Origin of the sequence: Rhizobium rhizogenes NBRC 13257 (genome assembly GCF_000696095.1) — a bacterium.
Lineage (GTDB): Bacteria > Pseudomonadota > Alphaproteobacteria > Rhizobiales > Rhizobiaceae > Rhizobium > Rhizobium rhizogenes.
The window spans coordinates 222,371-335,775 of the sequence record NZ_BAYX01000002.1 but is presented as its reverse complement, the minus strand read 5'-3'; the positions used below and the strand labels follow the sequence as shown (position 1 = coordinate 335,775).

The following is a 113,405-nucleotide window of genomic DNA, read 5'->3' as shown; positions in this document are numbered from 1 at the left end:
CGGATATGCCTGAAACTGGGTGGGATATTGGTCTTCGTGACCGGCGATTCAATACCGCCCTCGCCGATCGCATCCGGCCCCTGGAAGAGAAGAATACGGTCGACCAGGTCCGCATCGAGAAAGCGTTGCGCTACCCTTGCGCCACCCTCGACGAGAAGGGAGGAAATGCCACGCGTGCCGAGCGCTTCCAGCAACTCGCCCGGTTCGTTGGAATTGGATTGCAGCACTTCGACGCCGGCATCATCGAGCGCGGCACGGCGGGCCATAAGGGCCTTGTCGGTATTTTCATCGAAGGGCGGCGGATGACCGGCAACGGTGATCACCGGATATTGCCGCGCCGTCTTCACGAGCTTGCTACCGAGCGGAAGCTGAAGCTGGTCGTCAATGACGATGCGCAGCGGCGTTCGATCTTCCAAGCCCGGCAGGCGGCAAGTCAATTCCGGATCGTCGGCGATGGCCGTGCCGATGCCGACCAGGATGGCGTCGCTTTCGGCGCGAACGACTTGCACCTGGGCGCGGGCGACATCGCCGGTGATACGCACCTGCCCTGTGCCCGTCTTGCCGATCATCCCGTCTGTGGAAACGGCAAGCTTGAGAGTCACATACGGCCGATTTCTCGTCTGGCGCATGAGATAGCCGGCGAGCGAGTGCCTGCCCTCTTCCTCGAGAATACCGATATCGACCTCGATCCCCGCATCCCGCAGCATCGCGATGCCGCGCCCGGAAACGCGCTGATCGGGATCAGTAACGCTGATGACGACACGGGCGACGCCATAGGCGATGAGCGCCTCGGAGCAAGGCGGCGTCTTGCCGTAATGCGAACAGGGTTCGAGCGTGACATAGGCCGTGGCTCCCCTCGCCGCCTCACCGGCGTCGGCCAGCGCCTGGGTTTCGGCATGCGGCCGGCCTCCAACCGCGGTAACGCCGCGGCCGATGACGGCACCATCCTTGACGATCACGCAGCCGACGGAAGGGTTGGTGGAGGTAAGCCCTAAATGCCAGCGCGACAGGCGGATCGCCGCGGCCATGAAACGTTCGTCGTCCGGCCGGCGCGTCATGGTCAGGGATCCAGCGGATCGCGGGCGATCTTGGCATTGATCTCGGTGATCACGTTCTCGAAATCCTCCGCATGCGAAAAATCGCGATAGACGGAAGCATAACGCACGAAGGCAACGTCATCGAGGCTCTTCAGGGCTTCCAGCACCTGCAAACCGATCTGTTCCGAGCTGATTTCCGTCTCGCCCGAGCTTTCCAGGCGGCGGACGATGCCGGAAACCGCGCGCTCGATACGATCCCGGTCGACCGGGCGCTTGCGCAGCGCGATCTCGAAAGAGCGCACCAGCTTGTCTCGATCGAACAGCACCTTGCGGCCGGTCTTCTTGATAACCATCAGCTCGCGCAACTGCACGCGCTCGAAGGTCGTGAAACGGCCGCCGCAATCCGGACAGATCCGCCGCCGGCGAATGGAGGTATTATCCTCCGCCGGCCGCGAATCCTTGACCTGGGTATCTTCCGAACCGCAATAGGGGCAGCGCATTCGCTCTCCTCAGCCCATATAGCCGTACATCGGGAAGCGATCGGTAAGCTTGATCACCTTCTCGCGCACGGCAGCCTCGACAGCGGCATTGCCTTCATCGGAGTTGGCGACCTTCAGGCCATCCAGCACTTCGATGATGAGATTGCCGATCTCGCGGAATTCAGCTTCCTTGAAGCCGCGCGTCGTGCCGGCCGGAGTGCCGAGACGGACGCCGGAGGTCACGAAGGGCTTTTCCGGGTCGAACGGGATACCGTTCTTGTTGCAGGTGACGTAGGCGCGGCCAAGAGCAGCCTCGGCGCGCTTGCCGGTGGCGTTCTTCTTGCGCAGGTCGACCAGCATCAGGTGGTTGTCGGTGCCGCCGGAAACGACGTCGACGCCGCCGGAGATCAGCGTTTCGGAAAGCGCCTTGGCGTTCTTGACGATCTGCGCGGCATAATCCTGGAATTCCGGCTGCAGTGCTTCGCCAAGCGCCACGGCCTTGGCGGCGATGACGTGCATCAGCGGGCCGCCCTGGAGGCCCGGGAAAACGGCCGAGTTGAACTTCTTCGCCAGATCCTCGTCATTGGTGAGGATCATGCCACCGCGCGGGCCGCGCAGCGACTTGTGGGTCGTGGTGGTCGCGACGTGGCAATGCGGGAACGGCGACGGATGCTGGCCACCGGCGACGAGGCCGGCGATGTGGGCCATGTCGACCATCAGGTAGGCGCCGACGCTGTCGGCGATCTCGCGGAAGCGCTTCCAGTCCCAGATACGGGAATAGGCGGTGCCGCCGGCAATGATCAGCTTCGGTTTGGTCTCTTCGGCCTTGCGCTGAACGGCTTCCATATCGAGCAGGTTGTCGCCTTCGCGCACGCCGTAGGAGACGACGTTGAACCACTTGCCGGACATGTTGACAGGTGAACCATGCGTCAGGTGACCACCAGAATTGAGATCAAGACCCATGAAGGTGTCGCCCGGCTGCAGCAGCGCCAGGAACACGGCCTGGTTCATCTGCGAACCGGAATTCGGCTGAACGTTGGCGAAGTTGACTCCGAACAGCTTCTTGGCGCGCTCGATGGCGAGCTCTTCGGCGATATCGACATACTGGCAGCCGCCATAATAGCGCTTGCCCGGATAGCCCTCGGCATATTTGTTCGTCATGATCGAGCCCTGCGCTTCCAGCACTGCGCGGGAGACGATGTTTTCCGAGGCGATCAATTCGATCTCGTGCCGCTGGCGACCCAATTCCTTGCCGATTGCGCCAAAGATTTCCGGATCGGTATCGGCGAGCGAGCGATTGAAGAAAGGTTCGGTGGAAGCAGAGGTCATCGTGAAAGCTCCTAACGGGCCGGAACGGCAATGGAGACACGGTATTAGCGTCAGGGTTGCCCGAGAGCAATACGATCAGCGACATTTGCTGGGCATTCTACGATGAGTGCCTCCCGCAAACGAAAAAGCCGCATCCGAAGACGCGGCTTTTCACAGATTCCATCAAAGCAAGACCGATTATTGAACCGGCTGCTCCATGCCCTGGGTCGTGTCGAGCGCCAGCTGGGAATTGCCGTCGAGATTATAGATATCGTCACGGAACTGGACGATGCCGTCGGCAGCGCTCCAGGCGGAGATATAGACGAAATAGACCGGCACTTCCGTCGCCAGCTTAATCGGCGTGTTGACGCGCGTGGAGATGACTTGCTCAATGTGCTGACGCGGCCAGCCCGGAGTATCGGTCAGCAGCCAGGTCGCCAGGTCGCGGACGTTCTGAACGCGCACACAGCCCGAGCTGTCGAAACGCATCAGCTTGTTGAACAGGCCCTGTTCAGGCGTATCGTGCATATATTCGTTGTTGGGATTATAGAAGTTGATCTTCGTGGACGCCATGGCGTTGGTCTTGCCCGGATCCTGACGGAACATCAGGTTCGGAGCCTTGTCCGAATTCCAGTCGATCGTCTCAGGCGCAACCTCCTGGCCCTTGCCGTCGAGAAGGCGGATGTTGTTCTTCGACAGGTAGGTCGGATCCTTCCGCATCAGCGGCATGATGTCCTTGATGATGATGGAGCGCGGCGCCGTCCAGTACGGGTTGAGGATGACCTCGTAGATCTTTGAATTGATAAGGTGCGTCGGGCGCGATTCCCGGCCGACAATCGCCTCGTGACGCAGCGCTACTTGACCGTCCTCTACGGCTTCGACACGGGTCGCCGGAATATTGACCATGACGTGACGCCGGCCCAGATCGGCCGGGAAGGTCTGCAGGCGAACGAGGTTGGTGTTCAGCTGCTGCAGGCGGACGTTTGCGGGGATGTTCATTGCCTTCAGCGTGAAGTCGCCGAGGACACCATCCGGCGGCAGGCCGTGGCGGGCCTGGAAACGCTTCACGGCGCCGTCGACATAGGAGTCGAAGGCGGAGGAAATGCCGGCTTCCCTCGGCAGGTCGCCCGTCACCATCAGATGCTGGCGCAGCGCCTGAACGGCGCCATCGGTGACGCCGAGCTGCAATTTCTGATCGCCGGGGGTGATCTGCGGCCAGCCGCCATTGGCGGCGATGTTCTGATACTGGGCGATCGCCTGCTGGATGTTCGGGACGGAATCAGGCCCGAGGATCGGCGTGTTCGACTGGACGGCGGCGGCGGTGCGTGCCGCGGCCTTTGCGTCGAACTGGTCATCCCAATTGCCGCGGGCGCGGTTGTTGATCAGCGCGTCGAGGGGCGTCTGATCCTGCTGCGCGAGAGCAGGAGCGGCCAAGGCGGCCACGCCAAAAGTTGCCGCAGACCGCAGGAAGAAGCGGCGCGAGAAAGGTTCAATTCCGTTTTTCTTCGACATATCCCTACCGTTCAACGCTGCGATCAATTTCATCCGCAGCCAAGAGAGGAAGCAGCAAATACCCCGGCTTATGCCAAGTCGTGCAGCTCAGTATCAATCCGTTGCCTCAAAGCACCACAAAAACTTCGTCACGGACCGTCACAATATTGCGAGGCCAAAGCGCTCAGGCATGAAAATCAAGACTTGAAGCGCAGCTTGCCGTTCGTTTCCGCTGTCATAGCAATATGGCCGATTCGTGTCGCCCGGCATGAAACTTGCCTTCGCCTGCCGGATCGGAAGAAACGCCATATTGCACTTGCTAAAATACCACTAGATGAGCGCGGTTAATAGCGCCTGTTGATCCGGCGTCAATCGTGTAGAGGTCGCGGACGGCGCTCGTCCCGCAAGGTCGTGGCGGGACGTGGCAAAAAGCCCACAGACAGGCAGATATCCCTCCCCTCAAACAAACACAGCCGGACGCGCAGGGAACGCATCCGGCTTGTTTTGACTGGAGAGTCTTGCGGTCAATCCGCGGGTATTGCTTACAGGCGATACAGGATCTGGTCGTTCCAGAAACGGTCGAGGCGCTGCAGGAGCTTGTTCATCTGGGTGAACTCGTCCGTGCCGATGCCGCCGACCTTGTCGATCGAGCCGATATGGCGGTCGTAGAGCTTGGCGACGGTTTCGGCGATGTCCTGGCCGCTTTCGGTCAGGCTGATACGGACCGAGCGACGGTCGATGCGAGAACGCTGGTGGTTGATGAAGCCGAGGTCGACCAGCTTCTTGACGTTGTAGGAAACGTTGGAACCGAGGTAGAAGCCACGCGAGCGCAGCTCGCCGGCGGTCAGCTCGGAATTGCCGATGTTGAAGAGGAGCAGCGCCTGAACGGCGTTGACGTCGTCGCGACCCTGGCGGTCGAACTCATCCTTGATCACATCGAGGAGACGGCGGTGAAGACGCTCCACCAGGTGGAGGGATTCCATGTACAGACCACGGATGTCCTCGACCTGCTGGTCCCGAGCGGTTGCAACTGCCTGCGGCTTGATTTTCGTGTTCATCATGACTTGGCCTCACTGTTTGTTTGGCGGTGTCGTTTTCTTCCCGCCTTGAGTGAGACCCTATCGAATACACATAAAATTCTACTTAAACTGCAAGCTTAACAGCACCTTACCACGACGGGTTAGTGTCTCAGGGTAAATCAACCATTACCTGCTGCTGGCGCCGGCGCTTTTCCAGCCATAGCAAAATGCGGAAAGCGCAGTAGAGAACGGCCACGCAGGCATGCAGGATCACGATCAATAAATTGGAGCCAAAGATCTGCGGCCAGAGCCCGTACATCAGTGCCTGGCCGCCTGCGGCAAGCACCCAGATGACAGGTCCCCAGGAGACGGTCAGCCACAGGCCGAGCGCTGCGACGGGGAAGACAACGGCCAGGCCGGCGCTCGCCACCTTCCAGGGCAGATTGAGCAGATCGAACCGGGCCTGGCCCGCCAGCGAATAGCCGACCAGCATCGACCAATATTGCAGGCCTAGCCAGAAACAGGCGATGGCGATCAGCCGCAAGAACACGACGAACAGGATGTCCGTCAGCGTGCTCTTGGGTACGGCGGAAGAATCAGGTTCCATGCGCGAACAATACGTAGGAGGCCTCGGGCTCGCCAGAGTTATAATGGCTGCGGCCTTTCGCCTGGTTTTGAATCCTGGGGACAGCGTGATAGGTACGCTGCCTATATATTAAGGCGATAGATAGACCAAAGAGGACGGCGGGACCATGCAGGACAAGACGCATCTTGTTGACGAGATAACCGGGCATCGGCGGATGCGGCGCAACCGCAAGGCCGATTGGACGCGTCGCCTAGTGCAGGAAAACCGCCTGACCGTCGACGACCTCATCTGGCCGATCTTCATCATCCCCGGCAGCGGCATTATAGAGCCGATCCCGGCCATGCCCGGCGTCAATCGCATGACCGTCGACAAGGCCGTGGAGGCGGCAAAAGAAGCCGCCGATCTGGGTATTCCGGCGCTTGCCACCTTCCCGAACATCGAAATGGAGCTGCGCGACGCGACCGGCTCGAACAGCCTGGAAAAGAACAACCTCATCAATCTCGCCACCGCCGCCATCAAGAAGGCCGTGCCGAATATCGGCGTTATCACCGACGTCGCGCTGGATCCCTTCACCAGCCACGGCCATGACGGCATTCTGCGCGGCAATGAAATCGTCAATGACGAGACGGTCGAGCAAGTGATGCGCGCCGCGGTCTACCAGGCCGATGCCGGCGCCGACATCATCGCGCCGTCGGAAATGATGGACGGGCGCATCGGCGCCATCCGCCAGGCGCTGGACGCCGCCGGCCACCAGGGCGTCGGCATTATGAGCTACGCCACCAAGTTCAGTTCGGCCTTCTATGGCCCCTATCGCGAGGCGATCTCGACCGGCGGCCTGCTGAAAGGCGACAAGAAGACCTATTATATAGACCCGGCCAACGGCACCGAGGCCGTGCGCGACGCCGCTCTCGACGTCGAGGAAGGCGCCGACATGCTGATGGTCAAGCCCGGACTGCCCTATATCGATATCTGCTGGCGTCTGAAGGAGGCATTCGGCCTTCCGACCTTCGCCTACCAGGTCTCCGGCGAGTATTCGATGATCAAGGCGGCCGCCGCCAATGGTTGGATCGACGGCGAGCGGGTGATGCTGGAAACGCTGCTCGCCTTCAAGCGCGCCGGCTGCGACGGCATCCTCAGCTATTTCGCCATGGACGTGGCGAAGCTTCTGGCAAAGAGGTAATTGATCACCACAGACTTATTGCATTTGCCGAACCTCACACCATATGTTCCGCGAATGTTTCTCTAAGGAAGAAGACAATGAGCTCTAATCCCAGCCCGCTTTATGCAGCACCGGACGACTGGCGCGCCTATAGTGGCGTGCTGAGCCGGCGCATCTTCGCGTTCATCATCGACTACGTCATCGTCGCTTTGCTCTGCATTCCGGCGGCAGTCGTTCTGTTTTTCGTATCGGTCCTGACGCTTGGGCTCGGCTTCTTCCTCTACCCCGTCCTCTTCATCCTCGTGGCGGGCCTTTATTTCGGCTGGACGCTCGGCGGACCGCACCAGGCCTCGCTCGGCATGCGCGCCGTGGGCATCGCCATGGTGCGGGTCGATGGCCGGCGGATGGATTTCCTGACTGCCATCGTGCATCTGGCGCTGTTCTGGATCCTCAATTCCGTCCTGACGCCGCTCATCCTGCTGGCGGGCCTGTTCATCGAACGCAGCCGCCTGATTCATGACCTGTTGCTCGGCACGGTTATCGTCAAAACCGCCTAGAACAGGACGATATCCACCTCAAATATCCTCGCGGCCCGATCATCCGAGCCGTTTATTGTGCATGGAAAGACATTTTGCATCAAAACAGGGCAGGAAACTGTGACCTCACATGAAGGACATGGTTGACGTTTTCCAAACTTGGGCCATGCTTGTGCGATGTCGAATGCCGGATGAAAGGTCAACCAGCGGCAGATGAATACGCAGTCGACGCCATCTCCGCAGTTTTATCTGACGGCACCGGCAGCCTGCCCGTACCTGCCGCGGGAGATGGAGCGCAAGGTCTTCACCCATCTCGTCGGCCCGCGCGCGGCGGAGATGAACGATATCCTGACCCAGGGCGGTTTCCGCCGCTCGCAGAACATCGCCTACCGCCCCGCCTGCGAAGCCTGCCGCGCCTGCATCTCCGTCCGCATTCTCGCCCAGGAATTCGAGCCCAGCCGCTCGATGAAGCGCGTGCAGTCGACAAACAGCGATATCATCGCAACCGAATTTCCGGCCCAGCCGTCCAGCGAGCAATATTCCCTCTTCCGCCGCTATCTCGATTATCGCCATCAACAGGGCGGCATGTCCGACATGACCGTGCTCGATTATGCGATCATGGTGGAGGACACCCACGTCAACACCCGCATCATCGAATATCGCCGGCGCGAGGAAGGCTCAGGGCTGGAGCAACGGCCGAAGGGCGAGCTGCTGGCGGCGGCCCTGACCGACGTGATGAGTGATGGGCTGTCGATGGTCTATTCCTATTTCAATCCCGATCTCCAGGATCGCTCGCTCGGCACCTTCATGATCCTCGATCATATCAGGCGGACCAAGGCGCTCGGCCTGCCGCACGTCTATCTCGGCTATTGGGTCAAGGGCTCGCGCAAGATGGACTATAAGACCCGGTTCCAGCCGCAGGAACATCTGACGCCACGCGGCTGGGAACGCTTCGATCCCGCGGATGCCGGCGAAGATCACTCCCGCTGAATGGCCTCGCATCTCTCCGATCACAGGAAAGGCCTGCTGCTGAGCACGATCGGCGGTCTTGCGATGTCCGTGGATATTCCGCTGATCCGGCTTTCGAGCGGCGACGCCTGGTCCGTGCTGTCGGCGCGCAGCGTCGCGACCGTTATCGTGTCGCTTCTTGCCCTTGTCGTCATCCGCTGCGTCACCGGCTCCCTGCGCAGCGTCCTGCCGGGCTGGACCGGACTTCCCGTCGCCCTGCTCTACGGCCTGACGACCATCGCCTTTGTGCTTGCGGTCTATTACACGACGGCCGCCAATGTCGTCTTCATCATTGCCCTCAATCCGATGTTCGCCGCGCTCCTCTCCTGGATCTTCCTCAAGGAGCGCCCCGCCCTTTCCACCATCGTCACCATGATCGCCATGATCTTCGGCGTCGGCCTGATCGTACGGGATGGCATGGAAAGCGGCCATATCCTCGGCGATGCGCTCGCAATTTTCGCATCCTTCGCCATTGCCTGCGCGATTACCATCGGCCGCGCCTCGCGGCGGGACATGGGCTTCGCCTCATTGCTCTCCGCCGTCATTCCGGCCGCGGTCGGCCTCTATCATGTCATTCCCTCGGGCCTCAGCATCGATCATCCCGGCTGGATCCTGCTCGACGGCGGGATCCTGATGCCGCTTGCCTTCTGGTGCCTGGCAACCGGCACACGCTTCCTCTCGGCACCGGAAGTGGCGATGTTCTACCTGCTGGAAACGATCCTCGCGCCGATCTGGGTCTGGTTGATCTTCGCCGAAGCCCCCAGCAACATGACACTCGCCGGCGGACTGGTGCTGGTCCTGGCGCTGGCCGCGCATTCGCTGTGGCAGGCGCGGGTCAAGGCACGGGCGGTGGCGGTGGGGTGAGGCGTTGCGACGGCGATACTCCTTGTGTTATAACTTGGTTATTACACAAGGAGTATCGAGCATGAACATCGTCATCCGCAAGATCGGCAATTCCGAGGGCGTGATCATTCCGAAGGAAGTTCTTCAAAGACTCGGCTTGAAAAGCGGTGATGCTCTCGAAATACGTGAAGTGAATGGCACTATCGAACTGGTTCCAGAGCGCGCTGACCTTGCTGAACAATTGCGGGCGGCAAGGCTCGGGATGCAAAAATATCGCGCAGCCCTGCGCGAGCTCGCAAAATGAGCGGATACAAATGGCTGACGCGCGAAGCCATTGAGATCATGCATCACGAACAGCTCGCGGAGCATGGCGGATTAGTGGGTCTCAAAGATGAAAACGCGCTGGAAGCTGCTGTCGCACGTCCACTAAACAAAGCTGCGTACGGCGAGAATGATCTATTCGCTCTTGCTGCGGCCTATTTGCATGGCCTCGTTCGGAACCATCCTTTTTCAGACGGAAATAAAAGAACGGGCTATCTGGCCGCCTTTACGTTTCTCTACATCAACGGCTATCTGATCGACACGGACGATGGAATGATTGTCGCCTTCGTATTGGGCGTCGCAGCCGGAGAAATCGATGAGACAGGAGCGACCCACTTTCTCAGAGACTTCTCCATCCCGCTAAGCGACTGACGATTACCCCACCTGCCACACACCCGGCCCTTCGCTTGAGCTCAAGGCATTCGTTCCCTGAAACGCCCCAACGGGGCGTTTCATCAACTATTCAAACCGTCCCTCACCCCGAAAACCTACCCGTCCTGGGGAAGCCCTTCGGCACAGCACGGCCGGCGGCAGAACGATCGCCCAGCCATTCGGCCAGCTCGTCCTTCGTCTTGGTGAAGGTGCGGCCGGCGCTGTCTTCCCAGGTCAGACCGTCAGCGATGGCGAAGCACTTGATATCGGAGACACCGCCGTCCTTGTAGCGCTGCAGGCGCACGCCCTTGCCGCGCGACATTTCCGGAATCTGCGACAGCGGGAAAACCACCATTTTGCGGTTCTCGCCGACGACGGCGACATGATCGCCGGAGACGGGCACGAGCAGCTTCGTCTCGTCCGGCGTCGTGAGGTTCATGATCTGCTTGCCCTTACGGGTATTGGCGACCAGTTCCGTTTCCGCTACGACAAAACCGTTGCCGGCGGTCGAAGCGACGAGCTGCTTGCGCTGCGGATCGTGGACGAAGGCAGTCAGCACGTCCTGGTCGTTCTCCATGTCGACCATGATGCGCAACGGCTCACCATGACCGCGCCCGCCGGGCAGCTTGTCGCCGCCGAGCGTATAGGCCTTGCCGCCAGTGGTGATGATCAGGATCTTGTCCGTCGTCTGCGCCGGGAAGGCCACCTTCAGCGCGTCGCCTTCCTTGAAGGTCAGCGTCGAGGTCTCGGAGATGTGGCCCTTCAGCGCGCGGATCCAGCCCTTTTCCGAAACGACGACAGTGATCGGTTCCTTCTCGATCATCGCCTGCTGGAGTGCCGCATCATCGGCCTCGGGCGCTTCGGCAAATTGCGTGCGGCGGCGGCCGACTTCGGTCGCCTTGGCGAACTTCTTCTTCACCTCGCCAATTTCCCAGGCGACCGTCTGCCACTGCTTTTCGTCGGAGGCGAGCAATACCTCGATCTCGGACTTTTCCTTGCTGAGGCCGTCGAACTCCTTGCGGATTTCGAATTCCTCGAGCTTGCGCAAGGAGCGCAGTCTCATGTTGAGGATCGCTTCGACCTGATTGTCCGTGAGCCCGAACCGCTCCATCATCACAGGCTTCGGCTCATCCTCCTCGCGGATGATGGCGATGACCTCGTCAATGTTGAGGTAGGCGATCAGGAAGCCGCCGAGAATTTCCAGGCGTTTCTCGATTGCCGCGAGCCGGAAGCGCGAGCGGCGCTGCAAGACTTCGCGGCGATGGTCGAGCCACTCCTTAAGCACCTCGTTCAGCGCCATGACCTTCGGGATGCGGCCCATGGACAGGACGTTCATATTGAGTGGGAAGCGGCTTTCCAGCTCCGAGAGCTTGAACATCGATTCCATCAGGATCGTCGCATCGACGGTGCGGCTCTTCGGGATCAGGACAACGCGGATGTCCTCGGCGGACTCATCGCGAATGTCCTCGAGCAGCGGCAGCTTGCGCGCCAGAAGCAGCTCGGCGATCTTTTCGATCAGACGGGACTTCTGCACCTGGAACGGAATTTCCGTGATGACGATCTGGTAGCCACCACGGCCGAGATCCTCGATCTCCCATTTGGCACGGACGCGAAATCCGCCGCGGCCGGTCTTGTAGCTTTCGATGATGCTCCGGCGATCATCGATGATGATGCCGCCGGTCGGAAAGTCCGGGCCTGGAATATAGAGCTCCACCAGCGTCTCGACGGTGGCATCGCGATCCTTGATCAAATGCAGCGCTGCGTCGCAAAGCTCATGGGCGTTGTGCGACGGGATCGAGGTCGCCATGCCCACAGCAATGCCGGAGGAACCGTTGGCGAGCAGGTTCGGGAAGGCGCCGGGCAGGACGATCGGTTCGGAATTCGACTCGTCATAGGTGTCGCGGAAATCCACGGCATCCTGGTCGATGCCTTCAAGCAGCAGTTCGGAGACCGCCGTCATCTTGGATTCGGTGTAGCGCATCGCGGCCGGGCTATCGCCGTCGATATTGCCGAAATTGCCCTGGCCGTTGACCAGCGTATAGCGCTGCGAGAAATCCTGCGCCAGACGGGCCAGCGCATCATAGATCGATTGGTCGCCGTGCGGGTGATAGTTACCCATCACCTCGCCGACGATCTTGGCGCATTTGCGGAAAGCGGCGTTGGGGCGCAGGCCCATCTCGCTCATTGCATAAACAATGCGGCGATGAACCGGCTTCAGGCCGTCACGAACATCCGGAAGCGCGCGATGCATGATCGTCGACAAGGCATAGGCCAGATAGCGCTCTTCGAGCGCGGCCTTCAGGTCGACCGGAACGATGCTGTCGTCGTCGCCGCCACCAGGCGGTAAAAGATTTTTTCCCATGGCTCTTGACTAGCGGAGAAGCCGATTCCCGGCAAGAAATCACTGGAAAGCACTTGTGGATGACGCCTCAGTTCAAGCACAATCTGGCGTAAGGTTGCACACAACTCCCATGCTCGCGCTTGCGGCCGCCATTGTCATTGGAATTTCAGGCAAAGGTGAATATATACCGCCGCAGTACACGCAGAATCTGTACGCCCGCCGACAACAGCTCAATGAGGAAACGCCACCATGACTTTCTATCGGACAACACGGCTGATGCTGTCCAGCGCCGTCATCCTGTCTTTCGCTAGCTCTGCCTTTGCGCTCGACGGTAACGACCTGCTGAAGAAGATCAATGACGCCTATGCACAGCAGGGCGGTTCGATCGCTGCGGAGAGCGTCGATGTCAGCGGCACCACGGTAACGTTGAAGGGTGCAAGCTTCAAGGCAGCCGGCACGCCCGACGGCATCAAGCTGGGCGACGTCACGTTCTCCGGCGTTGCCGAAGCAGGCGGCGGCTACACCGTCGATCAGGTGGCCTTTCCCGACGTGGCCTTGAACAAGGACGGCGTGGCCATCACCGCCGCCGACCTCAAGCTGAACGGCGTCGAAATTCCGGCCGACACGACAAAGGGCGATCTCGACTCTCTGCTCTTCTACAAGAGCGCGCATACAGGTGCGATCTCCGCTACGAAGGACGGCACGCAGGTCTTCGCAATCTCCAACGCCGACGCTACGATGACCAAGCGCGCCGACAAGTCCGGCCTCGACTTCGGCGTTGAAGTCGACGGCGTCACGGCCGACCTGAGCAAGGTCGATGACCCGCAGAGCAAGCTGGCCATCGAACAGCTGAACCTGAAGCAGTTGAATGGCAAGATCGCCATGAAGGGCGGCTGGGAGCTTGCTCCGGGCAAGATCGACATCACCGAATACTCCTTCGATTTCAAGGATATCGGCAAGCTGAACATTGCGCTCAGCCTCTCCGGCTACACACCGGCCTTCGCCAAGTCGCTGCAGGAAGCGCTGAAGACCGTCCGCTCCAACCCGAACCAGCAGGATGCGCAGCAGTCCGCCGGTCTCGCCATGCTCGGCCTTCTGCAGCAGCTGACCTTCAACAGCGCGCAGATCCGCTTCGACGACGCTTCGATCACCGCGCGCGCGCTGGAATTTGCCGGCAAGCAGCAGGGCGTTACCGGCAAGCAGCTGGCCGACACGCTGAAGGCGATGACGCCGATCATGATGGCGCAGCTCAATATTCCGGAACTGCAGAATGCCGTCTCCGCCGCTGTCAGCGCCTATCTCGACAATCCGAAGAGCCTGACGGTCACCGCTTCGCCGGACAAGCCGGTGCCGCTGCCGATGATCATCGGCGCCGCCATGGGCGCTCCGACCTCGATCCCGAACGTTATCGGCCTCAAGGTCTCGTCCAACGATTGATCGGACCTTCGATCCTGACAACAAAGAACCCGGTGATTTCGATTGCCGGGTTTTTTCATGAGCTCATTTCACCGCGCCCGGCCCAAGCCGATGCCGCATCAGCTCACCTCGGGCATGAGCGACGATCTCGAGCAGCTCCTCCCTGGTCGCACCGTCCCGCGCCTGAACGGACATGCCCTGCACGATCGCTCCGAGAAAGCGGGCCAGTGACCGTGCATTCGCATCCGGTCGCATATCCCCCTCCGCGATGCCACGCTCGACCCGTGCCGCAAACAGATCCAGCGTCTGCAGGCGCATGGAAGCGACATGATGGGCCACCGGTTCATTCTCTTCCGCGCAATTCAGCACAGCCGTCGATATCATGCAGCCTTTCGGGTGCTCTGGCGCGGTGAATATCCCGGCAGCATTCCGGAGAAAGCGATCGAACGCGGTGACGGTGTCCACCGTTTCCTGCAAAGGATTGCCCGGCTCGGGTCGCGGCATGCGTCGATATTGCTCCAGCGCCTCGCGGTAGAGGTCGGCCTTCGAACTGAAGGCGGCATAAAGGCTCTGCGGTGTGATCCCCATGGCGGCGGTCAGATCCGCAATGGACGAGCCGTCATAACCATGCTTCCAGAAGGTATCGCGCGCAGCCGCAAGAACCGTCTCACGATCGAAGGCCGGCGGACGGCCACGCTTTCGCTGGGGGGAATTTTTCGTGTCTTCGCTATTTTTCACAATGGTCACTCTAGAAATATCTCGCAACTTGGTTTATTCAGGAGCGGTCATTGTGATTATAGAAGGTTTCTCACCATGAGTCTTCCCCTTGAAAACGCCTCTCGGCCGTCCCTCGGCTCTTTTGCCCAGGGCGTCGATGCCGCAATCGATGCTGCCTTGATAGATAAGAGACTGGTCGGGGCCGTGGTTCTGATCTCACGGAATGGCGAGCAGATCTATCGCCGCGCCGCCGGCCTGGCGGATCGCGAGAACGGCGTGACCATGCGGGAGGAAACCATCTTCCGCCTCGCCTCCGTCACCAAGCCGATCGTTGCCATCGCCGCCATGCGGCTTGTCGAACAGGGCCGGATAGGTCTGGACGATCCGATAACGAAATGGCTGCCGGACTTCCGGCCACGCCTGCCGGATGGGAACGAAGCGGTCATTCGTATTCGGCACCTGCTGACGCATACGTCCGGACTGGGTTACACATTCGCCGAGGAAGAAGGCGGCCCCTATCACCGCGCCGGCGTGTCCGATGGGCTTGGTGAACCAGGCCTCTCGCTTGCCGAAAATCTGAGGCGTCTCGCAAGCGCACCACTGCGCTTTGCCCCTGGAGAAGGCTGGCAATATTCACTGGCGATGGATGTTCTCGGCGGCATCCTTGAAAAGGAAACTGGCGGCCGCCTCGACAAGGCAATTGCAGAGCTGGTGACCGGGCCGCTTAGTCTTGTCGACACCGCCTTTTCGGTGCGCGACTCGAGCCGCCTCGCTGCCGCCTATATGAATGGTTCGCCCGAACCACAGCGGATGGGAGACGAGGCCGTGGCGCCCATACTCGACGGCTTCATTCGGTTCGCGCCGGACCGGATATTCAACCCGGCCTCCTACCACTCCGGTGGCGCCGGCATGGCCGGAACAGCGGATGATGTGCTTGCCATCCTGGAGACCGTGCGCAAGGGCGGCGCGCCGCTCTTGTCCGGCGAGACGGTCAAAACCATGATGGCGGATCAGGCGGGTGGGCATATGCAGCCGCTAATGCCGGGCGTCGGCTTTGGTTACGGCTGGTCCGTCGTCACTGACCCTACCGCTGCGAATATTCCGTTCTCCGTCGGAACTGTGAAGTGGGGCGGCGTCTATGGCCATCACTGGTTCGTCGATCCGCAGAAAGGCCTCACCATGGTGGCACTCACCAACACTGCACTCGAAGGCATGTGGGGACAATTCACCGTCGACCTCGATAATGCGGTCTACGCAGGGCTCTAAGGCTCATCCAAGACCAATAAAAAACCCGGCGATTCGGTCGCCGGGTTTTGCATGTTCAAAGCTCGCGAGAGCCTCAGTCCTTCTTGACCGGCGGAACCGGGCGGATCGCCAGTTCGCGCAGCTGCGTCGGCGTTGCCACAGACGGGGCACCCATCAAGAGATCCTGCGCCTGCTGGTTCATCGGGAACAGCGAGATTTCGCGCAGGTTCTTGGCGCCGACCAGCAGCATGACGATACGGTCGATACCGAAGGCAGCGCCGCCGTGCGGAGGTGCGCCATACTGGAAGGCCCGGTAGAGGCCCCCGAAGCGTTCTTCGACGTCAGCCTGGCTGAGACCGACCTTTTCGAAGGCGGCGACCATGGTTTCCGGCGACTGGTTACGGATCGAGCCCGAGGCGATTTCGAAGCCGTTGCAGACGGCGTCGTACTGGTAGGCCTTGATCGTCAGCGGATCCTGGTTCTGCAGCGCCTCGAGGCCGCCCTGCGGCATCGAGAACGGGTTGTGAGCGAAGTCGACCTTCTTTTCTTCCTCGCTCCATTCGAAGAACGGGAAGTCGACGATCCAGCAAAGCTCGAAGCGGTCGCGATCGATGAGGTTCAGCTCGTCGCCGGCGCGGGTACGCGCTTCGCCGGCAAACTTGTAGAACTTGGCGGGATCGCCAGCGACGAAGAAGCAGGCGTCGCCATCGTCAAGACCAAGCTGCGTGCGGATCGCGTCGGTGCGCTCCTCGCCGATGTTCTTGGCAAGCGGGCCGGCGCCCTCGAGCTTTTCACCCTCCTTACGCCAGAAGATATAACCGAGGCCGGGCTGGCCCTGGCTCTGCGCCCAGGCGTTCATGCGGTCGCAGAATGCGCGCGAACCGCCGGTCTTGGCCGGGATCGCCCAGACTTCGACCTTCGGGTTGGAAGCGATCATGTTCGCGAAGACCTTGAAGCCGGAGCCGGCGAAATGCTCGGTCACGGCTTCCATGACGATCGGGTTGCGCAGGTCCGGCTTGTCCGAACCATACTTGCGGATCGCAACATCATAAGGAATGCGCGGCCATTCCTTGGTGACGGGCTTGCCCTCGGCGAACTCCTCGAAGATGCTGGTCATCAGCGGTGCCATCGTGTTCCAGACGTCTTCCTGGGTCACGAAGCTCATTTCGAGGTCGAGCTGGTAGAATTCGCCTGGCAGACGGTCGGCACGCGGGTCTTCGTCGCGGAAGCACGGCGCGATCTGGAAATAGCGGTCGAAACCGGCAACCATCAACAGCTGCTTGTACTGCTGCGGCGCCTGCGGCAGCGCGTAGAAGGTGCCGGGATGGATACGGCTCGGCACGAGGAAGTCGCGCGCGCCTTCCGGCGACGAGGCCGTCAGGATCGGCGTGGTGTATTCGGTGAAGCCGACTTCGCCCATGTGGCGGCGCATCGAGGAAATGACCTGCGTGCGCTTGACGATGTTCTTGTGCAGCGTGTCGCGGCGCAGATCGAGGAAGCGGTACTTGAGACGCACATCTTCGGGATAGTCCGGCTCGCCGAAGATCGGCAGCGGCAGCTCCTTGGCGGCGGAGAGCACTTCAATCTCCTGCGCGTAAAGCTCGATCTCACCGGTCGGCATGGTCTTGTTGACGGTATCTTCCGTGCGGGCCTTCACCAGGCCATCGATGCGGATGACCCATTCGCCGCGCACGGTCTCGGCCAGCTTGAAGGCGGGCGAATCCGGATCGGCGACGACCTGGGTGATGCCGTAGTGATCGCGCAGGTCGATGAACAGCACGCCACCATGATCTCGGACGCGATGAACCCAGCCGGAGATGCGGACAGTCGAACCGACGTCGGACTTGCGCAGGGCGGCGCATGTGTGGCTGCGATAGCGATGCATAGTATATATCCTGGACTTGGCGGTCGGCGGCGAATACGGACAAAAGCCCCTCGCCTGCCGACGAGAAAATCGGGCGGAAAAGCGCATGGTGCGCCTGATTTGTCAAGGCTCGAAGCACTGGTCTATCTCGCCCCTGGCGGGCGAGAAAGCAATTTCTTACATTTAGCCGCGAGGCTAAGTGTTAGAAATTGCAAGAGAGGGGGTAGGCAGGGACGCAGTAAGCTTCCAGTTTACCGAGGCAAGAACGTGACCCCCGCTCTTGCAATTTCAATGGCTTAGAAATTGCGCCGAGCTTCTGAAGATATAGAGCCCTCTGTTTCGCAATTCCTAAGCCAGTGAAATTGCTTTCTCGCCCGCCAAGGGCGAGATAGGCTCCGCGCCTGCCTTGCTCTCCATCATTCTCCAGTGTTTTTCAACTCCGCGAGGATTGTCAAACAGATCCCATCAAGATTCGTAGCGACCTCATGGTTCCAGACTCGCAGCACGCGGAAACCCTGATTTGAGAAATAGGCGTCTCGCTTCCGATCCATTGCGCTTTCCGCGTGTTGTGCGCCATCAACCTCGATGATCAACCGCGCTTCAAAGCACACAAAATCCAAAATGTGACCATCGACCGGAACCTGTCGTTTGAACTTGAACCCCTCGAGCTGACTGCGCCGGAGGGCTTGCCAAAGCATATTCTCCGCTTTGGTGGCATCACCGCGCATTGCTCTGGCGAATTGTCGATGTCGATCAGGAACGTCGCGATGCAAGAGCTCTCTCGCTTCAGTTGTCTTTGTATCAGAAAGCACGAAATCAGATGGATTTCCATCACCACAAACATCATGCATCAACGGCCCGCGCCACCCCCAGTGGCCGATGCGGCGGTTTGGCTACCTCAGTGCTATTGCTGAACACCACGCTCAACTTTAAACAGATGAGCATAGTCCCGCGTCCCTGGAGCCCCGCATGCCCATTCTCACCCGCCGCAATCTCCTGAAAGCCTCCGCCGTCGCCGGTGCCTATGGCGTGGGGCTCGGCATCGCCGGCAAGTTCGGCGGCAGGGCACTGGCAGCGGAGCCGCAGGTGTTGAAGACCGTGAAGACCCAGGCCAGCCTGGCGGATAGCGGCGTGACCAGGGATGTGTTGACCTATGGCGACGCGGGCCAGCCGCCGGTCGTACGCATGAGGAAGGGAGAGCCCTTCGCCGCGCGGCTGATCAACGGCATCGACGACCCCACGACGATCCACTGGCATGGCATCCGGCTGCCCAACAAGATGGATGGCGTGCCGTTCCTGACGCAGCCCTATGTCTATACCGGCGACCACTTCGACTACGCCTTCACGCCTCCGGATGCCGGTACCTTCTGGTATCATCCGCATTGCAACACGCTGATCCAGATGGGCCACGGCATGACCGGCGTCATTGTCGTGGAAAATCCGAAGGATCCGACGTTCGATTCGGAAGTGGTGCTTAATCTGCGTGACTGGCGGCTCGGCGGCGATGGGCAGTTTATCGCCCAGTTCCGCCCCCGCGATTCCGCCAAATCCGGCACCTATGGGACGGTGCGAACCGCCAACTGGCAGCAGCAGCCGCAATATGACGCGCCCTCCGGCGGGCTGGTGCGCCTGCGGCTTGCCATTACCGACGTCACGCGCATCTATTCCTTCCGGATGGATGGAGCCCAGGCGACGGTGATCGCCATCGACGGTAATCCGGTGCCTGAGCGTTTTCCGCTGGATCTGTTGCAGCTCGGCCCCGGCCAACGCCTAGAACTGGCCGTGCGGATGCCGGACGAGGAAGGCGCGATCGTCAAGCTGGAGGACATCCGAGGCACCGATCCGAAGGTGCTGGCGACGCTACGCTCGGTCGGCGGCTCGCTAAAGCGCGACGTTCGCGATCTGGCGCCTCTTGAGGACAATCCCGTCGCCAAGGCGGATATCGGTGCTGCGCAGCACATCCCGCTCATCCTCAGCGCCACGGCGGAGGATACCGCCACAGACAGCATCTGCGGCTCGCTCGGCTACAGTTTCTGGGCAATCAACAAGGTGCCGTGGCCGGGCGATACGCCCGATCCGACAGCACCACTTGCCGAACTGAAGCTCGGCAAAAGCTATGTCCTCGACATGGAAAACGTGACGCCGCATGCCCATCCGATCCATCTGCATGGGATGAGCTTCACCGTGCTCTCCTCCTCGACCCGGCAGGTGCAGCCCTTCGTGTCCGACACCTACCTAATCCAGCCGGACGAAAAGGTGCAACTCAGCTTCGTTGCCGACAATCCCGGTGACTGGCTGCTGCATTGCCACATCATCGAGCATCAGAAGACGGGCATGACCAGCTATATGCGCGTCGCCTAGAGCAGTGGCCTTTTTGACGAATTTTCCGAAAAGCGGAATGCTGCGAGATACTTCGTCTCTCCACGTATTGACATATCCGGCCGAAAGGAGAAGGAAGATTAACAAACTATTTTACCGATGAATGTGTTGATATGATCGAAACTACCGCCCAGTTAGAGGCGGCCTGCCAAGAGCTGGCCAAGTCAGAATTCATTACCATCGACACCGAATTCCTGCGCGAGACGACATTCTGGCCGGAGCTTTGCCTGATTCAGATGGCAAGCCCGACGACTGAAGTGCTGGTTGATCCGCTAGCCAAGGGCCTCGACTTGAAACCCTTCTTCGAGCTGATGGCCAATACCGCTGTCATGAAGGTGTTTCATGCTGCCCGCCAGGACATCGAAATCATCTTCAATCGCGGCAATCTCATTCCGCATCCAATCTTCGACACGCAGGTGGCCGCCATGGTCTGCGGCTTCGGCGATTCGGTTTCCTACGACCAGTTGGTCAGCCGCATCAAGAATATCCAGATCGACAAGTCCTCGCGCTTCACCGACTGGAGCCGCCGGCCATTGTCGGAAAAGCAGCTCGACTATGCACTGGCCGACGTCACCCATCTTCGCGATGTCTATCTTTCGCTGAAGGAGCAGCTTGAGCGCGAAGGCCGTGCCTCCTGGCTGCTTGAAGAAATGGCGATCCTCGAAGCGCGCGAAACCTACGACCTGCATCCCGATGATGCCTGGCAAAGGCTGAAGATGCGGCTGCGCAAGCCGCAGGAACTGGCCGTGCTGAAATATGTCGCCGCCTGGCGCGAACGCGAGGCACGCGCCCGCAACGTGCCGCGTGCACGCGTGCTGAAGGATGACGCCATCTACGAAATCGCCCAGCAGCAGCCGAAGGACACGGAAGCGCTCGCCCGCCTGCGCACCATCCCCAAGGGCTGGGAGCGTTCCGCCTCGGGTGCCGCCGTGCTCGAAGCGATCAACCAGGCCCTTGCACTACCGAAAGCCGACATGCCGCATGCACCGCGTCACCAGCAGGCCCCGGAGGGCACTGCCGCCGCTGCCGAACTGCTGAAGGTTCTGCTGAAGCTCACCGCCGAAAAGCATGGTGTCGCCCCAAAGGTCATCGCCAACAGTGAAGACCTCGACAAGATTGCCGCCGAAGGCGAGAAGGCCGAGGTAGCCGCCCTCACCGGCTGGCGGCGCGATCTCTTCGGCGAGACGGCGCTGCAGCTCATCCAAGGCCAAGTCGCATTGCGCTTCGTCGGCAAACGGGTCGAGACGGTCGCCCTCTAGCCGCGCGCTCTTTTCCGGCCGCAACCACGAATGTGCCGTAAATCTCTTGGAATGAACGCTTGGCGTTATCATATGTTTGGTGACGCATAGTCTTTGCCGAAACGCTCCGCTTTTGGCAATATGCGTCATCTCTGGGTGGGCCGACCGAATGGGAACGTTCCCTTCAATACGTAACTGGATCCTAACGCTACTCTTCGTCGCAGGAAGCGGCGTTGCCTATGGTAAGATGTTTTTCCCGGAATCGCCGATGTATATCGGCGCAGTCTTCGCAGTGTTCACCGGCATGCCGCTGTTGGCCTTCGAGCGCCGCATGATCCTGCCACGCCTGAACCACTGGATGCATCGCCTGCCCACGCCAGCCTTCATCGCCTCCGCGCTTATTGTCGATTTCGCCCTGATCGCCACCGGTTTTGCGATCGCCGGTAGCCTGATGAAATCCGCGGGGCTGATAAATGGCTCCTGGGCCGACGTGACGCTGCTGCAGATCAACGTCTATCTCTACGCCGTGGCGGTGACCGCCATCGTCATCTTCATTGGACGCGTCCGGGAGCTGCTTGGCCGCGACGTCTTCCTCAGCCTGTTGACCGGCCGTTATCGCAATCCGGTGCAGGAAGAGCGCGTGTTTCTGTTCATCGACCTTGTCGGCTCCACGGCGTTTGCCGAAGAGCATGGCGACCTCAAGGCGCAGGAATTCCTTGGCTCGCTGTTCAGCGCATTCGCAGAGCCGGTGCGGCGACACAAGGGCGCGATCGACGACTATATCGGCGACGCCGCCATCATCACCTGGCCGCTCGCACGCGGCGTGAAGGATGCCCGCTGCGTGCGCTGCGTTTTCGACATTCTTGCCGACATCGAAGCGAATGCAGAGAAATGGCTGAAATCCTATGGCCGCGTGCCGCGCCTTCGGGCAGCGCTGCATGGCGGCAATATCGTCACCGCCGAAATCGGTGTCGATCATCACAAGATCGCCTATTTCGGCGACACGGTGAACACCACCGCGAGGCTGGAATCCTTCTGCAAGACACTGGAGCGTCAGGTGCTGATCTCGACCGATCTCGCAAGGCAATTGGAGCTTCCCGATGGGATCGTCAAGGAAGATCTCGGCGACCATGCCGTTCGCGGTCGCGACCAGACGCTCGGCGTCATCGCGCTACATATGCAGAGGCGAGTAGTGCCGCAGGCCATCAGCGGCGCGCAGTAGGTAGGTCTTCATCGGGCACCGACGGTGCTACAGCCCATGAGTTGTGCACAGTCATCAAAGCTTCACTCAAGCGTTAATTCGCCGACATAGCTCGCCTGTTAAGCGGGGTTGTCTTGCCAACCCAAGCCAACAAGGTGACATGATGACCCGAATTCTTTTCGCTTTCACGGCACTTTTTGTTCTGATGGCCGCCTCGGTTCAGGCCGATGAGCAGCAGTTTCCCGCCAAGCTCGCCGCGCAGGCCATTCTTCCGGCCAATACCATGGTCGCAGCCCCTGCCGATGCACCCGACTTCCTGAAGACCTCCGGCAAGTTCACCACGCCGGACCGCAAGCGCACCGAAGCGCTCGGCACGGTGCCGGGCAAGGACGGCGCCCGTGTGACCGACCTGAAGCTGCCTTTCGACGGCCAGCCAATCCAGGGCTTCTCCGGCATCAAGGCGATGCCCGACGGCAGCTTCTGGACGCTGTCGGACAACGGCTTCGGCTCCAAGCAGAATTCCAGCGACTCCATGCTGTTCCTCCACCAGCTCAAGTTCGATTGGGACAATGGCAAGGTGGACGTCGTCAAGAACCTGTTCCTCTCCGATCCGAACAAGAAGGCTCCCTTCCCGATCGTTCTTGAAGGCTCGAATACGCGGTATCTGACGGGCGCCGATTTCGACATCGAATCGATCCAGCCCGTCGCCGACGGCTTCTGGATCGGCGATGAATTCGGCCCCTATCTTCTGAAATTCGACACATCGGGCCAGCTGACCGACGTGTTCCCGACCACGCTCGACGGCAAGCCGGTGATGTCTCCCGACAACGCCCTGCTGCAGCTTCCGGGTAACCCGACGCTGAAGATGCCGGCCTTCAACCTGAAGCGCTCCGGCGGCTTCGAAGGTCTCGCTTTGTCCAAGGACGGCTCCAAGCTTTATGGCCTGCTGGAAGGCGCACTCTACAAGGACGACGGTCAGATGGAGAGCGTCGACGGCCACACCGCCATCCACGTCATCGAATTCGACACCGCGTCGAAAAGCTGGACCGGCCGCAGCTGGCTCTATCCGTTCGCTGACAAGGGCGTATCGATCGGCGATTTCAACATGCTGGACGACAAGACCGCCCTGGTGATCGAGCGCGACAACGGCGCCGGCACCAAGGACAAGGCCTGCGCCGACCCCAAGCAGCCGAAGCCGGATTGCTTCGAGGCGCCGGCCGAACTGAAGCGCGTCTACAAGATCGAATTCAGCGACGCCAATGTCGGCAAGGCCGTGCGCAAGATCGGCTATATTGACCTGCTGCATATCGAAGATCCGGACCACAAGCGCCGCCAGGGCGGTGGTGACGGCTTCTACGACATGCCGTTCGTCACTATCGAAAATGTCGACCGTGTCGATGCCACCCACATCATCATCGGCAACGACAACAACCTGCCCTTCTCAGCCGGTCGTGCCGTCAACAAGGCCGACGACAACGAGTTCAGCATTCTCGAAGTCGGTGATTTCCTGAACGCGAAGTAAGAAACCTGCCTTCTCCCCCCGGGGAGAAGGCTTTCTATTCGAACCGGAACGCCAACCGCCGGTTCGTCAGCTTTGCGAGCTGCTGCAAGCGCCCATCCAGTCGCTCGCCGGCGAAATCGTGATATTCGGCCGGGACGACGAATTCGAGGTCCAGATCCGGGCTCGACGAGCGACGGATCGACAGATTGCGCACGATGCCCGGCATCGAGGCCGAAAACAGATAGACGACGCGCAAAAGGCCGCCGAGCAGCTTGGCACGCTCGATGAGCTGAGGCGTGGCGATGGTTGCCAGGGGCTCGGTCGCGCCGTCGTCGTGCAGGCCTTCGAAACGATAGTAATTGGCAAGCGCGATGAAGGCGCGGCCGGCATGGGTGATGCCGACGAAGGACGTGTGAGCGATGATGTTCAGCGCCTGCAGGCCGCGATAATCGGGATGGGCACGCCAGCTGATATCGGCAAGCAGGCACGCGGCCTGGCGATAGCGGCTCTCCTCCTCCGTCTCGGTGATGCCGAAGAAGGGCATCATCCGGCCGGTCCATTCGGCAAGCTCGCGGGCATGCTCCGGCGAGCGGGCACGCAGAATGGCAAGTTCGCCGGCGGCCGTCAGCAGCGGATCGCTGTTGCGCTCGGCTTCGGTCAGCAACGAATAAAGATAGCCTTCGCGCACGCCCTGGGCCGAGAATGTCACGACGGATGGCTTCATGGCCGCCAGCACTTCCCGCATCGCCACCGCACCGAAGGGCAGCAGCGAGCGACGGTGCTTGGAAATCGATAGGAATGCCGGATCCCTAGTTTCCTTGGCTTCGCCGATCTGATCGAGGAAGCGCATCATCTCGTCGAGAGGCACTTCATAGCCCTGCATCATGTGCAGCGGATATTTGCGGATTTCCATGTGCAGCTTAGCGATATTTCGCCAGGTGCCGCCGACCGCGTAGAAAGTACGCCCCTCGCCCTGGCCGAGCAGCTTTGCGGTCTTCACATGCTTGCGGGCAAAGCTGCGGGCTTTCTCGATCGAGCCATTGGCATATTCCGACAATCTCAGGCCGCCGAGCGGCAAGGTAATGCCCTTGCCGATCTCCCGGTCCTTGATGTCGATCAACTCCAGCGAACCGCCGCCGAGATCGCCGGCGATACCGTTCGGATGGAAAAAGCCGCTGACGATGCCGAGCGCCGAAAAACGCGCCTCTTCCTCGCCCGACAGCACGCGTACTTTCCGCTGCAGGATCGTCTCGGCCTTGTGGATGAATTCCGGACCGTTGCTCGCCTCGCGAGCAGCGGCCGTCGCCAGGACATAGATGGTCGATGCGCGCGCCTGGTCGGACAGCGCCTTGAACCGGTGCAGGGCGGCGAGAGCGCGTGCTACGCTCTCCTCATCCATCTTTCCGGTCAAGGCTATGCCCTTGCCGAGGCCACACAGCACCTTCTCGTTGAAAAGAATGGTCGGCGACCGCGAATGGCCTTCATAGACGACAAGACGAACGGAGTTCGACCCGATATCGACAACGGAGACCGGGGCTATACCGGGAAGGCGCCCCTGGGCTTCTGATTCAACCATGCAGGTCCAGTTATTTCTTGCGGCCCGACAATAGCCCGGCGATCAGTTTCGGCGCACTGGATTTCAGCGATTCACCACGGCCGGACAGGCTGGGATTGGTCATGAAATACTGCTGCGCGTTGAACGGCTCTTTCCCCGCACGCACCTCCGTGCGCCTCGAAGTACCGTCCGGCAATATCTCGTAGCTCTGCTGATTGTCAATGATGTTGCCCAGCATGATCTGCGAAAGAACCTGCTCGTGCACGGTCTTGTTGGTCAGCGGCACGAGGGTTTCGACACGTCGGTCGAGGTTTCTCGGCATCATGTCGGCCGAGCCGATATAGACCAGCGCCTTGTCCGACGGCAGGCCATGGCCATTGCCGAAACAGAAGATGCGGCTGTGCTCAAGGAAGCGGCCGATGATCGACTTGACGCGGATATTTTCGGACAGACCTTGCACCTGAGGACGCAAGCAGCAGATGCCGCGTATGACGAGATCAATCTCGACGCCGGCATTGCTGGCGCGATAAAGCGCATCGATGATGTCGGGATCAACCAGCGAATTCATCTTCATCCAGATCGCCGCCGGCTTGCCGCTCTTGGCGTGCTCGATTTCCTCCTCGATGTGCTGGAGGATGCGCGGGCGCAGCGTATAGGGCGAAACGGCAATCTTCGTGCTCGGCTCCGGCTCGCCATAGCCGGTGATAAAGTTGAAGATGTTCGCCATGTCGTGGGCGATCTTCGGGTCGCAGGTGAAGTAGGACAGGTCCGTATAGATCTTGGCAGTGATCGGGTGGTAGTTGCCGGTACCGAGATGGCAATAGGTGCGCAGCTTGCCGTCCTCGCGGCGTACGACCATCGACATCTTCGAATGCGTCTTGAGTTCGATAAAGCCGAAGACGACCTGCACACCGGCACGTTCCAGATCTCGCGCCCAGCGGATATTCGCCTCTTCGTCGAAACGAGCCTTGAGCTCGACCAGCGCGGTCACGGACTTGCCGAGATCGGCGGCATCGATCAGCGCACGCACGATCGGGCTGTCATTGGAGGTGCGGTATAGCGTCTGCTTTATCGCCAGAACATCAGGATCGCGCGCAGCCTGAATCAGGAACTGGACCACCACGTCAAAGGATTCGTAAGGATGGTGGACCACCATGTCCTTTTCGCGGATGGCGGCGAAGCAGTCGCCGGCATGTTCGCGGACGCGCTCAGGAAATCGCGCATTGTAGGGCTCGAAGCGCAGATCGTCGCGCGGAGCCTTGCATATCTCGGACAGGGTGTTGAGCGCCAGCAGGCCTGGCAGAACGGCGATGCGGTTTTCCGGTACGTTCAGCGATTCCACCACGAACTGGCGCAGTTCGAGCGGCATCTCCGAGTCGGTCTCGATGCGGATCACCGAACCACGGCGGCGGCGCTTCAGCGCCGTCTCGAAGAAACGCACCAGATCTTCGGCTTCTTCCTCGACTTCGATATCGCTGTCGCGGATGAGGCGGAACGTACCCGAACCCTGTACCTCATAGCCGGGATAGAGCCGCTGAATGAAGATGTTCACGACATCTTCGAGCGTGATGTAGCGGATGACGTTGCTGGCGTCCGGCAGGCGGACGAAACGGTCGAGCGCCGGCGGCAGGCGCAGCAGCGCCGTCATCGGCTCGCGGCCGTTCATGCTGTTCAGCTGCAGCGCAATCGAAAAGCCGAGGTTCGGAATGAACGGGAACGGATGCGCCGGGTCGATGGAGAGCGGCGTCAGGACCGGGAAGATCGCCTGTTCGAATTCATTGGCGAGCCAGACCCGGTCGGCCTCGGACAGAGCCGGCGGGCGGACGATCAGAATGTCTTCCTTGGCGAGATATTGTTGCAGCACGGCAAGCGATGCCTGCTGCTCCATCTGCAGGTTGTCGATCTCGCGCAGGATATCGTCGAGCTGTTCGGCGGGCGTCTTGCCATCCGGCGTACGCACCAGGATCTTTTGGCGAACCTGGCCCTCGAGGCCTGCGACGCGCACCATGAAGAATTCATCGAGGTTGGCGGCAGAAATGGAGAGGAAGCGGATGCGCTCCAGAAGCGGATGCGCCGTGTTCAGCGTTTCCTCGAGGACGCGGCGATTGAACTGCAGCCAGGAAAATTCACGATTGATGAAGCGTTCGGGGCTGCTCAGCAGCTCGTTGATCGGCGGCACGGCCTCCGTGGCCTGCTGGTTGGCGTCCTGCTGTTCCGTTACTGCCGAGTCCATGTTCCACCTACCCTCATCTGAGACCTTGCCACGTATAGCAGTTTGACGACGGAACTGTGACAGTTCACCTGCCGCTCAATCTGCCGGGCCGGAATTGCCCAATTCATTCAAGACTTCAGCGGCCAGTATGCGTGTAATTCTCGTGCCGCGGCCAAGCGCCAGCCGGTCCAGCCGGTCGACGATCAACTGCGCGGCATTCAGGGACCGCTCCATCCGATTGACGATATAAAGGACAAGTTTGTCATCGATATAAAGCTGCCGATCGGCAAAGAGCTTTACGATCACCTGCGACAATAATTCTTCATCCGGCTCGCCGATTTCGACGACGGTCGCCGCCTTCAGCCGCGAGCGCAGGTCGGGCAGCGTGACCGGCCAGGACATCGGCCAAAGCCTGCTCGTCATCAGTAGACCCGTGCCGTTTTCCCGGACGCTGTTGATGACGTGGAAGAGCTCGGTGTCGTCGAAGCCCAGGCGATCGACATCCTCGAAGACGACCGGCCCATTCGCCGCGATGACGGCTGCGTCCGAGCCCGCTTTCGGATGGATCGGGACAGCGCCGCTTCTCTCGCACCAGATGCTGGCGAGATGCGATTTTCCTGAACCGACGGGTCCAGCGAGAATGACCACCGGCGACGGCCATTGCGGCCAGGAATCGACGATCCTCACTGCCGCGCTCAAGGGATCGGCAACCAGCAGGTCGTCGCGGCCGCTTGCGGCATCATGGGTAAAGGCCAAGGGTAGCTGTTCGGCGGGCTTGCGCCTCAAATCAGCGTTCTTCACATCGGTCATGTCTAGTTTTTCTCAGGATTGCCGGCCTTGGCTCTGCGCGCCTTGTCGGCTTCCGAGTGTCCATAATAAAGGTCGCTCTGAAGGTACCGCGAAAGGGCGAAGCGAACAAGCACACCACAGGCGGCCGCGGCCGGAACGGCGACCAGCAGGCCGACGAAACCGAAGAGCGCGCCGAAGGCGAAAAGCGCGAACATCAGCCAGACCGGATGCAGGCCGACGCTTTCGCCGACCAGCTTCGGCTGAAGCACATTGCCTTCCAGGAACTGGCCGGTGAAGAAGACGGCGAGCGTGAGGCCGACCCAGATATAATCCGGCCAGAACTGCACCAGCGCGACACTGACCGCGATGAACAGGCCAACCAGTGAGCCGACATAGGGGATGAAGCTGATCATGCCGGCGAAGAACCCGATCAACAGACCGAAATTCAGGCCGACCAGCGACAGGCCGACGCCATAATAGACGCCGAGGATGATGCAGAGCGAGCCTTGGCCACGGATGAAGCCGGCGATCGACTGATCGATCTCGGTGGCAATCTGGCGGACGGTGGCGACCTGGTCGCGCGGCACCCAGGCATCGACCTTGGCAATCATGCGATCCCAGTCGAGCAGCATATAGAAAGCGACCACGGGAGTGACGACCATCAGCGAGATGATGTTGACCAGCGCCTTGCCGGAACTCCAGATCTGCGCGAACAAACCGCCGACGAAGCTCAGCCCTTCCGACATGATATTGGAGAAATTGTCCTTGATGACGCCGAGCTGGTTGCGGACCCAGTCCGGCAGCACCATCGTCTGCGTCTTGGCGATGAGCTGCTGCAGCTGCTGCACATAGCCCGGTATGTGCTGGACGAAATCATTGAACTGATTGATGATGATCGGAATGACGATCGTCAGCGCCAGCGCGAAGAACAGCACGAAGGCAACGAGGATCACCACCGTCGCCATCAGCCGACTGAGGCCGATCCTTTCCAGCCGGTCGGCAACCGGATCGAGGAAATAAGCAACTGCCATGCCGGCGATGAAGGGCAAGAGGATCGAGCTGAAGAGGTAGAGAAAGACGATAAAGATGGCGAGCACGACCACCCAGAAGGTGACCTGACGCTTGAGGCTCGTCCCGCTGACTTGTTGCTTCATCGTCGTCCCCACTGCTCGCCGCCCTGCTGTCGCTCGCTTAGGACATAGGATGACGCCGCAATTATGGTCAAGCCTGCGGCCGGAAATCGGCCTTCAGGCACTGTGAAGCGGGGAAAATCGAGGGTTTACCTATGTTAGCGCCTTGCATAAAGGCCCACGTCATGCAATGGCGACCCGATCAAGGCCCTGTCGCGATTGAAGGGCGGCCATCGGAGGCGTAAGCATGAGCCAGTCTGGAAAAAACGGTCTGACCTATAGCGACGCGGGCGTCGATATCGATGCCGGCAACCTGCTGGTCGAAAAGATCAAACCCGCCGTGCGTTCGACGCGCCGTCCTGGCGCCGATGGCGAAATCGGCGGCTTCGGCGGCCTCTTCGACCTGAAGGCCGCAGGCTTCACCGATCCGGTGCTGGTTGCCGCCAATGACGGCGTCGGCACCAAGCTGAAGATCGCCATCGACGCCGACTATCACGACACCGTCGGCATCGACCTCGTCGCCATGTGCGTCAACGACCTCGTCGTCCAGGGCGCAGAGCCACTGTTCTTCCTCGATTATTTCGCCACCGGCAAGCTCGACCCCGATCAGGGTGCGGCGATCGTCGGCGGCATTGCTGCCGGCTGCCGCGAGGCGGGCTGCGCATTGATCGGCGGCGAGACGGCGGAAATGCCGGGCATGTATTCCGACGGCGACTATGACCTTGCCGGTTTTGCCGTGGGTGCGGCCGAACGCGGCCAGCTTCTTCCCTCCGGCGATATCGCAGAGGGTGACGTCATTCTCGGCCTCGCCTCCTCCGGCGTTCATTCCAACGGCTTCTCGCTGGTGCGCAAGATCGTCGATCTCTCCGGCCTCGCCTGGGATGCGCCTGCTCCCTTCGCAGAAGGCAAGGCGCTCGGTGAAGCCCTGCTGACGCCGACGCGCATCTATGTGAAGCCGCTTCTGAAGGCGATCCGTGAGACCCATGCCATCAAGGCGCTCGCCCACATCACCGGCGGCGGCTTTCCGGAAAACATTCCGCGCGTATTGCCGAAGCACCTCGCCGCGGAGATTGATCTCACCGCCGTCAAGGTGCCGCCGGTATTCTCGTGGCTCGCCAAGACCGGCGGTGTCGAGGCCAAGGAAATGCTGCGCACCTTCAATTGCGGCATCGGCATGATCGCCGTCGTCGCCGCCGAGAATGTCGATACCGTCAAGGCGGCGCTCGAGGCCGAAGGCGAATCCATCGTCACGCTCGGCCGCATGATCGCCCGCGACGAAGGCGCTGCCGGCACCGTCTACAAGGGTACGCTAGATCTATGAGTTCGGCCCGCAAACGCGTCGTCGTCTTCATTTCGGGCAGCGGCTCCAACATGATGGCGCTGGTCAAGGCGGCTGCGGCTTCAGACTATCCGGCCGAAATCGTCGCCGTCATTTCCGACAAGGCGGATGCGGGCGGGCTGGCGAAGGCCGCCGCCGAGGGCATTGCCACCTACGCCTTCGTGCGCAAGGATTTCGCCAGCAAGGACGCGCATGAGGAGGCCATCCTCGCGCAGCTCTCGGCGCTTTCGCCCGACATCATCTGCCTTGCCGGCTATATGCGCCTGCTCACCGGCCGCTTCATCCAGAGCTACGAAGGCCGGATTATCAACATTCATCCGTCGCTGCTGCCGCTTTTCCCTGGCCTGCACACGCATCAGCGTGCCATCGACGCAGGCCAGCGGATCGCCGGCTGCACCGTGCATTTCGTCACCGAAGGCATGGACGAAGGTCCGGTGATCGGCCAAGCGGCCGTGCCGGTGCTGACCGATGATACCGCCGACGCGCTGGCTGCGCGCGTGCTGACGATCGAGCATCAGCTCTATCCTCAGTCGCTGCGGCTGCTGGCGGAAGGCAAGGTCCGGATGGAAAGCGGCAAGGCCGTTACCACGGCAAAGGCACCGGCTGCCGCTGGCCAGCAGATTCTGTCCCTGCTTGGCGACGTCAGCCGGATCTAGTCGAACGTCCCCTCAGGCAGCCATGGCCATCAGCGGATGCAGCGTGCCGTCGCTATAGACGACGCGGCCGTTGCGGAAGGTCGCGCGGATGCGATGAACCGCACCATGCTCGACAGCCACCAGATCGGCTTTCTGGCCGATGGCGATCTCGCCGCGATCCGTCAGGCCGGCAGAGCGCGCGGCATTTGCTGTTGCCATGGCGACCGCCGCTGGCAGGCCGCCGCTGGCAACTTCGGCAATCTTGAAGATCGCCGGCACGAAGGCGGCAGGATGATAATCGGCGGCGATGATGCCAAGCAGGCCCGCTTTCGCTGCATCAAGGGCGCTCAGATTGCCCGACATGGACTGACCGCGCAGCGCATTCGGCGCACCCATCAGCGTCCAGAGGCCACGACGGCGCGCTTCTTCGGCAGCCGGCAGCGTCACAGGGAATTCGCTGATCGTGACGCCGAGATCATGCATCTCGGCCACCTTCTCGGCGCTGTCGTCGTCATGCGATGCGAGCGACAGCTTGTGCTTCAGGGACAGGCGGACAATGTCGCGTAGCTTGCGTTCGATATCCGGATCCTGCCGCATGGCGATGCGGCGAGCGACCACGTCCTCTGCCGCCTCCCGCGACATGGAGCGGCGCTCGGACATGCTGAGGACATAGGCCTCGATATTGTTGTACTGCCCCTGCCCCGGCGTGTGGTCGGTCAGCGACACCATATCGACGACGCCATCCTCCAGCAGCCGCTCCAGCGTCGGCGCGGCGCCGATATTGGTGATCTCGTAGCGGGCGTGGACGCGATGGTCGATGAGCAGGTGGTCACGCAGGCTGCTGATGCCCTTGATAACAGCCGAAGTGGTCTCTAGCGAACGGACGTGGCCGTAGACGCTTTCCGTGGCGAAGGAGACGGCGGCGTAAGCGGTGGTGACGCCGGCAGCAGCAAGCTTCTTGTCAAGTTCGTGGATGCCGAAATCGATCGGCATGGTGGCATTCGGCCGCGGTGCGATCTCGCGCTCGATCATGTCGCCATGCAGATCGACAAAGCCCGGCATCAGCAACCGTCCACCGCCATCGAAGGTCGCATTCGAAACTTGTTCGGTGCGGATCTCGGCAATCACGCCGTCCTCGATGCGAATGGAACCCTGATCGACCACCTCATTGGGAAGAACGAGCTTGAAATTGCTGAGCCACATCGGCTTTCTCCTGGAATAGCGTCAATTGTTTCAAACATATGACAATGGTCCGGACCTATCCGGCGAATGCCTCCCGATAGGCGCGATTCGTGACGCCGTGATGAAGATCGTAGCACTGATTTTGACAGTGCTCGCACGCTTCCAAACGGCCTATCCCAAGCTCGCCTTGTTCAGTGCCGCCCATTGCAGCAACATGACCGTCTTGGCGTCATAGATCTCGCCCGCTTCGATCATCGCCACCGCGTCGGCCAGCCGGACTTCGAGCACCTCGATGTCCTCATGTTCGTCGGCAAGCCCGCCGCCATCAGCGATACGGTCGGTGGTGTCGACGACAGCGGCGAAGAAATGGATGATTTCGGTGACCGCGCCGGGCGAGGTGAATGTCTTGAAAAGAAACCTGATATCGCGGACCCGGAAACCGGTTTCCTCCATCGCCTCGCGGCGGATCGCCTCTTCCGGATGATCGCCATCGAGCAAGCCGGCCGGCACTTCGATCATCCAGGCGGGAAAGCCGGTGAGATAGGCCGGCAGGCGGAACTGCCGCACGAGGATGACCGTCTCGCGCTTGGGATCGTAGAGCAAGATGCAGGCGGCCGGCGTGCGGTGATAGATCTCGCGCTTCAGCCGGTGCGTCTCGCCGCTGGAATCCGTATAGTCGATGTCGTAGTTGCTGAGCCGTGTCCATTGATCCGAGAGCGTCTTCTCGCTGACGATCTCGACCTTGGCCTTTTCAAACTTATTCATTTCGCATCCTTGCGCAGCCAAACCTTGTTGTCGTGGACAGCCGCGCCGCCATAGGGCGCGACGGGATCGGCGCCGGTGAGCACATTGATCCCCTCGCCATCCACATGCGCCTTGTTCGGCCACAGGCCCTCGGCGATCAACACGCCGGGCTTTACCTCCGTCGTGATGCGCGCATGGAGGCGGATGTCGCCCCTGACATTGCCGATCTGGACGAGATCGCCTTCGATGACCTCAAGCGCTGCGGCGTCCGCGGGATTGATCATCACCTCCGGGCGGCCTTCCTTCTGGCGCGAGGTCTTGGTCTCCGCAAAGCTCGAATTCAGGAAATTGCGTGCCGGCGAGGTGGCAAGCCGGAAGGGATGATCCGGATCGGCGACTTCGATGACATCGACCTGATCGGGAAACTCCGGCAGCTCAATGTGCGGGCCGAGCAAGCCAACGGCTTCCGGCGGGCGGTTCGGAGCGGGCTGGTTGACCCAGTCCGGGCGGAAACGGAACCTGCCGTCGGAATGGGCAAAACCGTTGAGGAAATGCGCTTCCTCGAAAGCCGGCTGACGGTCGAACCATTTATGCTCGAGAAAATAATCGTAATCCGGCAGGCCACTATCCGACAGGATACGGTCCACCATTTCGCGTGCGGAAAAACCGAAGCCGGGACGATCGGCGACGCCAAGGCGCTTGGCCAGTTCCTCGATGACGAAGAGATTGCTGCGCACGGTCGAAGGCGGCTCGACCAGCTTGGGGCCGAGCAGAATGTGGTTCTGGCCGCCGGCACGGTAGATATCGTCATGCTCGACGAACATGGTGGCCGGAATGACGATATCGGCCATTTCGGCGGTATCGGTCATGAATTGTTCGTGCACGGCGACGAAGAGGTCGTTGCGGGCAAAGCCGCGCTTTACCAGCCGCTGTTCCGGCGCGATGTTCACCGGATTGGTGTTCTGGATCAGCATGGCCGTCACCGGCCCGCGATGGCGCAGCGCCACGGCATCGCTGGTGAGCGCCCGGCCGATCTGCGACTGGTCGATCATGCGGACATCCTGATCCAGCATCGAACGACCGGTCAGCTCGCTGCCATCGATGCGGAAGATATCGCTGTTGGAATGGAAGGCACCGCCGCCCTCATATTGCCAGGAGCCGAGCACGGTAGCGATCGAAGCCGCCGCATGCATGGCCACGGCACCGTTGCGCTGGCGGGTGAAGCCGTAGCCGAGGCGGAAATAGGATTTCTTCGTGGTGCCAACGAGCCTGGCAAAGGCTTCGATCTCATCGACCGACAGGCCGGTGATAGCCGCCGCCCATTCCGGCGTCTTCGTCTGCAAATGCGCTTCCAGACCGGCAGGATCGTCGGCAAATTTAGCCATATAGGCACGGTCGGCATAGCCATCACGGAAGGCGACGTGCATGACGGCGCAGGCCAGCGCCGCATCCGTGCCCGGCTTGACGATCAGCGCCAGATCGGCCTGCTTCATCGTCGGATTGTCGTAGATATCGATGACGACGATCTTAGCGCCGCGCTCCTTGCGCGACTTCACCGCGTGGGTCATCACATTGACCTGGGTGGCGACGGCATTGGTGCCCCAGATGACGACGCAGTCGGTACGGCCCATTTCATGGGGATCGGGGCCGCGCAGCGTGCCCGTCGCCATGGTGAAGCCGGTCCAGGCGGGATTGGTGCAGATCGAGGAGAAGAAGCCGGAATAGCGCTTGGCATGGCGCAGGCGATTGATGCTGTCGCGCTGCACCAGGCCCATGGTGCCGGCGTAATAATAGGGCCAGACAGCCTCGCTGCCGTCCCGCGCCTCGGCCTTGACGAAGGCATTGGCGATCTCGTCCAGCGCGTCGTCCCAGGAGAGCTCCTGCCAGCGTCCCTCGCCCTTGGCGCCAGCGCGGCGCAACGGCTTCATCAGCCGGTCGGGATGATAAAGCCGCTCGGCATAGCGGGCGACCTTGGCGCAAATGACGCCCGACGTATAGGAATGGTCCCTTGCGCCGCGCACCCGACCGACCTTGCCATCCTCGGTCAGATCGATCTCCAGCGCGCAGGTGGAGGGACAGTCGTGCGGACAGGCCGTGTGGCCTATCTTGGATTTGGTGGGAATGGGGGTCGCAATGTTCATCGTATTTGTATATTTCAAGCCATGTCCGGCCAAAAGGCATAATCTCGCCCATCGCAACAATTCATACGGACTTCACCGAAAATGAACTATCGGCATATCTACCACGCAGGCAATTTCGCCGATGTGCTCAAGCACGCAGTGCTTGCCCGGCTCGTCCGCTACATGCAGAACAAGGACAAGGCGTTCCGCGTTCTGGATACCCATGCCGGCATCGGGCTCTACGACCTCTCTTCGGAGGAGGCGCAGAAGACCGGCGAATGGCAGGATGGTATCGGCCGGCTTCTCGATGCCGAGCTCGTGCCGCAGCTCGCCGAGCTGCTGGAACCCTATCTGACCGCCGTTCGCGAACTCAACCCCGATGGCGGCCTGCAATTCTATCCCGGTTCTCCGAAGCTCGCCCGCATGCTGTTCCGCTCGCAGGACCGGCTATCGGCGATGGAGCTGCACCCCGAGGACTTCCAGCGGCTGCACCGGCTGTTCGAGGGCGACCACCATGCGCGCATCACCGAGCTCGATGGCTGGCTGGCGCTCGGCGCACATCTGCCGCCGAAGGAGAAGCGCGGCATTGTGCTGGTCGACCCGCCCTTCGAGGAAGAGGACGAATATGAGCGGCTGGCGGATGGCCTTGCCAAAGCCTGGCGCCGTTTTCCCGGCGGCACCTATTGCCTCTGGTATCCGATCAAGAAGGATGCGCCGATCAAGGCCTTCCACGAGACGCTGCAGGCATTGGAGATCCCCAAGGTCCTCTGCGCCGAACTGACGGTCAAGAGCGACCGGGGCTTCACCGGGCTGACAGGCTCCGGTCTCATCATCGTCAATCCGCCCTTCACGCTGAAGGACGAGCTGCACGCGCTGCTGCCGGCGCTGAAAGATATGCTGGCGCAGGATCGTTTTGCCTCGCAACGGGCCTTCTGGCTGCGCGGCGAACACTGAATTTCATTCCGCACATGACAAGGTGAATCCATGAGGCTTCTCTGCTCGTCCACCTCTCCTTTTTCCAGCAAGGTGCGGATGGCCGCCCGGCATCTCGGCATCGAGCTCAACGAAATCCGCGTCGATACCAATGCCGGGCCGAACGTGCTGGTCGACAACAATCCGCTCGGCAAGATCCCGACGCTGCTGACGGATGACGGCGAAGCGATCTTCGACAGCCGCTCCATCATGCATTATTTCCACCGGATGAAGGGCAAGACGCTTTATCCCGCCAAGGATGGCAAGCGCACCGAAGTCGAGGTGCTGGAAGCGCTTTGCGACGGTACCGCCGAATGCCTGCTGTCGATCGTTTACGAACGCCGGCTGCGCGATTCGGACAAGCAGCATCAGCCCTGGATCGACCGCCAGTGGACAAAGGTCGGCCGCGCCCTCACCCATCTCAATGCCGAGCCGCCGAAGATCGGCAAGAAGCTGCATGGCGGACACTTTGCCCTGGCCGCCCTGCTCGGCTACCTGCAGCTGCGGTTCGAAGGAGAATGGGAAGCAGATCATGCCGACCTGATCGCCTGGGCGCGCAAGTTCGAAAAGCATTTTCCCGACTATCAGGCGATGAAGCCGCAGGGCTGATTGCCGTCAAGCTCCCCCGTATGACGAATGCGCGGAGCCGCCAGCATGCTGAAACGAAAAAAGCCGGGGCAAAACCCCGGCTTCTTCGTCAGACATTGCTGTCAGATTATTAGAACTTCACGCCGATACCGACCTTAACGCTCTGCTCGTCGTAACCGCGAGAGAAGTTGCCGGAGTCGAGGTCGAAGTTCTTCTTGCCGTAGTCGGTGTAACGGTACTCGAGACGAGCCGTTACGTTGTTGGTGATGAAGGTTTCAGCACCTGCACCAACCGTGTAGCCAACAGCCGTCTTGCTGTCAGACGAGGTATCGTCGGAAAGCTTGTTCTGGCCGATTGCCAGACCGGCCGTGCCGTACAGCATGAACGGGTTGAAGTCGTAACCGAGACGACCGCGAACCGAGCCGTTGACGCCGTTCTTGGCAGTCAGGCCGTTGCGGGTCGAGTCGATGCCAGCGTAACCAAGGTCGGCTTCAACACCGTATACGATCTGGCCCTGCTGCCAGTTGTAGCCGGTGAAGGCCTCGCCGCCGAAGCCGTAGCCGTTACCGTTGCGGCTGAAGTGACCCTTGTTCCAGTCGCCAGCGCCACCGATGTAGAAACCGGACCAGTTGTTGATGGCCGGAGCCGCTTCCTGAGCGACCGGCGGCTGCGGAATCTGCTCTACGGCGTCAGCTGCATAAGCTGCATTGAAGCCGCCAATAGCAAAGGCGGAGACCATGAGGGTCTTGATAAGAGTACGCATACTTTTCTCCTTTCAGGCTCGTGTTCTTCGTCTACTGTTGTCGACTTCGGAGCACCACGAGCAATTACTAAATGTCCCCTCCCGGATCGACACTGAAATTGGAATGCAAATGAGGAAATCGAAGAGCTAAATTATGATATCATTGTGGCACACACGTGGCTGAATTTCGATGTTGCTTCAGCGCAACAGACGAATTGTTAACCATAACGAATGGTTAAAGCGCGTATACTTATTTTACCTCAAATATATCTAAAGCTTTACACTGGTTATCGTTGCCGCTTGTGTTGCATAAGCACCATTTCATATGGTGTATCGACGCCCTATATGAGTTTCTGTTGGGCAACGGCGAGGAAAAGGCAGCATCTTGAGCCAGGAAAAACTACGCACCGCGCTGATAACAGGTGCATCAAAAAGAATAGGCCGAGCAATGGCCGAGGATTTGTCGGCGAACGGCTTTGCGGTGGCGCTACACGCCAACCGATCGTTCGCCGAGGCGGTCGAGATTGCGGCAACATTGCGGCAACAGGGCAAAAAGGCGATTGCGATCAAGGCCGACCTGCAAAATTCGGCGGAGACGTCGACGCTGATCGAAAGGGTCGTTTCGGAGCTCGGACCGCTGGATCTGCTGGTCAACAACGCCTCTGTTTTCCAGGGTGATTCTGCCGACCGATTCGATGCCGAAGCCTTTGACGCGCATTTCGCCGTGCATGTCCGCGCGCCTTCTATCCTCGCAGCCGATTTCGCGCGCCAACTTCCGGAGGGGATTCCAGGGCTGGTCGTCAACATCGTCGACCAGCGCGTCTGGGCGCTCAATCCGCGCTTCTATTCCTATACGCTGTCAAAGGCGGCGCTTTGGACGGCGACCCAGACGATGGCGCAGAGCTTTGCGCCGCGCATCCGTGTCAACGCCATCGGCCCAGGCCCGACGGTGCGCAGCATCCGGCAGACGGAGGAGGATTTCCAGGCGCAGATCGATGGCCTCATTTTGAAGGCCGCGCCCGGGCTTGAGGAATTCGGCCGCACCGTCCGCTTTCTTTTTGACACGCCCTCGATCACGGGCCAAATGATAGCGCTCGATGGCGGCCAGCACCTTGCCTGGGAAACGCCTGATGTGTCGGAGAGCATGGAATGAACGGACGAAAGCTGCCCGACGGCGGCATTCTCTATGACGAATCAGATGATACTGAAGACGACATCGAGGTAGAGAGCGATGCCGGCGCCTCCCCTGTCGCGCCTGTCGACTGGAACGAAGGCGGGAGGAACGAAACCGGCCTGCGCGGCGCCGAGCTGATCGCCGAATTCGTCAAGCGTCTGCCGAACAATCCCGGCGTCTATCGCATGTTCAACGAAGCCGGCGACGTGCTCTATGTCGGCAAGGCGCGCAGCCTGAAGAAGCGTGTCGCCAACTATGCGATGGGCCGGGTGCATTCCAACCGCATCGCCCGCATGGTGCGCGAAACCGCTAACATGGAGTTTGTCACCACCCGCACAGAGACCGAAGCGCTGCTGCTGGAAGCGAATCTGATCAAGCGCTTGCGGCCGCGCTTCAATGTGTTGCTGCGGGACGACAAGTCCTTTCCCTATATTCTCATCACCGGCAATCATCGGGCACCGGCAATCTTCAAGCATCGCGGCGCGCGGGCGCGCAAGGGCGAGTATTTCGGCCCCTTCGCCTCAGCCGGCGCCGTCGGCCGCACCATCAATTCGCTGCAACGCGCCTTCCTGATCCGTACCTGCGCCGACAGCGTCTTCGAAACCCGCACCCGCCCCTGTCTGCTCTACCAGATCAAGCGCTGTTCCGGGCCCTGCACCCACGAGATCAGCGACGAGGGCTATGCCGAGCTGGTGCAGGAGGCAAAGGATTTCCTGTCCGGCAAGAGCCAGAACGTCAAGGCGCATATGGCCGAGGCGATGAATGCCGCCGCCGAAGACCTCGATTTCGAGCGCGCCGCCGTCTTTCGCGACCGGCTGGCGGCGCTGTCGCATGTGCAGAGCCATCAGGGCATCAACCCCGCTGGCGTCGAAGAGGCCGATGTCTTTGCCATCCATCACGAGGGCGGCATCTCCTGCATTCAGGTGTTTTTCTTCCGCACCGGCCAGAACTGGGGCAACCGCGCCTATTTCCCGAAGGCCGACCCATCGCTTTCCAGCGCCGAGGTGCTGAACTCCTTCCTGGCGCAGTTCTACGACGACAAGCCGGTGCCGAAGCAGATCCTATTGTCGGAAACGGTCGAGGAAATCGAGCTGCTGGCCGCCGCACTCGGCGAAAAGGCTGGCCACAAGGTCTCGATCCTGGTGCCGCAACGCGGCGAGAAGCGCGATCTGGTCGATCACGTCGTTGCTAATGCCCGCGAGGCGCATGGCCGCAAGCTGGCCGAAACGGCCTCGCAATCTCGGCTGCTCGAGGGCTTCAAGGAGACGTTTCAGCTTCCCTATGTGCCGCAGCGCATCGAGATCTACGACAACTCGCACATCGTGGGCACGAATGCGGTCGGCGGCATGGTGGTGGCCGGGCCGGAAGGTTTCGTCAAAGGCCAGTACCGCAAGTTCAACATCAAATCGACCGACATCACGCCCGGCGACGACTTCGGCATGATGCGCGAAGTCATGACAAGGCGCTTCTCCCGTCTGTTGAAGGAAGAAGGCATACCGGATCGCAGCGGCGCGGCGGAGGCTGCCGCCGTGGATGCAGCCGATCAATCCTTCCCCGCCTGGCCGGATGTCATCCTCATCGATGGTGGTCAGGGGCAGATGACGGCGGTGCGCGCCATTCTCGAAGAGCTGGGAATCACCGACAGCGTCATCGCCATCGGCGTTGCCAAGGGCGTCGACCGCGATGCCGGCCGCGAACGCTTCTTCGCCCTTTCCCGCGAGAGCTTCACCCTGCCGCCGCGCGATCCCGTGCTCTACTTCATCCAGCGCATGCGCGACGAGGCACACCGTTTCGCCATCGGCTCGCACCGGGCGCGGCGCAAGAAGGAGCTGGTCAAGAACCCGCTGGACGAAATCGGCGGCATCGGCCCCTCGCGCAAGCGGGCGCTGCTGCAACACTTCGGCACCGCCAAGGCCGTGTCACGCGCGGCACTGTCCGATCTGATGGCGGTCGAAGGCATATCGGAAGCCGTGGCGACGCAGGTTTACAACCACTTTCACGAAGACGCCGCGAAATAAGAACAACCCGTCGCAAATTCCACGGAATAACGACGAAAAAACAGAAACAATGTTGACGGTAAGGTTCTCAAACCATCATCTAGGACATGGTCTCAAAAAGTGCTGAGCGGTTTTTGGACAAGATCATGCTAAATCAAATGACTGGAACGAGATGGCGTCCTTAAGGACAAGTCCATTTCGGTCCAGTGAAACAACCGAAACGAAACGAATCCCATGGCTTCGCGCGCATACAGCATTCCCAATCTGCTTACCTATGGCCGCATCCTTTGCGTACCGCTGATCGTCCTATGCTTCTTCGTCGAAGGCAGGTTGGAGGGATCCGATTTTGCGCGATGGGTAGCGCTCTGGATCTTCATCATCGCCTCGCTCACCGATTTCCTCGACGGCTATCTGGCCCGCATCTGGAATCAGACCTCGAATATCGGCCGCATGCTCGACCCGATCGCCGACAAGCTGCTGGTCGCCTCGATCCTGCTGCTGGTGGCTGCCGACGGCACCATCGCCGGCTGGTCGCTCTGGGCGGCAATCATCATTCTGTGCCGTGAGATACTCGTCTCCGGCCTGCGCGAATATCTGGCGGCGCTGAAGGTCAGCGTGCCGGTGACGCGCATCGCCAAATGGAAGACCACCGCGCAGCTCGTCGCCATCGCCTTCCTGCTGGCTGGGCCGGCGGGCGACAAGGTGCTACCCTATACGACGGAACTCGGCATCGTCCTGCTCTGGATCGCGGCGCTGCTGACGATCTATACCGGCTACGACTATTTCCGCGCAGGATTGAAGCATATCGTGGACGAAGAATGATGACGAAGCTCGTTTATTTCGCCTGGGTGCGGGAGCGGATCGGCAAGGGAGAGGAAGAGATTTCGCTTCCCGTCGATGTGATCACCGTTGGCGATCTCCTGAGTCATTTGAAGACCTTGGGCGAGGAATACGAGACGGCGCTTCAATTTCCCGACGCGATCCGCGTCGCCATCAATATGGAGCATGCCGATCACGACGAGCCGATCGCCGGCGCCCGCGAAATCGGCATATTCCCACCGATGACGGGTGGGTGAGGAGCGGTCGGGCAAAGCCCGGGCAATCGATCCAGTGAATCGATTGCAGCGACGAACGCCCTGAGCCAAAGCGAAGGGCCGGGAGTCTCCGTAAACTCTTTGAGAGTGCGACAAGGAAATTGCGATGACTTCACCACTCGTCAAAGTCCAGCGTGAGGACTTCGATCTCCAAACCGAGATCGATCGCCTGACGAACGGGCGGCATGATATCGGCGCGGTCGTCACCTTTTCCGGCCTCTGCCGCGACGAAGGCGGAATACTGGGCGCGCTGGAGCTTGAACACTATCCCGGCATGGCGGAAGCGGAGATCGCCCGCATCGCGACGCTCGCCATCGAGCGATTTAACCTGCGCGGTCTGACAGCCATTCACCGTTACGGCAAGATTTCACCCGGTGAAAACATCGTCCTCGTCATTGCCGCCGCCTCGCATCGGCAAGCCGCTTTCGACGGCGCCAATTTCGTCATGGACTTCCTGAAAACCTCTGCCCCCTTCTGGAAGAAGGAACACGCCAAGGACGGCACGGAAGGCGACTGGGTTTCGGCCAAGGATGCCGACGATGCCGCGCGGGAGAAATGGGCCGGCGACAAATAGGCTCTCAGGGAGCCACGCGCTCGCGCCGGCTCAGCACCAGCAGCAGGACCAGCAGCGAGAAGATCACGAAATCACGCCACAGGAACGGGCCATAGGCGCCCCACAAGGTCTCGAACAGGCCAAGCAGTGCCGCCCCACCCGCCGATTTCAGCGGATCGGAATAGCCGCCGACAGCGGCGATCAGCAGCACCTTCAGCCCGAACATCAGCCCAGCGCCGAAATCCATCGTGCCGTAATAGGACGTCGCGAGCAGGCCGCAGACGGTCGCGACCAGGGCGGAGGCGACATAGGCCAGAAGAAAGACGCGATTGGCGCTTGTGCCGCAAAGCTCGGCGGCCAGCGCATCATCCGTCACCGCCCGCCAGATACGGCCCCATCCGGTATATCTAAGCACATAGGCTCCACCGAGGATCATCAGGACCATCAGCGCCGTGTTGATGAGCTGGATCTTGGTGAGCGTGACGCGGAAATCGCCGCTGTCCCAGAACACGATCATATCGTTCAGGAAAGGCGGCAGCCAGATGCCGCGCGTATTGGAGGCAAGCCGCGCCGTCTCCATCAGGATGATCATCATGCCGAGAGCCGCAACGATCACCGTGTTCGGCGACTTGCGCGACAGCGGCAGCATGATCGCGCGGCCGACGAGAAGGCTTGTTCCCAAGGTATAGAAAGCCGCGATGGCAGCACCGAAAGCAAGAGCCGCCGGCAGGATCAGGATGAGCCTCGTATAGCCGACGTCAGTGAACAGGACCAGCATCTGGCCGGCAAAGGCAAAGAGCGCCCCATAGGTGATATCGGCCCGCTTCATCACCCCAAAAGCAATGGCATAGCCGAAGGCCAGCGCCGCATAGAGCGCGGCGAGCGGAACGGCATTCGCCAGTTGCTGCAGGAGATAGGCCATTGATCCTCCGACCAGTTGGTAAATAGTAACTGGTAAAACCAATTTTACCAGTTATAATTTCGGCATGAGCTTTTCCTGGACTCCACATCGTTTTTCCGGTGGCGCGCTGGCGCTGGATGTCGCCAACAGCGTCATTCTGCGCCATGACGACGAGCGGCGCACCGACCGCTTCGAGGCGCCGGGGCAGATGGAGAGTTTTCCAAAGGCAGCCGCGAATTTCTGCGCCGAGCGAGCGCTGTTCGATGACATCCTACCGGTACGGCTGGAAAACAGACCTGACTTCATCGCACTCCGCGAAACAATAGACCGCTATTTCCGCGCCCGTGTCCTTGATCGCGGTGCCGATGCGCTACTGGCCGATTTGCTGGAAGCGCTATCGAAAGTGCTGAGGCAAGCTGCCTCTCCCGATGGGCTCGATGCCGCGACGGTCTATTCCACCTTGCGGCTGATCGCGATGCCAGACCCCGAGCGCATGAAGATCTGCCGCAACTGCGGCTGGCTGTTCATCGACCGCAGCAAAAACAAGAGCCGGGCCTGGTGCGACATGGCGGTCTGCGGCAACCGCGCCAAGGCGAGCCGGCATTATCGCCGCAAAAAGGAGGAGAGCACGCCATGAGGACCGGAACGATCGTTTTGATGGCGGCAATCGCCGGGCTCACCATTGCCGGCTGTCAGCGAGAGCCGGAAAGCGGCCCGACCGAACTCAGCGGCCGGCTCTTCGTCTTCAACTATCGCGTCGCGACCGCGAGCTACATGATCACCCTGAAGAAGATCGCGCCGATCCCGGAAGGGACGACGGCGGTTGCGGAATTCGAAAATCCGGCGGGTGGCGATCCCCTGGTGGTGCGGCAGAAGATCTTTGCGTTCTGGGACAAGATCACGCTCGAGAGCCCGGATCTGCGCTGTGTGCGCAAGGATCGCCCCTATTCTGTCTCGATCAGGCTGGTCGATGCCAGCGACAAGACGATCCAGACCATCAAGACCGAGGTGAAATCCGACCTCGACCAGACCGTGCTGCCGACGAAGCCGCTTGTCGTCGGCCCGGTCTACACGGAAAATCCGGATGTCTTCAAAAGCGACGGCAGCGTCGACTATGGGCACGATACCGCCTGCCCGGCATGAAAAAGCCGGAGCGCAAGGCCCCGGCTTTTTCTCAATCAATTCAGTCTCTTCAGCGCGCAGGCTGAGTGACTGATTCAGCCGACGATTTCGGTTTCGGAGAACCAGTAGGCGATTTCGACGGCAGCAGTTTCCGGAGCGTCGGAGCCATGAACGGAATTTTCGCCGATCGACAGGGCGTGGATCTTGCGGATCGTGCCTTCAGCGGCGTTGGCCGGGTTGGTAGCACCCATGATTTCGCGGTTCTTCAGGATGGCGCCTTCGCCTTCCAGGACCTGAACGACGGTCGGGCCGGAGGTCATGCCGTCGACGAGTTCGCCGAAGAAAGGACGTTCCTTGTGAACGGCGTAGAAGCCTTCGGCCTCGCGCTTGCTCATCCAGACGCGCTTGGAAGCGATGACGCGCAGGCCATTGTCTTCAAAAATCTTGGTGATGGCGCCAGTCAGGTTACGCTTGGTTGCGTCCGGCTTGATCATCGAAAAAGTGCGTTCAATCGCCATGGGTCAATTCCTTGTATTCAGAGAAAAGTGGGCGGTCTTTACCCGCCCCACAGCCTGAAAACAAGGGGCATGCGCCAATTTCACGCCGCTGTCACAGTCTGGAGAGGCGATTCGGAGGCAGGTTGGCGGAGGAACGACAATCCCATCAGCAAATTTCGTTGATGCCATCAGTCTCATTTGCTCAATTTTATTCTAGGCTTGCCGCAAAGCTCGCGGAGGAGAACCAATATGCTCAGACACTTCGGAATGTTTGCCCACTACAATCGCTGGGCCAATACCCTGCTATATGATGCGGCTGCTCAGCTCAGCGATGCGGAATTTCACGAAAACCGCGGCGCCTTCTTCGGCTCCTTGCGCAACACGCTCAACCATCTGCTGGTCGCAGACCGCATGTGGATGCACCGTTTCACAGGCACCGGCGAGGCCGCGGCGATACTGAACGCCATTCCGCATGACGCTCTCGCCGATCTCCGTGCCGCGCGCGCGGCCGAGGACCAGCGTATCATCGATTGGGTCGAAACACTCGACGATGCCCGGCTTGCAGCAGACATCACCTATTCACCGGTCACCCGGCCGGGCGCCATTACCCATCCGTTGAGAGCCGCGGTCGCACAGTTCTTCAACCATCAGACCCATCACCGCGGCCAATGTCACATGACGCTGACAGCCTTGGGCAAACCGTCGCTGGAACTCGACCTGATCTACTTCCTGCGCGGAGAAGGAAGACGCTGGATGTAAAGTCACACGCGAGCCATCGGCACCCGATTGCAGCCGCGCATTGTCATGCCGTCTAATTTTGATGCAAGATCACGCCGATAAGACGTTTCGTTCATGTTGCCTTAACCTGCGAGCCTGCAAATTGGAGAGATATATCAGCCGGGTGGCAAATTAGAGAGCAGGCATGAAGAGTTCGAAGGCAAATGTTTCGGCATATTCCATCGACGATGACAATGGCGAGGCGGAAACCGAGCTTGAGACAATCGGCCGTCATATGGCCAAGCTGAAGGTCAAAAGCCTGCCGCGCAACTACCAGCTCTTCCATGAGGCGCTTTACGGCCATGATCGCGGGATCGCCAGCGAGATCGCGTCCCTCGGCCCTGCCCCGTCGCAAACCAAACTCGACGATATCGGCTTGAAACATCACCTCGTCAGCCATTGCGGCCTGGTCGCCCGGAAATCCGAGAGTGATGCGGCCGAGATGCTGCGCGAAGTGGCCAATCAACTGGCTGAAGGGCTGAGGAAAAAACAGCGTTTCACCCGCGAGATCGACGCGGCGGCGCCGGCCGACGACGCCATGGACTGTCTTAACGCCTCGCTCAGCAATCTGCTGCTTTACGAGACCGAGCTGACCGAGCGGCTGCGAGACTGCGCCAACCTCCCGGTGCAAGTACGCAACACCCTCGCCTAAGGGCTTTCCAGCTCTTGCCTTCAGCGCGGAGTTCCGCCAAAACCGCGCCATGATTTCGATTTCCGACCTTTCCGCCCGCATTGCCGGCCGTCTTCTCATCGACCATGCCAACGTGACGCTTCCGGCGGGCACAAAAGCTGGGCTTGTCGGCAAGAATGGCGCCGGCAAATCGACACTGTTCCGGGTGATCACCGGCGATTTCGCCGCTGAGAGCGGATCGGTCGCGATCCCGCGTAACGCCCGCATCGGCCAGGTGGCACAGGAAGCGCCGGGTACGGAAGAGCCACTGATCGAGATCGTGCTGAAAGCCGACAAGGAGCGCACTGCCCTGCTGGCAGAGGCCGAGACGGCGACCGATCCGCACCGCATCGCTGACATCCAGACCCGGCTTGCCGATATCGGTGCTCATTCGGCCGAAGCGCGCGCCGCCAGCATTCTGGCCGGTCTCGGCTTCGACCATGAGGCGCAGCACCGCCCCGCCTCTTCCTTTTCCGGCGGCTGGCGCATGCGCGTGGCGCTTGCGGCCGTGCTGTTCTCCGAGCCGGATCTGCTGCTGCTCGACGAACCGACCAACTATCTCGATCTTGAAGGCACGCTCTGGCTCGAAGACTATATCCGCCGCTACCCGCACACGGTCATCATCATCTCGCATGACCGCGATCTGCTGAACACGGCCGTCAACGCCATCGTCCATCTCGACCAGAAGAAGCTCACCTTCTATCGCGGCTCCTACGACCAGTTCGAGCGGCAGAAGGCGGAGGCCGACGAGCTGCAGAACAAGGCCAAGGCCAAAAACGATGCGGCGCGCAAGCACCTGCAGAGCTTCATCGACCGCTTCAAGGCCAAGGCAACGAAGGCGCGGCAGGCGCAGTCGCGCGTCAAGGCGCTGGAGCGCATGGGCACGGTCGCCGCCGTCATCGAAGATCATGTGATGGGCTTCAGCTTTCCCGAGCCGGAAAAGCAGGCGGCATCGCCGATCATCGCCGTCACCGGAGGTGCTGTCGGCTACGAGCCCGGCAAGCCGATCCTCAAGCGCCTCAACCTGCGCATCGACGCCGACGATCGCATCGCACTCCTCGGCTCGAACGGCAACGGCAAATCCACCTTCGCCAAATTCGTCTCCGGCCGTCTCGATGCCGATAGCGGCGACGTGAAGCTCGCGCCGAACCTGAAGATCGGCTTCTTCGCGCAGCATCAGCTCGACGACCTCGTGCCGAACCAGACCGCCGTCGAACATGTGCGCCGCCGCATGCCCGACGCGCCGGAACCGAAGGTGCGCGCCCGCGTCGCGCAGATGGGGCTTGCGACCGAGAAGATGGACACGCCGGTGAAGGATCTTTCCGGTGGTGAGAAGGCTCGGCTGCTGATGGGCCTTGCCGCCTTCGACGCGCCGAACCTGCTGATCCTCGACGAACCGACCAACCATCTCGACATCGACAGCCGCAATGCGCTGATCCAGGCGCTGAACGACTATTCCGGCGCCGTCATCCTGATCTCGCACGACCGCCATCTGATCGAGGCGACTGTCGATCAGCTTTGGCTGGTGCGCGACGGCACGGTTTCCACCTTCGACGGCGACCTTGAAGAATACCGCAGCCTCGTGGTCGCCAGCCCCAAGGCCAGGGACGACAAGGCCAAGGCGAATGGCACCGACGATGCCGTCTCGAAGGCGGATCAGCGCAAGCTCAATGCCGACCGCCGTGCTTCGCTCGCGCCGCTCCGGAAAAAGATCAACGAAATCGAATCCTTGACGGCTAAGCTGGAGAAACTGATTCAGGCGCTTGATGTGGAACTTGCGGATCCCGCGCTCTACGAGAAGGCACCCGCAAAGGCTGCCGAGAAGGCCAAGCAGCGCTCCGACGCAGCGGAGAAGCTTGCCGCCGCCGAGGAGCAGTGGCTCGAGCTTTCCTCGGAATATGAAAGCGCGATGGCCGGTTAGAACGGTTGACTCCGGTGGCGGCCGCACACCGATCCTAACCGATCATTAACCATAGTCGGAGAAAATACGCCCAACATTCAATCACATATGTTGAGCGCTTCCGATGACCTACCGTCTCCTATTGGCCGGCCTTGCCGTGTCCCTGTCCCTTGCCGGTTGCGCCACGAAGCCAGGGGGCGAGGCTTCGCTGAAGACGAGCTTTGCCGCCGAAGAACCGCAACGCAAGGCGTTGAAGGCCAACGACCCCATCGACATGGAGCCGTCCAAATGGGCGAGCACCGATGCTGAGACGCGAGAAACAAGCGACGAAGGCCGCTCTCACACGCTCGCCGGGCGCACGCTGGAAGTCTCCTCGCTGCAAGAGCTGAAACTCGCCGACAGGGAAGTCATCCTGAGCTTCGATGACGGCCCCGCCCCCGGCAAGACGGAGCGCATTCTCGCAACCCTCGACAGGTTCGGCGTCAAGGCGACCTTCATGATGGTCGGCGAGATGGCGCAGGCGCATCCGGAGACAGCACTCAAGGTCGTTGCTGCAGGCGAAACCATCGGCAGCCACACCTTCCGTCATGCCGATCTCGACAAGATGAGCTTCGACATGGCGATGGCCGAGATCATGCGCGGCAAAAACGCCGTTGCAAAGGTCGTCGGCACGGATGTCCCCTTCTTCCGCTTCCCTTATCTTGCTGATTCCAGGCGCCTGCGCGCGGCCGTCACCATGCGTGATCTTGTGATCATGGATGTGGATGTCGACAGCAAGGACTATTTCACCCTGTCGCCCGCCGCCGTCGCAGCGCGCACCATGAACGAGCTGCGCAAGCGCGGGCGCGGCATCGTCCTGATGCACGACATCCACCAACGCACCGCCACCATGCTGCCGGCCCTTCTGACACGCATGGAAAAAGAGGGCTACAAGGTCGTGACGCTGAAGTACAAAGCTGCCCCCAAGCCGACTTCGGATCTGGTCGCCCAGGCCGATATCAAGATGGTGCGCTGAGGCGGATAGACAGCAGAAATCTGTATGATGGGATGCGCTTGGAGAAGCACGGTTGCTTCTCCGGATGCATTTTGATTTGTTTATATGCGATTCACATCATCAATAGCGTATCAGGTATCTTATGCATCTCCATCTCGAGCACGACGACGATCCCCTCACCCTGCAATTCGTCGCCGAGAGGAATGCGCAGTCGGAGCGGGCTCTCGTCACGCCCGAATTCGAGGCAGACAGCGCGGCGATCAAGGCGATGATCGAGCGCGAGGACCGGCTGATCCAGCCGGTTCGCCGCGGCAAGTGGCTGTTCGATTTTCACCGCAGCGCGGATCATCCGCTTGGCGTGTGGCGGCGACTTCCGGCCGACCTGGACCCGGTGCCGAGCGCTCCCTGGGAGCCGATCTTCGATCTCGACGCCTTCTGCGGGGCGGAGAACAAACTCTGGATCTGGCGCGGCGCGATCACCTGCCCCTGGGAACAAACGAGGGTGCTGATCTGCCTCTCCGACGGCGGCTCCGATCTCGGGCGGTTGCTGGAGTTCGATTGCGAGGCCAAGAGCATCGTCGAAGGCGGCTTCGATACGCCGCCGGCACGTTGCCATGCAACCTGGCTCAGCCGCGATGAGATCGCCTATTTCGGCTCGATCGACCGTCTCTCCGCGACGCGCTCCGGCTGGCCCCGCGTCGGCCGGCGCTTGAAGCGCGGTCAGGCGCCGGCGAACGCGCCGCTGCTCTACGCCACCGCCGATACGGATGTCTACGGATCCTGCGTGGTCATCGATCCGGTGCTCTCCGGCATCGCGAAGAAGGGGACCGCCAGGCCGATCCGCCTGTTCATCACTGGCCACGAGATCGGCAGTTGCAGCGTCTTCGTCAAGGATCCGGATTTTTCCCTGCGGCGGATCGATCTGCCGAGGGAAATCGACGTCCAGTTCAACTATTCCTATTGCCTCTGGCTCGCCAAGACCGATGAGCGCATCGCCGCCGGCGCTCTGGCGCTGCAGCCCTTGCCGCGCCAGGCTGGCGATATCAGCGCCGAGGCGACGCGCGTGCTGATATCGCCCAGTGAGCGGCAGTCCGTATCGCAATTCCTTCTCATGCGCGAATGGTGCGTCTTCGTCGTCTCCGACAATCTGCAGCCCCGTCTTTTCGTCCTGGATCTGACCAAGCCGGATGCGGAGATCCAGGAGATCCCACTGCCGGCGGATGTCGAGACGATTGCGCTTCAGCCGCTTTATTCCGAACTGCATCTCGGCGACGACACGCTACAGGTCTATGGCGAAGGCTTCCTGCGGCCGCCAACCTGCTATCGTCTGGAACTTTCCAACCGCAAGAAGCCGCTCGAACTCATTCAGGGTGCCAGCTCGCCCGCCTATTTCGACAGCGACGACATGACCTCCGAATTGCTCGAGGCCACATCCGAGGACGGCACGAAGGTGCCGTATCGGCTGGTCTTGCCGAAGACCTGGACAGAAGGCGAACTGCCGGTGCTGCTCTACGGCTATGGCGGCTTCGATGTCTCGCTCAGCCCCAACTATTCCGGCGTCATCGGCCGCTGGCTGGAACAGGGGGGTGCCTATGTGCAGGCCTATATTCGCGGCGGCGGTGAGCTCGGGCCGAACTGGCATCGCTCCGCCAAGGGCCATGGCCGCCATAGGGCATTTGCCGACTTTGCCGCCATCGCCCGCGATCTCGTTGCTCGCGGCTATACCAAGCCGTCGCGCATCGCCGCCAATGGCGGCAGCAATGGCGGGCTTTTGACCGGCGCGATGCTGACCCGCTATCCTAGGGATTTCGGCGCGATCTGGTGCCAGGTACCGGTGCTGGACATGACCCGCTTCCACACCTTCCCCGCAGGCCAGGCCTGGATCGACGAATATGGTAATCCCGACGACCTGGCGGATCGCGACTACCTGCTCTCCTACTCGCCGCTGCACAATCTTAAGCCCGCCTCGGACCTCACCTATCCGCCGATCTATGTCGAAAGCTCCAGCAATGACGACCGGGTTCATCCTTCGCATGCGCGGCGGTTCGCGGCGCGGATGGAAGAGCTCGGCCACCATCCGCTGTTCCACGAATTCGGTTCCGGCGGCCACGGCGGCGATGGCGCGTCGAGCGACCTCGCGGCGCGTATCGCCCTGGGTTACAGCTTCCTCCGGGAGACGATCATGAAGCCGGACGGCGCCTGAATTTGGCCTTCCCGATATCCTTGGAAAATCAGCGGTTGCAGATCGTTCGGTGCGCTTGAAACGCATCGAACGACATGATTAGTTGCAGCGTGATCACGAAGAGCGGGCCAACCCGCCCGCTCGTATCCTGGGGGGAGTACATAGATGGATCGTCGTTCATTTCTGAGGAAAGCCGGCGTTGCCGGTGCGGGCTCGGTTGCCGCCGCGGCCCTTGCGGCTCCGGCCATTGCTCAGAGCAATCCGAAAATCAACTGGCGCCTGGCGTCATCATTCCCGAAGTCGCTCGATACGATCTATGGCGGCGCGGAAGTGCTGTCGAAATATGTGTCGGAAGCGACAGACGGCAATTTCACCATCCAGGTCTTTGCTGCCGGTGAAATCGTGCCCGGCCTACAGGCTGCCGATGCGGCGTCGGCGGCCACGGTCGAAGCCTGCCACACGGTCTCCTATTATTATTGGGGCAAGGATCCGGTCTGGGCACTGGGAGCCGCCGTTCCCTTCGCGCTCAACGCCCGCGGGATGAACGCCTGGCAGTATCACGGCGGCGGCATCGATCTCTTCAACGAATTCCTGGCAACGCAAGGGCTGGTCGGTTTTCCCGGCGGCAATACCGGCGTGCAGATGGGCGGCTGGTTCCGCAAGGAAATCAACACCGTCGCCGATCTCAAGGGCCTGAAGATGCGTATCGGCGGCTTTGCCGGCAAGGTGGTGGAGCGCCTTGGCGTCGTGCCGCAGCAGATCGCCGGCGGCGACATCTATCCGGCCCTGGAAAAGGGCACGATCGATGCGGCTGAATGGGTCGGCCCCTATGACGACGAAAAGCTCGGCTTCTATAAAGTCGCCCCCTATTACTACTATCCCGGCTGGTGGGAAGGCGGCCCGACCGTGCATTTCATGTTCAACAAAGCGGCCTATGAGGGCCTGCCGAAGGCCTATCAGTCGCTGCTGCGCACCGCAGCCCAGGCGACCGACGCCAACATGCTGCAGAAATACGACTACCTGAACCCGGCCGCCATCAAGCGCGTCGTTGCCGAGGGCGCCAAGCTACGTCCGTTCAGCACGGAAATCCTGAACGCCTGCTTCGAAAAGTCGAACGAGGTCTATGCCGAAATGGAAGCCTCGAACCCGACCTTCAAGAAGATCTGGGAATCGATCAAGGCCTTCCGCGGCCAGCATTACCTCTACGCCCAGGTCGCGGAATACAGCTACGACGTCTACATGATGACACAGCAACGCGCGGGAAAGATCTGATCCTCGCACGCTATCAACTGAAAAACCCCGGAGTGTTGCTCCGGGGTTTTTCTTTTTGAATGCATGAAGCGCGGCAGCCCTGCCCTCATTTAAACGATGGCGGCTGGCTGAGATCGTTGGCCGGCGGATTGGCCTGCCCGCCATTCTGATCGGCCGGCTTGTCCTGCAGCGGATTGCCGCCCGGCAGCTGCAGGCCTGGCAGACCGAGACCGCCGCCATTGTCCTGGCCAGGAGTGCCGAAGCCCGGCACGTCGATCTTGATCGTATTCGGATCGATGCCCGTGCCCGCGCCTTTGTAGTGCATGACCATTTGCGGGAACATGATGGTCAGCGCCACCATCAGGATCTGGATACCGACGAAGGGCACGGCACCCCAATAGATCTGCCCTGTCGTCACCGGCGCGGTGTTTTTGCCCGTCACCTTGTCGAGATAGGGCACCTTTGCCGCGACCGAGCGCAGATAGAATAGCGCGAAGCCGAAGGGCGGATGCATGAAGCTCGTCTGCATGTTGACACCGAGCAAGACGCCGAACCAGATCAGGTCGATACCGAGCTTTTCGGCGGCGGGCGCCAGCAGCGGCACGATGATGAAGGCCAGCTCGAAGAAATCGAGGAAGAAGGCCAGCACGAAGACCAGCAGGTTGACGGCAATCAGGAAGCCGACTTCGCCGCCCGGCAGCGATACCAGCAGATGCTCCACCCAGACATGGCCGTTGACGCCGTAGAACGTCAGCGAGAACACGCGCGAGCCGATCAAGATGAACAGCACGAAGGACGAAAGCCGCGTCGTCGACGCGAGCGCCGAGCGGACCACGTCCATGCTCAAGCGACCCTTGGCCAACGCCATGATCAGAGCACCCACCGCCCCCATCGCGCCGCCTTCCGTCGGCGTCGCGATGCCGAGGAAGATGGTGCCGAGCACGAGGAAGATCAGCGCCAGCGGCGGGATCAGCACGATGATCACCTGCTGCGCCAACCGCGACATCAGGTTGAACTTCATCGTCTTGTCGACGACGGCAATGGCATAGATGAACGTCACGCCGACGGTTGCGCCGAGAATATCGGCGTTTTCCCCGTAGATCGGCGTCAGATAGACATGGGCGGCATAGGCGACACCGGCGCAGACCAGCAACGCGACGAAGAGCGAGGTCACGCCCGAACCAAGCGACCGCGCCTCCTTCGGCAGCGCCGGCATGGAGTCCGGCCGGACGATCGACATGATCAACACATAGAGCATGTAGAGGCCGGTCAGCACCAGGCCGGGGATCAGAGCACCGGCATACATGTCACCAACCGAGCGGCCGAGCTGGTCCGCCAGCACGATCAGCACCAGCGACGGTGGAATGATCTGCGCCAGCGTACCTGATGCAGCGATGACGCCGGAGGCAACCCGCCGGTCGTAGCCGTAGCGCAGCATGATCGGCAGCGAGATCAGGCCCATGGCGATGACCGATGCGGCGACAACGCCGGTGGTGGCGGCCAGCAGCGCGCCGACGAAGATCACGGCATAGGCAAGGCCGCCACGGATCGGGCCGAAGAGCTGGCCGACCGTATCAAGCAGGTCCTCGGCCATGCCGGAGCGCTCCAGCACGATACCCATGAAGGTAAAGAAGGGGATCGCCAGCAGCGTGTCGTTCGACATCACACCCCAGAACCGATCCGGCAGCGCGTTGAGCAACGGCCAGGACAGGTTGATCGATCCGCCGGAATAGGGCGCCAGCTCAACACCGATCCAGAAGAACAACAGGCCGTTGGCGGCGAGCGCGAAGGCGACGGGATAGCCGATCAGCAGGAAGATGATCAGCGAAGCGAACATGATCGGGGCCATGTTCACGGCAATGAATTCCAACATCAACGCACCTCCCCTGCATGCGTCTCGATATCGAGAGGCGCATGGGTCGGCACATAGGGTGTCGGATCATCCATATCGCCGCGCATGATGGCGATCTTCTTGATGATCTCGGAGACACCCTGCAGCGCCAGCAGAAAGAAGCCCGCCAACAGCAAAGCCTTGCCCGGCCAGATGATCAGGCCGCCGGCGCTGGAGGAAACCTCGCCGGACATGAAGGACATCCGGACATAGGGGATGAGATCATAGATCATCAACAGCACGAAGGGCATGAGAAACAGGCAATGGCCGAGAAGGTCGATCCAGTGCTGCACACGCCGCGACAGGGAACCGTAGAGGATATCGATGCGGATATGTTCGTTCTGCCTGAGCGTATAGGCGGCGGCGAGCATGAAGGCGGCGCCGAACAGATACCATTGCGCCTCCAGCCAGGCATTCGACGAGACGTTGAACACTTTGCGGACGATGGCGTTTCCGGAACTGACCAAAACGGCAACCAGGATGAGCCAGGAGACCGATTTGCCGATGATCTCCGTGACATGATCTATGAGCCGGCTGAAGCCGAGCAATGCTTTCATGATTTTTCCCCCCGCGGCAGTTTCTTCCCAGGATCCTTTCGCCGCGCACAGGCAGAGTGCCGATTTCACGCTGTCAATCAAGAGCCTAAGCTGGTTTTCCAAGTGTGATGATGGCAGGGTGAGCGTGGCCTTGCGGGAGCAGCGCCGCATTTGCGCTTTGCCACCCTTGCCCACCTCTGATGTTCTGATAAAAGACCATACCAATAATCATACTAATCGAGAGACACCCCATGTCCCCCATCAACCTCGCTATCGTCGGCGTCGGCAAGATCGTCCGCGACCAGCATCTTCCGTCCATCGCGAACAATGCGGATTTCAAACTGGTCGCCACGGCAAGCCGCCATGGCACGGTTGAAGGCATTCCGGCTTTCACCACCATCGAGGCCATGCTGGACGCGGTTCCCGAGATCGATGCAGTCTCGCTCTGCATGCCGCCGCAATATCGCTATGAAGCCGCCTACAAGGCGCTTCAGGCCGGCAAGCATGTCTTTCTGGAAAAGCCGCCGGGCGCGACGCTGAGCGAAGTCGCCGATCTTGAGGCCCTCGCCAAGGCAAAGGGTGTTTCGCTGTTTGCCAGCTGGCATTCGCGCTACGCGCCAGCCGTCGAAGCCGCCAAGGCCTTCCTCGACGGGACGACGATCAAGAGCGTGCATGTGATCTGGAAGGAAGATGTGCGCCATTGGCATCCGAACCAGGAATGGATCTGGCAGGCCGGCGGCCTCGGCGTCTTCGATCCGGGCATCAACGCGCTGTCGATTGTCACCCATATCCTGCCGCCGCTCTTCCTGACCGGCGCCGTGCTGGAATTCCCAGAAAACCGCGATTCGCCGATCGCCGCCGACCTGCACTTCAAGAGCGGCCAGGGGCTTCCGGTTCGTGCCGAATTCGACTGGCGCCAGACCGGCAAGCAGAGCTGGGATATCGTCGCCGAAACCGAGGCGGGCCAGATGGTGCTCGCCGAAGGCGGCTCGAAGCTCTCCGTTAACGGCGAACTGACCTTCACCGCGCCGGAGGCCGAATATCCATCGCTCTATCGCCGCTTCGCCGAGATCGTCAAAGCCGGCACGTCCGATGTCGACCTCGCGCCGCTTCGCCATGTCGCCGATGCATTCATGCTCGGCAAGCGCAAATTCGTCGAGGCTTTCCACGACTAAACTCGATTGACCGGTGAGATGCGTCACGCGCCATGCTAGAGTGGCGCATCTTCACTTGCTACGGAGATCGTAATGTCCTCGGAGAGCGGGCGAAATTTCGGGCTGGGCGTCGGCAACAAGTGCGTGACGCTTGCTGTACCGAATGCCCGATGGCAGGAAGCCTACGCGCTCGAAGCGGCAGCCATTCGCAAGGCGCTCGGCGATATCGCCCTCGACATCCAGCATATAGGCAGCACGTCGATCCCTTCGATCAAGGCAAAGCCGATCATCGACATCGCCGTCGCAGTCAGGCGCTTCGATGATGGCTTGGCATGCATCCGGCCGATGGAGGAGATCGGCTACTGCTATGTCGGCACCGAGCTCGTTCCCGACGATCATATTTTCGGTCGTGATATCGAAGGCGAGACGCGCACGCATCTCGTTCATATCGTTGAATATAACAGCACCAACTGGAATCGGTGGCTTCTATTTCGCGACAGGCTCCGTGCACATCCAGATCTGGCACTGGCCTATGAAATGCTGAAGATCGACCTGGCCGGGAAATATGCCGACAACCGCGCCGCCTATACGGCATCAAAGAAAGACTTCATCGAAAAGGTTCTGGCTGCGTCAGGCAAGTGAGCCATTACCCACTCCCCAAGAGGGAAGGAGAAAGCACTACGCTTTCTTTTCCCAACGCCCTTCCTGGGTCTGCTGCCAATAGGTGAGGTTATGCCCCTCGCCCTTCAACTTCTTCCATTGCGCGCGGGCGCCTTCCAATTGTTCCTGATCGTAACCGTCGAAGATGAAGACGACGCGCTGATAGGTGTCGATATCGGAGGCTTCGGCGCCGTCGATGAAGAAGCGGACGCTGGCATTGTTCAGATTATCCGGTGAGACGGTCAGGAGAACCGGCTGCCTGTCCGCCATCTCGCTTTCGTCGGTGCCATGCGGCAGGAAGCTGTCCTCGCGATAGGTCCAGAGATGCGTGTCGAGCGCATCGCGCCGGGCCTGCTCGCGTGTCTGGATGGCGACCTGCCAGCCGCGCTCGACACTCTTGTCGATCAGCGGCGGCAGGGCATCTTCGAGCTTCGATTCGGTCAGGTGATAGAAGAGAACGTCGGTCATGCCGCCTCTCCTATCTCAAACATGTCCGAAGGTCACGATTCGTAGTTCTCACGGACCAGTTCGTCGAGCAGGCGCACGCCGAAGCCCGAACCCCAGGACTGGTTGATCTCGTCCAGGGTCGAGCCCATCGCCGTGCCGGCGATATCGAGATGCGCCCAGGGCGTTTCCTGCACGAATCGCTTGAGGAACTGCGCGGCGGTGATCGAGCCGGCATAGCGGCCGCCGGTGTTCTTCATGTCGGCGAACTTGCTGTCGATCATCTTGTCGTAGTCCTTGCCGAGCGGCATGCGCCACAGGCGTTCGTTGGTGACAAGGCCGGCGGCGGTGAGCTGGTTTGCGAGCTGGTCGTCATTGCTGAACAGGCCAGCCTGCAGGTTGCCGAGCGCCACCAGGATAGCGCCAGTCAAGGTCGCCAGATTGATCATGAATTGCGGCTTGAAGCGGTCATTGGTGTACCAAAGCGCGTCGCAGAGCACGAGCCTGCCTTCTGCATCGGTGTTGATGATCTCGATCGTCTGGCCGGACATGGAGGTGACGATATCGCCCGGACGCTGGGCATTACCATCGGGCATGTTTTCGACCAGGCCGATGACGCCGATAGCGTTGACCTTCGCACCGCGGGCCGCGAGCGTGTGCATCAGGCCGGTCACGGCCGCCGCCCCACCCATGTCGCCCTTCATGTCTTCCATGCCGGCGGCGGGCTTGATGGAAATACCGCCGGTGTCAAAGACGACACCCTTGCCGATGAAGGCGACCGGCTTTTCCTTCGCCTTGCCGCCCTTCCATTGCATGATCACCAGACGCGGCGGACGCACGGAACCCTGCGCCACGCCAAGCAGCGCACCCATGCCGAGCCGGCGCATCTCGCGCTCGGTCAAGATTTCCACCTCGACGCCGAGTTTCTCCAGCGCCTTGGCCTTGGCGGCGAACTCGACCGGGCCAAGCACATTCGGCGGCTCGTTGACCAGATCGCGCGCCAGGATAACGCCGTCGGCAATCGCTTCCGATGCGGCGAAAAGCTTCTTTGCGGCTGCAACATCCGGGGTAACGATGGTCACCTTCACGGGTTTCTGAGCACCGTTCTTGTCGTCGTCATCGCCCTTCTTCGTCTTGTACGTGTCGAAACTATAGGCGCGCAGCAGCATGCCGAGAGCAAAATCGGCAGCCGCCTTGCCACCGGCTTGGACGCCGGGCAGGTCGATGAAGATCGCGGCCTTTTCGACATTGCGGATCCGCGCGGCCGCAGCCCCGCCGAGCTTCAGCCAATCATGCGCGTTCAGTTCCTTTGCCCTGCCGGTGCCGATCACGATAATCCGGTCAACCGGCGACCCCTCGGGCGCAACGATATCGAGGCTCGACAAACCCTTGGCGGTGAAACGGGCGATGCGCGCGGCCTTGGCGAAAACATTGGCCGGATCGGCGCCTGCGGCCCCCGCCGGCGATTCGCTGTCTGCGTCTTTCAGCAGGATGGCCAGACCGCCATTCAGTCGAACCGTTTTGGCAAAGGAAATCTCGAATTTCACAGACATTTCTGCTCCGATATATATGCGTATCGCAAAATAGAATTATAGACTTTGATCATTCAAGCTTTCCCCCTCAAATACAAGCTTTTGGCGAGACATTCGGCAAAGAAGCGTCCACTGCCACCTTCAAATCCCTGTCATCTATTGTCGCTAGCCTATTGGCGCATGCGTTGCGTGCCGCCGCCTGCCCAGCGTTGTCACTGACAGGAACGCCACCTTGATCATCGATTTCAGCGCCTTCGATCGCCAGGACCGTTTTCCCGAGATCCTGCGACCACGCACGGCCGGCGACGCGTTCGTCGCTCTGTTTTGTCTGTGGTGGATACTGCTCGGGCTATTTTCGATTTTTCCACAGATCGATCTCGCCGTCGCCAATATGTTCTTCCTGCCGGAACAGTGCATCGTCCCCGTCAAAGCCAGCCAGGTCTGCGGCATTTTCCCCTATGGTGACGATCCGCATATGCGTCTGCTCAGGGAGATCTTCTTCCAGCTTCCCTACGTCGCCGCCGCCGTCCTCTGTTGGATGCTGATCCAGTGCTGGCAGCATCACGGCGCAACGTTCAAGACGTTGCGAGCCTGCAATCTGAAGGTTGCGCTCGGTTCGCTGCTTCTCGGCCCCGTGCTGATCGTCAATCTCTGGCTCAAGGCGTTCTCAGGCCGCCCGCGGCCGCGGCAGACCGACTTCTTCGGCGGCACACTCGATTTCGTTCATGCAGGCTCCTTCGCCGGAAAATGCGTTAGCAACTGTTCCTTCATCTCCGGCGAGGCCGCCGCTGCCGGTTGGTTGTTCTGCCTGATTTTCATTATTCCACAGCCGGCCCGCACCGCACTCGCGCCGCCGATCGCGGTCGTTTCGATTCTCATTCCAGCCCTCAGAGTGGCTTTCGGAAGCCACTATCTGTCGGATGCCGTGCTTGGCTGGCTCTCGTCCCTTGTCATATTCACGGCGCTCATGGCCCTCTCCCAAACAACACACAGCAGAAGAATCTCAGAAAATTAACGAATTTTTTGCGACTGGGTTGTCGCCAAAAAAACGCAAACAGCGTAGAGGAGGATGAATCTCTGCCGGCTCGCCCGATAGAGCGTTGCGTTTAAGGGCCGGCATGAAGTTATTCGAAACATATATCGTACGGCGTGTCGGCATGATGTTCCTGGTAGCCCTGCTGCCGGTGCTCGCTATTATCTGGACGACTCAGGTATTGCAGCGCATCAACCTTGTGACCGATAGCGGCCAGTCGATCGGTTCGTTCGCGAAGCTTGCGACCCTTATCCTGCCGACCATCATTCCCGTCGTCCTGCCGTTTGCATTGGTCATCGGCATCACCCAGACGCTCACCGCGATGAACAGCGATTCGGAGCTGACCGTCATGGAAGCGGCGGGCGCCAGACGCAGCATCATCATCCGTCCGATCATGATTCTCGCCATAGCAATCAGCGTCTTCTCCTTTTTCGTTGACAACATGGTCGAGCCGAAGGCCCGCGTCGCGGCCCGGCAGATGGTTGCGGAAGCCTATGCCGACCTGCTGTCGACCGTGATCGAGGAAAAGAATTTCCGACGCATCGAAGACGGGCTTTACGTGCAGATCACCCAGCGCATGTCGGGGCGAATCCTGAAGGGCCTGTTCGTGGTGGATTCGCGCGATCCGGCTTTCGATCTCATCTATTATGCCAAGGAAGGCGCCGTTGATGCGAGCGGCTCGTCGCTGCTGATGAGGGACGGCGAAGTCCACCGCAAGACGTCTGATGGCGACGTCTCCGTCATCAAATTCGATTCCTACTCCTTCGACCTCTCCGACATGACACAAAGCCGCGGCCAGGCAACCCTGCGCGCCGGCGACCGCAGCCTTGGCTTCCTGCTCAACCCGGATCCTAACGATGCGGATTATAAGGCCAAACCGAGCGGATACCGTTCCGAATTGCATCGGCGCCTGACCGACTGGGCGCTGCCAGCCATTTTTGCCCTGATATCCCTGGTGATCGCCGGCGACGCGCGATCCCATCGCGAGGCGCGGCTGCATCCGATGGTATCGGCGCTCACGATTGCTTTTGCACTGCGATGGGCGGATTTTTACGCGGCCAACCAGATCGAGACGGCGCCCTATTTCGTCGGCATCCTCTATGGGATCAACATCGCCGCAACGCTGATTGCGATCTTTCTGCTGTTCAGGAACCGTAGAATGTCCATGCCGGTGTCGATCCGCAACCGTTTCGGTAGCTGGCGGCAGAAGCTCCAGGAACGCATCCCGACGCCCGGCAGCTCGAATGGGAGCGGCGCATGATCTTCAGCACGCTCGGCCGCTACTTCTTCACGCGCTACATCATCACGACGCTCTGGTTTTTCCTCGGTGTCACCTCGCTGGTGTATCTGATCGACTTCAGCGAGACCGCTGGCCGGCTCGCTGGCCTTCCGGGATACACGGTCAAAATCGGTCTGCTGATGACGGCCGTCAGATTGCCGTTCATCATGCAGCAGACGGTGCCGTTCATCGCCCTGTTCGTCGGCATGACCGTGTTGATCGCGCTCAATCGCCGCCGCGAGCTGGTGATCGCGCGTGCCGCCGGCATCTCCGTCTGGCAATTCATGACGCCTTTCGTGGTCGGCGCCTTCTGTGTCGGCTTGCTGACCATGCTCGCTCTCAATCCGGTTGCGGCATGGGGTCAGCGGCAGGCGGAAACTATGGAAGCCGATTTGCGCGGCGATCCGTCCTATCGCAATACACTTTCCATTCCGTGGCTGCGTCAGTCGGATGGCAAAAGCGACATCATCATCGGTGCCAAGGCTGTTCTCGACAACGGCACGACTTTGATGAACGTCGTCTTTATCCACTTCGATTCACAGGGAAATATCATTCTGCGGCAGGATGCCCAGTCGGCTAAGTTGGAAAATGGTTACTGGCTTCTTAACAGTGTCGTCGAGCGTGCACCGGGCGAAATTCCCGCGCACAAGAGCACGACACAGGTTCGTACGAATCTGAAACAGGATTTCGTCTCGGAGCGTTTGGCGCAGCCGGAAACCATTGCTTTTTATGATCTTTCTAATCGAATAGCGATTGCAAAGTCCTTTGGCATCTCAACCAAGGCGCTTGAAACGCAATTTCACTCGCTGCTGTCACAGCCATTCCTTTTGGTGGCAATGACGCTGATCGCAGCAACCGTGTCCCTAAAATTCAGTAGATTCAACCAATCGCGCTCCGTGATTCTGGGTGGAATCCTCTCAGGCTTCGTGCTTTATGTTGTCACCGTGCTTGTAAAAGCATTTGGGAGCAGCGGAGTGGTTCCTCCCTTCGTGGCGACATGGATACCCGTGATCGTCGCTTTGGCATTCGGAGCAACGATCCTGCTTCATCAGGAGGACGGCTAGTGGCGGGCAACCGCAAGAGTATCAGGAAGTTTGTGGCTGCCCTTATTACGGGCACGGCTACATGCGCGTATATCATGAGCCCGGTCGTAGCTTACGCCCAGGCTACCAACAACAATGGCGGCGCCGGTGCTGCGACCGCTCCCGTAAAGGTCAACGTACCCGACGGCTCCAAGCTGATCCTTTCGTCCAACGAATTGGTCTACAACAAGGACAACCAGATCGTCACCGCCACCGGTGCCGTGCAGATCAACTATGGCGGCTACAAAATGGTCGCCCAGAAGGTTGAGTATAATCAGAAGTCCGGTCGGATGACGGCAATCGGCAATGTCGAGCTGATCAGCCCCGACGGCAATCGCATGTACGGTGACAAAATGGATGTCACCGACAGCTTCTCCGACGGCTTCGTCAATGCCCTGCGCATTGAAATGCCAGACAATACCCGCATGGCCGCCGAAAAGGGCGAACGTGTCGGCGGTACGCAGATGATTCTGACGAAGGGCGTCTATACGGCCTGTCAGTCCTGCTCCGAACAGGGCCGAGCGCCGTTGTGGCAGGTCAAGGCGCAGCGCGTGGTGCAGAACGGCGTGACGCATACCGTCCGCCTCGAGCATGCCCGCTTTGAACTGTTCGGCCATCCGATCGCCTACATTCCGTGGATCGAAGTTCCCGACAACACGGTAAAGCGCAAGTCCGGCTTCCTGTTCCCGTCGATGAGTGTTTCCCAGCACCTCGGCTTCGGTCTCAAGGTTCCGTACTATTACGTCATCTCGCCGAGCATGGACGCCACGATCAGCGCCACCGGCTACACGAACCAGGGTCTGCTGCTGGAGGGTGAATTCCGGCAACGCCTTGAAAACGGCACGCATACTCTGCGCGTCGCCGGCATCAACCAGATGGATCCCAGTGCTTTCACGTCCGGAACCACCGATGCCGAGCACAAGACTCGCGGCATGATCTCGTCCAAGGCGGATTTCAGGATCAATCCTCGCTGGACCTTCGGCTGGGATGTCATGGCGCAGAGCGACAACAACTTCTCGCGCACCTATGGGCTGGATGGTCTCAACCAGAGCACCCATACCAACCAGGCCTACCTGACCGGTCTCGGCAAGCGCAATTATTTCGATATGCGCGCCTTCTACTACCAGGTCCAGGACTCCGACAATAACGACACCGCTACGAAGCAACAGGCGGTCGTCTACCCGAGCATCGACTATCACTATGTCGATCCGAAGTCGGTCTATGGCGGCGAATTGTCGGCGACCATGAACTTCACGCGCCTGTCGCGTGATACGACATCGGTGCTCGACGCCACCAATACTCTCGGCGACTCCAGCCTGAACGACCGCTATCTCGGTCTTTCCGGAGATTATACGCGTCTCAGCACCGAGGTGCAGTGGCAACGTACCTTCACCACGGATCAAGGTCTGGTGTTGACGCCATTGGCCGCACTGCGAGGTGACGTCTATGGCCTGGACATGGATGCGCCTGGAGCCGGTACTTATTCCGGCAATTACGACACGAGCGACTATGCCACGCGTGGTATGGCGACGGCCGGTCTTGAAGCGAAGTATCCCTTCCTCATCACCACCAGCAACAGCACGCATGTGTTCGAGCCGATCGCACAGCTCTATGTGCGTCCGGACGAGCAGCTTGCCGGGCAATTGCCGAATGAGGATGCCCAGAGCTTTGTCTTCGATGCGACCAATCTGTTCGATCGCGACAAGTTCTCCGGTTTCGACCGCGTCGAAGGTGGCACACGCGCCAACGTCGGTTGGCGCTACACCGGCAGCTTCGACAGTGGCTACAAGTTGCAGCATATCTTCGGCCAGTCCTTCCAGCTTGCCGGCCGCAACTCCTTCGCAGAGACTGATCTTGCCGGCGTCGGCACGGATTCGGGGCTTGAAACCGCCCGTTCCGACTATGTGACCATGTTCGGCCTCACCACGCCGCAGGGCTTCTCGCTTTCGCAGTCCTATCGTTTCGACGAAAAGGATTTCGCGTTCCGTCGCGGCGATACTACGGTCGGCTTCGCCAACGATGTCTTCCAGACCACGGCGACCTACACCCACATTGCCGCGCAGCCGCAATATGGCTTCACCTCGGATCAGGATGAAATCCAGACGCGCGCTCAGATCAAGTTCAAGGAATATTGGTCGGTGTTCGGTACGGTGAACTATGACATCAACGATAGCGAGATCACTCGCCAGGGTGTTGGCCTCTCCTATGAGGACGAATGCACGATCTTCAGCGTTTCCTTCCTGAACAAGAAGGATTCGACGAGCGCCTCGGCAAGCGACTGGTCGATCGGGGCCCGAATCACGTTCCGCACGCTCGGCGACGTCAATCTCGGCAACACCCAGGACGCCACGTTCTGATCTATCAAACTTCAAAAAAGGGCCGGCTCCACAAGCCGGCCCTTTTTGTTTGAAACCGGCTTCCACTCCCCTCCGCGTCATTGTTTCGCCGCAAGGATTTTGCAATTCGTCGTGCTTGTTGTAGACATGTGGCGCAAAATTGCCGTATTGCGCGAACGGCGTCCCGATGTGACGCAGTGCGGATAAGGACCTTTGGGAAGGGGTAATTGATGTTCTCTGAAAAGACACCGATGCGCGCTGTGCTATTCGGAGCCGCGGCGCTGATCATGGCCACGTTCGCCATGCCGAGCAGCGATGTTGCCTTCGCAGCAAGCGAGGTGAAGGTCGTTGTCAACAATTCGGTGATCACCTCGGGCGATATCGCCAAACGTATCAACTTCCTCAAATTGCAGCACCAGAAGGGCGACCTCAACAAGCTGGCCCAGGAACAGCTTGTCGACGAGACGCTGAAGCGCGCTGAAATCTCCCGCGTACGCATGTCGGTATCGACGTCAGACGTCGACAGCGCCTTCGGCCGCTTCGCCGCGAGCAACAAGATGTCGCCGCAGCAGCTTGGTCAGATCCTCGACAAGATGGGCGTCGGCGTCGATCACTTCAAATCCTATATCGCCGTCTCCATGAGCTGGCCGCGCGTCGTCAATGCCCGCTTCGGCTCGAGCGGTGGCAACAAGCTGTCGAATGATGACCTCGTGACCCGTATGACGGAAAACAAGACGAAACCGGTCACCACGGAATACTTCCTGAAGCAGATCGTCTTCGTCGTTCCGCAAGCGAAGCGGAATGCCATCCTCAACCAGCGCAAGTCCGAGGCGGAAGCCTCGCGGGCCAAGTTCCCAGGTTGCGATCAGGCGAAGGTCTTTGCCGCGACCATGCGTGATGTCTCCGTCCAGGATCTCGGCCGCGTGCTGGCCCCCGATCTGCCTGAAATCTGGAAGCCGCTGCTCGAACAGGCAAAAGGCAATACGACCACCCCAGTCGTAACCGATCGCGGCGTCGAGTATGTCGCCATTTGCTCACAGCGCCAGGTCAATGACGACGTTGCCGCAGCAGCCGTCTTCCGCGCGGAAGACATCGGCAAGGCGGGTGCACAGGGCATCAGCGCCAACGACAAGAAGTATATGGACGAACTGCGCTCCAAGGCGCAGATCCTGTATCGCTGATCGCCGCGATGCCGCAGCACTCTTCCCGCCCCCTCGCGCTGACGCAAGGGGACCCGGCAGGTATCGGACCTGACATTACGCTCGCCGCCTGGCTCCGTCGCGGCGAGCTTTCTCTGCCGCCCTTCCTCTTTCTCGGCGATCCGAACGTCCTTGCCGCGCGCGCCCTGCAATTGAACCTCGACGTGCCCCTGCGGGAAGCGGACGCCTCGATAGCCTGCGGCGTCTTCACCGCAGCCCTGCCGGTGCTGCCGATCGCCGCCGGCGCGACGGTGATCGCGGGCGAACCGCATGTCGCGACAGCCAAGGGCACCATCGCCGCCATAGAAACGGCGGTCTCGCTCACCATGAACGGTGACACCTCCGCCGTCGTCACCAATCCGATCGCCAAATCGGTTCTCTACGATGCCGGCTTCGGCTTTCCCGGCCATACCGAATTCCTCGCCGATCTGGCAACTCGCGCAACAGGCAAGCCGGTGATGCCGGTGATGCTGCTGGCCGGGCCGAAACTGCGGGCCATACCCGTCACCATTCATATCCCGCTGAAGGACGTGCCAGCGGCGTTGACGGCCGATCTCATCATCGAGACCTGCCGGATCACCGATCACGATCTTAGAACCCGCTTCGGCATCACCAAGCCGCGACTGGCGGTCGCCGGTCTCAATCCGCATGCCGGCGAGAACGGCGCGATCGGCAAGGAGGATGAGGAGATCATCCGCCCGGCGATCGAGGTGCTGCGTAAGGAAGGCATAGATGCCTTCGGCCCCCTTCCCGCCGACACGATGTTCCATGACGACGCACGCCGTCGCTATGACGTCGCTATCTGCATGTATCACGATCAGGCCCTGATCCCGGCCAAGGCGCTCGGGTTTGACGATTCCGTCAATGTCACGCTCGGCCTTCCCTTCGTCCGCACCTCGCCGGACCATGGCACGGCCTTCGGCATCGCCGGCAAGGGCGTCGCCAAGGAGGACAGCCTCGTGGCCGCCCTCAGGCTGGCAAGCGAGATCAGCCGCGCAACGGGAAGCATTCGCTGATGGCTGCACTCGACGGTCTGCCCCCGCTTCGCGATGTGATCCAGCGCCATGGCCTCGACGCACGCAAGGCACTCGGCCAGAATTTCCTGCTCGATCTCAACCTGACCCAGAAGGTCGCCCGTACCGCCGGATCGCTCGAAGGCGTCACCGTCTTCGAAGTCGGACCGGGACCAGGCGGGCTGACACGCGCCATCCTGGCGCTCGGAGCCGCCAAGGTCATTGCTATTGAGCGCGACGCGCGCTGCCTGCCGGCGCTTGCCGAAATCGCCGATCACTATCCCGGCCGGCTGGAGGTCATCGAAGGCGATGCGCTGAAGACGGATTTCGCGGGCATGGCGTCGGAAGGTCCGGTGAAGATCATCGCCAACCTGCCCTACAATGTCGGCACGCAATTGCTGGTGAACTGGCTGCTGCCGGGCCATTGGCCGCCCTTCTGGCAATCGCTGACGCTGATGTTCCAGAAAGAGGTCGGCCAGCGGATCGTTGCCGACGAGGATGACGATCACTATGGCCGTCTCGGTGTTCTCTGCGGCTGGCGTACGCAGGCACACATGGCCTTCGATATCTCGCCCCAAGCCTTCTCGCCACCGCCGAAGGTAACCTCGACGGTGGTGCATCTGACGCCCAGGGAGAACCCGATCCCTTGCTCCGTCGACAAGCTGGAAAAGGTGACGCAAGCAGCCTTCGGCCAGCGTCGCAAGATGCTGCGCCAAAGCCTGAAGCCGCTCGGCGGCGAAACCCTGCTGCAGAAGGCCGATATCGACCCGCAACGGCGCGCTGAAACGCTCTCCGTCGAGGAGTTCTGCAGGCTGGCGAATTGCCTCTGATTGGATCAGAGCTTCTGATCGGGATCAGAGCTTCGGCGTTTCTTCCAGGAGACCACGTACGAAATCGAACATGCCGTGACGGCGGTCGCGGCGCAGGCGTTCGGCCTTGACGATTGACTGAACCGCATCGAAGGCGGCATTCAGGTCGTCGTTGATGATAACGTAGTCATACTCACGCCAATGGGCGATCTCCGATCGCGAATTGGCAAGCCGCGTGGCAATCACCTCTTCGGAATCCTCGGCGCGACGGTGCAGGCGCGATTGCAGCTCCGTCATGGTCGGCGGCAGCACGAAGATGGAGACGACATCGGCGGGCATCTTCTCCTGAAGCTGCTGCGCGCCCTGCCAGTCGATATCGAAGAGCATGTCGCGGCCCTCGGCCATCGCCGTTTCCACTGGCTCGCGCGGCGTGCCGTAGAAATTGCCATGCACCTCGGCCCATTCGAGCAGCGAATCGGAATCACGAAGCCGCTCGAACTCCCGCTGCGAGACGAAATGATAATGCACGCCGGCGATCTCGCTCGGCCGACGCTGCCGTGTCGTGACGCTGACGGAAAGGCCGACATGCTTGTCGGTGTCGAGCAGAGTGCGGGCGATGGTCGACTTTCCCGCGCCCGACGGCGAGGAAATAGCCAACATCAGCCCCCGACGGGCAATTGGAATGGATGTGGATATCACCGGCTTCATGGCCTACTCCAAATTCTGGACTTGTTCGCGGAACTGGTCGATGACCACTTTCAATTCGATACCGGCGGCGGTGACCGCCGCGGAATTCGACTTCGAACAGATAGTATTCGATTCCCGGTTAAATTCCTGTGCAAGGAAATCAAGCTTGCGTCCGACCGGACCACCCTTGGCGATGAGGTCGCGAGCGGCCACGACATGCGCCTTCAGCCGGTCGATCTCCTCGCGCAGATCGGCCCTGGTGGCGATCAGCGCAGCCTCGGCATGCAGCCGGTCGCGATCGAGGCTGGCGGCACCGTCGAGGAGCATGGAGACCTGTGCGGTAAGCTTCGCGGCAATCTCCTGCGGCGAACGCGAAGGGTCGAGCTCCACCGTTGCCGTCAGCGTCTCGATCGTGGCGACGTGACCGAGCAGGATCTGGCCGAGTGCCCGGCCTTCCTGGCTGCGCATCTCGCTGAGATCGCCAAGTGCCGCCTCAAGACCCGCCATGATGTCGGCGTCGCGCGCTGCGAGCGCTTCTTCGCTCTCCTCGGCTTCCTTGAACTCCACGATCCCTCGGATGCCGAGCAGCGTGTCCAGCCGCAGCGGCGCAGGATCAATGACGCCTGTAAGCTGATCACGCAGCGCCAGCACGGTCGCCAGCGCACCCTGATTGACGACGGCTTCGACCCGGCTTTCATCGACGGACACGGAAAGGCCAACCTGGAGATTGCCACGCGAAAACCGGTCGGTGATCAGCTTGCGCACATCGGTTTCCAGGCGCTCCAGCCCAGGCGGCAGGCGCAGGCGGACGTCGAGGCCCTTGCCGTTGACCGACCGCAGCTCCCATGCCCAGCGAGAGCGCCCGCTCGTTCCTTCACGCCGGGCAAAACCGGTCATGGACTGCAGCACCATGCAAGCCTCCGATGATTCTAGTCCGTCATCCGCCGAAAATCAGCGCATTGCGGATGATTGTAAAGTGAGTCCGCCCGTGCGTCCCATAGAAAGCACGGTGCAGGTCGAGGATCAGTTCGTCTTCTTTTTCTGCTGTGTGCCGGAACCTGTGGTGGTGGCGGCGCCATCGTCAGGCTGACCGTCGACCGCGATCGCGCTCGGGTCCTCGCCCTTCTCCGCCACGAGCTTGCGCCAGCGTTTGACGTTGGCATTGTGCTCTTCCAGCGTCGCGGCAAAGACATGCCCGCCGGTGCCATCGGCGACGAAATAAAGGTCCTGCGTCTTCCAGGGGTTAGCAACGGCTTCCAGCGCATCCCTGCCCGGATTGGCGATCGGCGTCGGCGGCAAACCCTTGATGATATAGGTGTTGTAGGCTGTCTCTTTCTTCAGATCCGACTGGAAGATCGGGCGGTCGCTCGGCTTTCCATCACCGCCGAAGAGACCGTAGATGATCGTCGGGTCGGATTGCAGACGCATGCCCTTGCCAATCCGGTTCAGGAAGACGGAGGCGACATGGGCGCGCTCATCCGCCAGACCTGTTTCCTTCTCGACGATCGAAGCCAGCGTCACGAATTCCTGCTTGTTGGCAAGCGTCAGGTTCGGATCACGTTTCTGCCAGATCTGGTCGACCAGCTTTTCCTGCGCGCCAGCCATTTGCTGAACGATCTCCGTCCGCTTGGTGCCGCGCGTGAATTTATAGGTGTCGGGCCGCAGGCTGCCTTCGGCCGGCAGCGCCGACGGCAATTCGCCTTCCAGCACCGGGTCGGCCTGCAGCTTGTTGAATATCTGGCGCACCGTCAGCCCTTCCGGCAGGGTGACCGAATAAAGGATCGACTTGCCGGATTTCAGCAGCTCCATGATGTCCTTCATGGAAGCGCCGGCCTTGATCTCATATTCACCGGACCGCAGGGTCTCTCCGTCATGCAGATTGGTAGCCGTCATATAGCGGAAGATGCGGGCGTCGGAGATGAGGTTGTTGGCTTCGAGCCGATTGGAGATTTCGGCAAGGCCAGCGCCACTGCGCACGATGAAGTTGCTGTTGGTCGCCAGCGGGCCAGGGCTCTGATAGGCGGAGATGGCATAATAGGCACCAATGATCGCGAGAACGATGACGAAAACCACCAGCGTCATCAAAAAATTCAGGAAGATCACCATCTGGCTGCGGGCTTTGCGGGAGCGCTTCGGCGGATCCGGAACACGCTCCGGACGCAGCGCCTCGTTGGCCGATTTCGGGATAATCGGCCCCTTCTGCCCGTTCGGAGTTCCGTTGCTCTGATTCGTATCGCTCACCGGCAATCCCTTCATTTTGTCGTCGCCTGCTGTTTGGCCAAGCAATGCGGCAAAAAGCAGGTTCTGGAAACAAAGCGGAGCCCGGTGGAGCTCCGCTTTCGACCGATCAGACATTACCGCGAACGCATCCGGGATGCGCGAAAGACGCGGTAACATTCAAGGGCGGCGCATAATCTTGCCGAAAAGCACCTCCGCCTTTCGGACTTATATGCGCAATTTCTTATGCCTGATAGCGCCGCAGGACAAGTGACGCATTCGTACCGCCGAACCCGAAGGAGTTCGACAATGCGACATTGATCTCCCGCTTGCGAGCCTTGTGCGGGACGAGATCGATCGCGGTTTCGCGCTCCGGATTGTCCAGGTTCAGCGTCGGCGGCGCAATATTGTCGCGAATGGCAAGCGCGGAGAAGATTGCCTCGATCGCGCCGGCAGCGCCCAGAAGATGGCCGGTCGCCGACTTGGTCGAGGACATCGAGATCCTGGGCGCGGCGTCGCCGACCAGCCGCTCGACGGAACCGAGCTCGATCGTGTCGGCCATGGTCGAGGTGCCATGCGCGTTGATATAGTCGACGTCAGCCGGCGTCAGGCCAGCGCGCTTCAGGGCCGATGTCATGCAGCGGAACGCACCCTCGCCGTCAGCGGACGGCGCGGTGATGTGATAGGCGTCGCCGGAAAGGCCGTAGCCGACCACTTCGGCGTAGATCTTGGCGCCGCGCGCCTTGGCATGTTCCAGCTCTTCCAGAACGACGATACCGGCACCCTCGCCCATGACAAAACCGTCGCGGTCGCGATCGTAGGGGCGGGACGCCTTCTGCGGATTGTCATTATATTCCGTCGACAGCGCCTTGCAGGCGGCAAAGCCGGCAAGCGAGATACGGCAAACCGGAGCTTCGGCGCCGCCGGCAACCATGACGTCGGCATCGCCGAGCATGATCAGGCGGGCCGCATCGCCGATAGCGTGCGCGCCGGTGGAACAGGCCGTGACGACCGCGTGGTTCGGACCGCGCAGCTTGTGGCGGATCGAGACCTGGCCGGAAACGAGATTGATGAGGCGCCCTGGAATGAAGAAGGGCGAAATGCGCCGCGGACCCTTGTCGCGCAGCGTATAGCCGGCCTCGACAATGCCTTCCAGGCCACCGATGCCCGAGCCGATCATGACACCCGTGGCGATCTGGTCTTCATCCGACGTCGGATGCCAGCCGGCGTCAGCCAGCGCCATGTCGGCCGCTGCCATGCCGTAAATGATGAAAGGATCGACCTTGCGCTGTTCCTTGGGCTCCATCCAGTCGTCGGCATTGAAGGTGCCGTCGCTGCCATCACCAACCGGAACGCGGCAAGCAATCTTTGCGGGGAGGTCTTCGACCTCGAATTCCGTTACCAGACGCGCGCCGTTGTGTCCGGCGATCAAGCGCGACCAGGACACCTCCGTGCCACAGCCCAAAGGTGATACCATGCCGGTACCCGTGATAACGACACGTCTCATCGCCTGCAGACCCCCGTCCTCTTATGCCATGCGTATGAATAGAAAGCGCCCGGCATCGCCGGACGAAATAGGGCGGACTCAGAGAGCCCGCCCATCAGAAAGTGCAAATGATTAGGCCTGGGCCTTTTCAATGAACTTTACCGCGTCGCCGACCGTCAGGATCGAGTCAGCTGCGTCATCGGGAATTTCAACGCCGAATTCTTCTTCGAAGGCCATGACCAGTTCGACGGTGTCGAGCGAGTCAGCGCCGAGGTCGTCGATGAAGCTAGCGCCTTCAACAACCTTGTCGGCGTCAACGCCAAGATGATCAATAACAATTTTCTTTACGCGTTCTGCGATATCGCTCATGTCGGTTTCCTCGACCTTATATCCTGATCAGAATGTCGTCTGACATCCCTACCCTGTTCAAAGCCTGCAACGCCCCTATTGGCGCCGCTGGCAAATCTGTTCAACCCCGCCCTGAGATCCGGCCCGGCCACCTTATACGCGGCACAGTCCTTCTGCATTTTCGGGGCGACTGTTCACAGTCATGGCCCGCTTAACACGGTTTAAGTCCGTCGCAAAGCCAGAAAATCGCCGGTTCTGCGTTGCTCAACATGCTATTGGAGGGAAAATTCCCGCCAACGGACTTTTCCATTTCAGATCATCGCCATGCCGCCATTGACGTGAATCGTCTGGCCGGTGACGTAGCTTGCCTCGGAAGACGCAAGATAAGCGACGGCCGATGCGACTTCGGCGCCGTTACCCATGCGCTTCATGGGAATGGCACCCATGATCGCTTCCTTCTGCTTGTCGTTGAGCTTGCCGGTCATGGCGCTCTCGATGAAGCCGGGAGCGACGCAATTGACCGTCACGTTGCGGGTCGCGATTTCCTGCGCCAGCGACTTGGTGAAGCCGACCATGCCGGCCTTGGCCGCACAGTAGTTGGCCTGGCCGGGATTGCCGACGACGCCGACGACGGAGGTGATGTTGATGATGCGGCCATAGCGGCGGCGCATCATCGGGTGGGTCAGCTCCCGCGTCAGCAAGAAGACGGAGGTGAGATCGACTTCCAGCACGCTATCCCAGTCCTCGTCGCTCATGCGTACGAAAAGACCGTCCTTGGTGATGCCGGCATTGTTGACGAGGATGTCGACGCCGCCGAGCTCTTCTTCCGCCTTGACGCCAAGCGCCTTGACCTCTTCGCGATTGGACAGGTTGGCCGGAAAGATCTTGACGCGGTCGCCAAGGTCGGCAGCCAGCGCCTCAAGCTTCTCGACGCGGGTACCGTGCAGGCCGACGATGGCGCCCTGCTTGTGCAGCAGCCTTGCGATCTCTTCGCCGATACCACCCGAAGCACCGGTTACCAGGGCCTTGCGGCCGGTCAAATCAAGCATGTGGTGTTCCTCGTTCCGTAATGTTCTTAAAGCAGGCTTGCGAGCGCGGTATCGATATCGGCGGCCGAATTCACCGCGATGCCGTTCACCGATTTATCGATGCGCCGTGCAAGTCCCGTCAGCACCTTGCCGGCGCCGATCTCATACAATGTTGTCACGTTATGGGCGGCGAACCATTCCACCGTCTCGCGCCAGCGTACCTGGCCGGTGACCTGCTCCACGAGCAGATTGGCGATCTCGCCGGCGTCCGTAACCGGAGCAGCGCGCACATTGGCGATGAGCGGCACGATCGGATTGGATTTCGCGACGTCGGCGAGTGCCACGCGCATCGCCTCGGCGGCGGGCGCCATCAACGAGGAATGGAAGGGTGCGGAGACCGGCAGCAGGATAGCGCGCTTGGCACCCTTGGCGGTTGCCAGTTCAGCAGCCTTCTCGACCGGGGCCTTCTCGCCGGAAATGACGATCTGGCCGCCGCCATTGTCGTTGGCGATCTGGCAGGCGCCAAGGACCGACGCCTCCGTGCAGACAGCGACGACATCGGCATGTTCGAGGCCGATGATTGCCGCCATGGCGCCGACGCCGACCGGAACCGCCGCCTGCATGGCATTGCCGCGAATACGCAGCAGCCGCGCCGTATCGGCAAGCGAGAACGTGCCGGCGGCACACAGCGCCGAATATTCGCCGAGCGAATGGCCCGCGACGTAGGCGACCTTGCTCTTCAGATCGAGGCCGCGTGCCTGCAGAACGCGGATGACGGCGATCGACACGGCCATCAGCGCCGGCTGGGCGTTGGCCGTCAGCGTCAGCTTGTCCTCGGGACCATTGAAGATGACGTCGGAGAGCTTTTCACCAAGCGCTTCATCAACTTCCTCGAAGACGGCGCGCGCTTCGGCGAAATTGTCTGCAAGGTCCTTGCCCATGCCGACAGTTTGGCTGCCCTGGCCGGGAAATGTAAAGGCTACAGTCATTATATTAGGCTTCCTATGGCGTCGTTTCGTTCCCAAATGACATTGTTTGCGGTGGAGTCAATAGCGCAAGCCCCGCAGCCAACGGCTTTTGCGTTTGCGAAATGCACCAATTTTCTTCTTGCGCTTGCTCAATTCGAGCCTAAATTCGCTCGACCTTCCCCTTAGAGACGTTCCCGTTATCCGCAAGGTTTTCCCATGAAGTATAAGAATTTAGGCCGCACCGACATTTCCGTTTCGCAGATCTGCCTGGGCACGATGACCTGGGGCACGCAGAACAGCGAAGCCGAGGCGCATGAACAGATGGATTATGCCCTGCAAAAGGGCGTCAATTTCTTCGATACCGCCGAAATGTACCCGACGACGCCGGTCGGCGCGGAGACTCAAGGACGCACCGAAGAATACATCGGCACCTGGTTCGAAAAGACCGGCAGGCGCAAGGATGTCGTTCTCGCCACCAAGGTCGCCGGCCCCGGGCGCGACTATCTGCGTAACGGCCAGGGCGCCGATGCCGCCAATATCCGCGCCGCGATCGACAGCAGCCTGAAGCGGCTGAAGACCGACTATATCGACCTCTACCAGGTGCACTGGCCGAACCGCGGCCACTTCCACTTCCGCCAGAACTGGCGTTACAACCCCTTCACCCAGGACCGCGAGAAGGTGGTCGCCAACATCACCGACATCCTGGAGACGATGGGCGAGCTGGTGAAAGCCGGCAAGATTCGTGCGCTTGGCCTTTCCAACGAGACGACCTGGGGCATCCAGAAGTATCTGACGCTCGCCGAGCAGAAGAGCCTGCCGCGCGTGGTCTCGACGCAGAACGAATACAACCTGCTCTACCGGCACTTCGATCTCGATCTCGCCGAGCTGTCGCATCATGAAGATGTCGGCCTTCTCGCCTATTCGCCGCTCGCCGGCGGCATCCTCAGCGGCAAATATGTCGGCGGCGCGCGCCCGGCCGGTTCGCGCGGCTCCATCAACCATGACATCGGCGGCCGCCTGCAGCCGTTGCAGGAACCGGCGGTCAAGGCCTATCTCGAGATCGCCGCCAAGCACAATCTCGACCCGTCGAAGCTGGCGATCGCCTATTGTCTCACCAAGCCCTTCATGGCCTCCGTCATCATCGGCGCAACGTCGATTGCCCAACTCGAGACCGATATCGGCGCAGCCAACGTGACGCTGTCGGAAGAAGTATTGGCAGAGATCGAGAAAGTGCATCGGGTGTATCCGCTGCCAATGTAATCTCCAGGGATAAGGCGCCTTGCCCGTTTTCGGGCGAGGCGCAACGACGGCCTTGGATAACAGCTGCCCACCTGATTTTGCTTTGCGCACGCTATGAGAGCTGCCCGCGCCCTGATTGTCGCGCATAAGTATTGATCGATACGTAAAGTTACTTTAGTCTGATCTGACTTATAATCTCATCTGGATAGTCAGAATGTTCGATGTAAGAAAACTTACTTTTTCCAGCATGGCAGCTATTTTCGATAGATTTCACAGCAATAAATCTATGCAGAGAATGATATTCAATGCCATTCGTCTGAACCGGCCCCAGATATCAGACATCATCTTGAATGAAGACGTCAGATTTATTAGTTATTGCTTATCAAGGAGGGAGCGGTCCAAAGCCCAGATCATGCAGGATTTATGGGTCTGTTTTGAGCTGTCGGAAAAGAGAAACGGGTTTTTCGTGGAATTCGGTTCAACCAATGGACTGAAAAACAGCAATACTTGGCTGCTCGAAAAGAAATTCGACTGGAACGGTATCCTGGCCGAACCCAATCCAATCTGGCACGCGGATCTCGCGGCCAACAGAACAGCCGCTATCGAGCACAAATGCGTCTCTTCGAAATCCAACGAGATTGTCACGTTTATCGCGACCGATGAATCCGATCCCGAACTGAGCGCGATCGCCGATTTCGCCAAGGGCGACCACTTCTCCGACGTTCGCAGCCAGGGAAAGCACATCCAGGTGGAAACCATATCCCTGGACGATCTGCTGGAAAAATATCAGGCACCGCCCACCGTAGACTATCTGTCGATCGACACGGAAGGCAGCGAGCTGGACATATTGTCCGCCTACAGCTTCGACCGGAAATTCGATCTCATATCGGTAGAGAACAATCCAAAGACGGAAAAAGCGATACAAGGGCTGCTGGAGAGCAAGGGATACAAGAGAGTATTCGAGCAATTCTCCCAATGGGACGGCTGGTATGTCTCCGGCAGGCTTCGGGACGGAAAAAAGATCGAGATAGCGGCACCGTCATCTTGATATGCTGGTGGGTCGCATCTGCGAGACCACTTCCCGACCTTCAATGTTTGAGTTCTTGCACCATGGGCAGTTCTCTTTCATCGCCACCCGCCCGGCGACACTCGCCACCCGATATAGGACAATTTCTAGCACAAACATGAATTTCGATAGTTATTTCATCGAAATCGATCGACACATTTCAGATTTCATATATAAAAAACTGCACAATTCACTCTAAGAAAGATATGTTTTCTTACAGTTTACACTGACATGAAGAAAACAACCCAATATCCATTATTCTAAACCAGGAAATTATCAGCTTTAAACCTTAATTATACTGAAACTGATATTTGACCGGAACATCCCCCTAAAAGAGAGGTTCTGGGAATGCGTCGGCTCCAATATGCAATCTGGGCAATTACCTTCAGCGCGACTACGGCCATCTCGTCTATGGCGTGGGCTGATGGCTTCGAAAACATCGTCATCTCCTCAGCCAAGGGCGCAGAGACATCCGAAGACACTTTTGCCCCGGATACCGCCAAAATATTCGTATCGGCCGACCTGACAGATGACATCAAATCGGGATCGACGATCACCGTATCCTGGATAGCCGTAGATACCGCCGGAGCGGCTCCACCGAATTACAAGATCGACGAAGTGAGCTTCGATATCAAAACGAATGAAAATCAGGTCGATTCGTCGATCACCAGGCCGAACAGTGGTTGGCCCATCGGCACCTACAACATCACATTCTCGGTCGATGGCAAGCCGATGGAGACCTCCGACTTCTCCATAGAAGAATAAACCCCTGACCTGGCCAGCGTCTTTGCGCCTGGCCAAGTCAGGGAAAGTGCCTTGGTTCATCGGTTCGAAACATACGCGTCACAGCAAACTTCACGGACATACGTATTGCCATAAGTGACGAAAGCACCCTTCGGGATCTCTTTGCTTTTTCTCAATCGCTGGAACAGCTAAGAATAGATATTCTTGCCATAAACACCCCTGACGGTGACGGCAAAAAGTGCGTCGGAAGTCAGATGAATGGCCAGGGGAGTCTTTGAATTTTGAACGAATGATCGTGCGGTCTCAAAATTCTTGTAAGTGGCAATCTCAATATATTGCTTGCCATACTTGTTTTCGTCGAATTCACGCACCCATACTGATGTGCGGCGCAGATAGCCGGCTTTGTCACCGATCAACACTTGGTACCAGTCCCCGTTGCGACCGACGATCTCCAAGCCGCTTCCATTCGCAAAAGTCGCAATTGTCCGTGATCGTATATCGCGGCTCGCCTTTAAGGAGACTGATCCCTGGTCATCTTGAATAAGTCCGTTTCGAGCGACCGGAATTTGCGGCAACGATGGCTTTTTGCTTGGTGCCAACGTCTTATTCGCGTTGGCTACTGGGGGCTCATTCGATGACGATTCGGCTTCAAAATCCTGCACTTCCTGCAATGACATCGTTGTCACCCGGAACTGCGTCATTTCGCTCGATGACAGATAGCGGATATCGTTGCTGTCGTATTTGAGAGCAAGTTGCAGCAGGCTGGGATCGACGCCCATCTCGGTCATGTAGGAAATCACGTCGGCTGTCTGCACCTGAATAGCCGCAACGGCGTCCTCCACATTCATTCCTCTGGTATCGTCAAATGAAGATTTGTGAACGCCGATTGAGCCCGGCTCGGCAAAACGATTTATCCCACCTAGAAATGATAGGGAACAGGCCGAGGCACAGACCAAGTCCCGCACGGCGACGGTGTTCAGTCCCAGAGATCGGATCAGACGGCCAAACTCCATGGCTTTGTAGACATTCCCACCACCGCTATCGAAGCTGACAGAAAGCGCGTGGTTAGAAAGAACCTTGCTGCGAAATACGCTCAAGTCGTCATCAGCATCAAACCTGCCGGCCACCACGATAAAATTATCGCCATCCTCTGTCGTCCCAACGTCGTAGCTTAGCCGTGCCGCAGCATCATTCGCGATGAGGGCAAGCCCGAAAACAAGACTTGCTGAAGCGAACTTTCTTTTTGAGATATTCACGAACCCACCCCCTGCACTACCCCATCAGCATGAATTCCATAGCTGCTATCGTTTCACAAGCGGCACCAACACGTAGCCAAATGTGTTTCACTCTTGGCCTCCCCTTGCCTTTCCCGCAAAAATCCGTATAAGCCGCCGTGTTCGCAACCCGGTCTTCTGGCTGGTGGCTGAACGGAGGGCCGGTTTTCCTTTGGGAAGATCGTCGGAACGGAAGCGTTCCAGCCTCCCGTGTCTCCGCTCTCGACCGTCTCGGAAACGCTTTTCTTGCTTGGGGTTATCCCTCTCAGGAGCAGTCGTTGAGGCTTAGCCGCTAGAGCCCGGGTGCAGATCAACGCAAGAAAGGCGAAGCTATCATGGCTCTTTACGAACATGTATTCCTTGCCCGACAGGATATTTCCGCACAGCAGGTCGATGCCCTCGTAGAACAGTACAAGGGTGTTATCGAAGCTAACGGCGGTAAAGTCGGGCGTATCGAAAACTGGGGCCTCAAGTCCCTTACCTATCGCATCAAGAAGAACCGCAAGGCTCATTACGCCCTGATGGACATCGATGCACCGGCCGCTGCCGTCCACGAAATGGAACGTCAGATGCGTATCAGCGAAGACGTCCTGCGTTACATGACGATCGCTGTTGAAAAGCACGAAGAAGGCCCGTCTGCGATGATGCAGAAGCGCGACCGCGACGACCGTCCGCGCCGCGATGGCGACCGTCCGGAGCGCAGCTTCGGCGACCGTGATCGTGGTCCGCGCCCGGACCGTGGTGATCGTGAAGACCGTCCGCGCCGTCCGCGCGAAGATCGCGTATAAGGAGATTTGAGAAATGTCTGAAGTTTCCTCCGCACCGGTTCGCCGTCCGTTCCATCGCCGCCGCAAGACCTGCCCGTTCTCGGGCGCCAATGCGCCGCGCATCGACTACAAGGACGTCCGTCTCCTGCAGCGCTACATTTCCGAGCGTGGCAAGATCGTTCCGTCCCGCATCACGGCCGTTTCCCAGAAGAAGCAGCGCGAACTCGCCCAGGCGATCAAGCGCGCCCGTTTCCTCGGCCTGCTGCCTTACGTCGTCGCTTAATTCAAGCCGACGCTGCATGATTTGAGGGAAGGCATTCGTGCCTTCCCTTCTCCCTTTCGCGGTGGGCGCGGATCGGAACTCTAAACCCCATGTTGGGGACGGCTTTTGGACCAGAGTGTCGGAAGCATCCTCTAACTGCTCATACGAAGCAGGACAGCGACGTGAAAAATTTGAACGCTAAAGTGCTGGCTATCGGCGCCCTCGCCGGTTTTACCGCTGCCTTACTCGTGTATGGCGCGACGGTACAGCCGTTGCTGTTCATCCTATTTGGCGCGCTCTCCGCCCTCCCTATTCTCATTGTCGGCCTCGGCTGGGGCAACATTGCCGTCATCACCGCCGTCGTTACGGCCGGCATTGTCGGCGCGGTCGGCCAGTCGCCGTCCTTCGGGCTTTTCGCCGTACTCATGGCGCTGGTGCCGGCCTGGCTCAGCCACCTGGCCAATCTCGCACGTCCCGCCTCCGAACTCGGCGGCCCCGAGCATCTGACGGCCTGGTATCCGCTCTCGGACATCATGCTGCATCTCTGCGGCCTTGCCGCCGCCGTCATCGTCATCGTCGGCGCGATCATGGGCTACAACGCCGATCTCGTCGGTCAGGTGGTCGATGCCTATGTCAGCGTCATGAACCAGCAGCCGCAGCCCGAGCTTCAGCTCAATCCGGCGGTGATCGACAAGACCAAGTCGCTGATGCTCTACGCCATTCCCCTCGTCTGGGGCATGATTTGGGTCATGATGCTGCTGGCCGCCTACTACATGGCCATCCGCATCGTCGCAGCCTCCAGCCGCAACCTGCGCCCGCGCGAGGACATTCCCTCTGCGCTGCGCATGAACCGCAACGCGATCTTCGTCTTTCTCGCGGCTGTTGTCGCCATGTTCTTCGGCGGCATCCCGGCCTTGATCGGCGCCGCCACGCTTGGCGCCTTCGGCGCCGGCTTTATCGTTTCCGGCTTCGCTTCGCTGCATTATCGCACGCGTGGCAAGGACTGGCGCATTCCCGTGCTGATCCTCTGCTACCTGACGTCGCTGATGCTGACGGTGCCGCTCTTCATCATCCTTGTTCTCGGGCTCTACGATACGCGCAAGGCGATCGCGCTCACCCCGAACAAGAATGCCGAAATACCCAAACAACCAGACACGAAAATCTGACATCTGAAAGGAACACTAAAATGGAAGTCATTCTCCTGGAGCGCATCTCCAAGCTCGGCCAGATGGGCGAAGTGGTTAAGGTTCGCGACGGCTTTGCCCGTAACTACCTGCTGCCGCTCGGCAAGGCGCTCCGCGCCAACGCCGCCAACAAGACCCGTTTCGAAGCTGAGCGTGCAACGCTCGAAGCCCGTAACCTTGAGCGCAAGAGCGAAGCCCAGAAGGTTGCCGACGTTCTCGGCGGCAAGTCCTTCATCGTCGTTCGCTCGGCTGGCGAAACCGGCCAGCTCTACGGTTCGGTCGCTGCCCGTGACGTCGTTGAAATCCTCGCTGCTGAAGGCTTCAACATCGGCCGTAGCCAGGTTCACATGAACACGCCGATCAAGGCCATCGGCCTGCACGCCGTTGCGATCGGGCTTCATGCTGAAGTCGAAATCACCGTCGAGCTCAACGTTGCCCGTTCTGCTGAAGAAGCCGAACGTCAGACCAAGGGCGAAACCCTCACCTCCGCTGACGCCATCTACGGCATCGACGAAGATGCCCTGCGTCCGGAAGACTTCTTCGATCCGGAAGCCGACGGCAACGCCGAAGACGACGACGCATAATTTCCAGCCCCTCGCTGGATATCGAAAAGCCCGGATCTCACGATCCGGGCTTTTCTTCTTTGCGGCCATAGAAGCCGGGCCAACGTACGTTTCCCGGAATTGCTTCAGTCGTCGTTGACACCAACCTCCGGCTGGGAGTCCTTGTCGATCGAGACAACGACCGACATGCCCGGTGCCAGATCATCCGCCAGCGGTTGATCCTTGTCGATCTTGATCCTGACGCCGATGCGCTGCGCGACCTTGGTGAAATTGCCGGTCGCGTTGTCAGGCTTGATGACGGCGAATTCCGAGCCCGCCGCCGGCGAGAAGCGCTGGACGTGACCCTTGAGCTGGCGGTGGCCGAGCGCGTCGACCGAGATCGTCGCGGGCTGATCGATCTTCATACCGTCGAGCTGGGTTTCCTTGAAATTGGCGATCACCCAGATATCCTTGGGCACGAGACCCATGAGCTGCGTTCCAGCGGTCACATATTGGCCGAGGCGCACGCCGACTTCTCCGACACGCCCGTCCTGCGGTGCGACGATGGTCGCGTTCTGAAGATCGATCTCGGCAAGCTGCACGGCCGCTTCCGCGCCGCTGACGCCGGCCTCCAGCGAGGCGCGGTTGACGATGATCGTCGTGAGGTTCTGCTGCGATACGTCAAGGGCCGCCTTCGCCTGGTTGACCGATGCCTGCGCCTGTTGCAGCGTCGCCTGTGCCTGCTCGGAATCACTTGTCGTGGACACGCCCTTGGCCACCAGCGTCGTGACGCGATCTGCAGCAAGCTGTGCACGCTTCAGCGCGGCATTGGCGCTGTCGATCTGCGCCTGGCTGGAGGCGATGCCGGCCTTGGCGGCTTGCTCCTGCTGCTGCGAATTGGCAAGCGCCGCCTTCTGGCCGGCCAGCGTCGCGCGCGCTGCGCCACCTTCTGCTGATAGATGCGGTCGTCGATCTTGGTCAGCACCTCGCCCTGCTTGACGAGCTTGTAGTCCTTGATCGGGACATCGGTGATATAGCCGCTGACCTGCGGGCTGATGGTGGTGACATAGCCTTTGACATAGGCATCGTCGGTCGTCTCGACAGAGCTTTTGAAGGGCGGCAGATGCCAGGCATAAAGCACCAGCATGACGCCGCCGACACCGGCAAGAACGGCAATGACTTCGATGGGGGAGCGAACGAGCCTCGACATGGCGCTATTTCATATCCTCAGGGGTTGGATGCTACGGTCTGCGGCCGATTGTCGGCCAGCCGCGCCTTGATGAAGCGGTAGAATACATGCAGCGAAAGTCCGGCAAGCGATACGACGGCGATTACGCCGGCAACCAGGAAAGCATCGGCATAGGCGAGCGTATTGGCCTCGCGGGTAACCTGCGCACCGAGCAGCGCCAAACCCTCGCCCTTCAAGAGCGCGCTGTCGCCGATCACCTTGCCGTAGGATGATGAAAGCTGGCTGACACGCTGGGCAACATGCGGATCGGTCAGCAGCACGCGCTCGGTCAGTACGGCGGAATGAAATTTTTCGCGGATAACGATCAGCGTTCCATAGAATGCCGAGGCGATCAGGCCGCCGATACTCTGCGTGAAGGTGAAGACCACGAAGAAGGTCACCAGATAAGGCGGACCTTTCGAAAAGGCCGCCTTGAAGCCCTCGGACATGGAAGGCGGCAGGAAAAGAGCCGCTCCCGCCGCGACCAGCGCCTGGCTGAGAAACATCTGCTCGGGCCGGGTCAACGTGGTGACCTGCGCATCCATGAAGGCGCCCGCCGCCATCATGACGAGCGCTGCAAACTGGATCTGCCAGCTCAGCCCATAGCGCATCAGCACCGTGCAGACGAGGCCGCCGAAAATCGTGAAAACCAGGATGATCCAATAGAGCATCGAGAGCTGGTCATAGAGCAGGCCAACGGCATTCTGATAGAACGTCATGATGATCGCACTCTGCTCGCCGAAGATGATGCGAAAGAGCAGAAGAATGCCGGTCAGATGCAGGATTGCCGGACTGAGCAGCCAGCGGACGTCGATCAGCGGCGTCGCCCTGCGCAGCTCTATGACGGCGGCGAGCGTCAGGCTGGCGATACTGATCGCCAACAGCACGCCAAGCCAGGGCACTTCCAACCACCAGTAAAGCCGCCCGACGGAGAGAACGACAGCCAGACAGCCGAAACCGATGGCGATCAGCAGATAGCTGATGATATCCCCGAAGACGATAACCTTTACGCGCGGCGGCGGCGTCAGCGGCAGCAGATAGATGATCGGCATGACCAGCAGCGCCAGTGCCATTTCCAGCGTATAGAGCCCGCGCCATTCACCGTAGTCGAGCAACGACGGCGAGACGAGGCGCGTGATGGGTGCGGCCAGCAATGTGTTCATCATCGCCAGGCTGACGCCGATGGTCATCTTCTTCGCCGGTTCGAAGGCTTCCAGCATGTAGAGAAAGCCGAGCGTCGAAAGCGGTGCCGCGGCAATGCCGCTCAGAAAGCGGACGACGATGGCCGATTGCAGGTCGGAGACGAAGAGATTGAGCAGCGAGGCGACGACGAAGCCGATAATGCTGACCTCGGCGAAATTGCGCACGCCATACTGCATGCGGATCTTCACCAGCGCGATGGCGAGACTGACGTTCGGCGCCATATAGGCGGCCGACAACCATACCGATTCGGTGGTCGTCGCAGCGATCGAACCTTGGATCTGGGTGAGATTGGCAAGAGCGAGATTGAGACCGAGGCCCTGCGTCAGGAAGAACATGACGGATGCAGCGATGTAGAGCAGCATCTTCCAGCCGGGCATGGGCGGTGGAGCAGCTTGAACAGCAGGTGCGGCGGCGGTGGCTTTCGCATTTGCGATCGGGCCTGGCTCACCGCTCATACGTCACCTCATGACTTGCCCACATTCTGCAGATTTGCAGTCATGGCACGGATGACCTTGAGAGCCATGCCGATATCCTCGTCCGGAATTCCCTGCAAGATATCCGCCCGCACGCCGCTGGCAAGAGCCTCCACTTCGGCGGCCACGAGTTTTCCGGATTCCGTCATGAAAATCTGCTTGGCGCGCCGATCCGACGGCACAGCGCGACGCTCGATGAAAGTCTGCGCCTCCATGGCGTCGAGAATGCGGACCAGTGTCGGGGTCTCAAGCTCGAGCTCGTCGGCGAGTTCCCGCTGATTGATACCATCACGGCGCGACAGCTTATGGAAGACCCGGGCTCTCGCCAATGTCATTCCATGCTCGCGCACCAGGCTGTCGAACGCCGCCCTAAGCTTCCGATTAAAAGCGGAAAGCTCGTCGAAGATTTCTCGGCGTTGTGGCTGACCCGGCATATACCTACTTTATATGATTAAAAACCTACCCTATTTCTAGGAAATAGCTGGATTTTTTCATTTTTACAAGGGCGACCGCCAGTTTACCGATGTATGCCGGGGCGGGCTGAGTTAAAATCATCGTCAGACATTCTGCATAAGTGATTCGCGCGTCGGCAATTCCATTGCAAGCCAGCGACAAAGACTTTTTTACTGCGGAGAGTTTGTCCCTGTGGATGAGTGGAACAACGTGAATAGCGCGAGCGAATTCGTCTCGCGCACCACGCCAACGCTCTTCTGCAATTGACCGTGACACCGGAACGTCGCAAACCATTCGGCACACCAAGAGACGAAGAGACGGAAAATGAACGAAGCTGCGCGCAACATTGCCGCCATTGCTCCCGCCGAAGCGCATTACCGCGAGGCGCCGAACAATATCGAGGCGGAGCAGGCCCTGCTCGGCGCCATTCTCGTCAACAATGACGCCTATTACCGTGTCTCCGACTTCCTGAAGCCCATCCATCTCTATGAGCCGCTGCATCGGAAGATCTACGAAGTGGCGGGCGACATCATCCGCATGGGCAAGACCGCCAATCCGGTGACGATCAAGACCTTCCTGCCGGCCGACGACAAGGTCGGCGACATGACCGTAGCGCAATATCTTGCCCGCCTCGCCACCGAAGCCGTGTCGATCATCAATGCCGAGGACTACGGCCGCGCCATCTATGACCTTGCCCTGCGCCGCGCGCTGATCACCATCGGCGAGGACGTGGTCAACATCGCCTATGACGCACCGCTCGACATGCCGCCGCAGAGCCAAATCGAGGACACCGAGCGCCGGCTGTTCGAGCTTGCCGAAAACGGCCGCTACGACGGCGGCTTCCAAGCCTTCAACGACGCGGTAGCGCTGGCGATCGACATGGCGGCCGTCGCCAAGGAACGCGATGGCGGCCTGTCGGGCATTTCCACCGGCATTCATTCGCTCGACAGCAAGATGGGCGGCCTGCAGCGCTCTGACTTGATCATCCTCGCCGGACGTCCCGGCATGGGCAAGACATCGCTTGCCACCAACATCGCCTATAACATCGCCGCCGCCTTCGAAGGCGAAGTGCAGCCGGACGGCTCCACCAAGGCGAAGAACGGCGGCGTTGTCGGCTTCTACTCGCTGGAAATGTCGTCCGAACAGCTCGCCACCCGTATCATCTCCGAGCAGACGGAAGTCTCCTCGTCGAAGATCCGCCGCGGCGACATCAACGATGCCGATTTCGAAAAGCTGGTCGCCTGCTCGATGATGATGCAGAAGGTGCCGCTTTTCATCGACCAGACCGGCGGTATCTCCATCGCCCAGCTGTCTGCCCGCGCGCGGCGCCTGAAGCGACAGCGCGGCCTCGATGTTCTCGTGGTCGACTACGTTCAGCTGATGACCGGCTCGGGGAAATCGAACGAGAACCGCGTCCAGGAAATCACCCAGATCACCACCGGCCTGAAGGCGCTCGGCAAGGAACTGAACGTTCCTATCGTCGCACTCTCTCAGCTCTCGCGCGCGGTCGAAAGCCGCGACGACAAGCGGCCGCAGCTGTCTGACCTTCGCGAATCCGGCTCGATCGAGCAGGACGCCGACGTGGTGCTTTTCGTGTTCCGTGAAGAGTATTATGTCAAGAACTCCGAACCACGCGATCCGGCCGATCCGAAATACGCCGAATGGGAAGCCCTGTTCGAAAAGGTGAAGGGCACGGCCGATGTCATTATCGCCAAACAGCGCCACGGGCCGACCGGTACGGTGAAGCTCGCCTTCCAGTCGGAATTCACCCGCTTCGCCGACCTCGCCGACCCATCCTTCTCCCCCTACGAGGAGCATTGATGACGGTCGCTCACGGCACATATGTGCAGTGCAGCACTTTCTCTTTGCAGCGATGATCACTATCCTGGCCGGAGCAACAGTCCCCTCCGGCCATTTTTCGTTCAGGCGGTTTCATGACAGATAGTTTCGACGACAATGACGCTTTCGCCGCTGCCGGCCTGCGGCTGACGGTCGATCTGGACGCCCTTGTCGAGAACTGGCGCGACATGGCGCACCGCTCGGGACGCGCCCGCACCTCAGCCGTCGTCAAGGCGGACGCCTATGGGCTCGGGATCGAGGATGTCGGTGAGGCGCTCTATCTGGCCGGCGCCCGCGATTTCTTCGTTGCGACCGCCGATGAGGGCGCGACATTGCGGCTCTACGCTCCTGATGCACGCATCTTCGTGCTCTCCGGCATCTGGCCTGGCATGGAGCGCGTCTTCTTCGAAAACGATCTCGTTCCCGTCATAGCCTCGGAAGAGCAGCTCACCTTCTGGATGTCGGTGCTGTCGGATTATGGCGACTACCCTTGTGCGCTACAGGTCGACACCGGCTTCAACCGGCTCGGCCTGCCGATGGAGGATGCGCTGGCGCTTGCCGACGACGTCTCCCGCCCGGCAAGCTTTGCGCCGGTGCTGGTCATGAGCCACCTTGCCTGCGGCGACGATCCCGCCAATCCGATGAACCGGCAGCAACTGGAAGCTTTCCGCAAGGTGAGCGCCGCCTTCGAAGGCATCGAGGCGAGCCTTGCCAATTCCGCCGGCATCTTTCTCGGCCCGGAATATCATTTCGATCTTACCCGTCCGGGTATCGCCACCTATGGCGGCGAGGCAGTCCCCGGTATCGCCAATCCGATGCGCCCGGTCGCGACAGCCGAAGCGCGGATCATCCAGACCCGCTTCGTAAAAGCCGGCGAAACCGTCGGCTATGGGCGGGCGATGCAGCTTACGCGTGACAGCCGTCTGGCGATCGTTTCCGCCGGCTATGCCGACGGCTATATGCGCGGCCAGTCGAGCGGCGGCGTACCGCTGCGCCAGACCGACCTGCCCGGCGGCCATGGCTTCATCGCCGGCCACAGGGTTCCTGTTGCCGGCCGCATCACGATGGACCTCACCATCTTCGACATCACCGATCTGCCGGACAATCTCGTCCGCGCAGGCGACTATGTCGAACTCTTCGGCAGCAATATTCTCGTGGACGACGCGGCACGGGCAGCCGGTACGATCGGCTACGAAATGCTGACGAGCCTGGGGCTCCGGCATGAGCGACGGTATGTTTCGGAAGAGGCTGAGGAATAGCCGATCTCAGCGCGTGCTGATCGCCAGGCGGACGCCCAAGGCCACGAACAGCGCGCCAAGCCCACGATCCAGCCACAAGCCGACGCTTCGATTGCGCCGCAGCGCCTCAGTGAGACGGCCGCCGAGGAGGATAAGCGGCGGCTCGATGAAGGCGGCGACCACGATGATGAGACTGCCGTGCAGCAGGAGCTGCGCCCAGACCGGACCGGCGCCTTCAACGACGAACTGCGGCAGGAAGGCGAGAAAAAAGATCGCTACTTTCGGGTTGAGCAACGACACGAAAATACCCTGCCGATAGATCCGGCTCCACGGCAATGTCTTGCCCGTCTCCTTGATCCAAGCACCCTCGCCCTTCGAGCGCAGCGCCTGAATACCGAGCCAGATGAGATAAGCGGCCCCCGCCCATTTTATTGTCGAAAAGGCGATCGCGGAGGCGGCCAAGATTGCCGACAGCCCGGCGGCCGCCATGAGCACATGCAGACACGCGCCGCTCCATATGCCAAACAGTGCAGCAAAACCTGAGCGTATGCCGCTTCTGACCGTATGGCCCAGAATGAAGGCGATGTCCGGTCCCGGCGACAGATTGAGAAGTGTCGCTGCGGATAGAAACGCGATCCAGTGTGCAAGCGAATAGTCGAACATCGGTCATCATCCATCAAAAAGCTGGCATAAGCCTGACACGATCGCCGTTGATGCGGAAATCATTAGTTTTGATAGGCCGCGAAAGACATTATCTGACAGCCGATCGCGATTCGCTTTGAAGAGCGAAGCATTCGAACATTGAGAACAGCATCCGATGGCAAAAGCCCGTACACAATTCATCTGCCAGAACTGCGGCACGATCCACAATCGCTGGGCGGGAAAATGCGACGGCTGCGGCGAGTGGAACACCATCGTCGAGGAAGATCCGATGGGCGGCATCGGCGGCGGTCCCGCCAAGGTGCCGAAGAAGGGTCGAGCGGTGACGTTGACGGCGCTGTCCGGCGAAATCGAGGAAGCGCCGCGCATCTATACGGGCATCTCCGAGCTTGACCGGGCGACCGGCGGCGGTTTCGTGCGTGGTTCGGCCGTGCTGGTCGGCGGCGATCCCGGCATCGGCAAATCGACACTGCTGATGCAAGCGGCTGCCGCCCTTGCCCGGCGCGGACACAAGATCGTCTATGTCTCCGGCGAAGAAGCGGTGGCACAGGTTCGCCTCCGCGCCCAGCGGCTGCACGCCGCAGACACCGACGTGATGCTGGCCGCCGAAACCAATGTCGAGGATATCCTGGCGACGCTTGCCGAAGGCAAGCGGCCGGATCTTGTCATCATCGATTCCATCCAGACGCTGTGGAGCGAGCTTGCTGAATCCGCGCCCGGCACGGTGACGCAGGTACGCACCGGCGTGCAGGCGATGATCCGCTTTGCCAAGCAGACGGGCGCCGCGATGGTGCTGGTCGGCCACGTCACCAAGGACGGCCAGATCGCCGGCCCGCGCGTCGTCGAGCATATGGTCGATGCCGTTCTCTATTTCGAAGGCGATCGCGGCCATCACTACCGCATCCTGCGCACAGTCAAGAATCGCTTCGGCCCAACCGACGAGATCGGCGTTTTCGAAATGTCCGATATGGGCCTGCGCGAAGTGGCCAATCCGTCCGAACTCTTTCTGGGCGAACGCAATTCCAAATCGCCGGGTGCCGCCGTCTTTGCCGGCATGGAAGGCACGCGGCCGATATTGGTCGAGGTACAGGCGCTGGTCGCCCCGACATCGCTCGGCACGCCGAGGCGCGCCGTCGTCGGCTGGGATTCAGCGCGGCTATCGATGATTCTCGCAGTTCTCGAGGCGCATTGTGGCGTGAGGCTCGGCCAGCACGACGTCTATCTCAATATTGCCGGCGGTTATCGCATTTCTGAGCCGGCTGCCGACCTTGCCGTCGCTTCTGCACTGGTTTCCTCCCTGGCCGGTATTGCCCTTCCCGCCGATTGCGTCTATTTCGGCGAAGTCAGCCTGTCGGGCGCCGTCCGGCCGGTTGCGCACACCGGCCAGCGCCTCAAGGAAGCCGAGAAGCTGGGATTTTCAGCAGCGCTTCTCCCGACTGCCTCCGCCGACCTGCCGAAAGGCAATGGCGGACGCTGGAGCGAGATCGACAGCCTGCCGGATCTGGTGGCGCGCATTGCCGGATCGAAAGGCGCGCTCAAGCGTGCGGAAGACGAAGACTGAGCCTTACTTCAGCCGTTCTTGACGGCAAGAGAGGCGCATAGTGAGGCCGATGGCAGCCGTGCTTGGCATGGCAAGTCTTGGAGTGGATTATACATGCCCATTACGATTTTCGACGGTATTGTTATCGGCGTCATCCTGTTCTCCGCCGTTCTGGCCATGGTGCGCGGCTTTTCGCGCGAAATCCTCTCGATCGTCAGTTGGGGCGGCTCGGCCGTCGCCGCCTACTATCTCTATTCGCTGCTCGTACCCTATGCGCTGCGCTACACGGCAGACACGCGTATCGCGACGATCGCCTCTGCCGCGGTCATCTTCCTCATCGCACTGATCATCATTTCCTTCATCACCATCAGGATCGCCGATTTCATCATCGACAGCCGCATCGGCGCGCTGGATCGTACGCTCGGCTTTCTGTTCGGCGCCGCCCGCGGCCTGCTGCTGATGGTCGTCGTCGTCGCCTTCTGGAACTGGCTGGTCGCGCCGCCTGCCCGTCCTGATTGGGTCAACAACGCGAAATCGAAGCCTTTCCTCGATTCGATGGTCGAAAAGCTGAAATCCGCGCTTCCTGAGAACGTTCAGGCGATGCTCCCGGCCGAGATCATCAACAAGATCGCGCCGAATCAACAGCAGTCGCAGCCGCAGGATGGTGGCGCCGCGAACGATACGGCACCGTCCGACGACGCACCTGCGCCGCAAACGAATAACTAACAGTGCGTTTACAGGCTTGACCCGCCGGGCGATAATCGCCATGTGAACGCCATGAAAACCGAAGATCCGGCCCGATAATCTTTCCGGCCGGATTTTCAGCTATTTTTGCATTCAGTAGCGATGCCGCCCCGACCCACCCATGTTGAGAGCAAAGGTCCTGCAGCCATGACCCATTCCCTTTCCATCGAGGATGATATCGACGGCGATACGCTGCATGAAGAGTGCGGCGTATTCGGCATTCTAGGCCATCCCGATGCGGCAACGCTGACGGCGCTCGGCCTGCATGCCCTGCAACATCGCGGCCAGGAAGCAGCCGGCATCGTCTCCTTCGACGGCCAGCGCTTTCATTCCGAACGGCGCATGGGCCTCGTTGGCGATCACTACACCGACCCTGCCACGCTGGCCCGCCTTCCCGGCGACCGGTCGATGGGCCATGTGCGCTACTCGACGACCGGCGAAACCATCCTGCGCAACGTACAGCCGCTGTTTGCCGAACTCGAAGTGGGCGGCATCGCGATCGCTCACAACGGCAATTTCACCAACGGCCTGACCATGCGCCGGCAGTTGATCGCCGACGGTGCGATCTTTCAGGCGACGTCAGACACCGAAGTCGTCCTCCATCTCATTGCCCGCTCCAAGCAGGCCTCCTCCTCCGACCGCTTCATCGATGCGATCCGCCAGATGGAAGGCGGCTATTCAATGCTCGCGATGACGCGCACCAAATTGATCGCAGCGCGCGACCCGATCGGCATTCGGCCGCTGGTGATGGGAGAACTCGACGGCAAGCCGATCTTCTGTTCGGAGACCTGCGCGCTTGATATCATCGGCGCCAAATACGTCCGCGACATCGAAAACGGCGAAGTCGTCATCTGCGAGATCCAGCCGGACGGTTCGATCACCATCGATGCCCGCAAGCCGGAAGTCTCTAAGCCAGAGCGCCTTTGCCTGTTCGAATATGTCTATTTCGCCCGTCCCGATTCTGTGGTCGGCGGCCGCAACGTCTATGTCACCCGCCGGAACATGGGCATCAACCTTGCCAGGGAAGCCCCCGTCGAGGCCGATGTCGTCGTGCCGGTGCCGGATGGCGGCACGCCGGCGGCCATCGGCTATGCGCAGGAAAGCGGCATTCCCTTCGAGCTCGGCATCATCCGCAACCACTATGTCGGCCGCACCTTCATCGAGCCGACGCAGCAGATCCGCGCTTTCGGCGTCAAGCTCAAGCATTCCGCCAATCGCGCTATCATCGAAGGCAAGCGCGTCATTCTCGTGGATGATTCCATCGTGCGCGGCACCACCTCGGTGAAGATCGTGCAGATGATCCGCGATGCCGGCGCCCTTGAAGTGCATGTGCGCGTCGCCAGCCCGATGATCTTCCATCCGGATTTCTACGGCATCGACACGCCGGACGCCGAAAAGCTGCTCGCCAATCAGTACAACAGCCTGAAGGCGATGGGCGATTTCATCGGTGCCGACTCGCTGGCATTTCTGTCGATCGACGGCCTCTACCGCGCCGTCGGCGGCACGCCGCGCGACAATGCGCAGCCGCAGTTCACCGACCACTATTTCACCGGTGACTATCCGACCCGCCTGCTCGACCGGGAAAGCACCAGCAATGTGCGCAAGCTCTCCATGCTTGCCAGCAACGGCTGACCCCGGTAACTGCTGACAAGGGGCGTTTCTTCGCCCCTTTCCTTCCCTAGAGCATTCGGATCCAGGCAGCATGAGCGTCAATCTCAAGGACAAGATCGCCCTCGTTACCGGCGCATCGCGCGGTATCGGCTATTTCACCGCTCTGGAACTGGCCAAGGCCGGCGCGCATGTGATTGCCTGCGCCCGCACGGTGGGCGGCCTTGAGGAGCTTGACGACGCCATCAAGGCTGTCGGCGGGTCCGCAACGCTCGTGCCTTTCGATCTTGCCGACATGAACGCGATCGATGCGCTCGGCGCGTCGATCTTCGAGCGCTGGGGCAAGCTCGATATTCTCGTCGCCAATGCTGGCGTGCTCGGCGTCATCTCGCCGATCGGCCACATCGAGGCCAAGGTGTTCGAGAAAGTGATGACCGTCAACGTCACCGCGACCTGGCGGCTGATCCGCTCGGTCGAGCCGCTGTTGATGCGCTCCGATGCCGGCCGCGCCATCATCCTGTCGTCGGCCGCGGCCCATCGCTGCCGGCCCTTCTGGGGCGCCTACTCGGCCTCCAAGGCCGCCGTCGAGGCGCTTGCCCGCACCTGGGCCGGAGAAACCCAGAGCACACCGCTGCGCATCACCAGCATCGACCCCGGCGCCACCCGCACCGCCATGCGCGCCCAGGCTATGCCGGGCGAAGATCCAGATACGCTGCCGCATCCCCGCGACGTGGCTCAGGCCATCGTGCCGCTCGCCGGCCCGAATGTGACCGAAACCGGCAAACTCTTCGTCGTGCGCGAGAACAAGCTCGTCGATTATCGGACGCCGGAATAATCGCTCGCTGGGTCCCTATCCTGGCTCTTGACCAATCACTGTAGTCGAGCGATAAAGCCTGCCATGAAAACGGTTATCTGCATTATCTGCCGGAAAATTATTCGCTAGCGCTTCGCTGGCCTGGCCGTTTTCGTCTCCCAAAATCCAAGATGACAAACGCCCCGGCCTGCCGGTGACGATATTTTTCGGATTTATGCCTTTGGGAGAATGAAATGGGTACCGAGCCACAATTGAAGCTGTACAACACGCTGACGCGCGAAAAGGTCGACTTCCAGCCGATCGATCGCGAGAACGTGCGCCTGTATGTCTGCGGCCCGACTGTCTATGATTTCGCCCATATCGGCAATGCACGCCCGGCCATCGTCTTCGACGTGCTGTTCCGGCTGCTCAGGCAGGTCTATGGCGAAAACCACGTTACCTATGCGCGCAACATCACCGACGTCGACGACAAGATCAACGCGAGGGCACTGCGCGATCATCCTGGCCTGCCGCTGAACGAGGCGATCCGCCTGGTCACCGAGAAGACCGAGACGCAGTATTATCAGGACACGACTGCCCTCGGTTGCCTGGAGCCGACGGTGCAGCCGCGGGCGACGGACAACATCGCACAGATGATCGAGATCATCGAGAAACTGATCGCCAGAGGCCATGCCTATCAGGCGGCGGGCGAAGTATTGTTCGACACAAAGTCCATGGCCGATTACGGCCAGCTCTCGAAGCGCAATCTCGATGAGCAGCAGGCCGGCGCCCGCATCGCCGTCGACGCCCATAAGAAGAGCCCCGGCGACTTCGTACTCTGGAAGCTATCCGCCGAGAACGAGCCCGGCTGGGAAAGCCCCTGGGGCCGCGGCCGTCCGGGCTGGCATATCGAGTGCTCGGCCATGAGCGGACGCTATCTCGGCGACGTCTTCGATATCCATGGCGGCGGTCTGGACCTAATCTTCCCGCACCATGAAAACGAAATCGCCCAGTCGCGTTGCGCCCATGGCACGGACGTGATGGCGAATGTCTGGATGCACAACGGCTTCCTGCAGGTCGAAGGCCGCAAGATGTCGAAGTCGGAAGGCAATTTCGTCACCATCTACGAACTGCTGCAGACGGAGAAACTCGGCGGCCGGACCTGGCCAGGCGCGGTGCTGCGGCTTGCCATGCTGATGACGCACTATCGCGAACCGATCGACTTCTCCGTGAAGCGACTGGAAGAGGCCGAAAGGCTTCTCGCCAAGTGGCCAGCGGCGGATATCGGTAATGCCAAGCCGGACGCCACCGTGCTGGTCGCCCTTGCCGACGACCTCAACACCGTCGTCGCTATTCAGGCGCTGCATGCCCTGGCGCAAGCCGCCAATGCCGATGCCAGCATCTTGCCCGTGTTTGCGGCAAGTGCTGCATTGCTCGGTCTGCTGCCCGAGAAGGTCGAGATGGATGATGCCGTCGCTTCGGAGATCGATGCACGGGTGCGAGCACGTCTGGAACTGCTGAAAGCGAAGAACTTTGCCGAGGCAGACAAGATCCGAGACACCCTTCTGGCTGAAGGCATTCAGCTAAAGGACGGCAAGGATCCGGCAACGGGCGAGCGCATCACGACCTGGGAGGTCAAGCGGTGAGTGTGACCTACACCGGCGGCTGTCAATGCGGTGCGGTTCGTTTCCGGGTGCGGGGCGAGCTCAAGGACGCGTCGATCTGTCATTGCCGGATGTGTCAGAAGGCCTTCGGCGCCTATTATGCACCACTGGTCTCGACGCGCGGTGCCGAGCTTGTCTGGACGCGGGGGGAGCGGAAGACGTTCCGGTCGTCGAATTTCGTCGAGCGGGGTTTCTGCGGCGATTGCGGCACGCCGCTGACTTATGAGGCGCCGGATGGCATAGCGGTCGCGGCGGGCGCCTTCGATGATCCGGCGCTATTGCCGCCGGTGGTGCAGTTCGGCACGGAAGGCAAGATCGGCTTTGTCGACGGCCTGCATCTGCTGCCCGGCCACCGGACGGAAGAGGATGCGGAACAGGCGCCCTTTGTGCTGGAGCTTGTGTCCTATCAGCATCCGGACCACGATACGACAGCATGGCCACAGGAGACGGGTCAATGACCAAGGCGGCGGGATATAGCGGTGGATGCCAATGCGGCGCGGTTCGCTATCGTACCGCCGGTGCGCTCGGCTATCCGCATCTCTGCCATTGCCGCATGTGCCAGAAGGCATCCGGCAACTATGCCCTGCCGCTGGGCAGTGCCAAGTTTACGGACTTCGAGCTGACGCGCGGCGAGCCCTCGTGGTTTCATTCGTCCGACCTCGTGCGCCGCGGCTTTTGCGGCACCTGCGGCACGCCTCTGTTCTATGATATTCCCGGCGCGGACTCCATCAATGTGACGCTTGGTTCGCTGGACGAGCCGATGGCGGTGCAGCCCGTTGCGCAATCGAACCTCGCGGGAAAAATGCCGTGGTTCCATGCGCTGGATGTGCTGCCGGTGGAAGCGGATGAAGATGAGGCTGACCGCACCGAGGCGATCCGCGCGTCCAACCATCAGCATCCCGATCACGATACCCAAACCTGGCCACAGGAGAAGAGCCATGACTGAAGTCACCAGAAGCGGAGGATGCCAGTGCGGCGCGGTGCGGTTTCGCATTCGCGGTGAACTCGGACGCCCCTCGATCTGCCATTGCCGCATGTGCCAGAAACAGTTCGGCAGCTTCTTCTCCGCTCTGGTGACCGCACCGGACGGTAAGCTGGAATGGACGCGCGGCGAGCCGACCTATTTCCAGTCCTCGGTCAACATCGAGCGCGGCTTCTGCAAGAATTGTGGCACGCCGCTGACCTATCGCCATCCCGGCGGCCTGGAGATCGCCATCGGCGCCTTCGACGAACGCGACGATCTGGCGCCGCAGATCCAGGTGAACCACGCTTCGCGCCTGCCCTGGGTCGAAACCATATTCCAGCAGCCGGTACATCAGGATCCGGATTTTTATGCCCAGCAGGAACGGATCATTTCCTTCCAACACCCCGACCATGACACCGACGTGTGGCCCTCGGAAGGGCTGAAAATATGACGGAAGTTTTGCGCACGCTTTACCCGGAAATCGAGCCCTATGCCTCCGGCTATCTCGATGTCGGTGACGGCCATGTCATCTATTGGGAACGCGCCGGCACGCCTGGCGCCAAGCCTGCCGTCTTCCTGCATGGCGGCCCGGGCGGCGGCATCTCGCCGAGCCATCGCCGTCTGTTCGATCCGGCGCTCTACGACGTGACATTGTTCGACCAACGCGGCTGCGGCAAGTCCACGCCGCATGCGGGGCTCGAGGCCAACACGACCTGGCATCTGGTCGATGATATCGAGCGGCTGCGCGCAATGGCGGGTGTCGACAAGTGGCTGGTGTTCGGCGGCTCCTGGGGATCGACGCTGGCGCTCGCCTATGCGGAAACCCATCCGGGGCATGTTTCGGAACTGGTCGTACGCGGCATCTATACGCTGACCAAAGCCGAGCTCGACTGGTATTATCAGTTCGGCGTCTCGGAAATGTTCCCGGATAAGTGGGAGCGCTTCTTAGCGCCGATCCCGCCGGAAGAACGCCACGAGATGATGCTCGCCTATCACCGCCGGCTGACGCATGAGGACAAGGCGGCACGTCTCGAGGCCGCCAAGGCATGGTCGCTCTGGGAGGGCGAGACCATCACGCTTCTGCCCGACCCTTCGACCAGCACGCCGTTCGAAGATGCGGAATTCGCGCATGCCTTCGCGCGCATCGAGAACCACTTCTTCGTCAATGCCGGCTGGATGGACGAAGGCCAACTGCTGCGCGATGCCTACAAGCTGAAGGACATTCCCGGCGCTATCGTTCATGGCCGCTATGACATGCCCTGCCCGGCAAAATATGCCTGGGCGCTGTACAAGGCATGGCCGAAAGCGGAATTTCATCTGATTGAAGGCGCAGGCCATGCTTATTCCGAGCCCGGTATCCTCGACCAGCTGATCCGCGCCACCGATAAGTTTGCAGGGAAGATCTGAGCCTGAACGATACCTCTCCCCGCCCCTTCGACAAGCTCAAGGTGAGGAGAGGAAGTGACTGAGCAAGAAGAAACCGGCTCGCCGGAGGAAACAGTATGACACGCGAAAAAATCTATCTCTTCGACACGACCTTGCGCGACGGGCAGCAGACGCCCGGCATCGATTTTTCGGTCGAGGACAAGATTTCGATCGCCACCATGCTGGATGAATTCGGCCTCGATTATGTCGAGGGCGGCTATCCCGGCGCCAATCCGACCGATACCGCCTTCTTCAATGAGAAGCGGACGCAGACGGCATCCTTCGTCGCCTTCGGCATGACCAAGCGCGCCGGCGTTTCCACCTCCAACGATCCGGGCCTTGCGACCCTCCTGCAGGCCAAGGCGGACGCGATCTGTTTCGTCGCCAAGAGCTGGGACTATCACGTCAAGGTCGCGCTCGGCTGCACCAACGAGGAAAACCTCGAAAGCATTGCCGAAAGCGTCAAGGCGGCTGTTGGCGCGGGCAAGGAAGCGTTGGTCGACTGCGAACATTTCTTCGACGGCTACAAGGCCAATCCGACCTATGCACTGGCCTGCGCCAAGACGGCTTACGAGGCGGGGGCGCGCTGGGTCGTGCTCTGTGACACCAATGGCGGCACGCAGCCGCCGGAAGTGCGCGCCATCGTCGAGGCCGTGATCGCTGAGGGCGTTCCGGGGCACTGTCTTGGCATTCATGCTCATAACGATACCGGCCAGGCGGTCGCCAACTCGCTTGCCGCCGTCGAAGCCGGCGTGCGGCAGATCCAGGGCACGCTCAACGGCATCGGTGAGCGGTGCGGCAATGCCAATCTGATCACGCTGATCCCGACGCTGGCATTGAAGAGGACCTATAGTGAGCGTTTCGAAACGACGATCGATGGCGAACGGCTTCTTGGCCTCACCAGCCTGTCGCATGCCTTCGATGAGCTGCTGAACCGCTCGCCGGACCATCAGGCCCCCTATGTCGGTGCCTCCGCCTTCGCGACCAAAGCCGGCATCCATGCCTCGGCACTGCTGAAGGATCCGCGCACCTACGAGCATGTGCCGCCGGAAACCGTCGGCAATTTCCGCAAGGTGATGGTCTCCGACCAGGGCGGCAAGTCGAATTTCATCAATGCGCTGAAACGGCGCGGCATCGAGGTCGGCAAGGACGACCCGAAGCTCGATCGGCTGATCCAGATCGTCAAGGAACGGGAAGCCACGGGCTACGCTTATGAGGGCGCCGATGCCAGCTTCGAGCTTCTGGCGCGCCGCACGCTCGGCACCATTCCGGACTTCTTCGCCGTTGACGGCTTCCGCGTCATGGTGGAGCGCCGCTTCGATTCCCACGGCCGTGTGAAGACCGTTTCGGAAGCGGTGGTCAGAATCATCATCGACGGCCAAACGATCATGTCGGTTGCCGAAGGCGACGGCCCGGTCAACGCACTCGACCTGGCGCTGCGCAAGGATTTCGGCAAATACCAGCATGAGATCGACGATCTGGAGCTGGCTGACTTCAAGGTGCGTATTCTCAACGGCGGTACGGGAGCCGTGACCCGTGTCCTGATCGAATCCACCGATAGCGACGGCGTGCGCTGGTGGACGGTCGGCGTTTCCGAAAACATCATCGACGCCTCGTTCCAGGCGCTGATGGATTCCGTAATCTACAAGCTGATGAAGAACCGGCATATGGCGGGCAAAATCGCGGCGGAGTGATCCGCCGCTCATCAAAAACCTTGACCATGCCGTCAAGGAAATGAATTGGCCCCGCACGACGCTTTGGAGTAATCCCGTCCTCAATAAAAATAGCATGGGCGGAAAACACCAATGGCTACCGACACGGTCGCACCTGACGTCAAGAACGAGGACAGCCTGCGCGGCTTCGGCTTCGCGCTGACGGCCTACCTCTTTTGGGGCGTCTTGCCGCTCTACATGAAAGCCTTGGCGCATATTCCGGCCACGGAGATCGTCGCCCACCGTATTTTATGGTCCGTACCCGTTGCCGGGGTCGTGCTTCTGGCGCTCGGTCGTATGGGCGATATCAAGGCGGCACTCAGCAGTCCACGCACGGTCGCCATGGTATCGCTGACGGCGACGCTGGTGACCATCAACTGGGGAACCTATGTCTGGGCGATCAGCGCCGGACATTCGCTCGACGCGGCGCTCGGCTACTTCATCAATCCGCTGTTCAGCATCGCGCTCGGCGCCCTGCTGTTGAAGGAGAAGCTGGCACCGCTACAGATCGCCGCGATCTGCCTTGCAGCGGCAGCGGTGGTCATTCTGACCATCGAGGCCGGCACCGTGCCCTGGGTGGCGCTGACGCTGACCTTATCCTGGGGCTTCTATGCCTTTTTCCGCAAGACGCTGCCGGTAGGGGCAAACCAGGGCTTCTTCCTGGAGGTGCTGCTGCTCTGCATTCCGGCTACGCTTTACATCCTCTATCTGGAAGCGCGCGGCGAAGGCCATCTCTACCGCACGGGCATCTCGGATACGGCGCTTCTGCTCGGTTGCGGCCTGGTGACCGCCCTGCCGCTGATGATCTTCGCCAATGGAGCGAAGCTACTCAGGCTCTCCACTATCGGCATCATGCAGTATATCGCGCCGACGATGATCTTCCTCATCGCCGTCTTCGTATTCAAGGAGCCTTTCGGCACGACGCAGATGATCGCCTTCTCGCTGATCTGGGCGGGGCTGGTGCTCTATAGCTGGTCGATGCTGCGTCAAAGCCGGGCACGCTAACCGGAAAACATGGTTAGCAAGTCCTTAATCAGAGCTTTGAGATAACAGCCTCTTCGCCATCACGCGGTCCCTGCACTTCAGCGGCATGCTTGCGGATCGCCGGGATGATGTCGGCAATCTGGTCGATGACCAGCGGCTGGACGCGATGGGACGTATGGATGAAGCCTTCTTCCGTCATGTGGCGGATCAGCTCCATCATCGGATCCCAGAAACCGTTGATATTGGCAAAGACCATCGGCTTCTCATGACGGCCGAGCTGGCCCCAGGTCATGATCTCGACGATCTCCTCCAGCGTGCCGATACCGCCCGGCAGCGCGACGAAGGCGTCGGCGCGCTCGAACATGCCATGTTTGCGCGTATGCATGTCCGGGGTTATGATGAGCTCGTCCAACTGGCCGAGCGAATGGCGCGTCGCTTCCATATCGACGAGGAATTCCGGAATGATGCCGGTGACCTTGCCGCCATGCGACAGGACACCGCTTGCCACAGCGCCCATGATGCCCTTCGTTCCGCCGCCATAGACGAGGCGCAGCCCGCTCTCGGCGATGTGCTTGCCAAGCTCGCGGCCCGCGGCCATGTGGGCAGGATCGCGTCCCGGCCTGGAGCCGCAATAGACGCAAATGGATCGAATTGGCGCAGAATCGTCAGTCATAAATGCAAACAACTATGCTGCAGATGCTCAGTCAAGAATTTTCACAAGAAAACTTGTGCCAGAACATGCGGAAATGGCTGAGAAAGCTTGTAAAAGCAGGCGAAATCGTTAGCAATTTCAAGAGTGGGGACGATGCCGCCGCTTGGAGATAAATGATGATGAAGAACCGTGCCGGCTGGCTGGCTCTGTTGGTGCTGGTAATTGCGACCCTCCTGATGGTCTTTTTCGTGATGCCGCGCATCAACGGCGACAAGAAGCCGATCGGCGACGCCGTCAATCAGGCCAGCGACGCGGTAAAGAATACGATTACGGAGAGCGCGCAAAAAGCTGACGATGCGGCGCAAAAGGCAAGCGAAGCAACGCAGAACGCTGCCACAACCGCAATCAATGCCGCCGATGTCGTCAAGAAGCTCACCGATCTCAGCGGCGCGGCGACCGCCTCCCTCGCCGACTTCAAGGCGCTCTTCAAGGACGGCAAGGGTCCAAGCGAGGATATATTCGCAGCCACCAAGACGAAGGTGATCACGGCGCTGCAAGCGATCGTTGGTTTTGCCGTTCCCCAAGGGACGGACGCCACCACGACCGCCCTGGTCGACAAGGCGCATGACGGCGCCGGCAAGGCGCTCGCCATCATCCAGTCGCTTCCGGAAAACATCGCCGATGCCAATGCCGCGATCGACAAGGCGCTGGCAACGCTGACCGGCCAGGCCACACCGCAGACACAGGCCGCAGCCGGCTCCTCGACGCCGTCCTTCGACGTGCTGCGTGTCGAGCCCGACGGCTCCACCGTCATTGCCGGCTCGGCCGAGCCCAATTCCAAGCTGGAAATCGTCGACGGCGACAAGGTGGTGACGACCACCCAGGTCGGGCCGACCGGCGATTTCGTTGCCGTACTCGACAATCCGCTGCCGCCCGGCGACCATGAACTGGCGCTGCGCGCAACCGGCAAGGACGGCAAGGCCGTGACATCGGAAGAAGTCGCTACCGTTTCGGTTCCGAAGGACGACAAGAGCCAGCTTCTCGCCATGGTTTCCAAGCCCGGCGCGGCAAGCCGCATCATCACCGCACCATCGGCCAAGCAGGGACGCGTCACTCCGAGTGAGCAGACGACGGCCACCGACGCCAAACCACAGGACAATGCCGCCGTGGCATCCGCCAATCCGGCGACCGCCACTCCACCTGCCGCAACGTCCAGCGGCGAGCCGGACGTAATGGTCAATGCGGTCGAGATCGAGAACGACCGTATCTTCGTTGCCGGAACGACCAAGCCGAACACCAAGGTCCGTGCCTATGCCGACGACAAGCTGATCGGCGAGATCACGGCCGGAGCCGATGGGCACTTCGTCGTCGACGGCACGTTGCCTCTGGCGGTCGGCGACCACAAGATCCGTGTCGATGTCCTCGGCGCCAACGGCGACGTCGTGGTCCGCACCAGCGTCAACTTCACCCGCCCCGCAGGCAATCAGGTGACCGTTGCAGCACAGACACCAGCGGCTGCCGGTGCCAGCGGCAGTCCTGCTGCCACCACCATGGTGCCGCTTGATGAAGGCGAACTCGGCAAGCTGACGGAGAATGCCTCCAAGGCCTTCACCCTGCTTAAGAGCCTGTTCGCCGATGGCAAGCAACCGAATGCCGAACAGCTCGCCGCCGCCCGCTCGGGAACGGAAATCGCGCTCAAGTCCCTTTCGGAATTCCGTCCCACGATCGATGCGAATGCGGCGCTGAAACAGGCGGCCACGGATGCCTCCAACGCGGCGCTCAAGGCGCTGTCCACGCTTCAGGCCCTGCCGAAGGATCCGAAGTCGGTTGGCGATGCGCTGCCCAATCTCGATCAGATGATCGCCGCCGTCGCCAAACCGGAAAAAGCGGCGCCGGCAAGTGCCGAAACCGCCTCCAATGGCGGCGGCCCGAAAACCATCGAACAGGCGCCGCTATCGCAGGACACCAATGCGGTCATCATCCGCCGCGGCGATACGCTCTGGCAGATCTCCCGACGCATCTATGGCGCTGGCGTGCGCTACACGACGATTTACATCGCGAACGAAGACAAGATCAACAATCCGGACCGCATCCTGCCGGGCCAGGTCTTCGGCCTGCCGAAGGACGCGCTGCCGAATGCTGAAGAGCTGCACCGCAAGCGGCTTTCGGGCGGGCACCTGTAAAAGGCACGCTTCACGACAGACCGACACGATATGGCCAGGCGCGATCAGCGGCTGGCCATTGCTTTTACCCGCCATAAAAATGGTATAAGCCTGCCTCCAACCCCATTGCCCTGGTCATGATCCGACCGGGCCTTTCCAGCCAGGCTGCGCGATTGCGCACCGTTGCCCGGCTGCCTCACATATTCGCCGGAGACGGACATGGCAGACCGCAAGAAAACCATATCGGCGGATAGCAGCAATCCATTGAATACGCTCGTCAATCTCTGGCCCTATATGTGGCCGACGGGGCGCATGGACCTGAAGATGCGGGTCGTCTGGGCGACCGTCTATCTGCTGATCTCGAAATTCTTCCTGCTGCTGGTCCCGTATTTCTTCAAATGGTCCGTCGATGCGCTAAACGGCAAGCTGGACATGCAGGGCATCCTGCCGGCCTTCATGGTCGGCGCCCTCGCGCTCATCGTCGCCACCAACGTCACGCGCCTGATCCAGCTCGGTCTCAACCAGCTTCGCGACTCGCTCTTTGCCAGCGTCGGCCAATATGCCGTGCGCCAGCTCGCCTACCGGACCTTCGTGCACATTCATGAGCTGTCGCTGCGCTTTCATCTCGAGCGCAAGACCGGCGGTCTGTCGCGCGTCATCGAGCGCGGCACCAAGGGCATCGAGACGATCGTCCGCTTCACCATCCTCAACACCGTCCCGACCTTCGTCGAGTTTCTTTTGACCGCGATCATCTTCTGGCGCGGCTACGGCTTTTCCTATCTCGCCATCACGGCGGTCACGGTCTGGCTCTATATCTGGTTCACCGTCAAGGCGAGCGACTGGCGCATCTCCATCCGCCGGACGATGAACGAGAGCGATACGGACGCCAACACCAAGGCGATCGATTCTCTCCTGAACTTCGAGACGGTCAAATATTTCGGCAACGAGGAGATGGAGGCCAAGCGTTTCGACCAGTCGATGGCGCGTTACGAGAAGGCCGCCACCGGCGTCTGGACGTCGCTGGGCTGGCTGAACTTCGGTCAGGGCGTCATCTTCGGCCTGGGCACCACGGTCATGATGGTCGTCTCCGGCTGGGCCGTTCTCAACGGCCACCAGACGGTCGGCGACTTCGTCTTCATCAATGCCATGCTGCTGCAGCTTTCCGTGCCGCTCAACTTCATCGGCTTCGTCTACCGCGAAATCCGCCAGGGTCTGACTGATATCGAGGAGATGTTCGACCTTCTGGAGGTAAAGCCCGAGGTGACGGACGCACCCGACGCCAGGGAACTGGTCATCGGCCAGGGCGCCATTTCCTTCAAGGATGTGCATTTCGCCTATGACGCCGCCCGGCCGATCCTCAAGGGCATCTCCTTCGAGGTGCCGGCCGGCAAGACTGTCGCCGTCGTCGGCCCCTCGGGCGCCGGCAAATCCACCCTGTCGCGGCTGCTCTACCGCTTCTACGACGTCCAGAGCGGTACGATCACCATCGACGATCAGGATCTGCGCACGGTGACGCAGAAGAGCCTGCGCAAGGTGATCGGCATGGTGCCGCAGGACACCGTGCTTTTCAACGACACCATCGCCTACAACATCCGCTACGGACGGACGGGTGCGAGCGAGGACGAGGTGATGGCAGCAGCCGAAATTGCCCAGATCGGCGACTTTATCCGCCAGTTGCCCGAGGGTTTCGAAACCAAGGTGGGCGAACGCGGCCTGAAACTTTCCGGCGGCGAAAAGCAGCGTGTCGCCATTGCCCGCACCGTTCTCAAGGCCCCGCCGGTGCTCATCCTCGATGAAGCGACCTCGGCGCTGGACACCACGACCGAACAGGAAATCCAGACGGCCCTCGACGTCGTCTCCAAGAACCGCACGACGCTGGTCATCGCCCACCGGCTCTCCACCGTCATCGGCGCCGACGAAATCATCGTGCTGAAAAGCGGCGAGATCGCCGAACGCGGCACCCATGCCGTCCTTCTGGAACAGAACGGCCTCTACGCCTCGATGTGGAACCGCCAGCGCGAGGCAACGCAGGCCGAAGAACATCTGAAGCAGGTGCGCGAGAACGACGACCTAGGCGTGGTCAACCGGCTAGCGCCGGCGCGCTGAAGCAAGCGGCTGTCATGAGACTGAGATGCGCGCTTGATAGCGAGAGCGGTCACTCATTCGAAGAGGCCCCCGAATGCGCAATCTCGCCAGAACCTTTACCCTCCTTCTCGCCGTCGGTCTTGCCGCGCCGGTCTTCGCCGACGAAGCCAAGCCATTTGCCGATGCCAAGGAGATCAATCTCCTGAACCTTCTGCCCCCACCACCGGCCAATGACTCGGCCCAGACCAAAGCCGAGCTGGGAGAAATCCTGACGCTGCAGGTGACACGCACCCCGGAAATGGCGGCCCGTGCCGTTGCCGACGCCGAGGAAAACGTCTGGCGCTTCTCCGACGTCATCGACAATCCGAAATTCACCAAGGAAAACCTTCCGAAGTTCTCGGCCTTCTTCGATCGTATCGTCGAAACCGAGGGCGCCGTCGTCGATCCGGCCAAGGATGTCTGGAAGCGCCCGCGCCCGCATCTTTACAGCGATCTCGTCAAGCCGATCGTGCCTCTGTCGAAGTCCGGTTCCTATCCGTCCGGCCACACGACGCTCGGAACACTGATGGGTATCGTGCTTTCGAACATGGTGCCGGAAAAGAAGGCTGCCATCATGACCCGCGCCTGGGAATACGGCCATAACCGTATCGTCGGCGGCATCCACTACGCCACCGACATTGAGGCCGGCCGCATCGCGGGCACCGTCATCGCGCAGACCATCACGACCCATGAGGACTATAAGGCCGAATACGAGGCCGCCAGGGACGAGCTGCGAGCCGCCCTCGGCCTCTGATCTTCGCTGATCACAGCACTGGTATCAGCAAGCCGCCGGACCATCTTCCGGCGGCTTTTCATTTGCTGTCGCGACGGCCCTTTCAGCGTCGCGACAGCTTGTGCGTGATCATGCGTTTCGGAATGCGGGCTTATCCCGGCCGGTTTCGCCTGGGGGTGACTGCGTGAAACCATTGCCCATGACGGCTTTTGCCTGTAGTCACCGTCAACTGGCAATCATAGGAGCCCGCCATCGATGAGCTTGTTGAATAGCGTACGCAACGTAATCGTCCCCGTGCACAAGGAAGGTTATCCCTTCGTCGCAGGCTTCTTTGTTGCATCGCTGGTTCTGGGCTGGGTCTTCAAGCCGCTCTTCTGGATCGGCCTGATCCTGACGCTCTGGTGCGCCTATTTCTTCCGCGACCCCGAGCGCATGACGGCGCAGGACGACGATCTCGCAATATCGCCCGCTGACGGTAAGGTCTCCGGCGTGCAGATGGTCACGCCGCCGGCCGAGCTCAATCTCGGCACCGAGCCGATGCTGCGCGTGTCGATCTTCATGAATGTCTTCGATTGCCATGTGAACCGCTCGCCGATGCGCGGCCGCATCACCAACATCGCCTATCGCCAGGGCAGCTTCCTCAATGCCGAGCTGGACAAGGCGAGCGAGCAGAATGAGCGCAACGGCCTCGTGATCGAAACCAAGCATGGCGAAATCGGCGTCGTGCAGATCGCCGGCCTTGTTGCCCGCCGCATCCTTTGCTTCGTCAATGTCAACGAGCCGCTCGACGCCGGCGAGCGCATCGGCCTAATCCGCTTCGGTTCGCGTCTCGATGTCTTTTTCCCCGCAGGCGCCGAACCACGCGTCGCAGTCGGTCAGAGGGCGATTGCCGGCGAGACCATAATCGCCGAATTCGGCTCGCCGAAAGGCCCGACCGTTAGCCGCCGTAGCTGAGCCTCAAGGAAACGAGCAGGATGAAGACGCCTTTTCCACCCTTCGAGCCGAATGGTCCCAATGACGAGGCGCGCGGGCCGCGCCTTAGGGAAATTCCATTGCGGCTGATGGTCCCGAACATGATTACCGTCCTGGCGATCTGCGCGGGCCTGACCGGCATCCGTCTTGCTTTCGAAAACCGCTATGAGCTTGCCGTGGTCGCCGTGCTGGTTGCCGCCTTCCTCGACGGCGTCGACGGGCGCGTGGCGCGGCTGATGAAGGCCACGTCCAAATTCGGCGCGCAGATGGATTCGCTGGCCGATATCGTCAATTTCGGTGTCGCGCCGGCGCTTGTCGTCTATGTCTTCCTGCTCGATCAGGCACGCTCGCTCGGCTGGATCGCAGCCCTGATCTACACCATCGCCGCCGGCTTGCGCCTTGCGCGCTTCAACGTCATGGCGGAGCGCGAGCACAAGGCGTCGTGGCAGTCGGAATATTTCGTCGGCGTGCCGGCGCCGGCCGGCGCCATGTTGGTACTGCTGCCGGTCTATCTCGGCTTTCTGGGCGTGGAGCCGAGCAGAACCTACGCCTATTGGGGTGCCGCCTATACCGTGCTGATCGGCTTCCTGCTGGTCAGCCGCCTGCCCGTCTGGTCCGGCAAAACGGGAGGTAATGGCATTCGCCGCGATCTCGTGCTGCCGGCCATGCTGGCAATCGTCGTCTATGTGGCGCTGCTGATGAGCTACACCTGGCATGTCATGGTGGTGACCGTGATTGCCTACCTGCTGTCGCTGCCGCTCGGCGCCCGCTCCTGGGCGCGCAAATACGGCACCTTCACCATCAACGGCCCCGCCGATCCCGACGTCGACGATTCCAACGACGATATCGGTCGGCATATCTAGCCCAAAAGCCGGCATGGCTCGACGCGCCGCTCGTCTCGTTAGACGACTGGTTGCGACGTTTCACGCAAAGCGCGAAGATGGTTAATGAAGAATTAACACCCTGAGTAGGCGAGGAAAATACGAAAATTTCGCCCTCATCTCGCGAAATATGGTCGGTGTTTACAAAAGCTGATCGCCAGACGCCTTTGATTTGTCATGATTTACGACACATTAGCAAAGCAGTTTGGTGATTCAGAAAACACCAGCGGGAACAAGGTGAGGAGTAACCCATGACCACGAAGAAAGACGAAGCGGCACAACCGCAGGCAAAGATCGATCCGAGCTTGCTTTATCGTCCGCTCGGCCTGAAGGCCGTTCTGGCAGCACATCTGATGCTGAAAGCCAAGCCGATGAAAAAGAAGATCGCCTAAGACCAGACATTATTTGCCAGCCAGGGGGAGCCGACTGTTAGCAGCGGCTTGTGGCAGCGCCGATCTCGACACGAAGCCGTTCAGAAGAGGTTCAACTGGCCATCGCCAGGGTCCGGCTTCTTCGGCGGCTTGGTCGGAGCCTCTATCGCTACCGGCTCCTGCAAGTCAGGTCCCATATTGGCGACCTTGTTGACGCGATCCGAAACCGGGATCGCCTCGAAGAAGTCCTCCTGAACCGGTGCCATCAGGTCGAGAACCTCGCGCGGCTCCTGTGTCTTGCAATCCAGCCAGCGGGCAAAATCCTCCGGCTTGATGACGACGGGCATGCGGTCATGAATGGGACGCATCGCTCTGTTTGCAGCCGTCGTCAGGATCGCACCGGTATCGACTTCCGACCCATCGGCCGATGCCCATGTCTCCATCAGGCCGGCAAAGGCGATGACGCCGCCATCGCGCGGGCGTATCCAATAAGCTTGAGACTTCTCGCCGCTCTCCTTGGCGGGGCGGCGCCATTCGTAGAAACCCGAAGCGGGGATCAGAATGCGCCGATGACGCATGGCGGCGCGGAATGAGGCCTTGCCGATTGCGGTTTCGGCGCGGGCATTGATCAGCAGCGGAAATTCCTTCGGTTCCTTCACCCAGGCGGGCGTAAAGCCCCAGCGCACCAGCACCGCGCGACGATCCGGCAGATTGCTGCCCCGTTCCTGCCGATCGCCCGAGATGACGACGAGGATCGGCTGTGTCGGCGCTATGTTATAGCGCGCAGGAAAGCCTTCGCTGAGCAGGACGCCCAGCGCCTCGCCCACGTATTCCGGCGTCGATGTCAATGCAAAGCGTCCGCACATAGGGTTTGTTTTGCACCCTGAAAGCGCCGGGTCAAGGAGAAGGTCAACCGCGCGGGCCGAAGAGAATGATGGCGCCACCCGCAAGGCAGACCACGGCGCCGAAAATATCCCAGCGATCGGGCAAACGTCCCTCGGCCAGCCAAAGCCAGAGAATGGAGGCGACGATATAGACGCCGCCATAGGCCGCGTAGGTACGCCCCGCCGCATCGCTCGGCACCAGTGCCAAAAGCCAGGCGAACAGCGCCAGCGACACCAGGCCGGGCGCCAGCCACCAGATGGGCTTTGCCAGCCGCAGCCAAGCCCAGAAGGCAAAACAACCGGCAATTTCCGCCAGCGCGGCAAGGGCATAGAGTGCGTAGGTCATGATGATTTCCAGCAACGCGGGCGGCGGTCTCGAATCGAGGTTCTGATTTACGACTAAAAGGGCTTTCATCCGGCACAACAAGAGCCGTATCTTGCGAGGGCTTAGAGCTTTCATCACCGCCTGATATTTCCCTCGGAATCCGAAGATCCATGACCTCGATCCCCCGCCCCGCCTCTTCCGCCATTCTCGAACGCGACGGTCGTTTCCTGTTGGTGCTGCGCCGCAATCCGCCGTCGGCCGATATGTATGCTTTTCCAGGCGGACGGGCCGAGGATGGCGAAACACCAGCGGAAACGGCGTTGCGGGAGTTCGAGGAGGAGACAGGGATATCGGCCCGCAATCCCCGTCTGTTCGAGACTTACGATCTGCGGAGCCATGCAGCAGACGGGAGGCTCACCAGTCACTTTCTCCTCTCCGTCTTTCGGGTCGATGCCGACGAAGAAGCGACCGCCGAAGCGGCCGACGATGCCGCCGCGATCGGCTGGTACTCGCTGGAAGAGATCCGCGTCCTGCCCGTTCCGGCAAGCGTTCTCGAATGCGTCGAGCGGATCGCCGCAACCCGCGACTGACGGGATCAGCCGGGTTCCCGCGTTAACGATGCTTAACAATAACAGGGTGGAAAGCGAGCATTTCGCCTTGTTCCCGTCATGCTTGCCATATCAATTGGGCACATGATTCATCGTCGCCTCATTCATCCGCTTATGATCTGCGCCGCGCTTGCGGCCGCATTTCCGGCGTTTGCGCAGTCGGCGACGACCGTTCCGCAGGGACAGGCGCCCGCCAATAGTGGCGACGCCGAGCAGCCGACGCCCTATGACGACCAGCTTCTGCGGCTCTCCGAAATTCTCGGTTCGGTCAACTATCTGCGCAACCTCTGCAACTCCTCCGCTGAAGACGGTTGGCGGGTTGGCATGCAGCAATTGCTCGATGCCGAGACCAAGAACGAGCCGAAACGCAAGGAAAGACTGACCGCCGCGTTCAACCGTGGATACAGATCCTTTGCGTCGGTTTACACGAATTGCACGTCGCAGGCCGTTGTCGCGGAGGAGCGATACCGTAACGAAGGTGCAACACTTGCTACAGAAATAACCGCTCGCTTTGGAAATTGACGATTTATTAACCCCTTTTCGTACCGAGCCGTGTCGTTTTAGGAAAAGGCTGATAGAGTCGTTAAGCAAGCGGTAAGGACAATGGACGTCTCGAGGAAAGAAATGATGGAAGCCAGCCTGAACGAAATCGATGACATGATCGTCCACGAAAAGATGCAGGCAGCGCTGGAATACCAGAACGAAGCGTGGGCTGACGGGATGGCCGATGGCATTGAGCCGGAGATCATTGCCGACGCTGCGATTGCCCATGCCATCCGCGAGACTATTCGCATTCATGGGGAACAGGGCGCTGAGGCCTTGCTCGAATCGCTTAGGGAACGCATGCTTGCTGGTGAATTCTCTCCGAACCGCACCCTGCAATAACAGCCAGAGATCCTTTATGCATATCGTACCGGGCAATGAGTTTCGACGTTCCATTGCCTCGCTCGCTGCCGCGACCATGTTTTTCGGTAGCCTTGCCCAGCCGCTTCCCGCTCTCGCCTTCTCGCTGATCAATCCCCCCGCCGCTCAGCCGGGTGCTGCGAGCAAGCCCGCGCAGCAGAACAATGACAAGCCGGTCGAGCAGGCGCTGGAGGCGCCCTCCAAGGCTCTTCCCATGCCGGACCCGCTGGTCAAGAGCCAGGGGCAATCCAGCAGCAACGCCACCACCAGCGATGCCTCGACCAGCGGCAAGTCAGCAGAGATCATCTACGATATCAGCAAGGTGCCGGAACCGGTGCGCAAGCTACGCGAAACCATTGTCGAGGCAGCCGCTTCCGGTGATCTTGAGCGCCTGCGCCCGCTGATGAATATCGGCGGCGGCCTCAACCAGACGCAGGTGACGGCGGACGATCCGGGGGAAGACCCGATCAAGACGCTGCATGATCTCTCCGGCGATTCCGATGGCATCGAGATCCTGTCCATCCTCCTCGATATCCTGTCGAGTGCCTGCGCCCATGTCGGCCAGGGAACGCCGAACGAAATGTATGTCTGGCCCTATTTCGCCGAGAAGGACATCAAGACCCTGACCGCGCCGGAAAAGGTCGACCTGATGCGGATCGTCACTGCCGGTGATTTCTCCGACATGCTGGAATTCGGGGGCTATAATTTCTATCGCGTCGGCATCACGCCCGACGGCAAGTGGAAATTCTTCACCTCCGGCGAATGATCCGGCCGCAGAACTTGCGGTTCCCGAGCAGAGGCCCTACCTCTGGGCGATAGGCGAAATTAGCGGGTTCATCATGCCAGCCGTATTCCTCAGAGATCGCTCCTTTCTTCGCGTCACCGGCGCTGAGGCGGAGCCTTTCCTGCACAATCTCATCACCACCGACCTTGTCTCGCTCGGCACGGACGAGGCGCGTCCGGGCGCGCTGCTGACGCCGCAGGGCAAGATCCTGTTCGACTTCATGATCTCCAGGGACGGCCCCGGCTTTCTACTGGAGACCGATACGGCGCAAAGGGATGGGCTGCTGAAACGGCTCACCATGTACCGGCTGCGCGCACCGGTCGATTTCGCTGTCGGGGAAACCGAGGGCGTTACGGTCGCCTGGGGCGACAATGTTGCCGAAGGCCCCAGGGACAGCCGCTTCGCCAAGGCGGGCATTGCATTGACGCGGACATCAGGTCATCACGGCGACGATGCCGAGGCACTTTACGAGGCGCTGCGCATTGCCAATGGCATTGCCGTTTCCGGCCAGGATTTCGCCCTGCAGGACGCTTTTCCGCATGACGTGCTGCTGGACCTCAATGGTGGCCTCGGCTTCCGCAAGGGCTGCTATGTCGGCCAGGAAGTGGTTTCCCGCATGCAGCATCGCAGCACCGCGCGCCGCCGGGTCGTCATCGTCATCGGCAGCGCCGATCTGCCCGCAAGCGGCACGGAACTGACCGCCGGCGGCAAGCCGATCGGCACGCTCGGCTCTATCGAAGGCGCCAACGGGCTTGCCATTGTCCGCATCGACCGCGCCGGCGAAGCTATTGCGGCCGGCACGCCGATCCTGGCAGCCGGTCACGAGGTCTCCGTTGCACTGCCCGTTTGGTCCGGCCTCTCCTTCCCGACGCAGACCGATGAGGCGTCGGCATGACATCGGGTGCTACCCCGCGTGCCTGGCAGCGCATGCTGTCCGGTCGCAGGCTCGACCTACTCGACCCCTCGCCGCTCGACGTCGAAATCAGCGACATCGCCCATGGCCTTGCCCGCGTCGCGCGCTGGAACGGCCAGACCTCGGGGGATCATGCCTTTTCGGTGGCGCAGCATAGTCTCGTGGTCGAGGCGATCTTTCGCCAACTCAATCCGGCGACACCGGACGAACTGCTGGCAGCACTGCTGCACGATGCTCCCGAATATGTCATCGGCGATATGATCTCACCGTTCAAATCGGTGGTCGGCGGCGAGTACAAGCTGGTGGAAATGCGCCTGGAAGCGGCGATCTACCGGCGCTTTGCCCTGCCGCCGCATTGTGCTCCGCAGTTGAAGGCAAAGATCAAGAAGGCCGATACGGTGTCCGCCTATTTCGAGGCGACGCTGCTGGCCGGTTTCACGTCAGCGGAAGCGCGAAAGTTCTTCGGCCAGCCGCGTGGCATTACACAGGACATTCTGCCGATCCAGCCGATGCCGGCGGTGGAAGCCCAGCGGCTTTTCCTGAAGCGTTTTGAAGCGATCGAAGCCGAACGCGCCAGCGTGAGTGCCGAGGCATGACCGCGATC

General features: G+C 60.5%; 109 protein-coding genes and 1 pseudogene (2 of these 110 running past the window's edge). 71 read left to right on the top strand and 39 right to left on the bottom strand.

What is annotated here, in order from left to right:
• The 6 genes from ribD to RRH01S_RS05575 all read right to left on the bottom strand — a co-directional run.
• Window positions 1-1,058 carry the 5' portion of a bifunctional diaminohydroxyphosphoribosylaminopyrimidine deaminase/5-amino-6-(5-phosphoribosylamino)uracil reductase RibD gene (gene ribD / locus RRH01S_RS05600; protein WP_007692796.1) on the bottom strand. Its footprint begins 52 nt before the window's first position, so only the first 1,058 of its 1,110 coding nucleotides appear in the window; its start codon is at window positions 1,056-1,058; its stop codon lies off the left edge, out of view.
• A 2-nt stretch (window positions 1,059-1,060) separates the two neighbouring features.
• Window positions 1,061-1,537 (bottom strand): transcriptional regulator NrdR, encoded by a 477-nt coding sequence (nrdR, locus tag RRH01S_RS05595; protein WP_007692797.1) that lies wholly within the window; start codon window positions 1,535-1,537, stop codon window positions 1,061-1,063.
• A 9-nt stretch (window positions 1,538-1,546) separates the two neighbouring features.
• The gene (gene glyA / locus RRH01S_RS05590) at window positions 1,547-2,845 is read right to left on the bottom strand and encodes a serine hydroxymethyltransferase (protein WP_007692804.1); all 1,299 of its coding nucleotides are present in this window, start codon (window positions 2,843-2,845) and stop codon (window positions 1,547-1,549) included.
• Window positions 2,846-3,022: 177 nt separating this feature from the next.
• The gene (locus RRH01S_RS05585) at window positions 3,023-4,336 is read right to left on the bottom strand and encodes a L,D-transpeptidase family protein (RefSeq protein WP_012651208.1); all 1,314 of its coding nucleotides are present in this window, start codon (window positions 4,334-4,336) and stop codon (window positions 3,023-3,025) included.
• A gap of 521 nt (window positions 4,337-4,857) precedes the next feature.
• Window positions 4,858-5,373 (bottom strand): transcriptional regulator LdtR, encoded by a 516-nt coding sequence (gene ldtR, locus RRH01S_RS05580; protein ID WP_034519488.1) that lies wholly within the window; start codon window positions 5,371-5,373, stop codon window positions 4,858-4,860.
• A 130-nt stretch (window positions 5,374-5,503) separates the two neighbouring features.
• On the bottom strand, window positions 5,504-5,941 hold the full coding sequence (locus tag RRH01S_RS05575) for a DUF6163 family protein (protein WP_007691490.1): 438 nt from the start codon (window positions 5,939-5,941) through the stop codon (window positions 5,504-5,506).
• A gap of 145 nt (window positions 5,942-6,086) precedes the next feature.
• Between RRH01S_RS05575 and hemB the strand changes: the two genes are divergently transcribed.
• From hemB to RRH01S_RS05545, 6 genes are all read left to right on the top strand, one after another.
• Window positions 6,087-7,100: a porphobilinogen synthase gene (gene hemB, locus RRH01S_RS05570; protein WP_007691493.1), complete on the top strand. Its 1,014-nt coding sequence runs from the start codon at window positions 6,087-6,089 to the stop codon at window positions 7,098-7,100.
• A gap of 77 nt (window positions 7,101-7,177) precedes the next feature.
• Window positions 7,178-7,636, top strand: a complete 459-nt coding sequence (locus tag RRH01S_RS05565; RefSeq protein ID WP_007691495.1) for an RDD family protein — start codon at window positions 7,178-7,180, stop codon at window positions 7,634-7,636.
• A 192-nt stretch (window positions 7,637-7,828) separates the two neighbouring features.
• On the top strand, window positions 7,829-8,605 hold the full coding sequence (locus RRH01S_RS05560) for an arginyltransferase (protein ID WP_007691497.1): 777 nt from the start codon (window positions 7,829-7,831) through the stop codon (window positions 8,603-8,605).
• Window positions 8,606-9,487: a DMT family transporter gene (locus RRH01S_RS05555; RefSeq protein ID WP_007691498.1), complete on the top strand. Its 882-nt coding sequence runs from the start codon at window positions 8,606-8,608 to the stop codon at window positions 9,485-9,487.
• Window positions 9,488-9,548: 61 nt separating this feature from the next.
• Window positions 9,549-9,770 (top strand): AbrB/MazE/SpoVT family DNA-binding domain-containing protein, encoded by a 222-nt coding sequence (locus tag RRH01S_RS05550; protein ID WP_007691500.1) that lies wholly within the window; start codon window positions 9,549-9,551, stop codon window positions 9,768-9,770.
• On the top strand, window positions 9,767-10,159 hold the full coding sequence (locus tag RRH01S_RS05545; RefSeq protein ID WP_007691502.1) for a type II toxin-antitoxin system death-on-curing family toxin: 393 nt from the start codon (window positions 9,767-9,769) through the stop codon (window positions 10,157-10,159). Before RRH01S_RS05550 ends, RRH01S_RS05545 begins: the two co-directional genes overlap by 4 nt.
• Before the next feature lie 103 nt (window positions 10,160-10,262).
• Here the strand turns inward: RRH01S_RS05545 and parC are convergent, their stop codons facing one another.
• On the bottom strand, window positions 10,263-12,521 hold the full coding sequence (gene parC, locus RRH01S_RS05540; RefSeq protein WP_007691504.1) for a DNA topoisomerase IV subunit A: 2,259 nt from the start codon (window positions 12,519-12,521) through the stop codon (window positions 10,263-10,265).
• A 228-nt stretch (window positions 12,522-12,749) separates the two neighbouring features.
• On the opposite strand from parC, the gene RRH01S_RS05535 reads away from it, so the two are divergent.
• Window positions 12,750-13,937, top strand: a complete 1,188-nt coding sequence (locus RRH01S_RS05535) for an aq_1923 C-terminal domain (RefSeq protein WP_007691506.1) — start codon at window positions 12,750-12,752, stop codon at window positions 13,935-13,937.
• Window positions 13,938-14,000: 63 nt separating this feature from the next.
• Here the strand turns inward: RRH01S_RS05535 and RRH01S_RS05530 are convergent, their stop codons facing one another.
• The gene (locus RRH01S_RS05530) at window positions 14,001-14,663 is read right to left on the bottom strand and encodes a TetR/AcrR family transcriptional regulator (RefSeq protein WP_174010286.1); all 663 of its coding nucleotides are present in this window, start codon (window positions 14,661-14,663) and stop codon (window positions 14,001-14,003) included.
• Between the two features lie 66 nt (window positions 14,664-14,729).
• On the opposite strand from RRH01S_RS05530, the gene RRH01S_RS05525 reads away from it, so the two are divergent.
• Window positions 14,730-15,899, top strand: coding sequence for a serine hydrolase domain-containing protein (locus RRH01S_RS05525; RefSeq protein ID WP_007691511.1), 1,170 nt, complete (start codon window positions 14,730-14,732; stop codon window positions 15,897-15,899).
• Between the two features lie 73 nt (window positions 15,900-15,972).
• On the opposite strand, the gene aspS is transcribed toward RRH01S_RS05525, so the two are convergent.
• Together aspS and RRH01S_RS05515 are read right to left on the bottom strand one after the other, a co-directional pair.
• Window positions 15,973-17,763, bottom strand: a complete 1,791-nt coding sequence (aspS, locus tag RRH01S_RS05520) for an aspartate--tRNA ligase (RefSeq protein WP_007691513.1) — start codon at window positions 17,761-17,763, stop codon at window positions 15,973-15,975.
• Between the two features lie 395 nt (window positions 17,764-18,158).
• Window positions 18,159-18,593 (bottom strand): endonuclease domain-containing protein, encoded by a 435-nt coding sequence (locus RRH01S_RS05515; protein ID WP_080515858.1) that lies wholly within the window; start codon window positions 18,591-18,593, stop codon window positions 18,159-18,161.
• A 118-nt stretch (window positions 18,594-18,711) separates the two neighbouring features.
• Between RRH01S_RS05515 and RRH01S_RS05510 the strand changes: the two genes are divergently transcribed.
• From RRH01S_RS05510 to RRH01S_RS05495, 4 genes are all read left to right on the top strand, one after another.
• Window positions 18,712-20,103: a multicopper oxidase family protein gene (locus tag RRH01S_RS05510; RefSeq protein ID WP_007691517.1), complete on the top strand. Its 1,392-nt coding sequence runs from the start codon at window positions 18,712-18,714 to the stop codon at window positions 20,101-20,103.
• Window positions 20,104-20,234: 131 nt separating this feature from the next.
• Window positions 20,235-21,380 (top strand): ribonuclease D, encoded by a 1,146-nt coding sequence (gene rnd, locus RRH01S_RS05505; protein ID WP_012651204.1) that lies wholly within the window; start codon window positions 20,235-20,237, stop codon window positions 21,378-21,380.
• A 148-nt stretch (window positions 21,381-21,528) separates the two neighbouring features.
• Complete coding sequence (locus RRH01S_RS05500; protein ID WP_007702645.1) at window positions 21,529-22,581, top strand: adenylate/guanylate cyclase domain-containing protein; 1,053 nt, start codon at window positions 21,529-21,531, stop codon at window positions 22,579-22,581.
• Between the two features lie 142 nt (window positions 22,582-22,723).
• The gene (locus tag RRH01S_RS05495; RefSeq protein ID WP_007702637.1) at window positions 22,724-24,082 is read left to right on the top strand and encodes an esterase-like activity of phytase family protein; all 1,359 of its coding nucleotides are present in this window, start codon (window positions 22,724-22,726) and stop codon (window positions 24,080-24,082) included.
• 34 nt (window positions 24,083-24,116) lie between these two features.
• Here RRH01S_RS05495 and ppx read toward each other — a convergent pair whose 3' ends face one another.
• The 4 genes from ppx to RRH01S_RS05475 form a co-directional block, all read right to left on the bottom strand.
• A complete protein-coding gene (gene ppx / locus RRH01S_RS05490; protein WP_007702635.1) occupies window positions 24,117-25,637 on the bottom strand; it encodes an exopolyphosphatase in 1,521 nt (506 codons plus the stop codon).
• 10 nt (window positions 25,638-25,647) lie between these two features.
• Window positions 25,648-27,849: an RNA degradosome polyphosphate kinase gene (locus RRH01S_RS05485; protein ID WP_007702632.1), complete on the bottom strand. Its 2,202-nt coding sequence runs from the start codon at window positions 27,847-27,849 to the stop codon at window positions 25,648-25,650.
• A gap of 75 nt (window positions 27,850-27,924) precedes the next feature.
• A complete protein-coding gene (gene hdaA / locus RRH01S_RS05480; RefSeq protein WP_007702629.1) occupies window positions 27,925-28,638 on the bottom strand; it encodes a DnaA regulatory inactivator HdaA in 714 nt (237 codons plus the stop codon).
• A gap of 2 nt (window positions 28,639-28,640) precedes the next feature.
• Window positions 28,641-29,771 carry an AI-2E family transporter gene (locus tag RRH01S_RS05475; protein WP_007702627.1) on the bottom strand — a complete coding sequence of 377 codons (1,131 nt, stop codon included), beginning with the start codon at window positions 29,769-29,771 and terminating at the stop codon, window positions 28,641-28,643.
• Window positions 29,772-29,994: 223 nt separating this feature from the next.
• On the opposite strand from RRH01S_RS05475, the gene purM reads away from it, so the two are divergent.
• Together purM and purN are read left to right on the top strand one after the other, a co-directional pair.
• Window positions 29,995-31,068 (top strand): phosphoribosylformylglycinamidine cyclo-ligase, encoded by a 1,074-nt coding sequence (gene purM, locus RRH01S_RS05470; protein WP_007702626.1) that lies wholly within the window; start codon window positions 29,995-29,997, stop codon window positions 31,066-31,068.
• Window positions 31,065-31,742: a phosphoribosylglycinamide formyltransferase gene (gene purN / locus RRH01S_RS05465; protein WP_007702625.1), complete on the top strand. Its 678-nt coding sequence runs from the start codon at window positions 31,065-31,067 to the stop codon at window positions 31,740-31,742. Before purM ends, purN begins: the two co-directional genes overlap by 4 nt.
• 12 nt (window positions 31,743-31,754) lie before the next feature.
• Here the strand turns inward: purN and RRH01S_RS05460 are convergent, their stop codons facing one another.
• From RRH01S_RS05460 to RRH01S_RS05450, 3 genes are all read right to left on the bottom strand, one after another.
• A complete protein-coding gene (locus tag RRH01S_RS05460; RefSeq protein WP_012651202.1) occupies window positions 31,755-32,924 on the bottom strand; it encodes an alpha-D-ribose 1-methylphosphonate 5-triphosphate diphosphatase in 1,170 nt (389 codons plus the stop codon).
• 150 nt (window positions 32,925-33,074) lie between these two features.
• Window positions 33,075-33,668, bottom strand: coding sequence for an NUDIX domain-containing protein (locus RRH01S_RS05455; protein ID WP_007702622.1), 594 nt, complete (start codon window positions 33,666-33,668; stop codon window positions 33,075-33,077).
• On the bottom strand, window positions 33,665-35,788 hold the full coding sequence (locus tag RRH01S_RS05450) for a molybdopterin-containing oxidoreductase family protein (protein ID WP_012651200.1): 2,124 nt from the start codon (window positions 35,786-35,788) through the stop codon (window positions 33,665-33,667). Before RRH01S_RS05450 ends, RRH01S_RS05455 begins: the two co-directional genes overlap by 4 nt.
• A gap of 81 nt (window positions 35,789-35,869) precedes the next feature.
• Here RRH01S_RS05450 and RRH01S_RS05445 point away from each other — a divergent pair, with 81 nt between their 5' ends.
• Window positions 35,870-36,721 (top strand): 23S rRNA (adenine(2030)-N(6))-methyltransferase RlmJ, encoded by an 852-nt coding sequence (locus RRH01S_RS05445; RefSeq protein ID WP_007702617.1) that lies wholly within the window; start codon window positions 35,870-35,872, stop codon window positions 36,719-36,721.
• Window positions 36,722-36,751: 30 nt separating this feature from the next.
• Window positions 36,752-37,348 (top strand): glutathione S-transferase, encoded by a 597-nt coding sequence (locus tag RRH01S_RS05440; RefSeq protein ID WP_007702615.1) that lies wholly within the window; start codon window positions 36,752-36,754, stop codon window positions 37,346-37,348.
• 109 nt (window positions 37,349-37,457) lie between these two features.
• Here the strand turns inward: RRH01S_RS05440 and RRH01S_RS05435 are convergent, their stop codons facing one another.
• Window positions 37,458-38,090: an outer membrane protein gene (locus RRH01S_RS05435; protein ID WP_007702612.1), complete on the bottom strand. Its 633-nt coding sequence runs from the start codon at window positions 38,088-38,090 to the stop codon at window positions 37,458-37,460.
• 364 nt (window positions 38,091-38,454) lie between these two features.
• On the opposite strand from RRH01S_RS05435, the gene RRH01S_RS05430 reads away from it, so the two are divergent.
• The 5 genes from RRH01S_RS05430 (at window position 38,455) to RRH01S_RS05410 (ending at window position 42,908) form a co-directional block, all read left to right on the top strand.
• Complete coding sequence (locus RRH01S_RS05430; RefSeq protein WP_012651199.1) at window positions 38,455-39,222, top strand: SDR family oxidoreductase; 768 nt, start codon at window positions 38,455-38,457, stop codon at window positions 39,220-39,222.
• The gene (gene uvrC, locus RRH01S_RS05425; RefSeq protein WP_042470254.1) at window positions 39,219-41,261 is read left to right on the top strand and encodes an excinuclease ABC subunit UvrC; all 2,043 of its coding nucleotides are present in this window, start codon (window positions 39,219-39,221) and stop codon (window positions 41,259-41,261) included. Before RRH01S_RS05430 ends, uvrC begins: the two co-directional genes overlap by 4 nt.
• Before the next feature lie 213 nt (window positions 41,262-41,474).
• Entirely contained in the window at window positions 41,475-42,062 is a 588-nt protein-coding gene (pgsA, locus tag RRH01S_RS05420; RefSeq protein ID WP_007702600.1) for a CDP-diacylglycerol--glycerol-3-phosphate 3-phosphatidyltransferase, read from the top strand.
• The gene (gene moaD / locus RRH01S_RS05415; RefSeq protein WP_007702597.1) at window positions 42,062-42,316 is read left to right on the top strand and encodes a molybdopterin converting factor subunit 1; all 255 of its coding nucleotides are present in this window, start codon (window positions 42,062-42,064) and stop codon (window positions 42,314-42,316) included. Before pgsA ends, moaD begins: the two co-directional genes overlap by 1 nt.
• 124 nt (window positions 42,317-42,440) lie before the next feature.
• The gene (locus RRH01S_RS05410) at window positions 42,441-42,908 is read left to right on the top strand and encodes a molybdenum cofactor biosynthesis protein MoaE (protein ID WP_007702590.1); all 468 of its coding nucleotides are present in this window, start codon (window positions 42,441-42,443) and stop codon (window positions 42,906-42,908) included.
• A gap of 4 nt (window positions 42,909-42,912) precedes the next feature.
• Here RRH01S_RS05410 and RRH01S_RS05405 read toward each other — a convergent pair whose 3' ends face one another.
• The gene (locus RRH01S_RS05405) at window positions 42,913-43,809 is read right to left on the bottom strand and encodes a branched-chain amino acid ABC transporter permease (protein ID WP_007702588.1); all 897 of its coding nucleotides are present in this window, start codon (window positions 43,807-43,809) and stop codon (window positions 42,913-42,915) included.
• 64 nt (window positions 43,810-43,873) lie between these two features.
• On the opposite strand from RRH01S_RS05405, the gene RRH01S_RS05400 reads away from it, so the two are divergent.
• Both RRH01S_RS05400 and RRH01S_RS05395 read left to right on the top strand, forming a co-directional pair.
• Window positions 43,874-44,425, top strand: coding sequence for a CGNR zinc finger domain-containing protein (locus RRH01S_RS05400; RefSeq protein WP_007702585.1), 552 nt, complete (start codon window positions 43,874-43,876; stop codon window positions 44,423-44,425).
• Complete coding sequence (locus RRH01S_RS05395; RefSeq protein ID WP_007702583.1) at window positions 44,422-44,931, top strand: hypothetical protein; 510 nt, start codon at window positions 44,422-44,424, stop codon at window positions 44,929-44,931. The genes RRH01S_RS05400 and RRH01S_RS05395 overlap by 4 nt, the downstream gene beginning before the upstream one ends.
• A gap of 74 nt (window positions 44,932-45,005) precedes the next feature.
• Here RRH01S_RS05395 and ndk read toward each other — a convergent pair whose 3' ends face one another.
• Complete coding sequence (ndk, locus tag RRH01S_RS05390; protein ID WP_007702574.1) at window positions 45,006-45,428, bottom strand: nucleoside-diphosphate kinase; 423 nt, start codon at window positions 45,426-45,428, stop codon at window positions 45,006-45,008.
• A gap of 228 nt (window positions 45,429-45,656) precedes the next feature.
• On the opposite strand from ndk, the gene RRH01S_RS05385 reads away from it, so the two are divergent.
• The 6 genes from RRH01S_RS05385 (at window position 45,657) to RRH01S_RS05360 (ending at window position 53,202) form a co-directional block, all read left to right on the top strand.
• Window positions 45,657-46,166: a DinB family protein gene (locus RRH01S_RS05385; protein ID WP_007702571.1), complete on the top strand. Its 510-nt coding sequence runs from the start codon at window positions 45,657-45,659 to the stop codon at window positions 46,164-46,166.
• Between the two features lie 163 nt (window positions 46,167-46,329).
• Window positions 46,330-46,836, top strand: a complete 507-nt coding sequence (locus tag RRH01S_RS05380; RefSeq protein ID WP_007702568.1) for a hypothetical protein — start codon at window positions 46,330-46,332, stop codon at window positions 46,834-46,836.
• 49 nt (window positions 46,837-46,885) lie between these two features.
• Window positions 46,886-48,775: an ABC-F family ATP-binding cassette domain-containing protein gene (locus RRH01S_RS05375; RefSeq protein WP_007702566.1), complete on the top strand. Its 1,890-nt coding sequence runs from the start codon at window positions 46,886-46,888 to the stop codon at window positions 48,773-48,775.
• Between the two features lie 103 nt (window positions 48,776-48,878).
• The gene (locus RRH01S_RS05370) at window positions 48,879-49,769 is read left to right on the top strand and encodes a polysaccharide deacetylase family protein (protein WP_007702563.1); all 891 of its coding nucleotides are present in this window, start codon (window positions 48,879-48,881) and stop codon (window positions 49,767-49,769) included.
• A 121-nt stretch (window positions 49,770-49,890) separates the two neighbouring features.
• Window positions 49,891-51,951, top strand: a complete 2,061-nt coding sequence (locus tag RRH01S_RS05365; protein WP_007702554.1) for a prolyl oligopeptidase family serine peptidase — start codon at window positions 49,891-49,893, stop codon at window positions 51,949-51,951.
• Window positions 51,952-52,095: 144 nt separating this feature from the next.
• Entirely contained in the window at window positions 52,096-53,202 is a 1,107-nt protein-coding gene (locus RRH01S_RS05360; protein ID WP_007702551.1) for a TRAP transporter substrate-binding protein, read from the top strand.
• 85 nt (window positions 53,203-53,287) lie between these two features.
• Here the strand turns inward: RRH01S_RS05360 and RRH01S_RS05355 are convergent, their stop codons facing one another.
• Both RRH01S_RS05355 and RRH01S_RS05350 read right to left on the bottom strand, forming a co-directional pair.
• A complete protein-coding gene (locus RRH01S_RS05355; protein ID WP_007702548.1) occupies window positions 53,288-55,054 on the bottom strand; it encodes a TRAP transporter large permease in 1,767 nt (588 codons plus the stop codon).
• Complete coding sequence (locus RRH01S_RS05350) at window positions 55,054-55,629, bottom strand: TRAP transporter small permease subunit (RefSeq protein ID WP_007702545.1); 576 nt, start codon at window positions 55,627-55,629, stop codon at window positions 55,054-55,056. The genes RRH01S_RS05355 and RRH01S_RS05350 overlap by 1 nt, the downstream gene beginning before the upstream one ends.
• 230 nt (window positions 55,630-55,859) lie before the next feature.
• Between RRH01S_RS05350 and RRH01S_RS05345 the strand changes: the two genes are divergently transcribed.
• Entirely contained in the window at window positions 55,860-56,783 is a 924-nt protein-coding gene (locus RRH01S_RS05345) for a Gfo/Idh/MocA family protein (protein WP_007702542.1), read from the top strand.
• A 72-nt stretch (window positions 56,784-56,855) separates the two neighbouring features.
• Window positions 56,856-57,404 carry a GrpB family protein gene (locus RRH01S_RS05340; protein ID WP_007702539.1) on the top strand — a complete coding sequence of 183 codons (549 nt, stop codon included), beginning with the start codon at window positions 56,856-56,858 and terminating at the stop codon, window positions 57,402-57,404.
• A gap of 36 nt (window positions 57,405-57,440) precedes the next feature.
• On the opposite strand, the gene RRH01S_RS05335 is transcribed toward RRH01S_RS05340, so the two are convergent.
• Together RRH01S_RS05335 and RRH01S_RS05330 are read right to left on the bottom strand one after the other, a co-directional pair.
• Window positions 57,441-57,890, bottom strand: a complete 450-nt coding sequence (locus RRH01S_RS05335; RefSeq protein WP_007702536.1) for a DNA polymerase III subunit chi — start codon at window positions 57,888-57,890, stop codon at window positions 57,441-57,443.
• Window positions 57,891-57,922: 32 nt separating this feature from the next.
• The gene (locus RRH01S_RS05330) at window positions 57,923-59,419 is read right to left on the bottom strand and encodes a leucyl aminopeptidase (protein WP_007702533.1); all 1,497 of its coding nucleotides are present in this window, start codon (window positions 59,417-59,419) and stop codon (window positions 57,923-57,925) included.
• Window positions 59,420-59,630: 211 nt separating this feature from the next.
• Between RRH01S_RS05330 and RRH01S_RS05325 the strand changes: the two genes are divergently transcribed.
• The 7 genes from RRH01S_RS05325 to rsmA all read left to right on the top strand — a co-directional run bounded on the left by RRH01S_RS05325 (window position 59,631) and on the right by rsmA (window position 68,170).
• Complete coding sequence (locus RRH01S_RS05325) at window positions 59,631-60,413, top strand: phosphatase PAP2 family protein (RefSeq protein ID WP_007702530.1); 783 nt, start codon at window positions 59,631-59,633, stop codon at window positions 60,411-60,413.
• A 103-nt stretch (window positions 60,414-60,516) separates the two neighbouring features.
• The gene (locus tag RRH01S_RS05320) at window positions 60,517-61,692 is read left to right on the top strand and encodes an LptF/LptG family permease (protein ID WP_007702527.1); all 1,176 of its coding nucleotides are present in this window, start codon (window positions 60,517-60,519) and stop codon (window positions 61,690-61,692) included.
• Complete coding sequence (lptG, locus tag RRH01S_RS05315; RefSeq protein WP_007702524.1) at window positions 61,689-62,774, top strand: LPS export ABC transporter permease LptG; 1,086 nt, start codon at window positions 61,689-61,691, stop codon at window positions 62,772-62,774. Before RRH01S_RS05320 ends, lptG begins: the two co-directional genes overlap by 4 nt.
• Window positions 62,775-62,848: 74 nt before the next feature.
• Window positions 62,849-65,149 (top strand): LPS-assembly protein LptD, encoded by a 2,301-nt coding sequence (locus tag RRH01S_RS05310; RefSeq protein WP_178128595.1) that lies wholly within the window; start codon window positions 62,849-62,851, stop codon window positions 65,147-65,149.
• A gap of 209 nt (window positions 65,150-65,358) precedes the next feature.
• Window positions 65,359-66,309: a SurA N-terminal domain-containing protein gene (locus tag RRH01S_RS05305; protein WP_007702518.1), complete on the top strand. Its 951-nt coding sequence runs from the start codon at window positions 65,359-65,361 to the stop codon at window positions 66,307-66,309.
• 8 nt (window positions 66,310-66,317) lie between these two features.
• Window positions 66,318-67,343: a 4-hydroxythreonine-4-phosphate dehydrogenase PdxA gene (pdxA, locus tag RRH01S_RS05300; RefSeq protein WP_007702517.1), complete on the top strand. Its 1,026-nt coding sequence runs from the start codon at window positions 66,318-66,320 to the stop codon at window positions 67,341-67,343.
• Entirely contained in the window at window positions 67,343-68,170 is an 828-nt protein-coding gene (gene rsmA, locus RRH01S_RS05295; protein ID WP_007702516.1) for a 16S rRNA (adenine(1518)-N(6)/adenine(1519)-N(6))-dimethyltransferase RsmA, read from the top strand. The genes pdxA and rsmA overlap by 1 nt, the downstream gene beginning before the upstream one ends.
• Window positions 68,171-68,194: 24 nt before the next feature.
• Here rsmA and gmk read toward each other — a convergent pair whose 3' ends face one another.
• From gmk to fabD, 7 genes are all read right to left on the bottom strand, one after another.
• On the bottom strand, window positions 68,195-68,857 hold the full coding sequence (gmk, locus tag RRH01S_RS05290; protein ID WP_007702513.1) for a guanylate kinase: 663 nt from the start codon (window positions 68,855-68,857) through the stop codon (window positions 68,195-68,197).
• A 3-nt stretch (window positions 68,858-68,860) separates the two neighbouring features.
• On the bottom strand, window positions 68,861-69,748 hold the full coding sequence (locus RRH01S_RS05285) for a YicC/YloC family endoribonuclease (RefSeq protein WP_007702508.1): 888 nt from the start codon (window positions 69,746-69,748) through the stop codon (window positions 68,861-68,863).
• A gap of 111 nt (window positions 69,749-69,859) precedes the next feature.
• Window positions 69,860-71,077, bottom strand: a complete 1,218-nt coding sequence (gene mltG, locus RRH01S_RS05280) for an endolytic transglycosylase MltG (protein ID WP_012651191.1) — start codon at window positions 71,075-71,077, stop codon at window positions 69,860-69,862.
• 220 nt (window positions 71,078-71,297) lie between these two features.
• A complete protein-coding gene (fabF, locus tag RRH01S_RS05275) occupies window positions 71,298-72,560 on the bottom strand; it encodes a beta-ketoacyl-ACP synthase II (RefSeq protein WP_034518822.1) in 1,263 nt (420 codons plus the stop codon).
• A 111-nt stretch (window positions 72,561-72,671) separates the two neighbouring features.
• Window positions 72,672-72,908, bottom strand: a complete 237-nt coding sequence (locus RRH01S_RS05270) for an acyl carrier protein (RefSeq protein ID WP_003502080.1) — start codon at window positions 72,906-72,908, stop codon at window positions 72,672-72,674.
• A gap of 290 nt (window positions 72,909-73,198) precedes the next feature.
• A complete protein-coding gene (gene fabG, locus RRH01S_RS05265) occupies window positions 73,199-73,936 on the bottom strand; it encodes a 3-oxoacyl-[acyl-carrier-protein] reductase (RefSeq protein WP_007702484.1) in 738 nt (245 codons plus the stop codon).
• A gap of 26 nt (window positions 73,937-73,962) precedes the next feature.
• Window positions 73,963-74,904: an ACP S-malonyltransferase gene (fabD, locus tag RRH01S_RS05260; RefSeq protein WP_007702482.1), complete on the bottom strand. Its 942-nt coding sequence runs from the start codon at window positions 74,902-74,904 to the stop codon at window positions 73,963-73,965.
• A gap of 195 nt (window positions 74,905-75,099) precedes the next feature.
• Here fabD and RRH01S_RS05255 point away from each other — a divergent pair, with 195 nt between their 5' ends.
• The 3 genes from RRH01S_RS05255 to RRH01S_RS05240 all read left to right on the top strand — a co-directional run bounded on the left by RRH01S_RS05255 (window position 75,100) and on the right by RRH01S_RS05240 (window position 77,953).
• Window positions 75,100-76,143: an aldo/keto reductase gene (locus RRH01S_RS05255; protein ID WP_012651189.1), complete on the top strand. Its 1,044-nt coding sequence runs from the start codon at window positions 75,100-75,102 to the stop codon at window positions 76,141-76,143.
• Between the two features lie 193 nt (window positions 76,144-76,336).
• Window positions 76,337-77,170: an FkbM family methyltransferase gene (locus RRH01S_RS05250; RefSeq protein ID WP_007692986.1), complete on the top strand. Its 834-nt coding sequence runs from the start codon at window positions 76,337-76,339 to the stop codon at window positions 77,168-77,170.
• A 366-nt stretch (window positions 77,171-77,536) separates the two neighbouring features.
• A complete protein-coding gene (locus RRH01S_RS05240; protein ID WP_007692990.1) occupies window positions 77,537-77,953 on the top strand; it encodes a hypothetical protein in 417 nt (138 codons plus the stop codon).
• Between the two features lie 167 nt (window positions 77,954-78,120).
• Here RRH01S_RS05240 and RRH01S_RS05235 read toward each other — a convergent pair whose 3' ends face one another.
• Window positions 78,121-79,188, bottom strand: coding sequence for a hypothetical protein (locus tag RRH01S_RS05235; RefSeq protein ID WP_007692991.1), 1,068 nt, complete (start codon window positions 79,186-79,188; stop codon window positions 78,121-78,123).
• A 353-nt stretch (window positions 79,189-79,541) separates the two neighbouring features.
• Between RRH01S_RS05235 and rpsF the strand changes: the two genes are divergently transcribed.
• The 4 genes from rpsF (at window position 79,542) to rplI (ending at window position 82,003) form a co-directional block, all read left to right on the top strand.
• Window positions 79,542-79,994, top strand: a complete 453-nt coding sequence (gene rpsF / locus RRH01S_RS05230; protein ID WP_007692992.1) for a 30S ribosomal protein S6 — start codon at window positions 79,542-79,544, stop codon at window positions 79,992-79,994.
• 13 nt (window positions 79,995-80,007) lie between these two features.
• The gene (rpsR, locus tag RRH01S_RS05225) at window positions 80,008-80,256 is read left to right on the top strand and encodes a 30S ribosomal protein S18 (RefSeq protein WP_004122103.1); all 249 of its coding nucleotides are present in this window, start codon (window positions 80,008-80,010) and stop codon (window positions 80,254-80,256) included.
• A 161-nt stretch (window positions 80,257-80,417) separates the two neighbouring features.
• Window positions 80,418-81,401 (top strand): DUF2232 domain-containing protein, encoded by a 984-nt coding sequence (locus RRH01S_RS05220; protein WP_007692997.1) that lies wholly within the window; start codon window positions 80,418-80,420, stop codon window positions 81,399-81,401.
• 20 nt (window positions 81,402-81,421) lie between these two features.
• The gene (gene rplI, locus RRH01S_RS05215) at window positions 81,422-82,003 is read left to right on the top strand and encodes a 50S ribosomal protein L9 (protein WP_007693003.1); all 582 of its coding nucleotides are present in this window, start codon (window positions 81,422-81,424) and stop codon (window positions 82,001-82,003) included.
• A 104-nt stretch (window positions 82,004-82,107) separates the two neighbouring features.
• Here the strand turns inward: rplI and RRH01S_RS05210 are convergent.
• The 3 genes and pseudogenes from RRH01S_RS05210 to RRH01S_RS05200 form a co-directional block, all read right to left on the bottom strand.
• Window positions 82,108-83,171 (bottom strand): annotated as a pseudogene (locus RRH01S_RS05210) (HlyD family secretion protein).
• Between the two features lie 17 nt (window positions 83,172-83,188).
• A complete protein-coding gene (locus RRH01S_RS05205) occupies window positions 83,189-84,847 on the bottom strand; it encodes an MFS transporter (RefSeq protein ID WP_007693005.1) in 1,659 nt (552 codons plus the stop codon).
• Window positions 84,848-84,855: 8 nt separating this feature from the next.
• Window positions 84,856-85,299, bottom strand: coding sequence for a MarR family winged helix-turn-helix transcriptional regulator (locus RRH01S_RS05200; RefSeq protein ID WP_007693006.1), 444 nt, complete (start codon window positions 85,297-85,299; stop codon window positions 84,856-84,858).
• Window positions 85,300-85,642: 343 nt separating this feature from the next.
• Here RRH01S_RS05200 and RRH01S_RS05195 point away from each other — a divergent pair, with 343 nt between their 5' ends.
• Together RRH01S_RS05195 and alr are read left to right on the top strand one after the other, a co-directional pair.
• Entirely contained in the window at window positions 85,643-87,139 is a 1,497-nt protein-coding gene (locus RRH01S_RS05195; protein WP_007693007.1) for a replicative DNA helicase, read from the top strand.
• Window positions 87,140-87,252: 113 nt separating this feature from the next.
• Entirely contained in the window at window positions 87,253-88,416 is a 1,164-nt protein-coding gene (gene alr / locus RRH01S_RS05190; protein ID WP_007693009.1) for an alanine racemase, read from the top strand.
• 6 nt (window positions 88,417-88,422) lie between these two features.
• On the opposite strand, the gene RRH01S_RS05185 is transcribed toward alr, so the two are convergent.
• Window positions 88,423-89,058 carry a LysE family translocator gene (locus tag RRH01S_RS05185; RefSeq protein ID WP_007693011.1) on the bottom strand — a complete coding sequence of 212 codons (636 nt, stop codon included), beginning with the start codon at window positions 89,056-89,058 and terminating at the stop codon, window positions 88,423-88,425.
• 154 nt (window positions 89,059-89,212) lie between these two features.
• Here RRH01S_RS05185 and radA point away from each other — a divergent pair, with 154 nt between their 5' ends.
• The 11 genes from radA to rarD all read left to right on the top strand — a co-directional run bounded on the left by radA (window position 89,213) and on the right by rarD (window position 100,510).
• On the top strand, window positions 89,213-90,616 hold the full coding sequence (gene radA, locus RRH01S_RS05180; RefSeq protein WP_007693013.1) for a DNA repair protein RadA: 1,404 nt from the start codon (window positions 89,213-89,215) through the stop codon (window positions 90,614-90,616).
• Window positions 90,617-90,709: 93 nt separating this feature from the next.
• Window positions 90,710-91,321: a CvpA family protein gene (locus tag RRH01S_RS05175; protein ID WP_007693015.1), complete on the top strand. Its 612-nt coding sequence runs from the start codon at window positions 90,710-90,712 to the stop codon at window positions 91,319-91,321.
• 165 nt (window positions 91,322-91,486) lie between these two features.
• Entirely contained in the window at window positions 91,487-92,971 is a 1,485-nt protein-coding gene (gene purF / locus RRH01S_RS05170; protein WP_007693016.1) for an amidophosphoribosyltransferase, read from the top strand.
• Between the two features lie 70 nt (window positions 92,972-93,041).
• Window positions 93,042-93,782: an SDR family NAD(P)-dependent oxidoreductase gene (locus tag RRH01S_RS05165; protein WP_007693018.1), complete on the top strand. Its 741-nt coding sequence runs from the start codon at window positions 93,042-93,044 to the stop codon at window positions 93,780-93,782.
• Window positions 93,783-93,994: 212 nt separating this feature from the next.
• Window positions 93,995-95,386 (top strand): cysteine--tRNA ligase, encoded by a 1,392-nt coding sequence (cysS, locus tag RRH01S_RS05160; RefSeq protein WP_007693020.1) that lies wholly within the window; start codon window positions 93,995-93,997, stop codon window positions 95,384-95,386.
• A complete protein-coding gene (locus tag RRH01S_RS05155; protein WP_007693023.1) occupies window positions 95,383-95,862 on the top strand; it encodes a GFA family protein in 480 nt (159 codons plus the stop codon). The genes cysS and RRH01S_RS05155 overlap by 4 nt, the downstream gene beginning before the upstream one ends.
• Window positions 95,859-96,350: a GFA family protein gene (locus RRH01S_RS05150; protein ID WP_007693025.1), complete on the top strand. Its 492-nt coding sequence runs from the start codon at window positions 95,859-95,861 to the stop codon at window positions 96,348-96,350. Before RRH01S_RS05155 ends, RRH01S_RS05150 begins: the two co-directional genes overlap by 4 nt.
• A complete protein-coding gene (locus RRH01S_RS05145) occupies window positions 96,343-96,819 on the top strand; it encodes a GFA family protein (protein WP_007693032.1) in 477 nt (158 codons plus the stop codon). Before RRH01S_RS05150 ends, RRH01S_RS05145 begins: the two co-directional genes overlap by 8 nt.
• Window positions 96,816-97,775, top strand: coding sequence for a prolyl aminopeptidase (pip, locus tag RRH01S_RS05140; protein ID WP_007693033.1), 960 nt, complete (start codon window positions 96,816-96,818; stop codon window positions 97,773-97,775). The genes RRH01S_RS05145 and pip overlap by 4 nt, the downstream gene beginning before the upstream one ends.
• A 95-nt stretch (window positions 97,776-97,870) precedes the next feature.
• Window positions 97,871-99,487 carry a citramalate synthase gene (gene cimA / locus RRH01S_RS05135; protein ID WP_007693034.1) on the top strand — a complete coding sequence of 539 codons (1,617 nt, stop codon included), beginning with the start codon at window positions 97,871-97,873 and terminating at the stop codon, window positions 99,485-99,487.
• 111 nt (window positions 99,488-99,598) lie between these two features.
• The gene (gene rarD, locus RRH01S_RS05130; protein ID WP_007693035.1) at window positions 99,599-100,510 is read left to right on the top strand and encodes an EamA family transporter RarD; all 912 of its coding nucleotides are present in this window, start codon (window positions 99,599-99,601) and stop codon (window positions 100,508-100,510) included.
• A gap of 28 nt (window positions 100,511-100,538) precedes the next feature.
• On the opposite strand, the gene RRH01S_RS05125 is transcribed toward rarD, so the two are convergent.
• Window positions 100,539-101,162 carry an LOG family protein gene (locus RRH01S_RS05125; RefSeq protein ID WP_012651182.1) on the bottom strand — a complete coding sequence of 208 codons (624 nt, stop codon included), beginning with the start codon at window positions 101,160-101,162 and terminating at the stop codon, window positions 100,539-100,541.
• Window positions 101,163-101,317: 155 nt separating this feature from the next.
• On the opposite strand from RRH01S_RS05125, the gene RRH01S_RS05120 reads away from it, so the two are divergent.
• The 6 genes from RRH01S_RS05120 (at window position 101,318) to RRH01S_RS34330 (ending at window position 108,405) form a co-directional block, all read left to right on the top strand.
• A complete protein-coding gene (locus tag RRH01S_RS05120) occupies window positions 101,318-103,324 on the top strand; it encodes a LysM peptidoglycan-binding domain-containing protein (protein WP_007693040.1) in 2,007 nt (668 codons plus the stop codon).
• A 198-nt stretch (window positions 103,325-103,522) separates the two neighbouring features.
• Window positions 103,523-105,409: an ABCB family ABC transporter ATP-binding protein/permease gene (locus RRH01S_RS05115; protein WP_007693042.1), complete on the top strand. Its 1,887-nt coding sequence runs from the start codon at window positions 103,523-103,525 to the stop codon at window positions 105,407-105,409.
• A 73-nt stretch (window positions 105,410-105,482) separates the two neighbouring features.
• Window positions 105,483-106,181 carry an acid phosphatase gene (locus tag RRH01S_RS05110; RefSeq protein ID WP_007693044.1) on the top strand — a complete coding sequence of 233 codons (699 nt, stop codon included), beginning with the start codon at window positions 105,483-105,485 and terminating at the stop codon, window positions 106,179-106,181.
• A 234-nt stretch (window positions 106,182-106,415) separates the two neighbouring features.
• Window positions 106,416-107,114, top strand: coding sequence for a phosphatidylserine decarboxylase (locus RRH01S_RS05105; protein ID WP_007693046.1), 699 nt, complete (start codon window positions 106,416-106,418; stop codon window positions 107,112-107,114).
• A 20-nt stretch (window positions 107,115-107,134) separates the two neighbouring features.
• Window positions 107,135-107,995, top strand: a complete 861-nt coding sequence (gene pssA, locus RRH01S_RS05100) for a CDP-diacylglycerol--serine O-phosphatidyltransferase (protein ID WP_007693048.1) — start codon at window positions 107,135-107,137, stop codon at window positions 107,993-107,995.
• 269 nt (window positions 107,996-108,264) lie between these two features.
• The gene (locus tag RRH01S_RS34330) at window positions 108,265-108,405 is read left to right on the top strand and encodes a hypothetical protein (RefSeq protein ID WP_007693050.1); all 141 of its coding nucleotides are present in this window, start codon (window positions 108,265-108,267) and stop codon (window positions 108,403-108,405) included.
• Window positions 108,406-108,485: 80 nt separating this feature from the next.
• On the opposite strand, the gene RRH01S_RS05095 is transcribed toward RRH01S_RS34330, so the two are convergent.
• Both RRH01S_RS05095 and RRH01S_RS05090 read right to left on the bottom strand, forming a co-directional pair.
• Window positions 108,486-109,250 carry an SOS response-associated peptidase gene (locus RRH01S_RS05095; protein ID WP_012651180.1) on the bottom strand — a complete coding sequence of 255 codons (765 nt, stop codon included), beginning with the start codon at window positions 109,248-109,250 and terminating at the stop codon, window positions 108,486-108,488.
• A 43-nt stretch (window positions 109,251-109,293) separates the two neighbouring features.
• A complete protein-coding gene (locus RRH01S_RS05090) occupies window positions 109,294-109,614 on the bottom strand; it encodes a YnfA family protein (protein WP_039973817.1) in 321 nt (106 codons plus the stop codon).
• A gap of 149 nt (window positions 109,615-109,763) precedes the next feature.
• Here RRH01S_RS05090 and RRH01S_RS05085 point away from each other — a divergent pair, with 149 nt between their 5' ends.
• The 7 genes from RRH01S_RS05085 to RRH01S_RS05055 form a co-directional block, all read left to right on the top strand.
• On the top strand, window positions 109,764-110,183 hold the full coding sequence (locus RRH01S_RS05085; RefSeq protein ID WP_007693057.1) for an NUDIX hydrolase: 420 nt from the start codon (window positions 109,764-109,766) through the stop codon (window positions 110,181-110,183).
• Between the two features lie 102 nt (window positions 110,184-110,285).
• Window positions 110,286-110,723: a TIGR02301 family protein gene (locus tag RRH01S_RS05080; protein ID WP_007693058.1), complete on the top strand. Its 438-nt coding sequence runs from the start codon at window positions 110,286-110,288 to the stop codon at window positions 110,721-110,723.
• 105 nt (window positions 110,724-110,828) lie between these two features.
• Window positions 110,829-111,086 (top strand): hypothetical protein, encoded by a 258-nt coding sequence (locus RRH01S_RS05075; RefSeq protein WP_034518861.1) that lies wholly within the window; start codon window positions 110,829-110,831, stop codon window positions 111,084-111,086.
• A gap of 16 nt (window positions 111,087-111,102) precedes the next feature.
• Entirely contained in the window at window positions 111,103-111,870 is a 768-nt protein-coding gene (locus RRH01S_RS05070; protein ID WP_007693061.1) for a hypothetical protein, read from the top strand.
• 73 nt (window positions 111,871-111,943) lie between these two features.
• The gene (gene ygfZ, locus RRH01S_RS05065) at window positions 111,944-112,783 is read left to right on the top strand and encodes a CAF17-like 4Fe-4S cluster assembly/insertion protein YgfZ (protein WP_007693062.1); all 840 of its coding nucleotides are present in this window, start codon (window positions 111,944-111,946) and stop codon (window positions 112,781-112,783) included.
• Window positions 112,780-113,397: a YfbR-like 5'-deoxynucleotidase gene (locus RRH01S_RS05060; protein ID WP_007693063.1), complete on the top strand. Its 618-nt coding sequence runs from the start codon at window positions 112,780-112,782 to the stop codon at window positions 113,395-113,397. Before ygfZ ends, RRH01S_RS05060 begins: the two co-directional genes overlap by 4 nt.
• Window positions 113,394-113,405, top strand: partial view of a tyrosine phosphatase family protein gene (locus RRH01S_RS05055; protein WP_007693064.1) — the start only. 522 nt of this gene lie beyond the right edge of the window; the window shows 12 of its 534 coding nt (coding positions 1-12); it begins with the start codon at window positions 113,394-113,396; its stop codon lies off the right edge, out of view. Before RRH01S_RS05060 ends, RRH01S_RS05055 begins: the two co-directional genes overlap by 4 nt.

Bases quoted from the DNA above. Each gene is read 5' to 3' on its own strand.
- RRH01S_RS05555 (WP_007691498.1), top strand. From the start codon at position 8,606: ATGGCCTCGCATCTCTCCGATCACAGGAAAGGCCTGCTGCTGAGCACG.
- ygfZ (WP_007693062.1), top strand. From the start codon at position 111,944: ATGCCAGCCGTATTCCTCAGAGATCGCTCCTTTCTTCGCGTCACCGGC.
- RRH01S_RS05120 (WP_007693040.1), top strand. From the start codon at position 101,318: ATGATGAAGAACCGTGCCGGCTGGCTGGCTCTGTTGGTGCTGGTAATT.
- RRH01S_RS05330 (WP_007702533.1), bottom strand. From the start codon at position 59,419: ATGTCTGTGAAATTCGAGATTTCCTTTGCCAAAACGGTTCGACTGAAT.
- aspS (WP_007691513.1), bottom strand. From the start codon at position 17,763: ATGCATCGCTATCGCAGCCACACATGCGCCGCCCTGCGCAAGTCCGAC.
- RRH01S_RS05355 (WP_007702548.1), bottom strand. From the start codon at position 55,054: ATGTTGGAATTCATTGCCGTGAACATGGCCCCGATCATGTTCGCTTCG.
- RRH01S_RS05495 (WP_007702637.1), top strand. From the start codon at position 22,724: ATGACCCGAATTCTTTTCGCTTTCACGGCACTTTTTGTTCTGATGGCC.
- rplI (WP_007693003.1), top strand. From the start codon at position 81,422: ATGGAAGTCATTCTCCTGGAGCGCATCTCCAAGCTCGGCCAGATGGGC.
- RRH01S_RS05545 (WP_007691502.1), top strand. From the start codon at position 9,767: ATGAGCGGATACAAATGGCTGACGCGCGAAGCCATTGAGATCATGCAT.
- rpsF (WP_007692992.1), top strand. From the start codon at position 79,542: ATGGCTCTTTACGAACATGTATTCCTTGCCCGACAGGATATTTCCGCA.
- RRH01S_RS05400 (WP_007702585.1), top strand. From the start codon at position 43,874: ATGAGCTTTTCCTGGACTCCACATCGTTTTTCCGGTGGCGCGCTGGCG.
- RRH01S_RS05375 (WP_007702566.1), top strand. From the start codon at position 46,886: ATGATTTCGATTTCCGACCTTTCCGCCCGCATTGCCGGCCGTCTTCTC.
- rsmA (WP_007702516.1), top strand. From the start codon at position 67,343: ATGGCTGCACTCGACGGTCTGCCCCCGCTTCGCGATGTGATCCAGCGC.
- RRH01S_RS34330 (WP_007693050.1), top strand. From the start codon at position 108,265: ATGACCACGAAGAAAGACGAAGCGGCACAACCGCAGGCAAAGATCGAT.
- RRH01S_RS05060 (WP_007693063.1), top strand. From the start codon at position 112,780: ATGACATCGGGTGCTACCCCGCGTGCCTGGCAGCGCATGCTGTCCGGT.
- rnd (WP_012651204.1), top strand. From the start codon at position 20,235: ATGATCGAAACTACCGCCCAGTTAGAGGCGGCCTGCCAAGAGCTGGCC.
- pgsA (WP_007702600.1), top strand. From the start codon at position 41,475: ATGGCTTCGCGCGCATACAGCATTCCCAATCTGCTTACCTATGGCCGC.
- fabF (WP_034518822.1), bottom strand. From the start codon at position 72,560: ATGAGACGTGTCGTTATCACGGGTACCGGCATGGTATCACCTTTGGGC.
- RRH01S_RS05185 (WP_007693011.1), bottom strand. From the start codon at position 89,058: ATGTTCGACTATTCGCTTGCACACTGGATCGCGTTTCTATCCGCAGCG.
- RRH01S_RS05365 (WP_007702554.1), top strand. From the start codon at position 49,891: ATGCATCTCCATCTCGAGCACGACGACGATCCCCTCACCCTGCAATTC.
- pip (WP_007693033.1), top strand. From the start codon at position 96,816: ATGACGGAAGTTTTGCGCACGCTTTACCCGGAAATCGAGCCCTATGCC.
- ldtR (WP_034519488.1), bottom strand. From the start codon at position 5,373: ATGAACACGAAAATCAAGCCGCAGGCAGTTGCAACCGCTCGGGACCAG.
- RRH01S_RS05395 (WP_007702583.1), top strand. From the start codon at position 44,422: ATGAGGACCGGAACGATCGTTTTGATGGCGGCAATCGCCGGGCTCACC.
- RRH01S_RS05435 (WP_007702612.1), bottom strand. From the start codon at position 38,090: ATGCGTACTCTTATCAAGACCCTCATGGTCTCCGCCTTTGCTATTGGC.
- RRH01S_RS05075 (WP_034518861.1), top strand. From the start codon at position 110,829: ATGGAAGCCAGCCTGAACGAAATCGATGACATGATCGTCCACGAAAAG.
- RRH01S_RS05565 (WP_007691495.1), top strand. From the start codon at position 7,178: ATGAGCTCTAATCCCAGCCCGCTTTATGCAGCACCGGACGACTGGCGC.
- RRH01S_RS05340 (WP_007702539.1), top strand. From the start codon at position 56,856: ATGTCCTCGGAGAGCGGGCGAAATTTCGGGCTGGGCGTCGGCAACAAG.
- RRH01S_RS05440 (WP_007702615.1), top strand. From the start codon at position 36,752: ATGAGGCTTCTCTGCTCGTCCACCTCTCCTTTTTCCAGCAAGGTGCGG.
- RRH01S_RS05070 (WP_007693061.1), top strand. From the start codon at position 111,103: ATGCATATCGTACCGGGCAATGAGTTTCGACGTTCCATTGCCTCGCTC.
- RRH01S_RS05385 (WP_007702571.1), top strand. From the start codon at position 45,657: ATGCTCAGACACTTCGGAATGTTTGCCCACTACAATCGCTGGGCCAAT.
- RRH01S_RS05585 (WP_012651208.1), bottom strand. From the start codon at position 4,336: ATGTCGAAGAAAAACGGAATTGAACCTTTCTCGCGCCGCTTCTTCCTG.
- rarD (WP_007693035.1), top strand. From the start codon at position 99,599: ATGGCTACCGACACGGTCGCACCTGACGTCAAGAACGAGGACAGCCTG.
- RRH01S_RS05550 (WP_007691500.1), top strand. From the start codon at position 9,549: ATGAACATCGTCATCCGCAAGATCGGCAATTCCGAGGGCGTGATCATT.
- RRH01S_RS05535 (WP_007691506.1), top strand. From the start codon at position 12,750: ATGACTTTCTATCGGACAACACGGCTGATGCTGTCCAGCGCCGTCATC.
- pssA (WP_007693048.1), top strand. From the start codon at position 107,135: ATGAAGACGCCTTTTCCACCCTTCGAGCCGAATGGTCCCAATGACGAG.
- nrdR (WP_007692797.1), bottom strand. From the start codon at position 1,537: ATGCGCTGCCCCTATTGCGGTTCGGAAGATACCCAGGTCAAGGATTCG.
- cimA (WP_007693034.1), top strand. From the start codon at position 97,871: ATGACACGCGAAAAAATCTATCTCTTCGACACGACCTTGCGCGACGGG.
- RRH01S_RS05485 (WP_007702632.1), bottom strand. From the start codon at position 27,849: ATGGACTCGGCAGTAACGGAACAGCAGGACGCCAACCAGCAGGCCACG.
- RRH01S_RS05285 (WP_007702508.1), bottom strand. From the start codon at position 69,748: ATGGTGCTGCAGTCCATGACCGGTTTTGCCCGGCGTGAAGGAACGAGC.
- RRH01S_RS05205 (WP_007693005.1), bottom strand. From the start codon at position 84,847: ATGAGCGGTGAGCCAGGCCCGATCGCAAATGCGAAAGCCACCGCCGCC.
- RRH01S_RS05405 (WP_007702588.1), bottom strand. From the start codon at position 43,809: ATGGCCTATCTCCTGCAGCAACTGGCGAATGCCGTTCCGCTCGCCGCG.
- RRH01S_RS05455 (WP_007702622.1), bottom strand. From the start codon at position 33,668: ATGAATAAGTTTGAAAAGGCCAAGGTCGAGATCGTCAGCGAGAAGACG.
- RRH01S_RS05195 (WP_007693007.1), top strand. From the start codon at position 85,643: ATGAACGAAGCTGCGCGCAACATTGCCGCCATTGCTCCCGCCGAAGCG.
- RRH01S_RS05380 (WP_007702568.1), top strand. From the start codon at position 46,330: ATGAAGAGTTCGAAGGCAAATGTTTCGGCATATTCCATCGACGATGAC.
- RRH01S_RS05255 (WP_012651189.1), top strand. From the start codon at position 75,100: ATGAAGTATAAGAATTTAGGCCGCACCGACATTTCCGTTTCGCAGATC.
- RRH01S_RS05360 (WP_007702551.1), top strand. From the start codon at position 52,096: ATGGATCGTCGTTCATTTCTGAGGAAAGCCGGCGTTGCCGGTGCGGGC.
- RRH01S_RS05560 (WP_007691497.1), top strand. From the start codon at position 7,829: ATGAATACGCAGTCGACGCCATCTCCGCAGTTTTATCTGACGGCACCG.
- RRH01S_RS05335 (WP_007702536.1), bottom strand. From the start codon at position 57,890: ATGACCGACGTTCTCTTCTATCACCTGACCGAATCGAAGCTCGAAGAT.
- RRH01S_RS05460 (WP_012651202.1), bottom strand. From the start codon at position 32,924: ATGTGGCTCAGCAATTTCAAGCTCGTTCTTCCCAATGAGGTGGTCGAT.
- fabD (WP_007702482.1), bottom strand. From the start codon at position 74,904: ATGACTGTAGCCTTTACATTTCCCGGCCAGGGCAGCCAAACTGTCGGC.
- RRH01S_RS05510 (WP_007691517.1), top strand. From the start codon at position 18,712: ATGCCCATTCTCACCCGCCGCAATCTCCTGAAAGCCTCCGCCGTCGCC.
- ppx (WP_007702635.1), bottom strand. From the start codon at position 25,637: ATGGTTGAATCAGAAGCCCAGGGGCGCCTTCCCGGTATAGCCCCGGTC.
- RRH01S_RS05475 (WP_007702627.1), bottom strand. From the start codon at position 29,771: ATGAAGCAACAAGTCAGCGGGACGAGCCTCAAGCGTCAGGTCACCTTC.
- RRH01S_RS05450 (WP_012651200.1), bottom strand. From the start codon at position 35,788: ATGAACATTGCGACCCCCATTCCCACCAAATCCAAGATAGGCCACACG.
- uvrC (WP_042470254.1), top strand. From the start codon at position 39,219: ATGAACGGACGAAAGCTGCCCGACGGCGGCATTCTCTATGACGAATCA.
- RRH01S_RS05095 (WP_012651180.1), bottom strand. From the start codon at position 109,250: ATGTGCGGACGCTTTGCATTGACATCGACGCCGGAATACGTGGGCGAG.
- RRH01S_RS05125 (WP_012651182.1), bottom strand. From the start codon at position 101,162: ATGACTGACGATTCTGCGCCAATTCGATCCATTTGCGTCTATTGCGGC.
- alr (WP_007693009.1), top strand. From the start codon at position 87,253: ATGACAGATAGTTTCGACGACAATGACGCTTTCGCCGCTGCCGGCCTG.
- purF (WP_007693016.1), top strand. From the start codon at position 91,487: ATGACCCATTCCCTTTCCATCGAGGATGATATCGACGGCGATACGCTG.
- ndk (WP_007702574.1), bottom strand. From the start codon at position 45,428: ATGGCGATTGAACGCACTTTTTCGATGATCAAGCCGGACGCAACCAAG.
- RRH01S_RS05165 (WP_007693018.1), top strand. From the start codon at position 93,042: ATGAGCGTCAATCTCAAGGACAAGATCGCCCTCGTTACCGGCGCATCG.
- RRH01S_RS05250 (WP_007692986.1), top strand. From the start codon at position 76,337: ATGTTCGATGTAAGAAAACTTACTTTTTCCAGCATGGCAGCTATTTTC.
- RRH01S_RS05150 (WP_007693025.1), top strand. From the start codon at position 95,859: ATGACCAAGGCGGCGGGATATAGCGGTGGATGCCAATGCGGCGCGGTT.
- glyA (WP_007692804.1), bottom strand. From the start codon at position 2,845: ATGACCTCTGCTTCCACCGAACCTTTCTTCAATCGCTCGCTCGCCGAT.
- RRH01S_RS05270 (WP_003502080.1), bottom strand. From the start codon at position 72,908: ATGAGCGATATCGCAGAACGCGTAAAGAAAATTGTTATTGATCATCTT.
- hemB (WP_007691493.1), top strand. From the start codon at position 6,087: ATGCAGGACAAGACGCATCTTGTTGACGAGATAACCGGGCATCGGCGG.
- parC (WP_007691504.1), bottom strand. From the start codon at position 12,521: ATGGGAAAAAATCTTTTACCGCCTGGTGGCGGCGACGACGACAGCATC.
- RRH01S_RS05575 (WP_007691490.1), bottom strand. From the start codon at position 5,941: ATGGAACCTGATTCTTCCGCCGTACCCAAGAGCACGCTGACGGACATC.
- purM (WP_007702626.1), top strand. From the start codon at position 29,995: ATGAGCCAGTCTGGAAAAAACGGTCTGACCTATAGCGACGCGGGCGTC.
- RRH01S_RS05320 (WP_007702527.1), top strand. From the start codon at position 60,517: ATGAAGTTATTCGAAACATATATCGTACGGCGTGTCGGCATGATGTTC.
- RRH01S_RS05085 (WP_007693057.1), top strand. From the start codon at position 109,764: ATGACCTCGATCCCCCGCCCCGCCTCTTCCGCCATTCTCGAACGCGAC.
- RRH01S_RS05145 (WP_007693032.1), top strand. From the start codon at position 96,343: ATGACTGAAGTCACCAGAAGCGGAGGATGCCAGTGCGGCGCGGTGCGG.
- hdaA (WP_007702629.1), bottom strand. From the start codon at position 28,638: ATGACCGATGTGAAGAACGCTGATTTGAGGCGCAAGCCCGCCGAACAG.
- RRH01S_RS05370 (WP_007702563.1), top strand. From the start codon at position 48,879: ATGACCTACCGTCTCCTATTGGCCGGCCTTGCCGTGTCCCTGTCCCTT.
- radA (WP_007693013.1), top strand. From the start codon at position 89,213: ATGGCAAAAGCCCGTACACAATTCATCTGCCAGAACTGCGGCACGATC.
- moaD (WP_007702597.1), top strand. From the start codon at position 42,062: ATGACGAAGCTCGTTTATTTCGCCTGGGTGCGGGAGCGGATCGGCAAG.
- RRH01S_RS05305 (WP_007702518.1), top strand. From the start codon at position 65,359: ATGTTCTCTGAAAAGACACCGATGCGCGCTGTGCTATTCGGAGCCGCG.
- lptG (WP_007702524.1), top strand. From the start codon at position 61,689: ATGATCTTCAGCACGCTCGGCCGCTACTTCTTCACGCGCTACATCATC.
- RRH01S_RS05200 (WP_007693006.1), bottom strand. From the start codon at position 85,299: ATGCCGGGTCAGCCACAACGCCGAGAAATCTTCGACGAGCTTTCCGCT.
- RRH01S_RS05240 (WP_007692990.1), top strand. From the start codon at position 77,537: ATGCGTCGGCTCCAATATGCAATCTGGGCAATTACCTTCAGCGCGACT.
- pdxA (WP_007702517.1), top strand. From the start codon at position 66,318: ATGCCGCAGCACTCTTCCCGCCCCCTCGCGCTGACGCAAGGGGACCCG.
- RRH01S_RS05105 (WP_007693046.1), top strand. From the start codon at position 106,416: ATGAGCTTGTTGAATAGCGTACGCAACGTAATCGTCCCCGTGCACAAG.
- RRH01S_RS05500 (WP_007702645.1), top strand. From the start codon at position 21,529: ATGGGAACGTTCCCTTCAATACGTAACTGGATCCTAACGCTACTCTTC.
- RRH01S_RS05115 (WP_007693042.1), top strand. From the start codon at position 103,523: ATGGCAGACCGCAAGAAAACCATATCGGCGGATAGCAGCAATCCATTG.
- RRH01S_RS05175 (WP_007693015.1), top strand. From the start codon at position 90,710: ATGCCCATTACGATTTTCGACGGTATTGTTATCGGCGTCATCCTGTTC.
- RRH01S_RS05445 (WP_007702617.1), top strand. From the start codon at position 35,870: ATGAACTATCGGCATATCTACCACGCAGGCAATTTCGCCGATGTGCTC.
- RRH01S_RS05310 (WP_178128595.1), top strand. From the start codon at position 62,849: ATGAGCCCGGTCGTAGCTTACGCCCAGGCTACCAACAACAATGGCGGC.
- RRH01S_RS05350 (WP_007702545.1), bottom strand. From the start codon at position 55,629: ATGAAAGCATTGCTCGGCTTCAGCCGGCTCATAGATCATGTCACGGAG.
- gmk (WP_007702513.1), bottom strand. From the start codon at position 68,857: ATGAAGCCGGTGATATCCACATCCATTCCAATTGCCCGTCGGGGGCTG.
- RRH01S_RS05345 (WP_007702542.1), top strand. From the start codon at position 55,860: ATGTCCCCCATCAACCTCGCTATCGTCGGCGTCGGCAAGATCGTCCGC.
- RRH01S_RS05410 (WP_007702590.1), top strand. From the start codon at position 42,441: ATGACTTCACCACTCGTCAAAGTCCAGCGTGAGGACTTCGATCTCCAA.
- RRH01S_RS05090 (WP_039973817.1), bottom strand. From the start codon at position 109,614: ATGACCTACGCACTCTATGCCCTTGCCGCGCTGGCGGAAATTGCCGGT.
- RRH01S_RS05515 (WP_080515858.1), bottom strand. From the start codon at position 18,593: ATGCATGATGTTTGTGGTGATGGAAATCCATCTGATTTCGTGCTTTCT.
- RRH01S_RS05110 (WP_007693044.1), top strand. From the start codon at position 105,483: ATGCGCAATCTCGCCAGAACCTTTACCCTCCTTCTCGCCGTCGGTCTT.
- purN (WP_007702625.1), top strand. From the start codon at position 31,065: ATGAGTTCGGCCCGCAAACGCGTCGTCGTCTTCATTTCGGGCAGCGGC.
- fabG (WP_007702484.1), bottom strand. From the start codon at position 73,936: ATGCTTGATTTGACCGGCCGCAAGGCCCTGGTAACCGGTGCTTCGGGT.
- rpsR (WP_004122103.1), top strand. From the start codon at position 80,008: ATGTCTGAAGTTTCCTCCGCACCGGTTCGCCGTCCGTTCCATCGCCGC.
- cysS (WP_007693020.1), top strand. From the start codon at position 93,995: ATGGGTACCGAGCCACAATTGAAGCTGTACAACACGCTGACGCGCGAA.
- RRH01S_RS05525 (WP_007691511.1), top strand. From the start codon at position 14,730: ATGAGTCTTCCCCTTGAAAACGCCTCTCGGCCGTCCCTCGGCTCTTTT.
- RRH01S_RS05080 (WP_007693058.1), top strand. From the start codon at position 110,286: ATGATTCATCGTCGCCTCATTCATCCGCTTATGATCTGCGCCGCGCTT.